Raw genomic sequence first — 113,563 nt, 5'->3', positions numbered from 1 at the left:
GACCTGTCGTCGGAAGCTGCGCGGAAGACGGGCGAATGGCATGACGGCATCGGCCGGCTGATCGACGCGCAATTGCCTGTCGATGCGGCCGAATTGCTTGAGCCTTATCTCGATGCCGTGCGCGCGGTGAACGCCGAAGGCGGCATCGAACGTTACCCCGGTTCTCCTGTCATCGCCCGGCATCTGCTGCGCAAGCAGGATCGCCTGTCGGCGATCGAACTGCATCCCGAGGATGCGAAAACGTTGGCCAGCGTGTTCGAAGGCGATTTCCAGACCCGCGTCACCGAGCTCGACGGCTGGCTGGCGCTGGGCGCGCATCTGCCGCCCAAGGAAAAGCGCGGGCTGGTGCTTGTCGATCCGCCATTCGAGGTCAGCGGCGAGTTCGACCGGCTGGTCGACGGGTTGAAGAAGGCGCACAAGCGTTGGCCCGGCGGCATCTTCGCATTGTGGTATCCGGTCAAGGACCGCAAGGCGGTGGCCGCGTTCCGCGACGACCTTGCCGACGCCGGCATTCCCAAGATCATGGACATCGAGTTCTACATCCGGCCGCCATCGGCTGAGCCGCGGCTCGACGGCACTGGCATGGTGGTGGTCAACCCGCCTTATCAGCTGGAAAGCGAGCTGCGCATCATGCTGCCGGTGCTGAGCAAGGTCCTCGCCGAGAGCGCTGGCGCGCGCTGGTCGGTCGAGTGGCTGGCAGGCGAAGCTGCGGCTTCTTGACCGGAGCGCGGCGAAACCGCAAACTGCGTTGCACAAGCCTTGGAGTGGGAACCATGAGTCGCGTCGCCAGCACCATCTTTGCCGCAATGATTGGCCTCGGAGCGGCCGGACTGGGCGCAGGCTCTGCGCAGGCAGCCGATCTTTCCGTCGGCAGCGATTATTCCGACCCGGGTATCTGCGGCAACGCCTCGGTGCTCAATCGCATCACCAGCCGGTTCAGCTATCAGGTTCGCCATGTGCCGAACCTGCCGCAGGTCGCCATCACCGACTTCCAGCGCATCCATGAACACCGCTATCTGCCGGCCGATGAGAACCATCCGATCGGCCGCCGTTATTGCGGCGCGACAGTGGTTCTCTCCGATGGCGCTGACCGCGACATCTGGTACCTGATCGAGGAAGGCATGGGCTTTGCCTCGATCGGCGACAATGTCGAGTTCTGTGTTTCCGGCTTCGACCGCTGGTACGTCTACAACGGACGTTGCCGCGTCCTGCGCTGAGGCGACTGGCCTTCAACGATGAAAATGGCGGCTCGGGCATTCGCGGCGGTCGCATTGCTCGCCCTTTCCGCTTGTGCACCGTCCGAAGACAAAGCGAGCGAAACCAAGGCGGCGCCTGCGGCTGAAGCAGCGGTGCCGCGTGGCGAAGGCTTTGACTTCTACGTCCTGGCTCTGTCGTGGTCGCCGAGTTATTGCGAGGCCGAGGGCGAGCAGGCCAACGGCCAGCAATGCCGCGCCGGCCGCCCCTATGCGTTCGTCGTTCATGGCCTGTGGCCGCAATATGAGCGCGGTTTTCCCGAGAGCTGCCCGACCAACAACAGCGACGTTTCGAGCGACAGGCTGCGCAGCCTCTACGACCTGATGCCGTCGGCTGGCCTGATCCGCCATCAATGGCGCAAGCATGGCACCTGCACAGGGCTCAGCCAGGACGACTATTTCAAGGTGCTGCGGGTTGCGCGCGAGAAGGTCGAAATTCCTCAGGAATTCAAGCGCCTCGATAGCTACAGCACCCTGCCGCCTGATCAGGCCGAGCACGCCTTCCTGCAGTCCAATCCCACAATGTCAGCCGATTCGGTCGCGGTTACCTGCGACCGGCGCTACCTGCGCGAGGTGCGCATTTGCATGAGCAAGGATCTCGAGTTCCGTGCCTGTCCAGAGATCGATCGCCGCAGCTGCCGGCTCGACAAGGTGGTGATGCCGCCAGTGCGTGGCCGCTGATACTGCCTACCCTTGGTTCTGGCGCCCCGGATTCTGCCGGCAGCGTGTTGCCGCAGCATCACTTGCTGATATGGTCGCCCGCGCCATAGGGGACCCTCATGCCGAAACTCTTCTATTCTTCCGCTTCACCCTACAGCGCCAAGGTGCGCATGGCCGCAGCTTACGCCGGCATTCCGGTCGAATCCGTTACCGTCGAGACCGGCCCGCAACCGGCGCTGCTGACGGATGCCAATCCGCTCGGCAAGATTCCGGTCTGGATCACCGACGAGGGTGAGAGCATCTACGACAGCCGTGTCATCACCCAGTATCTGAACCGGCTTTCAGGCAACAAGCTGTTCCCGCGCAACGCCGAAAAGCGGCTTGATGCCGAACGGCTGGAAGCCTTGGCCGACGGCATCTGCGACTGCCTGCTGGCGATCATCTACGAGCGCCGCTCGCGTCCGGAGGAGATCATCCACCAGCCCTGGATTGACAAGCAGTGGTTGAAGGTGGCGCGGGCGCTCGACCTGCTCAACGCCAATCCGCCGAAATTGCCGAAGTCGATCACGGCCGGCCAGATCGCACTGCGTGCCACGATCGGCTACATGGACCTGCGCTTCGCTGGCAAGTGGGACAAGGGTCGTCCGCGTCTCAAGCGCTGGGCCACCCGCTTCGACGAGAAGTTCCCGGAGTTGAAGGCCGTGATCCCGCAAGGTTGAGACGCCGGGGCAGCGGCCTGTCGCCTTCGCTCAAGCCTGGTTGGACAGCTTCAGCCAGCTATCGGGCAGGATATCGGGATTGCTTGCGGACGAATCGGCGAACCACGACGCCGGCCCGATGACGATCTTGTCGGGCGCTGGATTGAGCCATGCGCCCCACCAGGAAAAGCTGGAGTTGGCGATGATGTGGTTGCGGCATGCGCTCATCAGGCGCATGTCCTCATAGTCGGCGTCACGGCCATTGTGGCCCATCACCCGTTTCTCGACCGGGAAGGAGAGGTTGTCGCGGGCCCAGTCGGGATCGTCGGAGAAGACATAGATGACGGGCTCTTCCGCCATTTTCGACGCCATCAGATCCACGGCTTTTGCGTAATATTGCTTCGAGCAGGCGGCAAACAGCGCCTGGTTTTCCGGCAGCAGATAGTCGCCGCGCCGGACATGCAGCGAGATCGCAGGACAGGCGGCGATGGCGGCGAGGTGTTTCGCGTTTTCGTCGCTGGGCGGCGTGACGATGCGGAAATCGTCACGAATCGTGTCGATGCAGTCGGCGAAGTAGCGCTCTGATTGCCAGTAGCCGTCGAGCCAGAGGTTGGTGCGAGGCGCAACCATGTCGGCATCGAAACCGAGGCCGTTCTCCTTTAGGCGACGCGGGAAGCGTCCCGATGCGTGCCAGAGATAATAACGCAGCCGCTCCTGCCTCCGCCGCGGCGGCAGCGTGCCGGAGGTCACAGCCGGCCCGATATTGAAATGTCCGAGCCGGAAGGTGACTGACGGTGCCGTGTCGAACCATCTGGTATCGAGCAGCAGAGCGCTTTGGCTGCGAATCGCCATGGCACGGCCCATGGCGAACTGGAACATCTGGTTGCCCAGGCCGCCAAAGATCTTGCTGACGATTTGCCGCTTCATGAGTTGTCGAACCACCGTGATTTGCCGCTTAGTGACAGCGCTTGCCATAGAAATCAAATAAGGATGCCGTGGATGACTGATCGCATGGTCGAACGTCATTTCCATTCAACCGGCACTGGCTTACTGGCTTTAGCATCAAGTCCGTCCGATCGGGGTCAAGCATGTTCAAGAAGCTGCTCAAGCCATTTGGTTATCTGGAAAGGCATCGAGAACCGCTCGAGCTGCTGAAAGATGGCCTCAGCAAAAAGCTGGGCATAAGGACGGCTATTCATGTCGGGGCGCACTATGCCGAGGAACGAGAGGCCTACGAGGCTCTGGGGTTCAGCGACGTGCTGTGGGTCGAGGCATCCTCGGACACTTATCGCGAACTTTTAGCGCGGTTGGCTCGACCCAGCGGTGCGGCAACGCGGCACGTCGCAGTCAATTCGTTTGCTTCCGACAAGGGCGGCCAGGCGGTGACCCTTCGGCATTTCACCAATGAAGGTGCGTCAAGTTCTGTTTTCGCCGCCACACCGCTCTTTCGGGAAACATGGCCGCATGTCGCAGAGAGCGGCTCAATGGAGGAGGTCGGCACAGATACGCTCGACAACATTGCCATCGCAAACGGCTTTCAGAACGCGGATCTCATTGCAGCGGATGTGCAAGGCGCTGAACTGTTGGTGCTGAAAGGCGCGAAATCGCTGCTGGCCGGAGCCAAGGCCGTGATCGTCGAGGTTTCGCAAGCCCAGTTTTACGAAGGCGGTGTCCTTCAGCCGGAATTGGGAGCGTATCTAAGGCAGCACGGGTTCGTTGAACTTCGTCGTCCGCCCTCGCATGGCGACCAGCTGTTTGTCAGAAAACGGCGGGTTTGGAGCCTGTAGTCCTGGCTCTTTCAGACCTAACCCAAACCAACAAAAAAGCCGGGCGCGAGCCCGGCTTTTTCGTTTGTGCTGATCGCTAGGATCAGAACTTCATACCGACGCCGAACTGGATGCGGTGATCCTTGTTCGAGATTTCGGTGTTGCCTGCGCCCAGCGAGAAAGTGTCGCTGCCGAGGTCGGTGTAGCGATACTCGACGCGGCCGAAGACCGACTCGGTGAGCTTGACGTCGGTGCCGACGCCAGCGGTCCAGCCGAGCATGGTGTTCTTGTCTTCGATGCCGCCCTGCGTCGCCTTGACCTGCGCGCCAGCGCCACCGGCCGTTGCATAGAGCAGGATGTCAGGCGTCACGACGTAGCCGAGACGGGCACGCAGCGAGCCTTCGAAGCCGTTCTTCACCGAGGTGCCGGCGTTGTCGCCTTCGACGCCGCTGTAGCCGAGGTCGCCTTCAGCGCCGATGACGAAGTTTTCCATCTGGTAGTTGTAACCAGCGAAAGCACCGCCGAGGAAGCCGCTGGTGCCGATCTTGTTGCCGGCAGCGTCAGCTTCACCGCTGAAGCCGTAGCCAAGCGTGACACCGGCGTAGGGGCCCGACCAGGTGTTGAGCGGGGGCTGTTCCATCGGCGCGGCAGGTGCCGGCGGCTCTTCCATGACGACGTCGGCAGCGAATGCAGGCATCGAAGCCAGGGCGATCAGGCCGAACGCCGCAGCCAGCGGACGAGCGTGCTTGAGAATGGCAGTCATTGTTTTACTCCTTAAGCCAACTAGACACTGGCTCTTTTTCAACTGGCGCCCCTAGCCCGTCCGGGGGGAGAAACGGGCTGGGCGCCGAACAGTTCCGAATGTCGTGTCGAAATGCGGCTGAACCGAACCTGAAGTTGGGTGATTGCCCGGCGCAAATGAGGCTGAAGCGTGACGTTGCATGCGTGCAACAGCCGTGTCAGGAGCTTTGCCAGCCATTTGCCGCAAGCCGCTTGGTACAAGGGGTTGGGCGTTCTATATCTCGCATGCCAGCCTGCTTCGCGGGCAGGTTTTTGGGCAGCACCACTGGCTTTCGCCACATTGCCGCCAGATCGATGAACGGCTTTTTACATAGGTTACCAAGAGGTAGCCAAAATCTGCCTCAGCGGAAGCAGGTGATAGCGTGAGAGGACAACTGAATGGCTGACATGGCAGGCAACGTGCTGGTGACGGGTGGGGCCAAGCGCATCGGCCGCGCGATCGTCGAAGACCTTGCCGCGCATGGCTTTGGCGTTGCCATCCATTGCAACCACGCGCGCAAGGCGGCCGATGATCTTGCCGCGACCATCAATGCCGGCGGCGGCAGGGCAGTGGTGGTGCAAGCCGACCTTGCCGACATGGCTGCGGTGGATGGACTGGTCGCCGATGCCACCGCCGCGCTCGGGCCGATCACGCTGCTCGTCAACAACGCCTCTGTCTTCGAAGTCGATTCGGTCACCGATTTCGGCTGGGAGGTGTGGGACAGGCACTTCGCCTTGCATGTGAAGACACCGGCACTGCTGGCGAAGAATTTCGCAGCAGCACTGCCTGAGGGTTCCGAAGGCCTCATCGTCAACATGATCGACCAGCGCGTGCTCAAGCCGACGCCGCAGTATTTCTCCTATTCGCTGTCGAAGGCAGCGCTATGGGCGGCGACCAGGACGATGGCGCAGGCGTTGGCGCCGCGCATCCGCGTCAATGCCATCGGCCCCGGACCGACGCTGCCGAGCTCGCGCCAGGATGCCGCTGCCTTCGGCGCACAACTCGACGGACTGATTTTGAAACACGGGCCCGCTCTCACGGAGTTTGGCTCGACGATTCGCTATCTCTGGCAGTCGCGGTCGGTGACCGGCCAGATGATCGCGCTCGATGGCGGACAGCATCTTGCCTGGCAGACGCCGGATGTGACAGGCATGGTGGAATGAGTCCTCGACATCTAGACATCAAGCCGAGCCCCGGAAAAGGCGGCAAGGCTGCCGCAGACATGCCCGACACCGAGCTCGATGACGACGAGGCGGCGGAAGAGATCGTTGTACCCGCTGGTACGGACTTGCCGTTCACGGCGATCGACTGGAGCGCGCATGCGGGCGACGCCGACGGCATGGTCGGCGCCGAAGTGATCCAGACGCTCGTCAAGCGCCTGCCCAATGCGCCGGGCGTCTACCGGATGATGAACGCCGCCGGCGACGTGCTTTATGTCGGCAAGGCACGCAGCCTCAAGAAGCGCGTCACCAACTACGCGCAAGGGCGCTTCCACACCAACCGCATCGGCAAGATGGTGCGCGAGACGGCGACGATGGAGTTCGTCGTCACCCGTACCGAGATCGAGGCGCTGCTGCTTGAAGCAAACCTGATCAAACGCCTGCGTCCGCGCTTCAACGTCCTGATGCGCGACGACAAGTCGTTCCCCTACATCATGCTGACCAGCGACCATGCGGCGCCGGGTATCTACAAGCATCGTGGCGCGCGCTCGCACAAGGGCGGCGACTATTTTGGGCCGTTCGCGTCGGCGCAGGCGGTCGGCCGGACGATCAATTCGCTGCAGCGCGCTTTCCTGCTGCGCAGCTGTACGGATTCGTTCTTCGAAAATCGCACGCGGCCGTGCCTGCTGTTTCAGATCAAGCGTTGTGCGGCGCCTTGCACCGGCGAGATTTCGCCTGAAGGCTATGCCGAGCTGGTTGGCGAAGCGAAGGACTTCCTCTCCGGTCGCAGCCAGAAGGTGAAGACCGAGATTTCGGGCCAGATGCAGCACGCCGCCGAGGAGCTCGATTTCGAACGCGCCGCCGTCTATCGTGACCGCTTGGCCGCTCTTTCGCACGTCCAGAGCCATCAAGGCATCAACCCGCAGACAATCGACGAGGCGGACGTCTTCGCCATCCACCAGGAAGGCGGGCAGACCGGCATCCAGGTGTTCTTCTTCCGAACCGGCCAGAACTGGGGCAACCGTGCCTATTTCCCCAAGGCCGACTCGTCGCTGGAAGCGGCCGAGGTGCTCGGCTCGTTCCTGGCCCAGTTCTACGACGACAAACCATGTCCGCGAGCGATCCTGCTGTCGCATTCGGTCGAAGAGCAGGAATTGCTGGCCGAGGCGCTTTCCACTCGCGCTGGGCACAAGGTGGCGATCTCGGTGCCGCAACGCGGCGAGAAGAAGGACATCGTCGACCACGCCGTGCAGAACGCCCGCGAGGCGCTCGGCCGCCGGCTTGCCGAGACGTCGACGCAGGCACGGCTACTGGAAGGTTTCGCCCAGACCTTCGGGCTGGAGAAACCGCCTGTTCGCATCGAGGTCTATGACAACTCCCACATCATGGGCACCAATGCCGTTGGTGGCATGGTGGTCGCGGGGCCGGAAGGCTTCGTCAAGAACCAGTACCGCAAGTTCAACATTCGCTCGACCGACATTACCCCGGGCGACGACTTCGGCATGATGCGCGAGGTCATGGAGCGGCGCTTTTCGAGGCTGTTCAAGGACCACAGCGATGAACAGCCTGACGCGGATGCGGTCGAGGATGCCGGCGCGTTTCCAGCATGGCCGGACGTGATCCTGATCGATGGCGGCCAGGGCCAGATGACCGCTGTACGCGCCATGCTGGTGGAACTGGGCATCGAGGATCGCGTCGTTGCGATCGGCGTTGCCAAGGGGCAGGATCGAGAGGCCGGGCGCGAGCGTTTCTTCGTCAGGGGCAAGGATTCGTTCTCGCTGCCTGTGCGCGATCCGGTGCTCTATTTCGTCCAGCGCCTGCGCGACGAGGCGCATCGCTTCGCCATTGGTTCGCACCGGGCGCGGCGCAAGAAGGAGATGGTCAAGAACCCGCTCGACGAGATCGGCGGCATCGGCCCGAGCCGCAAGCGGGCGTTGCTTCTGGCATTTGGTACCGCGAAGGCGGTGAGCCGGGCGGCTGTCGACGATCTGATGGCCGTCGAGGGCATCTCGGAATCCATCGCACGCCTTGTTTACAACCATTTTCACGATAATGGGTGATCAACGGGAATTGTCGTCCGGCGTCCGCTCGGGCTATCGATAGACAGTTGACCCCCGAGCCCCCGTTCTGATTTCACTACGGCAGACGAAAGAGCATAAGAGATCATGGCCCAGCGCGCATTCAATCTGCCCAACATGCTGACCTACGCGCGCATCGTGGCAGTGCCGCTGGTCGTATTGTGCTTCTTCCTCGAAGGCACCCTGAAGTCGAGCGACTTTGCCCGCTGGAGCGCGCTTGTCATCTTCATTGCCGCAAGCGTCACCGACTATCTCGACGGCTACCTGGCGCGCGCCTGGCAGCAGACGTCGAACATCGGTCGCATGCTCGATCCGATCGCCGACAAGCTGCTCGTCGCCACCTGCCTGCTGTTGCTTGCCGCCGATACAGACCATCGAGGCGGCATCGCCGGCTGGTCGCTGTGGGCGGCGATCATCATCCTGTGCCGCGAAATCCTGGTCTCGGGCCTGCGCGAGTATCTCGCCGCACTGAAGGTCAGCGTGCCGGTGACCCAGCTTGCCAAGTGGAAGACGGCCATCCAGATGGTGGCCATCGCCTTCCTGCTCGCCGGCCCGGCTGGCGACAAGATCTTCCCGCTGACCACCCAGGTCGGTCTTGTCCTGCTGTGGATCGCGGCACTTGTGACGCTCTATACCGGCTACGACTACTTCCGCGCCGGCCTGAAACACATCATGGACGAATGAGACCATGACCAAGCTCATCTATTTTGCCTGGGTGCGCGAGCGGATAGGCAAGGCCGAGGAAGATGTCGAATTGCCTGCCGACGTGAAGACGGTGAGGGAACTGCTGCTGTGGCTCAAGTCGCGCGGCGAGGAGTTCGAAAGCGCCCTGCAGCACCCGGAGGTGATCCGCGTTGCGATCAACCAGGAACATGTCGATCACCGCGAGCTGATCGGGGGCGCACGCGAGATCGCGCTGTTTCCGCCGATGACGGGCGGCTGAACCGATGACCGTCGCCGTCGTGCCGATGGTGCGCATCCAGGCGGCTGACTTCGACGTCGCCGCGGAGATCGCGCTGCTGACGCAGGGCAGGGTGGATGTCGGCGCTGTCGTCACCTTCACTGGTCTGTGCCGCGATGAGGCCGGCAGCCTCGCAGCGCTTGAACTCGAACATTATCCCGGCATGGCCGAAGCCGAGATCACGCGCATCGCCAACGAGGCGATCGAACGTTGGCCATTGGCCGGCATCACCGCCATCCATCGCTTTGGCCGCATCAAGCCGGGCGAGAACATCGTGCTGGTGGTCGCAGGTTCGAAGCACCGGCAGGCCGCGTTCGAGGCGGCAAGCTTCCTGATGGACTATCTAAAGTCGCGTGCTCCGTTCTGGAAGAAGGAGCATCGCATCGACGGCAGCGAAGGCGGCTGGGTCGATGCCAAGGAAAGTGACGAAGCAGCCGCCGCCCGCTGGGCGAAGTCCTGATCGATGGTGGCCACGATGTATGTCGGCGGCCACGGAACCACCTTATTCCTTTGTACCTTCCAGATGCACGGCGCGTCGCGCGCGCCTTGGCAACAACTGAAACGGGGAGGCTGCCTTGCTGAGCAAGCTCGCGGAATTTCTAGTGTTTGGCTTCATGCCTCTGGTCGTCGGCATGCTCGCGGTTCCGGCCGTGGCAACTGCTGACGAGACCTTGGTCACCGGCGAGGTGCTCTATCGCGAGCGCATCGCCTTGCCTGCGAATGCGGTGCTTTCGGTGCAGCTTGCCGATGTCTCGCTCGCCGACGCGCCGGCCCGGATACTCGGCGAGCAGAAGATAGATCCAGCCGGTCAGGTGCCGATCAGGTTTGCCATCCCCTTCGACCCCACCGCGATCAAGACCAACATGACCTACGCCTTGCAGGCCCGCATCAGCGTCGATGACCAGCTCTGGTTCATCAACGATGTCCGCCATACGCTCGATCCGCTGACGGCGGGACCGCAGACGATCCAGGTCAAGATGGTCCGCCAGTCCGCCGCCACCGAGGAGGTCACGATTTTCGACCGCGACTGGGTTGCCGAGGAGATCGACGGCGCAGCCGCGCATGACAAGGCCAAGCCGACGCTGCGGATCGGCACGGACGGCAAGGTGTCTGGTCGCGGCGGCTGCAACGGCTTCTTCGGCAGCGCCAAGGTCGACGGCAGCAAGGTGCAGTTTGGCCAGATCGGGTCAACGGAGATGGCCTGTGAGCAAGCGGTGATGGACCAGGAGCACAGGTTCCATCAGGCGCTTGAGCGCGCCGCCACGTTCAAGATCGAGGACGGCAAGTTGCTGGTGGCCGACAAGGACGGCAAGGACATCCTGCGTTTCGCCGCAGGAAGCTGATTGAATCAGTTTCGCCGATAGTCCGGCCAAGCCATTGAAATACTTGGCTGGCGGGTGGAGCCTGGCAGGCTGAGGAGCAAAGAAAAAGCCGAGGCGCGAGCCCCGGCTTTTCGATTCTGGATCAGTGGCTTGTCAGCCGCTGTTCGCCGGCTGGATCAGCCGACGACTTCGGTGCCCGAGAACCAGTAGGCGATCTCTTCGGCGGCGGTCTCGGGAGCGTCCGAGCCGTGCACCGAGTTTTCGCCGATCGACAGGGCGTGGACCTTGCGGATGGTGCCCTCGGCAGCGTTGGCCGGATTGGTGGCGCCCATCACTTCGCGGTTCTTGGCAATGGCGTTGTCGCCTTCGAGGACCTGGACGATCGTCGGAGCCGACGACATGAACTCGACCAGCTCGCCGAAGAACGGGCGTTCCTTGTGGACGGCGTAGAAGCCTTCGGCCTCGCGGCGGCTCATCCATACGCGCTTCGATGCAACGACGCGCAGGCCGGCATCTTCGAGCATCTTGGTGATGGCGCCGGTCAGGTTGCGCCGGGTCGCGTCCGGCTTGATCATCGAAAATGTGCGTTCGATCGCCATGATAGGTCCTTGTGATCTCTGGGATTTGCAGTGTGGCGGGCTCTATACAGGCCGCCCGCTGCATTGCCAAGGGGCTAGGCTGCCGCTGCCACGCTCAGTCCCAGACCGTTGTGCAGGTTAAGGCAGCGGCCGAACCATTCGGCAACGGGGTCTGCGTCGTCGAGAAGCGTGTAGGGTGTGGCGATACGGGCCCACTGGAAGGCCCCGAACACGATGTAGTCTGCAAACAACGGAGCCGTGCCGCCGATCCATGGCTGGTAGGCGAGCATGCCGCGTAGCGGCTCGAGCGATGCCCTGAATGCACTGAGCCCGGCATCCCGCGCGGCAGTCACCTCCTCCAGCGGCCTGCCATAACGCGCCTCGCGGCTCTGACGGAAATAGGCGGCGTTGGTCTCATCCTGCATGCCGTGAAGGGCCGTCAGTGCCGCGACGCCGAGATAGGGATGGATGGTCAGTTGCGACCAGCGTTCGATGAAACGGGCATGGGCTTCGCCGCCGGCACCGCCAAACAGCGATGGTCGGTCCGGATAGGCGTGCTCGAGATGCAGCGCGATGGTGAAGGAATCCGGCACGACGGCATCGCCATCGCGGATGACCGGAACGGTCTTCGAGGCGCCGCCTTCGATATCAGGCACTTCGAGAAAGCGCGTCGGCATCGTGCGATAGTCCAGCCCCTTGTGCGCCAATGCCATTGCCACCTTCCAGCAATGCGGGCTGAACGGGCGCGTCGTATCGCTGCCGACGAGGTCGTAGAGGAGAATGGTCATTGGCGGCTGTTCCAGATGGGCTGTAGTAAGAAGATGATTTTCGAAGCACCGAAGGATATCGGATGAAACAGCATTTCATGATGTTGGCCGCATATAATCAATGGGCCAATGAGCGTGTCTATGAAGCAGCAGCCGACTTGGACGCGGAAGAATATGACCGCGACACCGGCGCGTTCTTCAAGTCGATGAAGGGAACGCTCAACCATCTGCTCGTTGCCGACCGCGTCTGGCTGAAGCGCTTCACCGGTGAGGGCGATGCACCGTCGTCGCTCGATACCATCATCCATGCCGACTTTGCCAAGTTGCGCGCCGCGCGGCAGGCCGAGGACAAGCGCATCGTGGAGTGGGTCGGTTCGCTCAGTGACAAGGCATTCGCGGGCCGGTTCACCTACATGACCGTCACCGACATGCGCACCATCTCGCAGCGCTTGGCGCCGGCCCTGATGCACCTTTTCAACCACCAGACGCATCATCGCGGCCAGGCGCACATGATCCTGACAGTGCTTGAGCGACCATCCATAGCTTTGGATCTGATTTATTTCCAGCGCACCGAAGACGGCAGAGCATTCGCTTGAAATTGAATAAAACTTTATGCTTCGAACGCATATAATTAAAAGGATTCAATCGTCTACTCATTCATGTAACGCAATTCAGAGTGAGCAGTAAAAAAGTTGATGATGTCCGGGGGGAAGATGAAACTTATTGCCATGAGAGTGCGTTACTGAGTCAGCAGCCAGTCTCGTGGCTGGGTGCTGGGATCGGCAACCACAGGGAGACATCCATGACTAGTATATCGAAGGCAATAGCCAAGACACTGGCGGGTGGTATCGTTTTCGCGGCGCTCTGCGCGCCAGCCAGCGCCCTGGACATCGGCGACCGTAGCAAGGGCCTCGGCGTCTCTGTCGACATCGGTAATTCAAATGGACTTGGCCTGGACGTCGGCGCAACCGTTGGTGGTTCGGGCGGTGTCAATGCCGACGTCAACGCCGACGTCGGCGGCAACAAGGGTCTGGCTGATGCCAAGGCCAACGCTTCGGTCGGCGGCAACAACGGGCTAACCGCAAATGCGACCGCAAATGTCGGAGGTAACACCGGGCTCGCAAACGTGAACGCCAATGTCGGCCTCGGCGGCAACACGCTCGCCGACATCGGCATCAACATCGGCGGACCCGGCATTGGTGGACCTGGCGGTCCCGGCGGACCTGGAGGTCCTGGTGGACCCGGCGGACCTGGCATCAACCCAGGCGTCATCGGCGGCATGTCGCAAGCTCAGGTCGCAGCCTATGTGAAGCGCTGCAAGATGGTGCTGTCCAACCCGATGGCATTCGAAAGCGACCTGCGCGAACTGTGCAAGCTGCTGCGTACCGCCAGCCGCTGAGGTTTCGAAAAGAGTTTCGGACGGCCCGCGATCTGCGGGCCGTTTTGATTCCGGCCAGCGGGTGCTTGTCATGAGATGTCTGGATCATCGGATAGGAGTGTCTGGGCAGCGCGGTTTGCCTTGTCTTTGGCCATGATCTCGGCCAGACGAGGCAATAGTGACACCGCCTGGTTCAAGCACCAGGCGCCATCTCTTTTTCAGGATAGACGTTCGTGCGCGCATTCGGCGACAAGACCGGCCAGACAATCGTGCTGTTGCTCATTGCCGGCTCCGGCATGGTGGCGATCGCCCGCGGCATGAGCCTGACCTTCCTGGCGATCCGCCTGCAGGGCGATTTCGGCTTGAGCCCGGCATGGATCGGCGTCCTGATCGGAGCTGGGCCTTTGCTCGGCGCTGCGGTCAGCCCGTTTGCCGGAACCATCTCCGATCGCATCGGCCGGCGTGTTGTGCTGGTGACGGCGCTGCTGTTTGCCGGTCTGGGGCTCGTCGGCCTCGGCCTGGCACAGTCGGTGGCGGCCTTTGCGCTGGCGCATATCGTGTCGTCGGTTTCGGCGGCGGTCTACGAGCCGGTGTCGCGTGCGCTGATGAGCGATGCGGCGCCTGAAAAGCTGCGGCTCAAGATGTTCTCGTGGCGCTACCTCGTCATCAATGCCGGCTGGGCTGTCGGGCCGATGATTGGCCTTGCCATCGGCGCCAATTCGCCGCTGCCCTTCGTCATCGCCGGTATCGTTCATTTCGTCTTTGCCGCGGCGATCTTTGCCGTGGTGCCGGCAGCCCTGGCAGAACGCAGCGGGCAGCCTACGGCGCAGCAGACCCCTGGCTTCCGCAGACTGGCTGCCGCACTGCGTGACCGGCGCCTGCTGTTTTATGTCGGCGGCGGCACGTTGCTGATGGCTGTTTACGGCCAGTGGTCGGTGACCCTGTCGCAATATCTGACCACCAACCTCGCCGACGGCATGAAGATATTCGCCTGGCTGGTCACGACGAACGCCGCCGTGGTCGTGCTTGCCACCGCACCTGCGCGCATGGTGATCGAAAGGATCGGGCCGATGCGCGCGATGGTGCTGGGCTGCCTGCTGTTCCTTTGCGGCGAGCTTGGCTTCGCCATGTCGACGGATGCGACAATGCTGGTCGGCTTCATGGTCCTGTTCACGATCGGCGAGGTGCTGGTCGTTCCGGCGGAATACGTGCTGGTCGACAAGATCTCCAATGACGGTAATCGCGGCGCCTATTTCGGCGCCCATTCGCTGAGTTCGGTGGGTAATTTCATTGGGCCATTGTTAGGCGGGCTGGCGCTTGGAGCGTTTGGCGGGCAGGGCATGTTCATGCTCTTTGCCATACTGGCCGCCGGCAGCGCTGTCCTGTTTGCCATCGGCCATGCCTCGCCGCCGCCGGCTTCTCTGGACGGCCCGGCAATCGACGCGAATGGAGAGGTTGCCGGCGAAGCGCTGCACCGTAGCCACAGACCGGCTTTCGCCTGAAAGCAGTGCGGTAGTCGCGTTTTCGACCACGCGTTGTGCCTGATAGGTGCAGCGCGCCCTTGCCATTGCCGCAACTCTCCGCCAAAACCGCCACGCCATGCTTATCATCAATGATCTCTCCCTCCGCATCGCCGGACGTCTTCTCCTCGACCATGCGTCGTTGACCCTGCCGGCCGGCACCAAGGCGGGCCTTGTCGGCCGCAACGGCACCGGCAAGACGACGCTGTTCAAGGCGATTACCGGCGACTTCAGTTCTGAATCCGGCAGCATCAGCCTGCCCAAGAACACCCGCATCGGTCAGGTCGCCCAGGAAGCGCCCGGCACCGAGGAGCCGCTGATCGAGATCGTGCTCAAGGCCGATGTCGAACGCACGGCACTGCTTGCCGAAGAGCAGACTGCGACCGACCCGCACCGCATCGCCGAAATCCACGTTCGCCTCGCCGACATCGACGCGCATTCGGCCGAATCCCGCGCGGCGACAATTCTCGCCGGTCTCGGTTTCGACGACGAAGCGCAACGGCGTCCGGCCTCGTCCTTCTCGGGCGGCTGGCGCATGCGCGTGGCGCTCGCAGCGGTCCTGTTTTCGGAACCCGATCTTCTGCTGCTCGACGAGCCGACCAACTATCTCGATCTCGAAGGCACGTTGTGGCTCGAGAACTATGTGTCGAAATACCCGCACACGGTTCTGCTGATCAGCCACGACCGCGACCTGCTCAACCGCGCCGTCAATTCGATCGTCCATCTCGACCAGAAGAAGATGACCTTCTGGCGCGGTGGCTATGACCAGTTCGAGCGTCAGTTCGCCGAGCAGCGTGAGTTGCAGGAGAAGGGGCGCGTCAAGCAGGAAGCAGCGCGCAAGCACCTGCAGTCCTTCGTCGACCGTTTCCGTGCCAAGGCGTCGAAGGCGCGCCAGGCGCAGTCGCGCATCAAGGCGCTGGAGAAGATGAAGCCGATCGCGGCGCTGATGGAAGACAATGTCCGTCCGTTCAGCTTTCCAGAGCCGGCAAAAACGGTTGCCTCGCCGATCGTCGCGCTCGATCGCGTCAATGTCGGCTATCAGGCGGACAAGCCGATCCTCAAGAAGATGACCCTGCGCATCGATGCAGACGACCGCATCGCGCTGCTCGGCGCCAACGGCAACGGCAAGTCGACCTTCGCCAAGCTTCTCGCAGGACGGCTGAAGGCCGAGAGCGGTTCGGTGACGATTGCGCCCGGGCTCAAGGTCGCGATCTTCGCCCAGCACCAGCTCGACGATCTGAGGCCGGACGAAAACGCCTATGAGCACGTGCGCCGGCTGATGCCGGAGGCGCCGGAATCCAAGGTGCGCGCCCGCGTCGCCCAGTTCGGCCTACCGACCGAGAAGATGAACACCGCCGCCAAGGATCTTTCCGGCGGCGAGAAGGCGCGACTGTTGATGGGGCTGTCGGCCTTTGACGGGCCGAACCTGTTCATCCTCGACGAGCCGACCAACCATCTCGACATCGACAGCCGCGAGGCGCTGATCATGGCGCTGAATGATTTCCCGGGTGCCGTGATCCTGATTTCGCACGACCGCCATCTGCTCGAAGCGACGGCCGACCGATTGTGGCTGGTCAAGGACGGCTCGGTCAATCCGTATGACGGCGATCTCGAAGACTACAAGGCGCTGGTGACGGGTGTTTCCGGCGACCGGCGTGAAAAGCGCGAAGCCGACAAGGCATCAAAGGCGGACAAGCGCCGTGAGGCTGCGGCACGCCGCGCGTCGATGGAGCCGCTGGCCAAGGAAATCCGCGCCACCGAGGCGCTGATGGACCGCATCCGCAAGCGCATCGATGGCATCGAGGACCAGCTGGCGGATCCCAAGCTGTACGAGAAGGATCCGACGACGGCGACGCAGCTTGCCAAGGAGCGGTCGCAGCTCGGGACGCAGCTCAACGGTCACGAGGAAAAATGGCTCGCAATGTCGGCGGAATACGAAGAAGGCATCGCGGAATAGGGCAGCGCCGCACTGCACGCTGGCCCTACACCTTGGATATGAAAGCCTGTAGTTTCGCGCCATGAACCAGCACGCCAAGATCAGGATCGGCCATTCGGCCTGCCCGCATGACTGCCCGTCGACCTGTGCGCTTGAAGTCGAGCTGCTCGACGACAAGCGTATCGGCCGTGTCCATGGCGCCAAGTCCAACAGCTACACGGCCGGCGTCATCTGCGCCAAGGTCGCTCGCTATGCGGACCGCGTCCACCATCCAGACCGGCTGCTGAAGCCGCTGATCCGTGCCGGCGCCAAGGGCGAAGGGCAGTGGAAGGAAGCGAGCTGGGAGGCGGCCCTCGATCTCGTTGCCGAGAAGTTCATAGCGGCGGAGGAAAAATACGGCTCGGAAACCGTCTGGCCCTATTTCTACGCCGGCACGATGGGGCTGGTGCAGCGCGATGGCATAGAGCGGTTGCGCCATGCCAAGAAATACTCCGGCTTCTTCGGTTCGATCTGCACCAATCTGGCCTGGACCGGCTATGTCATGGGCACTGGCGCGCTGCGCGGTTCGGACCCGCGCGAGATCGGCAAGTCGGATTGCGTCGTCATCTGGGGCACCAACGCTGTCGTCACGCAGGTCAATGTGATGACCCATGCGATCAAGGCGCGCAAGGAACGCGGCGCCAAGATCGTCGTCGTCGACATCTACGAGACGGCGACGCTGAAGCAGGCCGACATGGGGCTGGTGCTGAAGCCCGGCACCGACGCGGCACTGGCCTGCGCGGTGATGCACGTGCTGTTCCGCGAGGGCTTTGCCGATCGCGCCTATCTCGAAAAATACACCGACGATCCCAAGGGCCTGGAAGCGCATCTCAGCGACAAGACGCCGGAATGGGCAGCCGGCATAACAGGTCTTTCGGTCGAGGAGATCGAGGCCTTTGCCCGGCTCGTCGGCACCACCAGGAAGACCTTCTTCCGCCTGGGCTATGGTTTTTCGCGCCAGCGCAACGGCTCGGTCAACATGCATGCGGCGCTGTCGATCCCGGCGGTGACGGGCGCCTGGCAGTATGAGGGCGGCGGCGCCTTTCATTCCAATTCGGGCATCTTCAAGCTTAATGGCGAGCTGCTGGAGGGAACGAAGTTCCGCGATCCCAGCATCCGCTATCTCGACCATTCGCGCATCGGCCCGGTGCTGACCAATGCCGAGGACGCGCTTTATGGCGGCCCGCCTGTCACGGCGATGCTGATCCAGAACACCAATCCGATGAATGTCGCGCCCGAGCAGCGTCTGGTGAAGCAGGGCTTCATGCGTGACGACCTGTTTACCTGCGTGCACGAGCAGTTCATGACCGACACGGCCAAGCTTGCCGACGTCGTGCTGCCGGCGACCATCTTCCTCGAGCATGACGACATCTACAAGGGCGGCGGCAACCAGCACATCACGCTGGGCCCGAAGCTGATCGACCCGCCGGAAGGGCCGCGCACCAACCACTATGTCATCGAGGAGCTGGGCAAGCGGCTTGGCGTGGCGCACATGCCGGGCTTCGGCATGACCGAACGCCAGCATATCGACGTCATGCTGGAGAAGAAGGGCCTCGGCAATTTCGACAGCTTCAAGGACCAGAAATGGGCCGACATGCAGCCTGAATTCGACAGCGCGCATTTCCTCAAGGGTTTTGGCCATCCCGACGGCAAGTTCCGCTTCAAGCCGCAATGGAATGGCGGTGCCGCACCCAACAAGCCGCCGCGTAGCATGGGCATCTTCGGCCCGGTCGCGCAGCTGCCCGAATTCCCCGATCACGTCGACCTGATCGAGGTGGCGGATGCGGAGCATCCGTTCCGCCTGGCGACGTCGCCGGCGCGCAACTTCCTCAACTCGACCTTCGCCGAGACGCCGGTGTCGCGCGAGAAGGAGGGGCGGCCCGAACTCTTGATCCATTCCGAGGACGCGGCAGAACTCGGGATAGCGACAGGCGACCGGGTCGAAATCGGCAATATGCGCGGCGAGGTCGTGCTGCATGCCCGCCTGTTCGACAAGATCAAGCGCGGCGTCGTCATCGCCGAAGGCATCTGGCCGAACTCCGACCATGAGCGCGGCGAGGGCATCAACGTGCTCACCGGCGCCGACGCGCCCGCACCTTATGGCGGCGCGGCCGTGCACGACAACAAGGTCTGGGTCCGCGCGGCGGCGTATGTGCAATCGACGGGGGCATTCCGATGAGCGGCGACCACGATCACGGCGACATGCAGAACACGCCGGTTTCGCGGCTTTGGATGGCCTTCGGCCTTACCAGTGCCTTCATGGTGGCCGAGGTAATCGGCGGTTTCGTCACCGGTAGCCTGGCGCTGATATCTGACGCCACGCACATGCTGACCGACGCCATGGCGCTGGCGATCGCGCTGGTGGCGATCAAGGTCGGCCGCCTCCCGGCCGACCTGCTGCGCACCTATGGTTACGCCCGCTTCGAGATACTGGCTGCGGCCTTCAACGCGCTGCTTTTGCTCGCCGTCGCCTTCTACATTCTCTACGAGGCCTATGTCAGGCTGTTCCAGCCGCAGGACATCGCCTCGCTCGGCATGCTCGGCATCGCCGTCATCGGGCTTCTGGTCAATCTGACGTCGATGCGGCTGCTCGCCGGCCACAAGGACGGCAGCCTCAACGTCAAGGGCGCCTATCTCGAGGTCTGGGCCGACATGCTCGGTTCGATCGGCGTGATCGCCGGTGCTGCCCTGATCTGGCTCACCGGCTGGTCATGGGTCGATTCCGTCGTCGCCGTCGGCATCGGCTTCATGGTCTTCCCCCGCACCTGGGTGCTGCTCAAGGAGTGCATCAACATCCTGCTCGAAGGCGTGCCAGCAGGCATGGAGCTGGCCGAGGTCGAAGCGGCGATCGCCACCGTGCCTGAAGTCGCCTCGGTGCACGACCTGCATCTGTGGGCGATCACCCAGAGCAAGGCGTCGCTGACCGCGCATGTGGTGCTGGAGGAGGGCGCTGATGCTGAGACGGTGCGCCGGGCGGTGGAAGTGCGGCTGCAGGAAAAGTTCGACCTGCACCACACCACATTGCAGATGGAGCGGGTGAGCTGCGCGCCGATGGAGCGCATTCACTGAGCGTGCCTGCGTCACACTGTCCTGTCAGCGATATGTCCTATTATCTCTAACAACATGAGTGCCTATGTCTTGCCCGGCCGATGAGTCTTCGGTGCAGAACGGATTCGGAGAGCATCGATGGGCGAGCATGGCTTCAGGAACAAACACAGTGGCAAGGGCCGCGACAAGGGCGGCCTGCTCGGCGCCGTCCTTGGCGCGATAGGCAGTCAGCTCGGCGACAAGACGTCAGGCGGCCAGCAGGGCGGCAACTCCGGCGGAGGCGGGCCGTCGGGCAATCTATCGGGGGCCTTCGGGCGCGACGGGCGCTTCAGCTCGGCGAAAACCCAGCGCCCGTCACGGATGCCGAGGTTCGGCACGGCGGCGACGCTCGTCGTGCTGGTGCTGTGGACGCTGCTTGCCTGGCTCGGCTACAGTCTCGTCGACGTCGTGCTCGCCTGGACGTCGAGCAATGTCGGGACAATCGTGCAGACCGGCAAGGATGCGGCGACCGCGACCGGCATCGGCACCGAGGTCGTCGGTGTCGTCGACAGCGCTGAGACATCAGGCATGCTCGGCGGTTTCCTTGCTCTCGTCGGCGCCGTGCTGCGTCCGCTGATCGTGGTGGTGTGGCTGGGCGGTGCCGTGCTGATCATGGCGGCGCCCTGGCTGGTATCCTTGATCAGGCGGAAGTTCCGCTAGGCGGGTTCAGTCCGGCGCGCCGCCGACCAGCGATGGCACCAATGGTGCCATCGGGTACGGCGCCATCACGAATGCTGATAGCGGAACTCCTGGGTCTTGCCGCCATAACCATAGGCGGCGGCCCTGACGTCGTGCACGTGGATGTAGCTCTCCTCGTGGATGTCGCCGAGAATTGCGGTAAAGCCTGCGAACACTGCCGCGATGTAGCGCTTCTTCTCGTCCTTGGTGTTGGTCTCGTCGGTGACCTTGATCTCCAGCGCAAAGCTCGACTTGCCGTGGCTCTGCAACGACTTGCCGGCGATGATCCAGTCGCGCGGATCGACATAGCTGATGGCGATGGCCGTCACCTCCGGCTTCTTGCCGAGGATGGTGCTGGTGTGTTCGGCCAGCATCGCCGCCACCTGGTCGGTCAGCGTGTCGCTGCGCTGGGCGGCAATCTTGACGGTGAGGATAGGCATTGTCGTTCTCCAGTGGTTAGATATGCAACTATTATGACCGGCCCGTTCATTCATGACCGGCTCATTCCAGCTTTGCGGCGATCGCCTTGGCCTGGTCGACGAAACCGGCAAAGACCTCAGCGCCGAAAAGGCCTGACAGGCGTTGGGTGACCGCGGCGCTGGCGGCGTTCAGCGCATCCTTGATTTCGAGCGCCGCCGCTGTCGGCGTGATCAGGGATTCGCGCTTGTCCCCGCTCGACTTGGTCCTGACGATAAGCCCCTTGGCCTCCAGCCCGTCGAGGCCGCGCGTCGTCGTGGCCCGGGCGATCTTCAATTCGTCGGCGAGTTCGCTTTGCAGCAGGCCCGGCCGTGCCAGCACGGCGCGCAGCATGAAGCCTTGCGGCGGCGTCAGGTCGAACGGCGCAAACGCCGCCGTCCAGACGCGGTCGAGCTGGCGTGCCAGGGCTGTGGTGTTGAAGTAGATGCAACGGTCGAACATGCACCCAAGATAGGCATTAGTAGTTGCATATGCAATTGTTATTTGCCGCTGTTTGAAAAATCGTGGCCGGGCGGCCCGAAGGGCGCGACCGGGCAGGGGCGTGGCAGGCGGATATCGTTGAGGGATGGTCGCGTGCGGCCGGCAGCTTGCCTCGGCGGCGTCTGCCGCGAGGGCGTCTGTCTCGAGGCTGGGCCTCAGCCCAGCTCTCTTGGCCTGAGGCAATGGGTCAGGCGCGCGATGCCGGGGCGCAGGCCAGACCAGTCGCCTTCGAATTCGAAGCGGGCCAGTGCGCCGCTCGGGAATTTCTCTTCCAGCGACTGGACTGCTTCGCTGCTCGAAGCAGGACCGGCAAGCTGGGCGGCGAATATCTCAAGCCCCGGATTGTGGCCGATGACCAGCAATGAGCCGGTCTCGTCGGGCGCAGCCCTGGTGAGCGCGAACAGGTCGTTCGCCAGGGCGCCATAGATGCTGTCGTGGAACGCGGTCGCAGGCAAGGGAGCCGGCCAGTCCACGGATGCCAGCTGCCAGGTCTGGCGCGTGCGCATGGCAGGCGAGATATAGACCAGCTCGGGCAGCCAGCCGCGCCTGGCGATTTCCGCGCCCATGCGCGGCGCAGCCTCGAGGCCGCGCGGCGCCAATGGCCGGTCGAAATCGGCAAGCGCTGCATCGTCCCAGCTCGACTTGGCATGGCGCAGCAGAAGCAGTTGCCTGGTCTTCGCCATGCCTGTCTGCTCAGGGCGTGATGCGGGCGAGTTGCTCGAGATCGATTTCGGCGCGCGCCGGGTTGGGCGCGGCGATCTCGTCGGTGCCGATGCTGTCGGCGAAGCCGGAATAGGCCGTGCGGCTGCCTTCCATGCGCACCTTACCTTCGGCGAAGAGCTTGAGGGCGAGCGGATAGAGCCGGTGCTCGGCCTTGAGCACGCGGGCCGACAGTGTCGGCTCGTCGTCGTCGATCAGCACCGGCACGGCGGCCTGGGCGATGATGGGGCCGTCATCCATCTCGGGCGTGACGAAATGCACGGTGCAGCCATGCACGCGGATGCCGGCGTCGAGCGCGCGCTGGTGGGTGTCGAGCCCCTTGAACGACGGCAGCAGTGCCGGATGGATGTTGATCATCCGGCCCTGCCACTTCTCGACGAAGCCGGTGGTCAGCAGACGCATGTAGCCGGCTAGCGCCACGATCTCGGCGCCGAACGTGTCGAGTGCCGTGGCAATCGCCTCGTCATGCGCTTCCTTGCTGGCATGGTCGGCGCGTGTCACCACCTTGGTGGCTATGCCACGGCTGGCGGCGATGCCGAGGCCGGGCGCATTGGCCTTGTCGGAGATGACGCCGACGATCTCGGCCGGGAATGCCGGGTCGGCGGCGGCGTCGATCAGCGCGGCCATGTTGGAGCCGCGGCCGGAAATCAGGATGACGGTGCGTTTGCGCTGCAGGCTCATAGGGCGAGCGACCCGCGATAGATGACGCCGGTGTCGCGGCGCGGCACGATGCGGCCGATCGGCGTGACGGTCTCGCCGGCCTCCTGCAGCACGGCGGCGACCTGTGCTGCCTGTCCGGCGGCAACGACCGCGATCATGCCGATGCCGCAGTTGAAGGTGCGCATCATTTCTTCCGGTGAGACGCCGCCTGTGGCAGCAAGCCACGAGAACACGCGTGGTGCCTCGATCGCCGACAGGTCGAGCTCGGCCGAGAATTCCTTGGGCAGCACCCTGGGGATGTTTTCGGGGAACCCGCCGCCGGTGATGTGGGCCAGCGCCTTGATGCCGTTGGTTTCGCGGATCGCCTTGAGCAGAGACTTGACGTAGATGCGCGTCGGCTCGAGCAGCGCTTCGGCCAGCGTCGGGCCATCGGCGAAGGGGGCGCGGTCGCTCCATTTCAGGCCGGAGACCTCGACGATGCGGCGGACCAGCGAATAGCCGTTGGAATGAACGCCCGAGGACGCCAGGCCGAGCAGCACGTCGCCCTCGACGACGTCGTCGGTCGGCAGCAGCCGGCCACGCTCGGCGGCACCGACGGCAAAGCCGGCGAGGTCGTAGTCGTTGCCATGATACATGCCGGGCATTTCGGCGGTTTCGCCGCCGATCAGCGCGCAGCCGGCCTGGCGGCAGCCTTCGGCGATGCCGGAGACGATGTCGGCGCCCTGGTTGGGATCGAGCTTGCCGGTGGCGAAATAGTCGAGGAACAAGAGCGGCTCGGCGCCCTGGACGACGATGTCGTTGACGCACATGGCGACGAGGTCGACGCCGATCGTGTCATGCTTGCCGGCATCGATGGCGATCTTGAGCTTGGTGCCGACGCCGTCATTGGCCGCGACCAGGATCGGGTCGTTGAAACCGGCGGCCTTGAGGTCGAACAGGCCGCCGAAGCCGCCGATCTCGCCATCCGCGCCCGGCCGGCGCGTCGAGCGCACCAGCGGCTTGATCTTCTCGACCATCAGATTGCCGGCGTCGATGTCGACGCCCGCCTGCGCATAGGTGAGACCGTTCTTGCCTTCGCTCATCGCCAATTCCTGATGTCGTGCGCTTTTGGGGCGCTATTCGCATGAACGGCCCGTTCCCGCAAGCGAGAGAGCCGGATTGCCGCGCCAGCAGCCCGCCAAAGCAGTGGACAGGGCTCCCATTGCGGCTACTCCCTTGCGATGGTGCGAAGTCTCGCCCATGTATCGGGAAAAGACAAAGAGTAAGCAATAGTCAGGGACGGAATGCTGATTGTGACTATTCCGAACATGATCACGATCATGAGGCTGATCCTCGTGCCTTGCGTGATCTACGCCATGTTGTCGGGGCAGTGGGACTGGGCCTTCGCCGGTTTCGTCATTGCCGGCGTTTCGGACGGCGTCGATGGTTTCATTGCCCGCCACTTCAACCAGCGCTCGGAACTTGGCGCCTATCTCGACCCGATGGCCGACAAGCTGCTGCTGGTCAGCGTCTTCGTCGTGCTTGGCATCATGGGGCATCTGCCGTTGTGGCTGGTGATGCTGGCCGTCTCGCGTGACGCACTGATCGTCGGCGCCGTGTTGCTGTCGACCATCATGGGGCACCCGGTGAAGGTGCGCCCGCTGATGGTGTCGAAGGTCAATACCGCCATGCAGATCATCCTGGCGGCTATCGTACTGGCTGAATTAGCCTTCAGCTTTGCGCTCGGCCCGGCTCGGCCAGCGTTGATAATCATTTCCGGCCTCTTGACCGTCGCTTCCGCGGCAGCCTATCTCGTGGCCTGGCTGAGGCACATGAGCGGTTATGGCGAAGGCGAAACTCCCAACCGATAACGAAGCGGCCGAAGAAGCTGCTGCGGCGGCATTCCGCAAGCAGATCCGCTTCTGGCTGATCACAGCCGTCCTGTTCGCTGCGTTTCTTTACCTGTTCAGCAACATCCTGCTGCCGTTCGTCGCCGGCATGGCGCTGGCATATTTCCTAGACCCGGTCGCCGACCGCCTGCAGAAGCTCGGTTTGTCGCGTGTAATGGCGACGGTGGTGATCCTCATCTGCTTCATAGTGTTCTTGACGCTGGCGCTGGTGGTGCTGATCCCGGTGCTTGCATCGCAGATGGCCGATTTTGCCGCCAAGGTGCCAGGTTACGTCGAAAAGCTGCAGCAACTCGTCACCAATTTCGACCCGCAGTGGCTGGAGCAGCGCTTTGGCGTGGATGCGGCGGGCCTGCGCGAAGGGCTCAATTCACTGCTGAGCACCGGCTTTGGCTTCCTGTCGACCGTGTTCCAGTCGATCTGGAGCTCGGGCGTGGCGCTGTTTTCGATCGCCAGCCTGTTCGTCATCACGCCTGTTGTCGCCTTCTACATGCTGCTTGACTGGGACCGCATGGTGTCAGTCGTCGACAGCTGGGTGCCGCGTGACCATGTCGAGACGGTGCGCAAGCTTGCAACCGACATCAACTCGGCCACCGCCGGCTTCGTCCGCGGGCAGGGCACGCTCTGCCTCGTGCTCGGCGTGATGTATGCCGTCGGCCTGACGCTCACTGGGCTGAATTTCGGCGTGCTCATCGGCCTGTTTGCCGGACTGATCAGCTTCATTCCCTATGTCGGATCGATGGTCGGGCTGGTGCTTTCGGTAGGCGTCGCCTTCGTGCAGTTCTGGCCCGATTGGACGATGGTGGTGGCCGTGGCCGCCGTCTTTTTCGTCGGCCAGTTCATCGAGGGCAACATCTTGCAGCCGCGCCTTGTCGGCAAGAGCGTCGGCCTGCATCCGGTGTGGCTGATGTTTGCGCTGTTCGCCTTCGGTGCGCTGTTCGGTTTTGTCGGGCTGTTGGTAGCGGTGCCCGCCGCCGCTGCTATTGCCGTGCTGGTGCGCTTTGCCATTGGGCGCTATCTCGAATCGCCGCTGTATCACGGCCACGCGGTTGAGCCGCGCGCTGTAACCCGCAAAACGGGCGGCACCAGTTCGGGCGAATGAACGTGACGCGCGAGCCCCCCAAACCGCGTCAATTGCCGCTCGACCTTGGCCATTCGCCGGGGTTTTCGCGCGACGACCTCGTCGTATCAGCAGCCAACGCCCAGGCCGTCTCACTCATCGACCGTTGGCCAGATTGGCCGGCGCCGGTGGTGCTGCTTGCCGGGCCTGCCGGATCGGGCAAGTCGCATCTTGCGGCGATCTGGCGCGAGCATGCCGAGGCGCTTCAGTTCGATGTCTCGGACATTTCAGCTCATCTCGGCGAAGTCGGTGCGGCATCGGTGCTGATCGACGACGCCGACCAGGGCAAGCTCGATCAGGACGGGCTGTTCCACCTCATCAACACGGTGCGTGGCGCGGGATCGCAGCTGCTGCTCACCGCGCGCAGCTTTCCCGCCGCCTGGGCGGTGACGCTGCCTGACCTCGCCTCGCGGCTCAAGGCAGCGGCGACCGTCGAGATCGACGAGCCCGACGACCTTCTGCTGGCCGGCGTCATCACCAAGCTGTTTGCCGACCGCCAGGTCGAGGTCGAGCCGCATGTCGTGCAGTTTCTGGTTCGCCGCATCGAACGGTCGCTATCAAGTGCCATTCTCGTCGTCGAACGCCTTGACCGCGCCGCGCTCGAACAAAAGAGCCGCATCACCCGTGCGCTTGCCGCCGAGACCATCGGCGCGCTCGACGCAGGCCAGGGCGAGTTCGAACTCTAGCCCCTGGCCCGGCGCGAATAGAGCACCTTCGCCGCAAGCAGCACGGCAAGGATCGTGGCGTTGGACACCAGCCCGACGAGTACGGCAGTCGTCGTGTTGATCGTTGCGTTGGCGCCGATGCTGAACGGGATCAGCACGGCGACGAAGACGATGCCCAGCGCGATCGGGATCCAGCGGTTCAGGTTCGGCGCGGTGTTGGCGGCGGTGACCACCAGCGCGATCAGCAGGCCGATCCGGAACGGGTCGGTCAGCTGGGCAAGATAGATGTCGAGATAGGCCATTGTCGTTCCTCCCGAATCCAGATGCGCAGGTCGCATGCGAACTGTCGAGTAAGCCTATCGTCTAGCTGCCCGGTCGCGGCAGCGTCACCCCGAGCAGCAGCCTAACCAGCGACGATTGCTTGGAAACGCCCGACTTGGCGAAGATCGAGCGCAGGTGCGAGCGCACAGTTTCCCGGGCGATGCCAAAGTCCATGCCGATGGCATCGATGGTGCGGCCATCGGCGAGTGCCGAGGCGATGCGCGCTTCGCTTGGCGTCAGGTCGAACAGCGCTTGCAGCACCTTGACAGGCGGTGCACCCGGTCCGGGCAGCGGCATGACGACAAGGATGCTATTCATGCGGCTGAACAGGTCGTGTGCCGAGCCCCGCACCGGCAGCAGGTGCGCCACGCTTGACGGCTTGCCGTCGGCACCCTTGATCGGGAACGACTGGACGATGCCGCGCCTGGTGCCGCTTGCCAGCGCTGATAAGGCATTCTCAAGCAAGACGTCGGCTTTCTTGTCGGTGATCTGGGCACGAGCCGAACCGTCCTGCACGGTCGCTGGGATCAGCTTGTCCATGAGCTGGTTGCAGGCGAGCAATTGCCCGCGTCCGCCCAGCACCGCCGCCGGCAGGCCGAGCGCCTCCAGCATCGGCGCCGGCACGCGCCTTTTCCAGGCCGATCCGCGCGCCGACCATGGCAGCGCGCGCAATATGCGGACGCAGTCGGTCGAGCGCTTCGACATAAGGCCGCTCGAACGGGCCGCGCGCCGTGGTCCGCTCGAGGTTGAACGACAGCACGTCACCGGTCGGGATCGGGATATGGGTGCCAGCTGCCCAGCCCATGCCGCGTGGCCGGAGGAAGTCGCGGTAGATCGGCTCGCTCTGCAGCTCCTCTTGGCTGAAGGCATCGAGATCGGTGATGAAGCCGGGATAGGCGAGGGCCTCGGCACGCGCGGCCCGGCCGTTCACCGCCATCCAGCCTTCATCCATGAAGGCCTCGACATGGGGTGCTACCGCATCGGAGGCGACATAGGCGGAAGCGCCGCGGCTGATGGTGAACAGGTAGCCGCCCATGCCGTCGACGGCCCTGGCGAGTTCGTCAAGCAAAACAGGCCATTTCTCCGGGACGAAGGATGCCTCGTAGATCTGGTCGATGAATTGTTCGGACAGCTCCGCCAATCGTTGCCACTCCCACCCTGGCCCGCGACCGGTTCTTCAAAGTCATTCGCCTGCGGCGACAGGCCGGCGAGCGGATCCGCCAGGCCCAGGCGTGGTGTAACACGCGGCTGTAATTCAGCTTTTGTTAACCATGCTTGATCGGACGATAGCACTACACTTCGATTCATCAAATGCTGGCTGCCGTGCGCAAACGTCGCAATGGCATATATCAGCGTGATCTTTCCACAATCTGCGCCGGAGGCAGCGACAGGAAACGGATGTGCCAGCGACCCCGGCGCCGAGCACGCCGGGCAGGGTCGGCGGGCTCAGCGGGCTTACCGATCCGGCGATTCGGCGACGAGGTGGCCGCCGCCGACGTCAGTGAGCATCAGCTTCTTCGGCGCGTCGCCAAGCTTGCGCACCGGGCTCGGGATCTCGCGGTCCATGCGCGCGAAGCGTGTCCGGCGCCTGACAGGATCGGGGACCGGTACCGCCTCGATCAGCCGCATGGTGTAGGGATGGCGCGGATTGGAAAAGATCTGGTCGCGCGTGCCCATCTCGACGATCTGGCCGAGATACATGACGGCGACACGGTCGGAGATGTTCTCCACCACCGCCATGTCGTGCGAGATGAACAGATAGGCGACGCCGAATTCGCGCTGCAGCTCCTTCAGCAGTTGCAGCACGCGCGCCTGCACCGAGACGTCGAGCGCGGACACGCTTTCATCGGCGATGATCAGCTTGGGCCGCAACGCCAAGGCGCGGGCGATGCAGATGCGCTGGCGCTGGCCGCCGGAAAACTCGTGCGGATAGCGTTCCATCTGGTCGGCCGACAGGCCGACGCGCTCGAACAGGGCGGCGACCCGTTCGGTCCGTTCCCGCGGCGTGCCGATATCGTGGATCAGCAGCGGCTCGGCGACGAGGTCGCCGACACGCATGCGCGGATCGAGCGAGGCGTAAGGGTCCTGGAAAATCATCTGGACGTCGCGGCGCACCGCCTTGCGCTCGTCGCGGCCAAGGCCGGACAGGTTGCGTCCGCCAATCGAAAGCTCGCCGTGATAGGGCACCAGGCCGGCAAGCGCCTTCGCGGTCGTCGACTTGCCGCAGCCGGATTCCCCGACCAGCGACAGCGTCTCGTTGGGCGCGATGGAAAAGCTCACGCCCTCGACGGCGTGGACGCGGCGATTGACCCGGCCGAAGAAGCCGCCATGGAGGTCGAAACGCACATGCAGGTCGCGCGCCACGGCGACCGCGGCAGGTTTCGTCGCTTCGACGTCGCCGCGCGCGGCCTGGCGCGCGGCACCAGTGCCCATGCGCGGCACCGCCGCCAGAAGGTCGCGTGTGTAGTCGACTTGAGGCCGCTCGAAGATGTCGGCCACCTTGCCTTGTTCGACCATGCGCCCGTTGCGCATGATGATGACGCGGTCGGCCATTTCGGCGACCACGCCCATGTCGTGGGTGATGAGGATGACGCTGGTGCCGTGCTGGCGCTGCAGGTCGCGCAACAGTTCGAGCACTTCGCCCTGCACGGTGACGTCAAGCGCGGTGGTCGGCTCGTCGGCGATCAGCACGTCGGGCTTCAGCGCCAGCGCCATGGCGATCATGACGCGCTGGCGCATGCCGCCGGACAGCTCGTGCGGATACTGCTTGAGCCGGCTCTCGGCTTCGGGGATGCGCACGGCCGTCAGCGCTTCGATAGCGAGCTTGCGGGCTTCGGCGCGCGAAACGCTGGTATGGGCCTCAATGGCCTCGACCAGTTGCCGCCCGATCGACAGCACCGGATTGAGCGAGGTCATCGGCTCCTGGAAGATCATTGCGATGCGGTTGCCGCGGATGCGGCGCATGCGGCGTTCGTCGAGCGCGGCGAGGTCGGTGTCGCCGAGCCTGATCGAGCCGCCCGAGATCCTTGCCGCCGGCTGCGGCAGCAGCGCCATGATGGCCAGCGATGTCATCGACTTGCCGGATCCGGATTCGCCGGCGATGCAAAGCGTCTCGCCGCGAGCCAAAGAGAAGGAGAGATCGGAGACGACCGGCCGCTCGCCGTCTTCGCCGCGAACGGAGATCGTCAGACCGGCGACGTCGAGCACCGGCTTGTCTGACATCGGGGCGGGCGCCCCGACGTCGTTTTTCGCATCCGTCGCTGCGGTCATTCGAACACGCAGCTCGGGAAGTAGAACGACACCACCCAGTTTGGCATGTCTACGATCTCCGAGATGCGGAGGTCGCCGCACACCGACACCAGCATGTAGGCGTCGACGGGATCCATCTGGTAACGCCGTGACAGCAGGTCGACCATCTGGGCGACGGCCTCCCTGGCGCCGGTCATCAGGTCGGGACCGATGCCTGTCGTCACCTCATAGCCCTTGGCGTCGAGATGCCGCGTCACCGGCCCCGGCGTGGTGAAGCGCGGCGTCTTCAGCCTGGCATCCTTGACCAGGTCGAGGGTGAGGACGACATTCATCGGGCTTTCGATCGCCGTGCCGCAGACCTCGCCGTCGCCCTGGGCGGCATGCGTGTCGCCGACCGAAAACAGCGCGCCCGCCACTTCGACCGGCAGGTAGAGCACGGTGCCGGCGGCAAGGTCGCGGATGTCGAGATTGCCGCCGACGCGACGCGGAGGCACCACCGAGTGGTGCCCCATCTCGGCAGGCGCGTTGCCGATGGTGCCGGCGAACGGCTTCAGCGGCACGCGGCCGTTCTTGCCGAACAGCGCCGGCTCGAGCGAGGTCGCATCATATTTCCAGATGGTGAGCGCCGGCTCCTTGAAGTCGTCGGCGAGCAGTCCAAAGCCCGGAATGTTGGCCGTCCAGCCGAAGCCGGACGGCTTGAACGCCTCGATCGTCACCTTGAGCGCATCGCCTGGTTCAGCGCCTTCGACATAGATCGGCCCGGTCACCGGGTTGATCTGGTCGAAGTCGAGTTTTGCGATGTCGCCGACGGTGCTGTCGGCCTTGAGCTGGCCGCCCGACGAGTCCAGGCATTCGAACTCGATCGTCGAGCCGGGCGCCACCCGCTCGGCCGGGGCAAACGAGTTGTCCCAGCCGAAGTGATGATGGCGTCCGTGGATGGTGTAGTTGCAGTTATTGCACATCGTTCACATACACATAGTCGTAGTTGATCGGGATATGGACCGGGTCGACATAGAGCTTGTCGTCGCCGCCCATGCGTGGCGACTTCATGGTGAAGCGCTGCTCGTTGAACACCGGCGCCCACGGCGCGTCGGCCATGATCTTGGCGTAGATGTCGCTCCACAACTTGGCGCGTTCCTCGGCCTTGGCCGGATCGACGATCGAGTCGGCTGCCGCCGCCTTTTCGTCGAGTTCCTTGTTGCAGTACCACGACCAGTTCCAGCCACCCTGCACGGCACCGCCGCAGCCGAGGATCGGGCCGTAGAAGTTGGACGGATCGGGGAAGTCTGCGATCCAGGCCATGCCGCCGGACCAGATCATCGGCGCGCCGTTCTTTTCACCGCCGGCGGCAATGACGTTTGCCTGGGCGAGCGACTGGATGGCGGCCTTGATGCCGATCGCCGCCAGATCCTGCTGGATCGCCTGGGCGATGCGCGGGTTGGGATCGGTGTTCATGACGAACAGTTCGGTCTCGAAGCCGTCGGGATGGCCGGCCTCGCCGAGCAGCGCCTTGGCCTTGTCGACGTCGAAAGCATATCCCGCAAAAGCCTTGTCATAGCCCGGCATCGACGGCGGCAGCGGCTGGTTGGCGGGGACTGCGCGGTTGTTGATCAGCTTGACGATGCGGTCCTTGTTGATCGCCATGTTGACCGCCTGGCGCACCTTGACGTTGTCGAACGGCGCCATCTGGGTGTTCATGGTGACGTAGCCGGTCTGCAGCTGGCCGCCTTCGACGACGCGGGCCTTCTGCGCGGGATCGGCCATCACCTCCTGGAACTTGGCCGGCGGAATGCCGTCGCCCGGAACGTCGACCTCACCGTTCTGCAGGCGCAGCAGGGCAACGATCGGCTCCTGGCCGATCTCAAAGGTGATCTTGTCGATATAGGGCAGGCCCTTGTGCCAGTAGTCGGCGTTGCGCTCGAAGACGAGGCGCTGGCCGAGCGTCCATTCGGCCATCTTGTAGGCGCCGGTGCCGACCGGGTGCTTGCCGAAGTCGGCGCCGTATTTCTCGACCTCTTCCTTCGGCACGACATGGCTGAAATTGATCGCCATGACATGCAGGAAGGTGGCGTCGGGTCGCGACAGTTCGATCTTGACCGTCGAGGGGTCGACCACCGTCACGCCCGAAAGGCTTTCCGACTTGCCACCGGCGACATCTTCATAGCCGTTGATCGAGGCGAAGAAGCCGGCGCCCGGGCTCTGGGTCTTGGGTTGGTGACGCGGTCGAGCGAATATTTGACGTCCTCGGCCGTCATCTCGCGGCCGTTGTGAAATTTCACGCCCTTGCGCAGCTTGAAGGTGAAGGTCTTGCCGTCGGGCGAAATCTCGTAGCTCTCTGCCAGCTCAGGACGCAGCTTGGTCGTGCCCGGCTCGTAGTCCATCAGCCCGTCGAACAGGCTCTTGATCATCGACCAGTTCTGCCAGTCATAGCCGATCGCCGGATCGAGCGTCGCGACATCGTCCTTGTAGGTAATGGTGATCGCGCCGCCCTGCTTGGCCTTGGGGTCGAGCGTTTCCTGCGCTGAGGCCGAAGCCATGCCGAGCGCCAGCGCGAGCGCTGACGCGGCGACTGTCGTGGTGAGCCAATGTTTCATGCGAGGTTCCCTTCTCTTTTTGGTTTGCAGTCTTTTGGTTTGGCTTTGGATCAGCGCAGCTTGATGCGCGGATCGATGAACGGGGCGACGATGTCGGCGAGCAGATTGCCGAGCACGATGGCGCAGGCGGACACCAGCGTGACGCCCATGATGATCGGGATGTCGACGCGCTGGATCGCCTGCCAGGCGAGCTGGCCGATGCCTGGCCAGCCGAACACGCTTTCGACCACCACGATGCCGCCCATGAACAGGCCGATATCGATGCCGATCATGGCAACGACCGGCAGGATGGCGTTGGGCAAAGCGTGGCCGAACAGCACGGCGCGCTGGGCGAGGCCCTTGGCGCGGGCGGTGCGGATATAGTCCTGGCGCAAGACGTCGATCATCGACGAGCGCATCATGCGCGAATACCAGCCGGCGCCGAGGATGCCGAGCGTCAGCGACGGCAGCACCATATGCCGCCAGGTGCCGTAGCCGCCGATCGGAAACCAGCCGAGCTTGACGGCAAAGACGTAGAGCAGAAGCAGGCCGACGACGAATTGCGGTGCCGACACGCCAATGAACGAGCCGACCATCAGCGCCTGGTCGGTGGCGGTGCCGCGCTTGACGGCGGCGATCAGGCCCATGGTCAGGCCGATGAGTAACTCGCACAGGATCGCGCCGACCATCAGGAGCAGGCTGGCCGGCAGGCGCGAGACGATCAGTTCGCTGACCTCCGAGCGCTGGATGTAGGAACGTCCGAGGTCGCCGCTGAGCAGGTTGGTCAGATAGCGCCAGTACTGGACGACGAAGGGCTGGTCGAGCCCGAGCTGCTGGCGGATGCTCTCGACCGTCTGCGGCGTCGCACTGCGGCCGGCGATCTGGCGCACCGGGTCGGCCGGCAGCAGGTAGAGCAGCGCAAAGGTGATCAGCGACACGCCGAGCAGGATCAGCGCTGCCTGGATCAGCCGGCGGGTGAGATAGGCGATCATGCCCGGCCCCGCTGCGTCGGGTCGAGAATGTCGCGCAGGGCGTCACCGACAAGATTGAAGGCGAGCGCCAGCGCCAGGATCGCGGCACCGGGGAAGAACACCAGCCAGGGTGCCGCCTGGAAGTAGGTCTGGTTTTCGAAGATGATGTTGCCCCACGAGGCGGTGGGCGGCTGCACGCCGATACCGAGGTAGGACAGCGTGGCCTCCAGAAGCACGGTGGTCGAAATGCCGAGCGTGCCCCACACGATGATCGTCGGCAGAAGATGTGGCAGGATGTGGCGGAACAGGATGCGGGGCGTGCTGGCCCCGATGGTGCGCTCGGCGTCGATGAACTCGCGTTCGGCGAGTGAACTCGTTTCGGTGAAGACGATACGCGCCGTCTGCACCCAGTTGACCAGCGCGATCACCATGGCGACGATCCACAGGCTGGGCTGGAACACCGCCGCAAGGCAGATGGCGAGCAGCAACGCCGGAAAGGCCATCATCAGGTCGGTGAAGCGCATCAGGGCGGCGCCGATGAAACCACGGAAGTAGCCGGCGGTGATGCCAACAAGCGTGCCGATCAAAAGTGCCGCACCATTGGCGACGATGCCGATGATCAGCGAGGTCCGCGCGCCGTAGAGAATGCGGGTCAGAAGGTCCCGGCCGAGCAGGTCGGTGCCGAGCCAGAAGGTGGCGCTGGGCGGCAGTGGCGCGCCTTCCAGCGTCAGGCCGTCGAACATCTGCTCGTTGGGGTCGTAGCCGGTGAGATAGGGGGCGAGCAGGGCGCCAGCGCCGGTGATCGCGATGATCGCCAGGCCGGTCATCGCCAGTGGCCGCTTGACGAGGCGTCCCCAGACACCGGCGCGTGCCTTGGCCGGCACAGCGATGGCGGGCATCTCAGGCGCGATGGGACTGGTCAAAGCCGCCCTCCTTTTCGGTCAGGGCGACGACACGTCGGGCGGCTTCCTCGAGGCTGACCTGCCAGTTCATGGCGAGCGTGCGCAACTGCGCGTAGGCGCGTTCGTCGTCGACGCCCTGGCTCGACAAGGCCGCGACCGCGCGCACGATGGTCTGGCGCTCGGCGACGCGCTGCTGCAGCGCGGTGATCTCGTCGGCCAGCTGCCGGCGGGCAGCAAAGCTCTGCCGGGCGATCAGCAGGGCGCTGTAGACGCCGGCATTGCCGACCGGCTTGAGCAGTTGCGCGTCGGCCTTGTGCGACAGCGCCCATTCGATCCGGCCTGGCGCTTCCGAGCCGATCAGCGCGATCGTCGGCATCGGCGCTGCACCGCGCGGCCAGGGAAACTGCTGGTCGAAGCCGAGATCGACGTCGAAAAACACGAAGTCGGCGGCCAGCGCCTCCGCCGGCAGTTCGGGCCAGCAGTCCGTGACGGCGAGGCCGATGGCCGCAAGCTGACGACTGATCGCGCTGACGTTGGCATGCGGGCGATGCAGCACGAAGGCCTTGGCGCCGCCGAGATTGGGGATATGCGAGACACGGCTCATGACACGACCTTGAGGCGCGGCCGTCCAAACGTTTCGGTTCGGTCGTAACGCGAAAGATATGGGTCGGGTGCCATGCGCTCGGTCCGGCTGACGCGCTCGAATCCCAGGCCGGCGATGCGGCCAATCTCGACCGGCAGGGTCGCGTGTTGGGTCTGCGGGTCGATAGCGATCTCGCCGAGCAGTGTCTGGTAGCTGGTATTGCGGAACAAGGCCGGCAGTGCGGCGAAGCCGGCGCTTGGGTCGGTTGCAAGGACCTTGGCCAGTACCTGCACCGACGCATAGGTCGAGGCCTCGAAGGAGGAGGCTGGCGCGTCGTCCTGGGCTTGGTCGCGAAAGTAGGGCCCGACTGAAAGGTGGCCCCGGCCTGCTTCGCTGATTGCCGGCAGCTCGGCTTCGGTGAGATTGCACGACAGGATCGGGCAGTTTTCCGGCCCGAAATGTGGATCGGTGCGCGCCAGCTCGGCGTAGGCTGCAAAGAAGGCGTAGGACGAAGTTCCGATCAGGTTGTTGAGGATGAAGGCCGGTCGCGTTGCCTTGATCTCTGCGATCAGCCTGGAAACGTCGGCTTCGCCGATCGGCAGGTAGCGTTCGCCCAGCACCTTTCCGCCGGCGTCAGCAATCAGGTCGCGGGCAACCCTGTTGGTCTCCCAGCCCCAGATGTAATTGGAGCCGAGCAGGAAGCCATCGGCCCCGAAGCGCGGCACGACATGGGCCAGAAGCGGTACCAGATGCTGGTTCGGGCAGGCATGCATGTAGACGACATGCTCATTGGCCTCGAAGCCTTCATAGGGGCAGGCATACCAGAGTGCTGCTCCCGACTTCTCCAGGACCGGGATGACCTCCTTGCGGCTCCACGAGGTGACGGCGCCGACGACATGGCGCGCGCTGCTCTGGCGCAGGATCTCGTCGCAGAGCGGGGCGTAGCGGTCGATATTGCCGCCGGGGTCGCGCTCGATGGCAATGAGCTCGATGCCGCTTGCCGGATCGGCATTGACGTCTGATATGGCGCGCATGGCACCCGCATGGCAGGCGTTGGCAACCAGCTGATAGCTGCCCGAGCGCGAATAGAGCACGCCGATTTCGATGCGCGACTTCAAAAATTCCTCCCAAAAACAAAAATGCCCCGCAGCCGCCGCCGGGAGGCGAGGCATACGAGGCATGTTTGCCACCCGGCAGTCGGGGCCGGTATTTGATGTCAGCGTAGCTTTTCGCGCCTGCCAGTCAAGAGCCAATGCGAATGCCTGGATCGGTAGGCCCGGTCAGATCTGATGGCTGACAAGCGCGACGCCAAGTCCGACGAGGATCGAGCCGCAGGCCTTGGGCACTATCCAGCCGGCATCGCCTGATGCAACGCGGGCTAGGGTGACCGAAGCGATGCCGACGGCGGCGACATCGGCTATCGAGAAGACCAGGTTCACGAACATGCCAAGCAGCAGGAACTGCAGCCACAGCGGGAAGGCTGCGGCAGGATCGACGAATTGCGGCAGGAAGGTCAGGAAGAACAGCGCGGTCTTCGGGTTGAGTACCTCGACGATGATACTGTCGCGCAAGCTTTGCGAAGCGGGGCCGGCGGCCTTGCTTGCGGATTTGCCCCAGCCCATGAACATCGAGAGCCCGAGCCAGACGAGATAGGCGGCGCCGGCTAGCCTGATCGCTGCATAGAGCATCGGCGCTTGCTCGATCAGCGAGGTCAGGCCGATGGCGGCGGCAAGGATATGGACATAACAGCCGATGTGGACGCCAAGCGCCGCCATCAAGCCGGCCCTGCGGCCGAGCGCTGCGGTCTGTGCGGTCATGTAGAGGATTGCCGGTCCCGGCATGCAGGCAAAGGCAAGCGTTGCGGCGGCGAACGGAATCCACAGTTCCAGCGATGGCATGTCGGCTCCTCCCGGATGAAGCAATCGCGGGAGAATTAGGCTCGTCACTAGCCTGAAGACATACGACAGATGCCGTATTTGGAACGCGCTTCTTGTTGGCTAATCTGTTGATGGTTAAGCAAATATTGACTCGAGGGTTGCCCGCGGAGACGGCGCTGCGCGGCTGTCAGGCCGTGGGCAATCCCAGGCGAACCGCATAGGCGGTCAGTTCGGCGGCACTGTGAAGATTGAGCTTGCCCATCAGGTTTTCGCGGTGCTTGCGCGCCGTCAGCGGGCTGATGCCCAGCCGCTCGGCGATTTCGCGTGCCGTAAGCCCCTGCGCTACCAGAGCGAGGATTTCGCGCTCACGCCGGGTCAGCGGCACCGGCGAAAGGATATCCGCAGCCGCCGCCGGCCTGCTGTTTCGGCTGGGGTCGCTGATCGCGAAGCGTACCGTTCGGGCCAGATAGGTTCCGCCTTTCCTGACCGCTTCGATGGCCTCGCCGAGTTCCTCGGGGTCGCCGTCCTTGGTCAGGTAGGCGCTGGCGCCGGCCTCAAGGGCGGCGCGCACGGTTCTCGGCTCGATGTTCGCGGTCAGAACCACGATCTTGAGGCGAGGAACAAGCTCGCTGATGTCGGAGATGAACTGGATTCCGGCAACGCCCGGCATGCCGAGGTCGAGGAGCAACAGGTCGGCGCGCGTCTTGGCGACCTGCTCCAGCAAGGCTTCGCCGTCCGCCGCCTCGGCAACCACCGACATGTTGTCCATAGACGAGATCAGCATTTTCAGCCCTTCGCGCACCAGCGCGTGGTCGTCGGCAATGATGAAGGTGAGAGGGCGGTTCATATGGTCACCATTCATGGGTAAGCGATGCGAGTTGGTAGAATGCCAACTTATGGGAAATAAATTGCCGGTAGATCAACTGTCCGGGGGAAGGACAGCTTGAGCGATCTTCATCCGGCACTTGGGGGAATCGGATGCAGGAAGACAAGATACGCCAGGCACTGGTCGAGCTTCTCTATCGCAATTCATATGGCGTGGTCATCTCCAACATCGCCATTTCTCTTGCTGCCGTCTACGTCCTGAGGAGCGGCGTATCCACCACCTGGCTGGCCGGCTGGCTTGGCACGCTGTATCTGCTGACCGCCGCGCGCGTTTTTGCTTCCCGCCGCTTTTTCAGCCGCCCTCGCGGTTCGGCATCCATCATGCGATGGGCGTGGCTCGCAGCGGCGTTTTCCTGGGTATCGGGGTTGTTGTGGGGCATATTCGGCTGGGTCGGGTTCCTGCCCGAGGCCCCGCTATTGCTGTCTTTCACGGTTGTTGTGCTGACGGGCCTCGTCTGCGGTACCGTGCCGTCGCTGTCGGCCTTTCCGCCGGCCCTCATCGGCTCGATTCTCGCGACGGTGTTGCCGGTCGCGGCGCGCGCCATCACCAGTGGAAGTTCCATATCGGGCGCCTTCCTTTTCCTGCTCGCCTCGCTCGTCGCGATCAATTTCTACTATTGCCGTATCACCTACCGCATGCTGCGCGAGACGATCAGCCTGCGCATGGAAAACGAAAGGCTTGTCGAGCACCTGCAGGAAGAGCGCGACCGTGCGCAGTCAGCCGATCGAGCGAAGACCCGCTTCCTGGCTGCTGCAAGCCACGATCTGCGCCAGCCCATCCATGCGCTCAGCCTGCTGGTGTCGACGATCGCCGTGCTGGCGAAACGCGGCAACGTGCCGGCCGAGCAGGCGCGCGGGCTTGCAGGCCGGGCGAAATCGATCATCGGCAATCTCAGCGGTCTGTTGAACGCGCTGCTGGACATCTCCAAGCTCGATGCCGGCGTCGTCACCGTCGCCCGCGAAACGGTGGGACTGCGCGAACTCTTCCGCGATTTCCGCGAGGAGTTCGCCGCCGAAGCAAAGCAGCGCGGCCTGAAATGGCGGGTGGTCGACAGCGATCTTCAGGTCGAAAGCGACCCTATGATGCTGAAGCGCGTGCTCAGCAACCTGCTGACCAACGCTTTTCGCTACACGAAGGAGGGCGGTGTCGCACTTGGCTGCCGCAAGCGCGGCGATCTCGTCGAGATCCAGGTCTGGGACACGGGACCGGGCATTGCAGCTGATCAGCAGGCGATGATTTTCGAGGAATTCGTACAGTTGCAGAACCCGGCCCGGGATCGCACGCAAGGCCTCGGCCTGGGCCTTGCCATCGTTCGCCGCACCGCCGAGTTGCTGAAACACCCGCTGAAGCTGAAATCCACGCCCGGGCGCGGTTCGATGTTTTCCGTCACGGTTCCCCAAGTCCGCGCGGCCAGAGCGCCGATCTCCCAACGCGAAACGATGGCCGGAACCATCGCCGGCGGCATCATTGTCGTCGAGGACGAGAGCGACATCCTCGAGGCGATGGAACAATTGCTCACGATCGAGGGGCACCACGTTTATGCGGGCCGATCCGCGGCGGAGGCGCAAGCGGTACACGCAGCGGCTGCCATGCGAGGCGAAGCGCCGGTCGACCTGATCATCTCCGACTATCGCCTGGCGCATGGGGCGACCGGGCTCGAAGCAATCCGGACGCTGTGTGGCTACCTCGGCCAAACCGTCCCGTCCATCATCATCACCGGAGATACCTCGCCATCACGTTTGAAGGAGGTGAGCGCGAGTGGCAGCCGCATTCTGCACAAGCCGATATCGGAGGCGGAACTTAGGCAGGCGATCCAGGCGGCGTGGGTTGAAGGCAAGGCGGTCGAGGCTGGCCACTAATATTGCGCACGAGGCCAGTGCCAGAGGCTGGAAGCGGCGCGGTTGTCTTACAAGTGGCGTTCGTCCGGGCGCCGTCGAATCTCGATAATGGTTTTCGAGAACGCGACCGCGCCCGGGAGTTTCATGAGGCGATAGCGACCGTTCTTACGCGTCCCGAAAGACCCCAGAACAAGACGAAACTGCTGATCACCGTAGCCGGGGCGGAAAGCAGTTCCCATCCAGGTACCAGCAAGAGCCCGATGCCGAGTGCCACCGCGCTGAACCAGGCAACCATGCCGGGCGCATAATAGGCCGGGAATTCGTCATCTGACCGTTCGCCTTCCTCGCCGGCGCCGTCATGTTGTCCGCACAGTATATATGCCAATGCAACACCGACCCAGGCGACAACAAATATCCCCTGGTAGGCGAGGGCGATGAGAATGTACTGGAAGATGTTCGCGAGCATCACGAAGTAGACGATGATGCCGACGATGGTTGCCCAGACATATTTCGGCATTTCCAGCTTGAACACCAATCTGAAGAACGCCTGCATGTTGACGGTCGACAGATAGAAGTTGGTTGTGTTGATCCGGGTCTGGCTGATCCAGACGAACAGCAGGCCGAGCGCGCCCATCATCACGATCAGCGCCTTGACGACCGACACCTCCGAGGTTGCGCCCTCGAGCGGGATCGTCTGCACCAGGAAGATGCCGACCAGGCCGTTGACGAAATAGGTCAGCGTGTAGAAGGGCAGGCCGAAATTGAACACGGCGTGGTAGGTCTCGTCTTCCTTCTTGCCGAAGCGGGCAAAGTCGAAGGTGCACATCATCATCCACCACACGCCCATAAAGGCGATGAAGACGTTGATCCAGCCATAGGGCGGGGCGCCGCCATCCGGCGTCATGGTGAGCCACGCATTGCTGTAGCCGTAGTGGGAAATGGCGTAGACCACTGTGCCAAACAAGCCGAGAAGATATAGCGGCAGCAGATAGCCGTTGAACTTGTCGAGCCAATGCTGGACGCTGCCCAGGATCAGCGGCACGCTGTAGATGCAGACGATCAAAGCTGCGACAGCGAAGGTCAGGCCTTCAAAGTAGTAAGTCGCCGCGGTGGCGATCACCGAGCCTTCGAACACGGCGTAATAGATGCTGGAGACCGCATAGATGAAGGTTGCGATCGCCGATCCGTAGCGGCCGAACAGCAACCGGGAAAACAGCGAGACCGACAGGCCCGAGCGGATCGCGTAGCGGGTAATCACGGCATTGATCGCCGAATAAGAGATAACCGTCAGTATCAGGCCAATGATCGTATTGGCCGTGCCATAGATCTCGGCGAGTGTTGCCGAGATGATCAGGAAAAACATGGCGCTGCAGATCGCCCAAAACGCCATCGTAAGATTGAGCTTGGGCATGCGGCCACTGGGTGGGACAGGCCTTTGCGAATAGTCTAACTCACCTGCGACATCGAGACTTCCAGACATGACTGTTCTCCAGATTGTCGTTTGATCGGGAACTCCAATAGCCAAGAAGGCAGCAAGCTCGATCTCGAGCTTGCTGCCTGTCCGGGTCAGGCGACTTTCAAGGTCGCGTTGGCGGCTTGGCCCGATGCCGTCCAGTAGGGAACCGTCCGACGCTTCAGCATCTCGCGGAACTCGGCGGTGGTCTTGGGCAGAAGCTCGCCCGAACCCCAGTCGACGATGACGCCGTACTGCCTGATCAGATCGAGCATGTTGAGCTTCTTGTCGCGATAGAGGGCTGCGATTTTCGCGGCGTCTTCGTTCAGCCATTCCTTGCGGTGGCTGGCGATGCGTGCCCGCTCCGCCAGTGTCGCATTCTCGTCGATCTTGTATTCGTCGAGATCGATGTCGATCACATGGACGATGACGCCGTAGTCCTTCTTGGCCCGCTCAATGGAAACGTAGCCTTCGACCACGTCACTGAGCACGCTATTGATATCGCGCTTGAGCGGATCGCCAAGCCCGCCACCGCCGGCCGAGGGGCGCTGGACGGTGTCGCCCTGCTGGAGCGGCACGCCGGAGAAGAGGGAGCCAAGGTAGCGCTCCGTCTCCTGGCCCGGATTGACCCAGACACCGTGCGGGATGGAGGGCAGTCCGCCCCACAGGCCCCAGGTGATCGAGCGTTCGCGGTCGCAGCAATAGGACACCACGGTGCGTTCGCAGGCATAAAGCGTGCCGCCTTTCTGGACGCCGAGGCCGCCGCGGAATTCGCCTGGGCCACCGGAATCGACCATCAGCTCGTGGCAGGTGGTCAGCACCGGCGACAGGCGCTCCTGACCTTCGAAAGGCTGGGTTCCGAGCTGGACACCGAACACCGGGCCGGTGGCCGCCCAGCCGTCGCGGCCGTTTCGCGCACCCCAGCCGCCGACCATCCAGTCGTACCACATGAAGTACGGCTTGCCTTCGTGGCGCGTGTCGCGACCGCCGATCAGCAGGTAGTCGAGGTTGAAGGTGCAGGCCATGGCGCGCTCCGGCAGGACCTCGGCCCAGAGCTCGAAGACGGCATTCATGATCTTCTCGAACGGCCCTGAGGCAAAGCCGGCGACAGGCGTCGGCCATTCGGCGTTGACGACCGAGCCCAAGGGACCCGCATCGACAGTCACGACACGGTAGAAGCCGGAGTTCATCGGAATATCAGGCGACTGCATTTTCGTTCCGGCAACGACTGCCGCGAATGCGCCGCCGTAGCAGCAGTTCAGGAACGAACCGACAGACTTGGGATGCGATCCGGTCAGGTCATAGTGGACGCGGTCGCCATCGATGGTCATCTTCACCTTGATGGGGACAAGGCCTTCGCCCAGGTCAGGGTCAACGTCGATGTAGTCGATGGTCTCCCAGGTGCCATCAGGCAAATCGGAGATGCGCTGGCGCGTCATGTCCTCGACGTAGTCCTGGACCTCGTTGAACGACTTCTTGATCGTGTCGACGCCGTATTTGTCGCACAGACGCTGAACCTCGCGTTCGGCAAGACGGCAAGCTTCGGCCTGGGCCTGGAGGTCGCCGATGATGTCGCTGGGCGCACGCGTGTTGTGGGCGATCAGCTCGGCGACGTCGGAAAGATAGACGCCCTTGCTGTAGACCCTGACCGGTGTGATGCGAAGGCCTTCGGCCATGTGATCGAGCGCGTTCACGTTGAACGAGCCAGGGACAGCACCGCCGACATCCGCCCAATGGCCGTTGGCCTGGGCATAACCAAGCAGCTCGCCCTTGTAGAACATCGGTGCAAACAGCCGCGTATCGTTGAAGTGGGTTCCGCCCTGGTAGACGTCGTTGATGACGAAGACGTCGCCTGGATGAACGTCATTGCCGAACTTCTTGATCACCGCCTTGGCGGTCAGGTGAAGCGTTCCAACGTGAGCGGCGATATCGCCACTGCCTTGCATGATGGTGTCTCCGGTCGGGTCGCACAGGGCCGAGGAGAAGTCGCGTGAGTAGATGACGAACGAGTAGCAGGTGCGCAGGATCTGCTCCGCCATCTGGTCGACGATGTTGACGTAGGCGTTCTTCAGAACTTCAAAGGTAACTGGATCGAGCGTACGGCGATCTTTTTTCGGTGCCATTTCCAATCTCCAATTCAAATTTGTGTGGCGTGAGGGGCGTCGTTCAGGACTGCTGCGGAACGTGCATCCTGATGATCAGGTACTCATCCACTTCGGCCTTGATCTCGGGCGGCACGACGATGGTGGAGTCGAGCTGGTCGATGATCGCGGGACCCACGACGACCGCGCCTGCATGCAGGGTCGAGCGGTCGTAGATCGGCGTCTTGATGCGCTCGGGCGCTTCGTCGAACCGCACCATGCGTTCGCCAACCGGAGCCGGCAGCGGGGCCTTGCGCAGTTCGTGCTTGGCCAGTTCCGCCTTGCGGTTGAGGCCGGTGGCCTTGACCTGGATGCGGCATACTTCAACCGGGGCATCGGGCCGGGAGTAGTTGTGCTCGCGGCCATGCTCCTCGTGGAACTGCTTGACCGCCTCATCGAGGTTGGTGATGTCGGCGCTGACCGGGATCGACATGGACCGCCACTGACCGAGATAGCGCATGTCGATGTAGCGCTGGAACAGCATCTGCTCAGGCGAGATGTCCTCGCTCAACAGACGGTCGTGTCCGTCTTCTTCCAGGAGGCGGAAGGCGTTGTTGAGCTCGGCCATGTCGATGGCGCTGACCGTATCGGTGTACATCTGCGTGATGTCGTGGGTGATGTCGACAAGCAGGCAGCCCATTGCCGAGGTCACGCCAGGGTTCGGCGGGATCAGGACGACAGGGATGTAGAGGTCCCTGGCCAGTGCGACGCCGTGCAACGCGCCGGCGCCGCCGAAGGCGACCAGCGCGAAGTCGCGTGGGTCGTAACCCTTGCGCAGCGAGACCAGGCGAACGGCGTCCGCCATATTGGCGTTCGCGACCTTAAGGATCGAAAGAGCTGCCTGCTCTGTGTCCATGCCGAAAGGTTCGGCGATGACGCGGTTGATGGCACCTTCGGCAAGCTTGACGTCAAGTTCGACCTTGCCGCCGGCGAGCTTGGTTCCCAGGCGACCGAGATAGACGTTGGCGTCGCAGTTGGTAGGCTCCGTGCCGCCCTGATTGTAGCAGACCGGTCCCGGCGTCGAGCCGGCGGATTGCGGTCCATTGCGAAGCGCGCCAGCCGCGTCGCGCCAGGCCAGCGAACCGCCGCCGGCGCCGATGGTCAGGACCTCGATGCTGGGGAAGCGGATCGGATAGCCATATTCGACATGCCAGTCGTTGGTAACGTGGAGATGGCCGTCTGAGCAGAGGCTGATGTCGGTGCTGGTGCCGCCCATGTCGAGGCTGATCGAGTTCTTGTAGCCGGCAAGCTCCGAGATGAAGCGGCTGGCGATCGCGCCGGCTGCGATACCCGATGCCGCCAGTCGTGCGGCAAACTTGGTGGCGCCCTTGGCGGTCATGACGCCGCCGCCGGAATGGAGCAGCAGCACATCTCCGGCATAACCGCCGTCCTGCATGCGGCTTTCGAGTTCGGCGCCATATTGTCCCGCGACCGGTCCAAGCACGGTGTTGGCGACGGTGGTGTTGAAGCGCTCATGCTCGAAGATCTCAGGCATGATGTCGCTCGACAGCGAGATCGAAACGCCGGGCAGTTCCTCCAGCAGGATGTCGCGCATCCGCTGCTCGTTTTCGGGATTGACGAAGGAATTCACGAAGCAGATGGCGATGTTGTTGACGTTGCGCTTCCTGATGACGCGGGCAAGCTCACGCGCCTCGGCTTCATTGACGCCCTCGATGACCTTGCCGGAATAGTCGATGCGTTCGGTGACCACCAGCCGGTCACGGCGTGGCAGGTAGGGAGGGGCCATTTCCTTGTAGGTGTCCCAGAGGTCGTCACGCGTGCCGCGCCGAATTTCGATGACGTCGCGAAAACCCTTGGTCGTCACCATGATGGCGGGCGGGAAGCGGCGGGTGATCAGCGCATTCGTTGCCAGCGTCGTGCCGTGCGAGAACAGGATGATGTCGCGAAGGGCGACGCCGCCCGCTTCGATGCCCTTGAGCACGCCGTCGATCGGATCCGGCGTCGTCGGCGTCTTGGCCACATGTATCTTGCCGGAAGCCTCGTTCAGGATGCACACGTCGGTAAACGTGCCGCCCACATCGCAGGCCACGCGCACCGCAGTGCCAAACGTTTCTACTTTATTCACGTCCAGTTCCTCCTCAGGCTGATGTTTTTTCGAAGTTCCCACCACGCGGATTGTTTTGACAAAGCTCCGCATGTCCGAGTTCCCAAAGGAATCCCGGTGATTTTTGTTTGAGAGCGACTTGCGTTGCTCCAAGCGGCAATGGGTATTGTCAGCGTCGTTGCTGTCTGCGGAGCCGAAGAAAAGTCGGGCGCAGCGCACTGGTGATGAAACGCAAAAAGGCTCCGGCGGAGATAACCCGCGGGAGCCTTTTTGCTCTGTTCTCAGCCCGCAGCGTCGCAGGCCTGATGTCGATGATCATCCGAGACTTGCGGATTTCTGTCAACTGGCAATTCGCGCGACGCGTCCAATGCCAGGGAAAGCCTTGGATTTGCACGGTTGCCGGCTTGGCAGAAGCCTGCTCGACGCGCGCTCGGCGCTGAAGCCTGCGAATGAGTTTTCGTCTCGAAGACGAATGTTGCCTGCCGAAGCGCAAGCGAGTTGACGCGCTATGTAGCTTCAGGCACAACTTACGTAAGGACAGCGATGTCCCTGACGGTCGAGCAAAGGCGCTTGCTGCGGTTTCCCCGCGCTGGGCGCTTTTTTTGTGTCGAGTTCGCGGATGAACAATCTGACGGAGTTGGCAATTGATGGCGACAAGAACCGAGGAGCCGATGAAGGTCGGCGTGTTGTTCTCCCAGACCGGCGTCACTTCGGTGATGGAACGCAGCATGCTGAATGCGACGCTGTTTGCGATCCACGAGGTCAATGAAGCCGGCGGCATCAACGGGCGTGAGCTCGTGGCGGTCCATTACGACCCATTCTCCGATGCAGTCGCCTACAATCGCCTGGCAAACCGGTTGCTTGTCGAGGACAGCGTCAGGATCATCTTTGGCTGCTACATGTCGAGCACGCGCAAGGCTGTGCTGAAAGCGGTCGAGCACCGCAACGGGCTGCTCTGCTACCCCGCCCAGTATGAGGGCTTCGAGTACTCGCGCAATGCCATCTACTGCGGTGCCGCCCCCAACCAGAACAGCGTTCAGCTGGGGGAGCATCTCCTCAACCATGTCGGCAAGCGCTTCTACATGGTCGGCTCCGACTACATATGGCCGCGCGAGTCAGACCGCATCATGACCGAGATGGTGCTGAAGCATGGCGGGGAGGTGGCTGGCCGGGGCTATCTGAAGCTCGACGCCAGGCGGGCGGCCTACAAGCCGCTGATATCAGACATCAAACGCAAGCAGCCGGACCTGATCTTCTGCAATTTCGTCGGCGAAAGCATCGTCCATTTCTATCAGGCGTTTGCGGAAGCGGGCCTCGATGCGAAGTCGATGCCGATCGCCAGCCTGACAACCAGTGAGTCCGACATCCAGGCGATGGGCATCGATGTGGGCGCCGGGCATATTACGTCAGCCACCTATTTTCAGTCCGTCGGTGGCATGCAGAACGAACGCTGTGTCGAGCGCTACAAAAAGAAGTTCGGCGGCGATGCCGTGACCAACATGTGTTGGGAAGCGGCCTACTTCCAGGTCCACGTGGTGGCGAATGCGCTGCGCAAAGCCAGGACCGACGATGTCGAGGCGTTGCGGCCGGCAATTCTCGGCTCGGAATTCGACGCGCCCCAGGGGCGCATCCGCATCGATCCTGATAACGCGCACACCTATGTGTGGCCGCGGGTGGCACGGGCGCGTGAGGACGGCCAGTTCGAGATCCTGTCGAAATCCGCATCCGCAATTCGGCCTGATCCCTATCTGGCCAGCTACAATCCCGAAGAATGGGGGGAGCGATTGGCGATGCATTCGCTATGATCCTGTGCCGAAGGGCGCAGGCCAACCAACAAAACGACACCACAGGCAAGCGTTGGAAATTCGGAACCGCGACATTGCCGCGATGAGGAACAATGGTATCACGTAGCCCCCACGTGGCGCCGCATGACGGATCCGCGCCGATCCAGATCAAGGACATACGCTCGCTCCGCGTCCTGCTGCTGCAACCCAAGAGCAGCGAAGGCGAAGAGCTTTGGCAGCACCTCAACAGGATCGGCTGCCAGGTCCAGACCAACTGGCCGCCGCCGGCCGAAATTCCTGCCAACATCGACGTGGTGTTCGCCTTCATCCGCCCGCTTGTCGAAGGCGGCATCACCTGGAACTGGAATGCAGACGATCCGCCGGCGGTGCTGATCGCCATCGTTGATTATGAGAACCCGATCATTGTCGAGAAGGTTTTGCGCCTGCGGGCGCAGGCGGTGATCGGCCTGCCGCTGCGGACTTTCGGAATCCTGGCGAACATACTTCTGAGCGTCAACAATCACCGGCGCGAGGAGCGGCTGCGCATCCGTGTCGAGCGGCTGTCGGCGAAGCTGAAGGCACACCGCGACATCGACAAGGCCAAGGAAATCCTGATGGCCACCAACAACGTATCGGAACAGGTCGCTTACGAGACCTTGCGCGAGCAGGCGATGAACAAGCGCACCACGATCGAGGCGATCGCGCTCGCCATCATCAACGCCAGCGATGTGCTCAAGCTGCCGGTGAAGGAGGCAGTGCACGTTGCGTAGGCTTGTATCGACCGGGGAGGGCCGATGCGATCTGCCGTCGCTCCCGGTCGACCAGCCTGCGGCCCGAACCTGTGGCGCATGGAATGCCGGCGAGCCGCAGGTTGCCCACGCCGAGACTTGCCATTGACATGACCGGCTAAATCCCTGACGCTTCAGCCCATCACGCCCGCACCGATGCGGGCCGATAGCAGAGCAAAAAAGCTCCCGCGGGTTACTCCGCCGGGAGCTTTTTGCGTTTCTGGACGCAGCCACGGGCTGGTCGCTTGCATGTCGCATTGCGGCAAGCGCGGCCCATGCACGATGGGCTGCCGGAAACAAGTGGGCGGGCCGGTCACGGCCGCGACGTCGGGCAGCCGGCAGCGATTTTGACATTTCAGGAGGTGGCGAGCATGACGACAACCGGCCTCGACTTTGGCGGACGCGACATGGCGGACGCAGCGCTGGCGTTGAATCAGGACCAGCATGCCTTGCGCGGCGCGAACGGCAACCGGCTAGAAATGGCGATCGGCCGCGAGGTGAGGGCTTACAGGCGCAAGCATGGCATGACTATCATCGAGCTTGCGCGGGCCGCCGGCCTGTCGCTCGGCATGATGTCGAAGATCGAGAACGGCATCATCTCGGCATCGCTGACCACGCTGCATCAGCTGTCGCGCGCATTAGCCGTGCCACTCAGCGTATTGCTGAAGCCGTCCGAGGAACTGCGTGACGCCAAGTTCGTGAAGGCCGGCGCCGCGGCCGAGCGCTGCGGCACGCGTGCCGGCCATCGCTCGCTCGGCTACGTCGTCCCTGATGCCGCCGGCGTCTCGGTCGAACCCTGCCTCGTCACCCTGACTGATGATGCCGACCGTCCCCTCTTGAGCCAGCATGCCGGCATGAAGTTCATCTACATGCTGGAGGGCGAGATGGTCTGGCGCCATGGGGCGGCACTTTACGGCATGGCGCCGGGCGACAGCCTGTTCTTCGACGCAGCCTCACCGCACGGCCCCGACCAACTGCTGAAGCCGCGGGTCCGATTCCTCTCGGTCGCGTCATGCCGGCCGGCAGGAAAGGATTGAGATAGCCGGGCGCATTCCATGGCGCGCAATTCGCCTGCGCATGACGCACCAGCACCATGGTGCGGTGGGGATAGATCGATGTCCAAGGGGAAAAATGGTCGGAGTGGAGAGATTCGAACTCCCGACCCTCTGGTCCCAAACCAGATGCGCTACCAGACTGCGCTACACTCCGAAATCACATTTCGACGCCGTGCCTAGTGGCTTCCGCTCGACATGGCAAGGGCAAAAAAGCGGAAACCGGCTTTCGCCTTGCAGCAATGGCGATTGCGCAGTAAATGACGGGCGCATCTGGATGTCCGCGCATGCTGCGGACTCACGAATGAGGGAATTATGTCCGCGCGAATTTTCAGCCCTGCCAAGACCGCCATGCAGTCGGGCAAAGCCAAGACCGGGCACTGGGTGCTCGAATTCGACGCCGAGAAGCCGAAGAAGATCGACCCGCTGATGGGCTACACCAGCTCCGGCGACATGAAGAGCCAGATCAGGCTGACTTTCGAGACCCGCGAAGAGGCGGTCGCCTACGCCGAAAAGGAAGGCATCGCCTTCCGCGTGCAGGAGCCGAAGGAAGCCAAGCGCCGGCAGATTTCCTACTCCGACAATTTCCGTTATGACCGCAGGACGCCCTGGACGCACTGACGTCCCAAGGCACGATCACGCCGGCCCAACAGCGGCCGGCCAGCGGTCCCGTAGCTCAGCTGGATAGAGCACCGGCCTTCTAAGCCGATGGTCACAGGTTCGAATCCTGTCGGGATCGCCACCTTTTTTCATCGTTGATATTGTTCATTTTTCAACGCCGGAGCCGTCGTCTCCACCTTTGCCGTTTGCTTGTCGACGATAGATGCCTCATCTCGACGAGAAAGCTTACGGGGCGAAGCTTACGAAAGCGCCGCTCTCGACCTAAGTTGGCATCTACAAAAGCAAGCATGTTTTGTGGCTTTGCGCCGTGCAGCAAGGGCACGACTATGGAGAGCTGATAAAAGCCGGTCAAAGGGTGCAGTCAGTCGTGGAGAACTTTTTGAGGAGTTGCCAGTAATGGGCTGGCCTACCACTTGAGCTTTCTCTAGTGCGCTGGTATCGCGACCGGATGGCTAACATCAATGAAAAGACGCGTGAGATCTGGGTTGAGAAGAAACTCGCTTCGGTCCCCAGAGGCCGTTTGATTCTCGATCTTGGGGCTGGCGAGTGTCAGTACAAGAAATTTTGTCCACATCTGACCTATGTTTCGCAAGATGTCGCCATCTATGACGGAGAGGGCAACCAAGCGGGGCTCCAGACGGGGACATGGGATTTCAGCCAGATCGACATTCGATGCGATGCCGTCGATATCCCCGAAGATGTGCAATACGATGCGATCTTGTGCACAGAAGTGTTGGAACATGTTCCTGACCCTGTGAGGGTGGTTGAAAAGATCGCGCGGCTGGTCAAGCCAGGTGGCGATGTTCTGCTAACTGCGCCATTTTCTTCACTGACGCATTTTGCGCCCTACCACTACGCAACGGGGTTCTCATCTTACTTCTATAGCCACCACCTTGATCGCCTCGGGCTTGAGATTTTGGAAATCACGCCGAACGGAGGGTATTTTGACTTCCTCGATCAAGAGTTGGGCAGGGCGGCAAGCGTCCATGAAGAGTACGTTGGTGTCCGTCCCTCCTTTATAGCAAGGAAGATAATCAAGCTGGCCCGCAAGGTGATGCGAAAGGCTGCCGCGAAGGATGGTGAGCGCGAACGGCGAAATTCCGCGCAGTTGCTTACAATGGGTTGGCAGATTCACGCGAGAATGAGGGCATAGGCGAGGCTTCTCCGCCGGCGTCTCCCACTTCTCATGGCTGAGACGACGCGCGTCCTGCTTGTAAGGGACGCCTGAGCGGCGGCCTCTGCTTGAGGCACGACACTTCTTACCGGTTTCCAATGGCCTTGTCTGCGTCCACGCCCGGGCGAACCGAATTGGTTCCATGCGGGTTTCGTGCCTATTTGGGTGCCGGTTAAGTACACTGCATTTTGCGTGCAAGGCGCTGCTAGCTGCCGTCCTTGTCGGCATCGCGTGCCGCACGCACCAGGTCCGGCAGGCCGTCATGATCGCCGAGCACGCGTTTCGGTACATCGTGCCACCAGTCGTCGCGGATCGCCTTGCGCTCGAGATTGACGGGATAGACGATTTGGTTCTCGTCCTTGTTGGCTTCGCCGACCACCAGTCGGCGGACTTCTCTGTCGGTGTTGTTGAGGAAGCTGTGCGCCAGCCCGGTGCCGGCGGGGAAGCCGACGGAATCGCCCGGCTTCAGGCGATGCAGCACCCCGTCCAGCCAGACGTCGGGTTCGCCGTCGATCACGTGGACGAATTCCTCCTCCAGGCTTTCGGCATGCGGAAACGAGGTGCGCCGGCCCGGCGGCAGCCTGACATGGTGGATGCCGAGCCGCTCAAGGCCGAAATGGACGGCAAGCGGCGCACCGAGCCCCCTGAGTTCCGATGTGCCGATGAAGGTTTCACCGTCGGGCTTTTCGACCTCGGTCCAATGGACGATTTCGGAAGGGCGGCCGGATGCAGTCATGTCGATCTTCCCGAAGAGCTTGCCAGGTTCGGAAGGCAAACGTCGCGATGGCGACGCTGCCTGTCAATATGAGGTCGCGGAACGAGTTATGGGACGAGTTATCCTGGCGGGGATCAGGCGGAGCAGCCTTGCCGCTGCCCGCCCTGCCAAGCCATCAGCCCACCGCGTTCGCTGCCCTAAGGCCTGCGGCGATGTCTTCCTTCAGGTCGGCCACGTCTTCCAGGCCGATCTGCAGCCGGATGATCGGGCCTTCATAAGGGCCGTTAGCGATTCTGCGGTCGGCGAGGTTGACCTGCACCGCCAGGCTTTCGTAGCCGCCCCAGGAATAGCCGAGGCCGAAGATCTCGAGCGCGTCGAGGAAGGCATGCGCCCTTGGCGTGCCGCCGCCCGAAAGCACCACGGAAAAGATGCCGCTCGAGCCGGAGAAGTCGCGCTTGAAGAGCTGGTGGTCGGGATGGCTTTCGAGGCCGGGGTGCAGCACGCGGGCGACGCCCGGCTTGCCTTCGAGCCAGCGCGCGATCTCGAGCGTGCTCTTCTGGTGATGGGCGAGCCGGACGCCCATCGTGCGCAGGCCGCGCAGCACCTGGTAGACATCGTCGGGGCCGGCGCAGCAGCCGAGCGTGACGAAGGCGTCGTGCAGCTTCGGCCAGCAGGCGGCATTGGCCGACACGGTGCCGCTCAGCACGTCCGAATGGCCGGCGGGATATTTGGTCGCGGCATGGATGGTGACGTCGACGCCGAAGTCGAGCGCCTTGAAATAGAGCGGCGTCGCCCAGGTGTTGTCCATCATGACGATGGCGCCCGCGGCATGCGCTGCCTTCGCTATCGCCGGAATGTCCTGGATCTCGAAGGTGTTGGACGCCGGTGATTCGGTGAACACCACCTTGGTGTTCGGCTTGATCAGCGCCGAAATACCTGCGCCGACATGCGGATCGTAATAGTCGACTTCGACGCCGAGGCGCTTGAGCATGGTGTCGGCGAAATGGCGGGTCGGCAGATAGACGGAATCGGTGATCAGGATGTGGTCGCCCGACGACAGGAAGCCGAGCAGGGGAATCGTCACCGCGGCGAGGCCCGATGGCACGGCGATGGTGCCGGCCGAACCTTCGAGCTCGTCAATGGCGTGGCAAAGGGCGTCGCTGGTGGGCGTTCCGCGGGTGCCATATGTGTATTTTTGAGCACGCGCGGCCATCGTCGCAGCGTTGGGGAACAGAACTGTCGAGGCGTGCACGACCGGCGGATTGACAAAGCCATGAAAGCCGTGTGGATCGTGCCCGGAGTGCGTCAGCCGCGTGTTGACGCCTTTGATCCTGCCATTGTCTCGAGTCATGAATCCGCACCCTTTCAGTGAAGACGCCAGCCATAATGCGACGGCCCGACCCGTGCAACCGCCGCAGGCGCGTGTTCGGCTGGGCCAGGTCTGGCCGGCCGGCTTTGCCGGGCGGCTTATGGAGACGGTGGCGTTTTCCTCGCGTCGCCTCCGGCGCCGTCCGGTCGGCTCGCCGCAGCCGGTGTGGTCGCGTGGGCTGACGCTGCTGCTGCTTTGCGGCGCCGTGGCGGTTGCGCTGTTGTTCACCGTCGATTCGGCAGTGATGAACTTCATGCTCAGCAACCGCAACGGCTTCACTGCCTGGCTGGCCTGGCTGAGCGATATCGGCAGGTCGGAATGGTATCTCGTGCCGGCCTTGCTGGTCTATCTCGCGACCGCAGCCGCCGACTGGCGCGGCGTCGGCTATGACTTGAAAGCACGGCTGGTGACGTTGTTCGGCCAGGCCGCCTTTGTTTTTGGCATGGTCGCCTTCACCGGCATTGCGGTCAATATCGTCAAGCTGTTCTTCGGCCGTGCTCGGCCGGCCTTCTACGGCGAATACGGCGCCTATCATTTCGACCCGTTCGTGGTGACGCGCTATTCCTCGAGCTTTCCCTCTGGCCATGCGACGACCATCGGCACGGTAGCTGCCATCCTGATGATCTGGTTTCCGCGCCAATGGCTGCCTATTGCGATCGTCGGCTTGATGCTGTCGGCCCTGCGGATTCCGGCGGCGGCGCATTATCCATCCGACGTCACCGCCGGCTATCTGTTCGGCTTTATCGTGACGATCGTGGCGGCGCGGTTCTTTGCCGTGCGCCGCGTCGGCTTCAGGCTGGCGCTAGGAAAGCTGCTGCCTTTAGCAATAGGCTTTGGCAGACGAAAACCTACTGCCGGCTAACTTCTTTGAAGTGAGTTCGATGCACGCCGCAGCAATCGTTCCTCCTGATTTCTAATACTAAAGGCGCAGCCGGCAGCGTGGGGCCTTTATTGCTTGACCTAATAAGAATTATCGCCTTCGATGCATCCGTGGACCGGACTGCAGCAAAGCGCGCCGGCAAGGACGCGCAATCCGGATTTGGGCCGGATAGGGGATGCTGAGTTCACAATTCAAAAAGACAGGCAAAAGCCTGTAATAAACAGAAGGGTTCGTGGGTCATGAAGTACATCATTTCAGGCATTCTCGGGGCTGCTACGCTCGGCATGGTGGCGACCGCCGCATCTGCCGGCACCCTTGAGGACGTCAAGGCAAAGGGCTTCCTGCAATGCGGCGTCAGCACCGGCCTGGCCGGTTTCTCCGCGCCGAACGACAAGGGCGACTGGCAGGGTCTGGACGCCGATTTCTGCCGCGCGGTGGCCGCTGCGGTGTTCGGTGACGGCACCAAGGTAAAGTTCACGCCGCTCTCCGCCAAGGAGCGTTTCACCGCACTTCAGTCGGGCGAAATCGACCTTCTGTCGCGCAACACCACCTGGACCATCAACCGCGACACCGCATTGGGCCTGAACTTCGTCGGCGTCACCTATTTCGACGGCCAGGGCTTCATGATCAACGCCAAGAAGCTGCCGGGCGTCAATTCCGCGCTGCAGCTTTCGGGCGCCGCAGTCTGCGTGCAGACCGGCACCACGACCGAACTCAATCTCGCCGACTACTTCAAGGCGAACAAGATGGAGTACAATCCGGTCGTCTTCGAGAAGCTCGAAGAGGTCAACGCCGCCTATGACGCCGGCCGTTGCGATGTTTATACCACCGACCAGTCGGGCCTCTATGGCATCCGCCTGACGCTCGGCTCGCCGGACGATCACGTCGTGCTGCCCGAGATCATCTCCAAGGAGCCGCTCGGACCTGCCGTGCGCCAGGGCGACGACAAATGGTACCACATCGTCAAGTGGGCCTATTTCGCGCTGCTGACGGCCGAAGAACTCGGCATCACCCAGGCCAATGTCGAAGAAATGAAGGCGTCGGGTAACCCCGAGGTCAAGCGCGTGCTCGGCACCGAGACGGACACCAAGATCGGCACCGATCTCGGCCTCGGCAATGACTGGGTCGTCAACATCGTCAAGGCCGTCGGCAACTACGGCGAAGTCTTTGAACGCAATGTCGGCCAGGGCAGCCCGCTGAAGATCGCCCGTGGCATCAATGCGCTCTGGACCAAGGGTGGACTGCAGTACGCGCCGCCCATCCGCTGATCCGAAGTCTCACCCGGAAGGCGGCGAATCCGCCTTCCGGTTACTCTTTACGAGGGACTTCCGATGGCTACGCAGGACATACCCCATGACGTAGGGGGCGGCCGCGCGTCGCTGCTCTACGACCCGAAGGTGCGCGGCATCTTCTTCCAGGTTCTCGTGATCGTTGCGCTTACGGCGTTCGTCTGGTGGATCATTGGAAACACGATCGAAAACCTTAAGCGCGCCAACATCGCCTCGGGTTTCGCCTTTCTCAACGGCCGTGCCGGCTTCGACGTCAGTGATTCGCTGATCGCTTTCGATTCCGACTCGACCTACAAGCGTGCTTTGCTTGTCGGCTTCCTCAATACCCTCGTCGTAGCGGTCGCCGGCATCGTAACCGCGTCGATTCTGGGCTTCCTCCTCGGCATCGGCCGGCTGTCGCAGAACTGGCTGATCCGCAAGATCTGCACTGTCTATGTCGAGGTTTTCCGCAACATCCCACCACTGCTCGTTATCTTCTTTTGGTATTTCGGCGTGCTTTCGGTGCTGCCGCTGCCAAAGGAGAGCATCGAGTTGCCTTTCGGCTCGTTCCTCAACAGCCGAGGTTTCTATTTCCCGAAGCTGATCTGGGGCGAGGGGTCGATGCTGGTGCCGGTGGCGTTGCTGCTTGGCATCGGGATGTCGTGGTTCGTTGCCCGGCGTGCCCGTCTGCGGCAGATGGCGACCGGACAGACTTTTCCTGTGTTCTGGACGTCGCTGGCGCTGATCATCGGCTTGCCGCTTCTGGCGCTCGCCGCGACAGGCTTTCCCATGAGCTTCGATTTCCCGCAGAAATCGACCTTCAACCTGACGGGCGGTTTCCAGATCAAGCCGGAGTTCCTGGCGCTCTATCTGGCCTTGTCGTTTTATACCGCAGCCTTCATCGCAGAGATCGTGCGAGCCGGCATCAAGGGCGTCAGCAAGGGTCAGACCGAAGCTTCCAGCGCACTTGGCCTGCGCGCGGGGCATGCACTCCGATTGGTCGTGGTGCCGCAGGCACTGCGCATCGTCATCCCGCCGCTGACCAGCCAGTACCTCAACCTGACCAAGAACTCGTCGCTGGCAATCGCCATCGGCTACCCCGATCTTGTCGCGGTTGGGGGCACGGTGCTCAACCAGACCGGACAGGCGATCGAGATCGTGGTCATCTGGATGGTCGTCTATCTTGGCCTCAGCCTGATCACGTCAGCCTTCATGAACTGGTTCAACGCCAAAATGGCGCTGGTGGAAAGGTAGGAGGCGGACATGTCGCAAAACGACCTTCATTACGTCCGCAGTGAAATGGCGCTGCCACAGCCAGCGCCCCTTCGCGAGCGCGGGCCACTGGCCTGGGTGCGCAAGAACCTCTTTGCCAATCCATTCGATTCTGTGCTCACGATCATCGGCATGTTGGTTGTGGCCATGATCGTGCCGCCATTGTTCAACTGGGCATTCGTCAACGCCCAGTGGACCGGCACGGATCGAACCTTCTGCGCCACCGTGGCGCAGGGCGGCATCCAGCCTGACGGCTGGTCGGGCGCCTGCTGGGCGTTTGTCCACGCGAAGTTCGGCCAGTTCATGTTCGGCCGCTATCCCATCGAGGAGCGCTGGCGGGTCATACTGGTGGCGATCATGTTCGTGGCGCTGCTTGTGCCGCTGCTAATCCCGCGCGTGCCCCGCAAGGGGCTGAATGCCCTGCTGTTCTTCGTGGTGTTCCCAATCGTCGCCTTCACGCTGCTGATCGGCGGCGTGTTTGGCCTGCCGCATGTCGAAACCCCGCTCTGGGGCGGGCTGCTGGTGACGCTCACGCTGTCCTTCGTCGGCATCGTGGTGTCGCTGCCACTCGGAATCATCCTGGCGCTTGGACGGCGTTCGAAGATGCCGGTGGTCAAGATGCTCTCCGTCATTTTCATCGAAACGATTCGCGGCGTACCTCTGATCACCGTGCTGTTCATGGCCAGCGTCATGCTGCCGCTGTTCTTGCCGGCGGGCGTCAGCTTCGACAAATTCCTGCGCGCCCTGATCGGCGTGTCGTTGTTCGCCTCGGCCTACATGGCGGAAGTGGTGCGCGGCGGTCTGCAGGCGATACCCAAGGGCCAATATGAGGGTGCCGATTCGCTCGGTCTCGGCTATTGGCAAAAGATGAGGCTGGTTGTGCTGCCTCAGGCGTTGAAGCTGGTCATTCCCGGCATCGTCAATACCTTCATCGGCATGTTCAAAGACACCAGCCTCGTCTACATCATCTCGATGTTCGACCTGCTTGGCGTCGTGCGCCAGAATTTCTCGGATCCGGCCTGGGCATCGCCCCAGACCCCGTCATCAGGGCTCGTCTTTGCGGCGTTGGTGTTCTGGATGTTCTGTTTTGGCATGTCGCGCTATTCTATTTATATGGAACACCGGCTCGACACCGGGCATAAACGATAACGAACAACAAAAGGGAACTGGCCCATGGCCATCGAAAACGCAGTCAGCGCCGACGAGATCAAGGTTGATCGGGCCAAGATGCACATCTCGGATACGGATGTGGCGATCGACATTGTCGGCATGCACAAGTGGTATGGCGAGTTCAACGTGCTCAAGGACATCAACCTCAGGGTCATGCGCGGCGAGCGCATCGTCATCTGCGGCCCGTCCGGCTCGGGCAAGTCGACGATGATCCGCTGCATCAACCGGCTGGAAGAGCACCAGAAGGGCAAGATCATTGTCGACGGCAAGGAGCTGACCAACGATCTCAAGAAGATCGACGAGGTCCGCCGCGAAGTCGGCATGGTGTTCCAGCACTTCAACCTGTTCCCGCACCTGACGATCCTCGAGAACTGTACGCTGGCGCCGATCTGGGTGCGCAAGACGCCGAAGAAGCAGGCCGAAGAGCAGGCGATGCACTTCCTGCGTCGCGTCAAGATCCCCGAGCAGGCCAATAAGTACCCCGGCCAGCTGTCGGGCGGCCAGCAGCAGCGCGTGGCCATCGCGCGTTCGCTGTGCATGAACCCGCGCATCATGCTGTTCGATGAGCCGACCTCCGCGCTCGATCCCGAGATGATCAAGGAAGTGCTGGAGACCATGGTCGGCCTCGCCGAGGAAGGCATGACCATGCTGTGCGTGACCCATGAGATGGGCTTCGCCCGCAAGGTCGCCAACCGCGTCATCTTCATGGACCAGGGCCAGATCGTCGAGGAGAACACGCCGAGCGAGTTCTTCGACCACCCGCGCCACGAGCGCACCAAGCTGTTCCTCAGCCAGATCCTCCACTAGGATCTGCTCACAAGAAACAAGAAGCCCGGTCGTATTTCGGCCGGGCTTTTTTGTTGGAACAGGCACCGAAAGTGGGGACGGCGGGCAGGTGAGAAGAATTCTACGTCTGCTGGGCGTTGTCCTCCTCGTGGCGGTGGCAGCCGTGGCATTTGGCACACTGGTGCCACGGCCGCTGTACAGCAGTGCAGCAGATGAGGCCACGCCGCGCCACATCCTCGTGTTCACCAACCCGATCCACACCGACATCGCCGTACCTATCGACAAGGGGGTGCTGGAAAGGTTTGGCTTCCTGCTCGACGCCGGCATCGAGGCGGACCTGCCGGAAGCGCGCTACCTTGTGTTCGGATGGGGCAGCAAGGCCTTCTACATCGGCACCCCGACATGGTCCGAACTCAGGCCCGGTCCGGTGTTCGCGGCGCTGACGCTCGACGACTCGGTCATGCATGTCGATCTCGCCGGTGCTGTCGCCCTGCCGCAGCAAACTGTCCGCCGCTTCGAGATCGACGAAGCAGGTTTTGCCGCCATGCTCGATTTCATCGACCGCAGTTTTGTCCGGGGCAACGCTGGCGTCCAACGCATTCCCGAGGTTGCCTATGGCGCCTATGACGGTTTTTTCGAAGCCAACGGCAAGTTCAACGCTTTTGCCGGCTGCAACACCTGGACGGCCGCAGCACTGAGGGAAGCCGGTTTGACGACCGGATGGTGGAACCCGCTGCCGGTGACGCTGAACTGGTCGCTCGGCCTCTACAACTGGCCGCCCGGTCCATCTGGCGACCAGCCGGGCGGTGTCCAGCCATAGAGCCAGTCCATGTCGGCCGCCAGGCTTGCCGGCGATTTGAGCCTGAGGAACAGGTTGCGGGCCAAAGCCACTGGACCGGCGGCGTGCCAGGCAAAATGGTTGAGGGCGCCACGCCTCGCCACCTTGCGCACGCGGACTTTGCGGGCCGCTTCCCACCGAGAAAGCGCTTCCGCTGTGTTTGCTGCCGCAGCGACGGCGTCGGCCAGCGTGTAGGCATCCTCGATCGCCATGGCAGCGCCCTGGGCCGCGAACGGCGTCATGGCATGCGCCGCATCGCCGATCAGCGCGATGCCGCTTGGCGCGGTCCAGGGGCGGGTAGGGTCGACCGTGTGCAGCGGCCACACCGTCCACGGCCCGGCTTCATCGACAAGCCTGGCCAGTGCAGGAGCGGTGCCGTGCATTACACGCTTCATCGCGCCGGCGTCGGTTTCGCCAGACCATTGCTCGGCGATAGCTGTGCCAGGCGTGAAGGCGACGAGATTGACCGCATGGCCGGCGCGGATCGGATAGGCGACGAGGTGAAAGCCGGGGTGCAGGAACGTCGTCACCGTCGCCAGCGAGGTCAGTCCGGCGAACTGGCGGCCGACATCACTGTCGACAGGGATGGTCGTGCGCCAGGCCAGTTCGCCGGAAAACCGGCTCTTTTCATTCGGGCCGACCAGGCGTCGGCTGGCCGACCAGACGCCGTCGGCTGCAACGAACAGGGTGGCATGCTCGTGGGAGTCGATGCCGCCTTGCGTCAAAGACACCTTGACGCCGTCCGCCTGCGCGTCGACCGTGCCGACGGTTGCCCCGGTGGCGATCTCGATCAGCGGGCTTTCGGTCACGCGAGCGAGCAGTGCGCCCTGCAAGTCGGCGCGATGGGCAACGAGGTAGGGGGCTTTCCAGCGCCGTTCGGCCGCGGCACCGAGCGGCATCCGCGCGCGCTCGGCAAGGGTTGCTGCGTCGCGCAGGACGATGGCTTCGGGGCGCACCGTCGAGGCGCTGACAAGGTCGAGCACGCCGAGACGACCAAGTATCCGGGTGGCGTTGGGAGAGAGTTGAAGACCGGCGCCGACTTCCTCCAGCACCGGCGAGCGTTCGTAGATACGAACGCCAAGGCCATGCCGGGCGAAGGCAAGTGCCGCGGTGAGCCCGGCGATACCGGCTCCTGCGATCACGATCCGCCGCGATTGCATGACCGCGGCTTTGTCGTCAGGCAGCGCGGTCGACGAGGTAGATGCACCCCGTCGGCTGGGTCTCGGCGGCCTTCAGCTTCGAGGAATAACGGTACAGCGTCGAGCAATACGGGCAGACCTTCTCGGCGTCAGCACCCATGTCGAGGAAGACATGCGGATGGTCGAAGGGTGCGCTTGCGCCCACGCACATGAACTCCTTCACGCCGATCTCGATCACGGCATGTCCAGCATCGTTCTGGAAGTGGGGGATGGAGCCGCCGGCCATGGTATTTTCCCTTCTAAGGAACCTTATTGGAGAGCGTTTGTATCATAAGCGACGGGTTTGCAAGATGGTGAAATGAAACTGTCGCAATTGCCTGTCAGAGGATAAGTTGAGCCGGATAAGCGGCGGAACGCGGCAGTGGGGAAGGTTTGCATATGAATCAGTTGAAGCCGGTGCATACCGATTTCGTCAACGACAAGTCGCCGACCGGCGCTGTCGACGGCAATCCCGATCGCTTCGTCAATCGCGAGTTTTCCTGGCTGCAATTCAACAGGCGCGTGCTCGAACAGTCGCAGAACCCGAACCATCCGCTGCTCGAACGCGTCCGCTTCCTGTCGATCTCCGCTGGCAATCTCGACGAGTTCTTCATGGTTCGCGTAGCCGGCCTTGCCGGCCAGGTGCGTGAAGGCATCACCATCCGCAGTGCTGACGGCCGCACGCCGGAGCAGCAGCTTGAGCAGTTGCTGCACGAGGTGGAGCGGCTCCAGGAGGACCAGCAGAAAAGTCTCGCCAGCCTGCTCGAACTGCTCAAGCATGAAGGCATCGAGACCATCGCTTCGGCTGACCTGACCAAGGAGGAGCGGAAGTGGCTCGAAGACCATTTCATGGAGCAGATCTTCCCGGTGCTGACGCCGCTTTCGATCGATCCGGCGCATCCGTTCCCGTTCATCCCCAATCTCGGTTTCTCGATCGCCCTGCAGTTGCGTCACCGCAAGAGCGGCGAGGAAATGACGGCACTGCTGCGCCTTCCAATGGCGCTGCGTCGCTATATCAGGCTGCCAGACCGCAAGCGCTCGGTGCGCTTCATCCCGATCGAAGAGACCGTCAACCTGTTCATCGGCAAGCTCTTCCCTGGCTATGAGGTCAAGGGCTCCGGCACGTTCCAGATAATTCGTGACAGCGATATCGAAGTCGAAGAAGAATCCGAAGACCTGGTCCGCCTGTTCGAGACCGCGCTGAAGCGCCGCCGCCGCGGTTCGGTGATCCGCATCGAGTTCGATAGCCAGATGCCGGCGTTCCTGCGCGAGTTCGTCGCCGGCGAACTCGGCGTGTCGTCGAACCGCGTCAGTATTTTGAGCGGACCACTGGCCATAAACCAGATTTCCGAGATCGTCTCCATACCGCGTGACGACCTGAAGTTCCCGCCCTTCAACCCGCGCTTTCCCGAACGCATCCGTGACCACCGCGGCGACTGTTTCGCGGCGATCCGGGAGAAGGATTTCGTCGTCCACCACCCTTACGAATCGTTCGACGTGGTCGTGCAGTTCCTGCGCCAGGCAGCGATCGATCCCGAAGTCGTGGCGATCAAGCAGACGCTCTACCGCACGTCCAACGACAGCCCGATCGTGCGCGCGCTCGTCGACGCCGCCGAGGCCGGTAAGTCGGTGACGGCACTGGTCGAGCTCAAGGCCCGTTTCGACGAAGAGGCCAACATCCGCTGGGCGCGCGATCTCGAACGCGCCGGCGTGCAGGTCGTGTTCGGCTTCCTCGAGCTCAAGACGCACGCCAAGATGTCGCTGGTGGTGCGCCGCGAGGATGGCCGACTGCGCAACTACGTCCATCTCGGCACCGGCAACTATCACCCGATCACCGCGCGCATCTATACCGACCTGTCGTTCTTCACCACCGATTCGGCGATCGCGCGCGACGTGGCGCACATCTTCAACTTCATTACCGGTTATGCCGAGCCGGCCGACGAGATGTGCATTGCGCTGTCGCCCTACACGCTGCGCAGCCGCATCCTCAAGCACATCGCCGACGAGGTCGAGCACGCCCGTGCGGGCCGGCCGGCGCAGATCTGGATGAAGATGAACTCGCTTGTCGATCCTGACGTGATCGACGCGCTCTACGATGCCAGCCGCAGTGGCGTCGAGATCGACCTCGTGGTGCGCGGCATCTGCTGTCTCAGGCCGCAGGTTCCGGGGCTTTCGGAGAACATTCGCGTCAAGTCGATCGTCGGCCGCTTCCTTGAGCACAGCCGCATCTATTGCTTCGGCAATGGCCACGGCCTGCCGTCGGACGAGGCAATCGTCTACATCAGCTCGGCGGATCTGATGCCGCGCAATCTCGACCGCCGCGTCGAATGCATGGTGCCGATCGCCAAACATTCGACCGTGCACGAGCAGGTGCTCGGCCAGGTCATGCTGGGAAATATCATGGACAACCAGCAAAGTTTCGAAGTATTGGCGGATGGAACCTCGCGGCGGATAACGCTCGACGAGGGCGAAGAGCCGTTCAATGCGCAGGAATATTTCATGACCAATCCGAGCCTCTCCGGACGGGGTGACGCGCTGAAGTCTCACGCGCCCAAACGTATTGCCCAGTTCAAGCGCCGCAAGAAGGCGGAGGCGGCGGCCACCTGATGGCGCAACTTTCGCAGGGCCGGCTCAAGGACCGCCGACCGCTGTCGATCATCGATATCGGCTCGAACTCCATACGTCTCGTCGTCTATGAAGGGTTGGCGCGTTCGCCAACCCTTCTGTTCAACGAGAAGATGCTGGCCGGCCTCGGCCGGGGCATAGTTTCAACGGGCAAACTCGACCCCGAGGGCGTGACGCGCTCGATGGAGGAGTTCCGCCGCTTTCGTGCGCTGTCGGAACAGGCTGGCGCGGAAAAGATGTATGTGCTGGCAACCGCTGCCGCGCGCGAGGCGATCAATGGCCCCGACTTCATCCAGCGGGCTGAAGATGTGCTGGGCACCAAGATCCAGGTGCTGACTGGCCGCGAAGAGGCCCATTATTCCGCCCTTGGCGTGATCTCGGGCTTCCATCCCGCCGACGGCATTGCCGGCGACTTGGGTGGCGGCAGCCTCGAACTTGTCGATGTCAGGGGTGAGGACATCGGCGATGGCATCACCTTGCCGCTTGGCGGCCTCAGGCTGCAGGACATGGCCAAGGGCTCGCCAGTGGCGGCGGCCAAGATTGCGCAGGCCGAACTGGCCCGCGCCAAGCTGCTCAAGGGCGGGCAGGGGCGGACGTTCTATGCGGTCGGCGGTACCTGGCGAAATCTTGCCCGGCTCCACATGAATGCGACGAATTACCCGCTGGAAGTGATGCATCACTACGAGATGGATCCAGTCAGCCTTATGCCCTTCTTGCGCCAGGTGGCGCGTGGCGAAGTCGAGAAGATCAAAGGCATCGAAGGCGTGTCCAAGAACCGCCGTTCGCTGCTGCCTTATGGCGCGCTGGTGCTGCAGGAGATCATCACGGCGATGAAGCCGGAGAAGATCGTCGTCTCGGCGTTGGGCGTGCGCGAGGGTTTTTTGTTCTCGTTGCTCGACGAGCAGGAGCAGCGCGCAGACCCGCTGATCTCGGCGGCCGAGGAACTGGCGGTGCTGCGGGCGCGTTCGGTGCGTCATGCGCACGAGCTTGTCGAATGGACCCGCAGGTCATTTGCAGCCTTTGGCATCGAAGAGACCGAGGAGGAGGCGCGTTATCGCCACGCCGCTTGCCTGCTCGCGGACATCGGTTGGCGCGCCCATCCCGAATATCGCGGCCGCCAGTCGCTCAACATCATCGCGCACGCCTCGTTCATCGGCGTCGACCATCCGGGTCGCGCGTTCCTGGCGCTGGCCAATCTGTTCCGCCACGACGGTGTCTTCAATGACAGCTTCGCCCCGGAACTGAAGGAACTGGCCACGCCGCGCTACCTTGAGCGTGCCCGTATTCTCGGTGCGATGATGCGGGTGGTCTACCTGCTCTCGGCTTCGATGCCTGGTGTGATGCCGAAGCTGCGCTGGGAAGACCGGGGCGGCGGCGTCTTGGCGCTGGTCATTCCCGCGGAGTTCGACCAGCTCTATGGCGAGCGCCCGGCGGGACGTCTCGCCCAACTCGCCAAGGTCACCGGCCGCAAGCTGGTGCTGGCGGTCGAGGACGGCCCGAGCATCTCGGTCAAATAGGCTGGCGCAGCAAAATCCGGTCGAGCGAGATCGCGCCTGCGCCTGCCACCGATAGCGCCAGCAATCCGCCTGCGGTAGCGATGTCCTTCATCAGCGCCTGCTGGTGCATGAAGGCCATGGCTGCGTCGTCTCCGCCTTGGCCGTAGTGGCCGATGAGTCCTGCCGCGAGGGCAAAGGCTGCCAGCAGGACAGGCACCACGCGGGCCTGAAAGCCGATCAGCACCAGAAAGCCGCCGATCAGTTCGAACAGTCCGACACCTGGCGCGACCAGTGTCGGCAAGGGAAAACCCAGTCCGGCGAAATAGCTGGCGGTTCCGGCGATGTTGGAAAGCGTGCTGATGCCGGCAGGCACGAACAGCGCGGCGATCAGAATTCTGGCGACAAGCAGCAACAGGCTGTTGAGCATCGGCATGTCCTCGCAGCCGCAGGATGCACTCGCGACCGCTGGATGTCATCATCGAGCGATCGCTGGATATCTCAACGCACAAAAAAGCCCGGGACGAACCCGGGCCATTCTTGGGAGGAGTTTCTGAAGTTTAGCGGCGGCGGCCGTCGATCGACAGGGCGCCGGCGCCGAAGGCGGCGAGAACGAACAGGCCGCCGGCGATGGCCAGGTTCTTCTGCAGGAACATCAGCTGGGTCTGATCGGCGAAGTCGAGATGAGCGATGCCGGTCGCAGCCAGGGTGAAGACGCCAAGCACGATAGCGGCGATGCGGGTCTGGAAGCCGACGAGGATGGCGATGCCGCCGACGAGCTCAACCAGGCCGACAACGACGGTCGTAACCGTCGGCAGCGGCAGGCCGATGCTGGCAAACCAGCCGGCTGTACCGGAAATGGCGGTCAGCTTGGCGAAGCCGGCGAGGATGAAGATGACCGACAGCAGAACGCGGCCGACGAGGATGAGGGCCGAGGCGTTGGCGCTGACGCCGGACTTTGCAGTGGCAATGGAAGCGTTGGACATTGGGGTGGGCTCCGTTGAAATTCGATGCCCAACACCTAGTGGATTTCGACTGTTCACTAAAGGTGCGAATATGTCGACAGATCGTTCACAGATGGAACGTTTTGCTCGAAACCGTCGGCCGGGCGAAGCGCGGCACGTAAGCAAACGGCGCGGCAGGTGAGTGCCGCGCCGTAACGATGGGATCAGCCTGCCTGATAATCAGCCCGGACGGGTCATGTCCTCGGGACGAACGATGCGGTCGTAGTCCTCGGCGCTGACCAGCCCGGTCGCAAGCGCTTCGTCACGCAGGGTCGTGCCGTTCTTGTGCGCGGTTTTGGCGATCTTGGCGGCGTTGTCGTAGCCGATCGTCGGCGCAAGTGCCGTCACAAGCATCAGGGAACGATCAAGGGCTGCCTTGATGTTGTCTTCACGTGCCTCGATGCCGACGACGCAATTGTCGGTGAAGGAGACCGCCGCGTCGGCCATCAGCTGCACCGACTGCAGGAAGTTGTAGGCCATGACGGGGTTGTAGACGTTGAGCTCGAAATGGCCCTGGCTGCCAGCGAAGGTAAGTGCAGCGTTGTTGCCGAACACCTGGACGCAGACCTGGGTCAGCGCTTCGCACTGGGTCGGGTTGACCTTGCCCGGCATGATCGACGAGCCCGGCTCGTTTTCCGGCAGCGACAGCTCACCGAGGCCCGAGCGCGGGCCGGAGCCGAGGAAACGGATGTCATTGGCGATCTTGAACAGGGCAGCGGCGGCCGCGTTGATGGCGCCGTGCGAGAAGACCATCGAGTCGTGGGCGGCGAGCGCCTCGAACTTGTTCGGCGCGGTCACGAAGGCTATGCCGGTGATGGCGGCAATGCTCTCGGCGACCTTTTCGGCGAAGCCGACCGGCGCGTTGAGGCCGGTACCGACGGCGGTACCGCCCTGGGCGAGTTCCTGCAGGCCGGGCAGGGTGAGCTCGATGCGCTTGATCGACGAGGCGACCTGGGCGGCATAACCGCCGAACTCCTGGCCGAGCGTCAGCGGCGTCGCATCCTGCGTGTGGGTGCGGCCGATCTTGATGATGTGGTCGAACTCGCGCGCCTTCTGGTCGAGGGCGGCATGCAGGTGCTTCAGCGCCGGCAGCAGATCGTGGACGATGCGCTCGGCACAGGCGATATGCATGGCCGTCGGATAGGTGTCGTTCGACGACTGGCTCATGTTGACGTGGTCGTTGGGGTGGACCGGCTTTTTCGAGCCCATCTCGCCGCCCAGCATCTCGATGGCGCGGTTGGAGATCACCTCATTGGCGTTCATGTTCGACTGCGTGCCCGAGCCGGTCTGCCAGACCACCAGCGGGAAATGGTCGTTGAGCTTGCCGTCGATGACTTCCTGGGCTGCGGCCACCACGGTGCTGCCAATCTTGGGGTCGAGGCGGCCGAGCGCCATGTTGGCTTCGGCGGCTGCACGCTTGACGATGCCGAGCGCGCGCACGACCGACAGCGGCTGCTTTTCCCAGCCGATCTTGAAATTGCCCAGCGAGCGCTGCGCCTGCGCACCCCAATAGCGGTCGGAAGCGACCTCGATCGGTCCGAAGGTGTCTGTCTCGGTTCTGGTCTTCTGGGCTGTCACGATCAGGTCTCCGAAAAATCTCTTTGCGGGCATCGGCCTATCGCGTTGCACACACAGCTTCAAGCGGAGATTGGGCCGGTCCGGAATCCTAATCGGTTCAGCTGAGACGTCGTTTGAAGATCAGTGCTCAAGCGACGAAAAAAGGCGGCCGAAGCCGCCTCATTCTTCCCAGGTGCTCGTGGTCAAAGTGCCTTCTTGATCTTTTCCTTGGTGTCGCCATAGGCCTTCTGCACCTTGCCGGCGATCTTCTCGGCGGTACCCTTGGCCTGGGTCGTCTTGTTGCCAGTGGCCTTGCCGGCCGCTTCCTTGACGGAACCGGCAACCTGCTTGGCAACGCCCTTGACCTGATCCTTGTTCACCATTTCGCATCTCCTGTGGCTATGTGGCGCTTGAAAACGTTTTGGATGCCTTCCGGTTCCCGCGTCCCAGGTTGCTGCGCTGTTTCCCGGGTTGCTGCGCTGTTTCCCAAGTTGCTGCACTGTTTCAATGCCGCTAGGCTCAGCCGGATCTTGCTGGCATTGGGGGGCGATCTTGTCGGCACCGGGGATGGGGATGCGGTTGGCAATTCGCACGGCATGGGCCGTGATGGCGGGATTGTCGGCAGGCGGCTGCGTCGCCAGCGACGTCGGCCCGATTAACACGCTCACCGCCCATGTCGGCCAGGCCTCGCCGGAATTCATCCCCGATATCGGTGATGACGGCTCGACGGTGGTGGGCTTGAGTTTTTCCGGCGGCGGCACGCGGGCGGCAGCTTTCGCCTATGGCGTGTTGCGCGAACTCGACGACACCATCATCGACGAACATCCGGTGACGCGCAGCCTCGTCGACGATATCCGCATGATATCGGGCGCTTCGGGCGGGGCGGTGGCGGCATCCTATTTCGGCTACAGGGGGCGGGACGACTACCGCGATTTCCGCGAGCGCTTCCTGGTCAAGGACGCCGAAGCCTATCTCAGGACGTCGACGCTATCGCCGGTCAACCTGGCGCGCGCGCTCAATGGCGGCGTCAACGACCGCAACGGCTTCGCCAGATGGCTCGAGGACAATCTTTTCAACGGCGCGACCTATGCGAATTTCAGGCGACCCGATGCCCCGATCGTCTGGATAAACGCCTCCGACATCTACAACCGCACGCCGTTCCTGTTCACCTATGACACGTTCGCTGCACTGTGCAGCGATCTCGACAAGGTCAGGCTGTCCGATGCCGTTGCAGCGTCAGCCGCGGTTCCCGTGGTCTTCGCACCGGTCGTCCTGTCGGCGACCATGCCGAAATGCGGGTACAGCCAGCCTGCGTGGCTGAGCCGCGCGCTTGCCGATCCCGATGCCTCGGTGCGGCTCAAGGCCTATGCCGGCGCCTTGAAGACCTATCAGCACGAGGACCGGCTCGACTATGTGAAGCTGCTCGACGGCGGGCTGACCGACAATCTCGGCATTACCGGTTTCACCATCGAGCGCTCGTCGGCCGGCACGCCCTATGGTCCGCTGTCGCCGGCGGCGGCCGTCAAGTTGCGGACCTTGTTGTTCATCGTTGCCGATGCCGGTCGCGAGGACGATGTCGACTGGGGCGAAACCATACGCGGTCCGGGCCTCGGCGACCTGCTCGAGGCGGTGACCAACACGACCTTCTCAGCTGCGGTTCGCGATCAGCTCGATGCGCTCAAATTTGCCGTCGGAGAGTGGCGCGGCGAACTGATCCGCTACCGCTGCAGCCTGTCGGCTGAAACGGTCAGGCGTTATCGCGGTTCGCTGGCCGGCTGGAATTGCCGCGACGTGCGGCTCGTCCTCGAACATCTGTCATTTGCCGATCTCGACCCTGCGGCCCAGGCAAAGCTGAACCGCGTGCCGACGCGGCTGAAGCTGCCCGTCGAGCAGGTCGACCTGACGATTGCGGCAGGACGCGAGGCGCTTCGGGGCAATGACAGCTTCCAGGAGGCCGTCGCCGACATCCGCAGCCATGCCCGCGTGCTCGACCACGTGCTTGGCCAACAGCAGGTCGCCTCGGGCGGCGCGAACTGAGCCGCGAGCATTGCGCCGGTTCGCCGAAGGCACAAAGCAATGGTTCGCCGAAGGCACAAAAAAGAACGCCTCCCGCACCTTTGATAGTGCTGGAGGCGTCCTTTTCGCCGTTCGATTTTCCTTCTGAATTGCTTCTTCCGGTACCGACGACACCACATCAATGCGCGGGCGGCAGAAAGGTTCCGCCGGTTTCGAAAAAAAACTTCGAAGTTTTTTCGACGCCGTCTCAGGCGATGGCGGCTTTGGCCCGGAACAGGCCCCAGGCGAAGCCGGTTCTCGCCCTTGCATGCAACAGCAGCGCCGAGACCACCAGCACCATCAGCAGTTCGGCCATGGGCGCGGCCAGCCAGATGCCGCGTTCGCCCAGCATATAGGGCAGGCCGATGGTCAGCGGGATGGCGAACAGATAAGTGCGCGCGACGCTGAGCAGCAGGGCGCGGCGGGCATCGCCGATGGCCTGGAAGTAACCCGACAGCATCATCACAGGCCCGGCCAGGATGTAGAGCGAGACCGTCATCAGCAGGATGCGGCCGACTTCGCCTTGTGTTGCTGGATCGTCGACGAAGATCGCGCCCAGGCTGCCATGGCTCAGCAGCATCGCCGCCTCGAACAGCGCGCAATAGCCCAGCGCCAGCACGAGGCCGAGCTTGAGGCCGGCATCCGAGCGCAGCCAGAGGCCGGCGCCGAAATTGTTGCCGACGATGGTCTGCATCGCCATGTTCAGCCCGAGCATCGGCAGGAAGGCCAAGGTCATGATACGGGTGATGATGCCGTAGGCGGCAACGGTCGTGGCATAGGCCTCGCCTTCCCACAGCTGCGTCGCCGTGATGACTGAAGCGGCGAGCAGCGTGATGCCGATGAAGCTCAGGCTCTGCGGCGCCCCGAGCGACAGAAATTGCCGCCAGGCGGCGGTCCAGCGCATCGACGGAACCAGCGCATATTGCAGCACCGTACGGGCGCGCAGCCTGTAGACGACGATGAAGACGACGGCCATCAGCTGGGCCAGCACCGTGCCCGCCGCCGAGCCTGATACACCGTAGTCGAAGCCGACGATGAGCAGGTAGTTCAAGCCGGCATTGGCAACCGACGTCAGCAGATTGGCTGCAGCGACGATGCCGAGGCGGCCTTCGCTGCGCAGCCCGTCGCCATTGAGCGACAGTGCAAACATCAGTGGCGCACCCCAGATCAGAATGGAGATGTAGGTGTAGCCCATGTCGGCAAGCGGCCGGGATCCGTTGGCGAGCCGCAAGGCGAGCTCCTTGCCGCCGAGCAGGAACGCAGCGATGGCCAGCGCGCAGACGAGCAGGGCAAGGCCGTGCGCATCTAGAAATGTCGCGCGCGCCCTGTCGAGGTCGCCGGCGCCAAGCATGCGGGCGAGCTGGCTCGCCATGCCGCTTGCCACCAGCGTCGACAAGGCAACGAGCAGCATGAAGGCCGGGAACATCAGGGTGACGGCAGCCAGCGCGTCGGGCCCGACATAAGCGCCGAGGAAATAGGCATCGACGATGGCGAGCAGGCCGTTGGTGGCCATGATCAGGATGATTGGTGCCGCCGTCCTGAGGAAAAGGCCGGGCAGGGGGGCATGCAGAAAGGCATTCGCGCCTTTAGGGTCGAGAGAATTCATCTAGTCGTCTCCGATATCGCATCAAACGGAGATCAAATGGGGCCCGCATTGCCATTGGTCTGATGCGTCGGTTTCGACTGACACAGGGAAGGTTTTACCGTGCTTGCGCTGCGGGCGGCGGGCCCTTCATACCCTGGGCGCTCACTAGGCCTGTGGATGCACGCTGTCAATCCGGCTCCGTGCTCGGATCATGCTGGACAAGAGGTGCGCCCGAAGACGCCCTCTCGGCTGGCATCCACAAGCCAGGCGGCAAGTTCTTCCGTCACTCGATTGCGAGCGCATCGCCGTATTCGCAAACGCCGGCGTTTCGGTCGTGCGCGCACACAAATAGCCGATAGCTCGGCGCCAACTGGCGCAACGAAAAAGGGCGCCCGAAGGCGCCCTTTCCGTAAGCTTGAGCCAGATGGCTGGATTAGAAATCCATGCCGCCCATACCGCCCATGCCGCCGCCGCCCATGCCGCCAGGCATGCCGCCGCCAGCCGAGTCCTTCTTCGGAGCTTCGGCGATCATGGCTTCGGTGGTGACGAGCAGGCCGGCAACCGAAGCAGCGTCCTGCAGAGCCGTGCGAACGACCTTGACCGGATCAACGATACCGAAAGCGATCATGTCGCCGTATTCGCCGGTCTGGGCGTTGTAGCCGAAGGTAGCCGTCTTGTTCTCGAGGATCTTGCCGGCAACGATCGAAGCTTCGGCACCAGCGTTCGAAGCGATCTGGCGGGCCGGAGCCTGCAGAGCGCGACGGACGATGTTGATGCCAGCGGCCTGGTCGGAGTTTTCGCCGACTGCCTTGATGGCGAGCGAAGCACGCAGCAGAGCCACGCCACCGCCGGGAACGATGCCTTCTTCAACCGCAGCGCGGGTCGCGTTCAGGGCGTCGTCGACGCGGTCCTTGCGCTCCTTGACTTCGATCTCGGTCGCACCGCCGACGCGGATGACGGCAACGCCACCTGCCAGCTTGGCGAGACGTTCCTGCAGCTTCTCCTTGTCGTAGTCCGACGTGGTCTCTTCGATCTGCTGCTTGATCTGGGCGACGCGGCCCTGGATCTCGGCCTTCTTGCCGGCGCCGTCGACGATGGTGGTGTTCTCCTTGGAGATCGACACCTTCTTGGCGCGGCCGAGCATGTTGAGGCCGACGTTCTCGAGCTTAATGCCGAGGTCTTCGGAGATGACCTGGCCACCGGTCAGGATGGCGATGTCTTCCAGCATGGCCTTGCGGCGATCACCGAAGCCCGGAGCCTTGACGGCAGCAATCTTCAGGCCGCCACGCAGCTTGTTGACGACGAGCGTGGCCAGAGCCTCGCCTTCGACGTCTTCCGAGATGATGAGGAGCGGCTTGGAGGTCTGCACGACGGCTTCGAGAACCGGCAGCATTGCCTGGAGGTTCGACAGCTTCTTCTCGTGGAGAAGGATGTAGGCGTCTTCCAGCTCGGCAACCATCTTGTCCGGGTTGGTGACGAAGTAGGGGCTGAGGTAGCCGCGGTCGAACTGCATGCCTTCGACGACTTCCAGCTCGGTCTCGGCAGTCTTGGCTTCTTCAACCGTGATGACGCCTTCGTTGCCGACCTTCTGCATCGCTTCCGCGATCATCGCGCCGATTTCCTTCTCGCCGTTAGCCGAGATGGTGCCGACCTGGGCGACTTCTTCCGAAGTCTTGATCTTCTTCGAGCTCTTGACGAGGTGGGTGACGACTTCGGCAACAGCCAGATCGATGCCGCGCTTCAGATCCATCGGGTTCATGCCAGCGGCAACGGCCTTGTGGCCTTCCTGGACGATCGACTGGGCCAGAACGGTCGCGGTCGTGGTGCCGTCGCCGGCAATGTCGTTGGTCTTCGAAGCAACTTCGCGGACCATCTGCGCGCCCATGTTCTCGAACTTGTCTTCAAGCTCGATTTCCTTGGCGACGGTGACGCCGTCCTTGGTGATGCGCGGGGCGCCGAACGACTTGTCGATGACGACGTTGCGGCCCTTGGGGCCGAGCGTGACCTTCACCGCATCGGCGAGAATGTTGACACCGCGCAGCATGCGCTCGCGGGCGTCACGGGAGAATTTTACTTCCTTGGCAGCCATTTTAAGCTCCTCGATGGGCCTTGAAGGCCCGAATTTCAGATTGGATGGTGCGGATGGGTGGCGATTAGCCGATGATGCCCATGATGTCGGATTCCTTCATGATCAGAAGGTCTTCGCCATTGAGCTTCACTTCGGTGCCCGACCACTTGCCGAACAGCACGCGGTCGCCAGCCTTGACGTCCAGCGGAACGAGCTTGCCGGCTTCATCGCGAGCGCCAGAGCCGACGGCGACGATTTCGCCTTCCTGCGGCTTTTCCTTGGCCGTATCGGGGATGATGATCCCGCCGGCGGTCTTGGATTCGGATTCGACCCGGCGAACGACCACGCGGTCATGAAGCGGGCGGAACTTCGACTTTGCCATTTGAACTTCCTCGGTGGACTGTTGAGAACCCTCTGTCCGGTCTGGCCGGACGCGGTTAGCACTCACTTCAGGCGAGTGCTAACGTGACGGTGAGATAGTCCGTCGCCCTTTTACTGTCAAGGGAACGACAGCTTCGCGACGGCGAGAAATCGCGGATTATGCCCGTGCCTGGGCGACGGCCTTGCGAAAATCGTCAGCCGTCATTCCGCGCTTGTAGAGCGCCTTGCCGATCAGGAAGCCAGGCGTGCCCTGGAGCTGGAAGGCGCTGGCCTGCGCCGCGGTGCGTGCAAGCAGGCCGACGAGCAAATCCTGCCCGGCCGCGAGGTCGCCGCGCGCGCGCTCGACATCGATGCCGGCCTCGCCGAGCAGGTTGGCGGTGCTGCGGAATGTCAGCCGGTCGCGTGTCGCCATCAGCGTGTGCACGGCGTCGGCATAGCGGCCCTGGCTGTTGGAGGCCAGGGTCAGCAGTGCGGCATTGCGCGAGATCTCGCCGAAGATCGGCCAGTCGCGCAGCACCAGGCGGATGCCCGTATCTTCCTTCATCACCTCCGACAGCTGCAGGAAGCTCAGCTTGCAATAGGGGCATTGGTAGTCGGTGAATTCGACGATGGTGACGTCGCCGTCCGGATTGCCGAGCACGGGAATGTCAGGGTCGAAGGCGACGTCTTCGACCGTCGGCAGCGGGTTGGCCCAGAGCGGCAGCGGCGCCAGCGCGCCAAGGCCAACAACAAGCTTGAGGATATGACGCCGGTTGGGCGACGGGTCCGGCATGCGATCGATCCTGTTTTTCGTCGCGATCTCCTAGACGATGAGCGCGCATGATTAACAGTCGCCTAATCGCCGCGCCGGCACACGATGATGTGAATGCCGGGACGTGAATGCAGGTGTGCAATGCAAAAACGCCGCTTGAATGGTAAGCATGCTTATAATATATGCCGCTCATGAACAACGAAGGCATCGACAGGCTGGGCTTCCTGATCCACGACGCGGCAAGGCTGGTGCGGCGCAATTTCGAGCAGCGCGGCAGCGAGTTTGGGCTGTCGGCGGCGCAATGGCGCCTGCTGGTCCGGCTGGTCAAGGAAGAGGGCGTGGCGCAGGCGCGTCTTGCCGAGCTTCTGGAAATCGAACCGATCAGCGTGTCGCGATTGCTGGACCGGATGGAGGAGGGCGGCTGGATCGAGCGCCGTCAAGACAGCGCCGATAGGCGTGTGCGCATGATCTTCCCGACCGACAAGGCGCTCGAGGCCTTTTCCAAGGTCAAGGCCGTTGCCGGCGAGGTCTATGAGCGGGCGCTGGCCGGGCTGTCGCCGGACGAGCGGCTCGCCACGGTCCATGGCCTGCGCACGATTGTCGACAACCTTTCCGCGGGCGAGCCCGCCAATGCGAATTGTTTGAGAGAGACGACGAAATGAACGCGGTGGCGAAAGTGAACGAAGACAGCGCAAAGATCGAACTCGAGAGCCCGGCGGCAGCCCAGCTTCAACAGGCTGTGGCCGCACCTGCGCCCGCGCCGAAGAAGCGCGGCCGCTTTGTGCTGATGGCAGCCTTGCCATTGGCGATGGTGGTCGGCGGCGGCTATTTCTGGGTGACCGGCGGCCGCTACCAGGAAACCGAAAACGCCAATTTGCGCCAGGCCAAGGTGAACATCGCCTCGGAAGCGGCAGGCCGCATCGTCAAGGTCGACGTCGCCGACAACACGACGGTGAAGGCCGGCGACGTTCTGTTCGAGGTTGATCCCGAGCCCTACAAGATCGCCCTGGCGCAGTCGGACGCGGCCCTTGCCGCCGCACGGCTCAATGTCGAGCAGCTTCGCGCCGCCTACAGCCAGGCCGTGGCTCAGGAGCGGGTCGCGGCGAGTGGCCTCGACTATGCCCAGGCGCAGTTCGACCGCAGCAACGGTCTGGTCAACAAGGGCGTCAACACCAAGTCTTCGCTGGACGAGGCCCGCATGGATCTCGACAAGGCTCAGGAGCAGCACAGTGCTGCCGTGCAGGGCATTGTCAGCGCCAAGGCGGCACTCGGCGGCAACCCGGATATCGAGACGGACAAGCACCCCACGGTGTTGTCGGCACTCGCCGCACGGGACAACGCAGCCTTCAACCTGGCACAGACCACGGTTCGCGCACCCGCCGATGGCGTGGTCTCGCAGGCCGCTTCATTCAAGGTCGGCCAGTTCGTCGGTACCGGCACTGCGCTGTTCAGTCTTGTCGAGACCAGCGATACCTGGGTCGAGGCGAATTTCAAGGAGACGCAGCTGACCCATATGAAGCCAGGCCAGGAGGCCGAGATCGTGCTCGACACCTATCCGGACCGCACCTTCCGCGGCACGGTCGAGGCAATCGGTGCCGGCACCGGCGCTGAATTCTCACTTCTGCCGGCGCAGAACGCCACCGGCAACTGGGTGAAGGTCACCCAGCGCATTCCGGTGCGGGTCAAGGTCGACACCGCCGATGGCGGGCTCGCGATGCGCACCGGCATGAGCGCCACCGTGTCGATCGACACCGGCGTGTCGCGCGGCTTCGGCAGCATCTTCGGCCACGCGGTGGCGGCGGAGTAACAGCCGCCCGTTCCGCGCACTTGTAAATCTCCGGACTAGATCCGACCGCGAGGATGCGGCCGGAACTCCGGCTTTCCGGTCGCCGCTTGACGACCACCAGGTCCCAAGGGTTGCTCGAATGAGCCAGTCAGCCGCAAAATCCCTCACCGATGTGCCGCATCGCGGCCTGATCACGGTTGCCATCATGCTGGCGACCGTGATGCAGGTGCTCGACACCACCATCGCCAATGTTGCGCTGCCTTCGATGGTCGGCGATCTCGGCGCCTCCCAGGACACGATCAACTGGGTGCTGACCTCCTACATCGTCGCCGCCGCCATCATGACGCCGCTGACCGGCTGGATGTCGGACCGTTTCGGCCGCAAGGAGCTGTTCCTTGTTTCCGTCGTCGGCTTCACCATCATGTCGATGCTTTGCGGCGTGGCCTGGAGCCTCGAATCGATGGTGCTGTTCCGCGTCCTCCAGGGCGTGTTCGGCGCGGCGATCGTTCCGCTGAGCCAGACCTTCCTGCTCGACATCAATCCCAAGGAACGCCACGGCCAGGCCATGGCGATGTGGGGCGCCGGCATCATGGTCGGCCCGATCATCGGCCCGACGCTCGGCGGCTGGCTGACCGAGAGCTTCAACTGGCGCTGGGTGTTCTTCATCAACCTGCCTGTCGGCATCGTCGCCTTCCTGGGATCGGCAGCCTACCTGCCGGCCATCGTCAAGCGCCTGCGCGGTTTCGATTTCTTCGGCTTCGCCATGCTGTCGCTCGGCGTCGGGGCGCTGCAGCTGATGCTCGACCGCGGCGGTGAGGTCGACTGGTTCTCGGCCGTCGAGATCTGGATCGAACTGGGGCTCGCCATCACCGGTTTCTGGGTCTTTGCCGTCCACATGGCAATGTCGCAGAACACTTTCCTCGACCCCAAGATTTTCACCGATCGCAACTTCGTCACCGGGCTGGTGTTCATCTTCGTCATCGGAGTGATCCTGCTCGCGAGCCTGGCGCTTCTGCCGCCGATGCTCGCGCGCATCTATGGCTATCCGACCATCACCACCGGCCTGGTCATGGCGCCGCGCGGTGTCGGCACGATGATCTCGATGCTGCTTGTCGGACGCCTGGTGCGCATGGTCGACAACCGCTACCTGGTCGTCGCCGGGCTGCTGCTGACCGCCCTTTCGCTTTACTACATGACCGGTTTCACGCCGCAGATGGATGCGTTCCTGATCGTCTCGACCGGCGTCGTGCAGGGGCTGGGGCTGGGACTTGTGTTCGTGCCGCTGTCGACGGTGGCGTTTGCGACGCTGGCGCCGCAGCACCGGACCGATGCGGCGAGCCTGTTCAGCCTTGTGCGCAACATCGGCTCGTCGATCGGCATTTCGATCGTGACAGTGCTGCTGACACGCAATGTGCAGATCAACCATGCCGAATTGTCGACGAACATCACGCCGTTCAACCCCAACCTCTGGGCGCTGTCGCCAGGTGCTGCCGCCGGCAATCCGGCTGCACTGTCGCAGGTCGATGGCCTGGTCAACATCCAGTCGCTGATGATCTCCTACATCGACGACTTCAAGCTGATGATGATCGTGTCGCTCTGCGCGATCCCGCTGGCGCTGTTTTTGCGCAAGCCAAAGGCTCAGGTGACAGGCGGTGCTCCGGCCGCGCACATGGACTGACAAGAAAAAGGCGCCGTCCCCAAGAGATGGCGCCTTTTTCATTTCCTTTCAGTGCCGCTCGTCAGCTGACGATACGCAGGTTGGACAGTTCGTCGGCGATCTCCTTGAACACCTGCATCAGGTTGGCGCCGGTTGCGTTCCAGTAGAGCTTCTTGCCGGCGGTGCTGCGCGAATAGGATGCACAGTTCTTGAGCGCGGTGATTGCCTTCTTCTCGTCCGAATAGGATTCACTCAGGTCGAGCGACACTGTCATGACGATGATGTTGTCGTTGCCTTCGCCTGTTACCTTGCGGGCGTTCGGGCCTTTGGCGTTGGCACATACCATCTGCATGTGCTCGTCCATTGCAGCCTGATAGTTGTCATTGGTGTAGGTGGACTTGCCCACGGAGCTGCTCGTGTCCATGAAGATGCGGCTCGTGCCCCCTCCATTGTAGCCTTTACCGGTGTAACCATAGGCGGCGTAGGTCGACTTGTTGCCGGCTGGATCCGTGCCTTCGAGGTCACCGTAGGTGTTGGCGCCGTCGGTCAGGACGATGACGACCTTGTCATTGCCTCTCTCGCCGTCCGAGCGACCTTCGATGAATGGCGCTGCACTGGAGACCACGCGCCAGCCCCACGCGGTGCCTTCGGGCACGTTGGTATTCCCACTCGGAGCCATGGCATCTATGGCGTCTTTGATCTCGTTTTTGCCCTCCACCTTGCTGACATCTCGCAAAGAGGTGATAGCGTTGGTCGTGCAGGAGTAATTTGGACCCTTGCCCTGTTTTGGCGGAGCGGCGTCAAAGGGACGAATATCGAAGTATTTCGTCATATTCTTCTGGCGGGCCTGGTTGTTGTTTAGTGTTGAGCTTCCCTCAATGCCGTCGTTCCACCAATTGTTGACAGCACTGCGTTCGTCAGGGGTTGTGTCTGCGACTGTTTCCCAGTTGTCGCCGGGCTCGTCCGGTGCAAACATTGGGACAAAAAGTGTTGCAGGCGTGCTGGTCGTTGGCGTCACATCGTTGTCATTGTAGGGTGCGGGCCTGGCCTCCACGCAGCCCTGCCAAGTTGCAAAAGGGCCTGGAATATCAACATCGTAGCCCTCGATTTTCCAGCCATAGGTTTGGCATCCACCAAGCCAATTCTTCTTCTTGCAGACCCACTCGCGGCTAGTTTCGACAAACTCTCGAGCTACTACTTTCTGCGTGTCCATGTAGAGCGAGAACCGTGTCAAAGGCATGTTTTCGGTTTCGCCCCAATCGCTACCTCGCTTGTACCAAACATCGCCTGCTTTCTCCGCGCGTTTGTTCGGCGCATTCACTGTGGTCCAGTCGAAATTTTCATGATGGACTGGCGAGATGCCGTCGATATCCATCCAATTTTCATTGGCGTTGGTTGGGCTAACGTTTACGGATGCGGCAAACGGCACGAGTCCGAATTGGACCGGCTTGTCGATCTGTTTCATTTGTGAGGCTTGCGCAGCAAGCGTGTCGACAAGTTGCTTGGAAGCAGACTTCAGGAGGTCGATGCGCTTCTGGCCAGTGCCGGACCCGAGGTAACTCATAGAGCCGGAGTTATCGAGAACAAGTGCAACTTCGAGCGTGTTCTTCAGGCGGATTTCGGACATGACCGCGAAATCCATCTGGTTCGAGCCACTGCCATGGCCAAGCAAGGCGGCGGCGGCCGGAAGGAAGTAAGGATCGTATTTGAGATTTGCCTCCAGCTTCAGCGTCCCGCCACCGGAGCTGCTGTTGGGAAGCGTAACCGTGAGGGTCGTGTTCGATGGCTTCACCGGACCGAGATTGGCCTTGAAGAAGTCGTTCGCATAGATCTTGAGCTGGTCGTCGGTTGCGCCTTCGATAATCCGCCGGGCTGTTGCTATGCCAGCGGCGTCGAGTGCGTTTCGGGTGATCTCGCGCTGGCGTGACATTTCCGAATAATCGATCGCGATAGCCAGCGCGCCCATGATCGGAACCATTGCGGCGACGGTGAGAATTGCATAGCTACCGCGCCTGTCCTGCAGGAATTTCCGGATCATGGAATTTTGCCCCCGAGTTCGACTCGGGCAAAATCGCACACAACCATTAAATTTGCGGTTCCTAATCTATGGTGAAATCGTAGCTTGCGGTTAGGTCATTGTTTACCGTGCCCGTTACCGGCTGGTGTCCAAGCCCGATTTTGCGATGCTGCTGGTCCCGGCGAAAGCTGGTGACAGGACGGGCCGGTTCGGATAATTCCGGGCTGCTTGGCCGTTCAGCCAAAGTCTCCCGTTGGGATTGATCGAAGGACAGACAATGGCAGGCTTGCCGCAATCAATCGCGTCGCTCGAAGCGCTCACCAGCCGCTACTCGGCAATCTTGTGCGACGTCTGGGGTGTCATCCACAACGGTGTCGATGCCTTTCCAGAGGCAGCTGCAGCCCTCAAGACGGCACGCGAGAAGGGCGTCGCCGTGGTGCTGATCACCAATGCGCCGCGTCCGCGCGCTGGTGTCATCGCCCAGCTCGCCACCCTTGGCGTGCCTGAAACCGCATGGGATCGGGTCGTGACTTCGGGCGACGTAACCCGCGACCTGATCCGTTCGGGTCCGCGTCGAATCTTCCACATCGGCCCTGATCGCGACTACCCGATCTATGACGGTCTCGACGTCGATCTGGTCGAGGAGTTCGAAGCATCGACGGTCGTCTGCACGGGGCTTTTCGACGACGAGACCGAAACGCCGGACGATTATGCCGAGATGCTGCGGCGCTTGCGCGCGCGCAACCTGCCGTTCATCTGCGCCAATCCCGACATAGTCGTCGAGCGCGGCCACGAGCTGATCTGGTGCGCTGGTGCCTTGGCCCGCGACTATGGCCAGCTTGGCGGGCGCACGCTGGTTTCAGGCAAGCCGCATCGGCCGATCTACGAGGCAGCATTGGCGGCTGCCGCGGAAGTTCTCGGCCGTGAGGTCAAGCTGGCCGATGCGCTGGCCATCGGCGACGGCATGTTCACCGACGTCAAGGGCGCGGCAGACAACGGCATCGACGTTTTGTATGTCTCCGGCGGCATCCATGCCCGCGACTATGGCGACCCGCACGCGCCCGACCCGGAAATGCTGTCGGCGTTCCTCGACAAGCACGGCTATTCGCCAGTGGCGACCATTCCCAGGCTGCGGTAAGCACGACGATGAACCAAAGCTTTCTTCGCATTTCGGGGGAAGAGCCGGTGCCGGCGTGGCTGCGCGGCGGTGTCGTTGCCATCGGCAACTTTGACGGCATCCATCGCGGCCATCAGGCGGTGCTCGAGCGTGCGCTCGAAGAGGCGCGCCGACGCGGCGTGGCAGCACTCGTGCTGACCTTCGAGCCGCATCCGCGAAAGGTGTTTCGCCCCGACGTTCCGCTGTTCGTGTTGACGCCGCCGCCGGTCAAGGCGCGGCTGATCGAGGCGCTCGGATTTGCCGGCGTCGTCGAACGGCCTTTCACGCGGGAATTCGCCAGCCTTTCGGCCGAGGATTTCGTGACGTCCATTCTGGAACAGCGACTGGGCATCAGCCACGTCGTCACCGGTTTCGATTTTCATTTTGGCAAGAACCGCCAGGGCGGCCCCGCTTTCCTGATGCAAGCGGGTGAGCGCCATGGCTTTGGCGTGACCCTGGTCGATGCCTTCCGCGACGAGGGAGCCGAGATCATCTCGTCGAGCCGCATCCGCGAATTGCTGTCGAGCGGCGAGGCGGCGGAGGCGGCTGGATTGCTTGGCTATCGTTATACCGTAGAAGCCGAGGTCGTTGGTGGCGCGCAGCTTGGCCGTACGCTGGGCTTTCCGACCGCCAATATGCGATTGTCGCCCGAGACCGGGCTGAAGGAGGGCATCTATGCCGTCCGCTTCCGCCGTGCCGACGGCTCGTTGCATGACGGCGTGGCAAGCTTCGGCCGTCGCCCGACGGTCAACGACAATGGTGCGCCCCTGCTCGAAACCTTCGTGTTCGACTTTTCCGGCGATCTCTATGGCGAGATCGCTTCGGTATCATTGTTCAGTTACCTCAGGGGCGAGGTGAAGTTCGAAGGCCTCGACGCGCTGGTCGTCCAGATGAAGCAGGACGAAGCCGAGGCGAGGGCGCTGCTGTCAGGCGTGCGCCCTCTGTCCGAGCTTGATCAGGCGATCGCCTTTTAGGCTGCCTTTCTCAGGCCGAAGCCGAAGGCGATGTAGGTGATGCCCTGGAAGATCAGGTCGATCGCCAGGAAGGCGCCCAGGACGATCAGGCTGTTCACCGGCCAGCCGATGGCGATGACGATGCCAGCGAGCAACGTCACGACACCTGCGGCCACGATCCAGCCCCAACTCGCGAGCATGCCTTTGCCCTTGATGCCCATCCAGATGCGCATCAGGCCGGAGGCGACGAGGCTGGCGGCCAGGAACAGTGTCAGGATGGCGGAAGCCAGCAGCGGGTTGCTGAAGGCCAGGAAGCCGGCAACGATGTACAGGACGCCGCCGAGCAGCCAAAGCAGGAAGCCGCCCCAGTTCTTCACGCCAAAGGCGTGGATGATCTCGAACACGCCGGCCAGGATCATGAGCCAGCCGACGAAATAGACCGACGCAACGGTCGCAACGAGCAGATTGCCTGCTGCGACGATTCCCAGAACGGTGAGCGCCACGCCGAGCAGCACGAACCAGCCCCATTTGGAGCGTAACGCAGCGACGTCGCCTTGCGGCAGTTGATCGGAAATAGCCATCAATCCCGTCTCCTTGAAATGAACAAGTCTCAATAACGGTGGCACTGCGCCTGAGATGGAGGCTAGTCTTGGCAGCCGAGTCGGTCCAGTGGCGCGCAACCGGAGAGGGAAATAAACGTCAGTGCGAACGATCGAATTTAATTCAAATTTTACGTTGTTTGCGTCAAACCAAATGGTCCTGGCGATTGGGTTCGTAGCGTACGCGGGGTTGTGATGAGGGCTTTCGGTCGTATTTCGGCAGCGGTTTCTGCTCTTGCTTTGGTCAGCGGACCGGCGATGGCCGGCGAGGGCGCATTCGGCTTTCTCTCCGGCGACTGGTACCTGACGCTCGGCGCCACCGGCATGGTTGCGCCCCGCTTCGAGGGCTCCAAGAAATACCTGTTCAGCGCCCAGCCGATTATTTCACTGGGCAAGGCGGGCAACGACGTGCGCTTCTCCTCGCGTAACGACAACATCTCGCTGGCGCTGATCGACGACGGTGGCGTCCGCGCCGGCCTGAACGGCAAGATCATCTTCGGACGTGATGCCGAACACGAGTTGCAGGGCCTCCACGATGTGCGCTGGGGCGGCGAAATCGGCGGTTTCTTCGAATTCTATCCGACCGACTGGATGCGCGCCCGCGCCGAGGTCCGCCACGGTATTCGCGCTCATAGCGGCATCGTTGCCGATATCGCCGTCGATGCATTCCACGACGTGACACCCGAGATCAGGATTTCCGGCGGTCCACGCGTATCCTTTGCCTCCAACGATTATTTCGACACCTACTATGGCGTCAGCGCGCAGGAAGCCGCAGCTTCCGGCATCAGCCAGTACAATCCCGGCGGGGGCATGCGGTCGGCTGGCGTCGGTGGCGCCGTCACATGGAAGGCGACCGACAACGTTACCGCCAGCCTGTTCACCGAGTATTCGCGACTGATGGGTCCGGCGGCGGATTCGACGATCGTCAAGGAGCGCGGTTCGCGCGACCAACTGACCGTTGGCGTGTCGACCAGCTACCGCTTCGACTTCAACCTTTGATCTCAAGCGAATTAGGCGCTTTATTCCGCGCTCCGGCTCCGCTAAAAGCGCGGCCATGAGATTTTTCGCGCCCGTCTTCGCGACTGCGATACGAATTACGGGCCCGGCCTTCCGGGTGGCCTGAGGCTGTCCGCAAGTCCGGGACTTTTTGCCTGCGCGCTGCACAGCGCCTTTTCCAGATCATGACAATTGAACGCCCGTGGCAGCTTTGCCGGGCAAGATGGCAAGACAAATGACCGATACGTTCGAAAAGATCGACTATTCCAAGACCCTTTACCTGCCGCAGACGGAATTCCCGATGCGCGCTGGCCTGCCCGAAAAGGAGCCGGTGACGGTTGCGCGCTGGCAGAAGATGGACCTCTACAAGCGGCTGCGCGAAAGCGCCGCCGGCCGCGAGAAATACGTGCTGCACGACGGCCCGCCCTATGCCAACGGCAACATCCATATCGGCCACGCGCTGAACAAGATCCTCAAGGACGTCATCACCCGCTCGTTCCAGATGCGCGGCTTTGACTCCAATTACGTTCCGGGCTGGGACTGCCATGGCCTGCCGATCGAGTGGAAGATCGAGGAGAAGTATCGCGCCGCCGGAAAGAACAAGGACGAGGTCGAGATCAACGAGTTCCGCAAGGAATGCCGTGAATTCGCCGCCGGTTGGATCAAGGTCCAGGGCGAGGAATTCCAGCGCCTTGGCGTCGTCGGCGATTTCGACAATCCCTACACCACGATGAATTTCCACGCCGAGGCGCGCATCGCCGGCGAGCTGCTGAAGTTCGCCATGTCGGGCCAGCTCTATCGCGGCTCCAAGCCGGTGATGTGGTCGGTGGTCGAGCGCACGGCACTGGCCGAAGCCGAGGTCGAGTATCAGGACTACGAGAGCGATACGATCTGGGTGAAATTCCCGGTGGCGTCCGGTTCGGAAGCCCTGGCCGGCGCTCATGTCGTGATCTGGACGACCACGCCCTGGACCATCCCGGGCAACCGCGCCGTCAGCTATTCGCCGCGCATCGCCTATGGTCTCTATGAGGTCACCGCTGCCGAGAACGATTTCGGCCCGCAGCCGGGCGAGAAGCTGATCTTTGCCGCAGCCCTGGCTGACGAATCCGCGGCCAAGGCCAAGGTGACGTTGAATCTGATCCGCAGCCTTTCGGGCGAAGAGCTTGGAATGCTTGTACTTTCGCATCCGTTCAAGGGTCTCGGCGGCGGCTACGGCTTCGCCGTGCCGATGATCGCCGGCGATCATGTCACCGACGATGCCGGCACCGGTTTTGTGCACACAGCGCCTGGCCACGGCCGCGAGGACTTTGAAGCGTGGATGGACGCGGGCGTCGAGCTTCGCAACCGTGGCATCGACACGGCAATCCCCTTCACCGTCGACGATGGCGGCTTCTTCACCAAGGACGCGCCGGGCTTCGGTCCGGATCGCGAGGGCGGCGCTGCGCGTGTCATCGACGATCACGGCAAGAAGGGCGACGCCAACAAGGCCGTCATCGACGAGCTGATCAAGCGCGGCGCGCTGTTCGCGCGCGGCCGCCTCAAGCACAGTTATCCGCATAGCTGGCGCTCGAAGAAGCCGATCATCTTCCGCAACACGCCGCAGTGGTTCGTCTACATGGACAAGCAGCTGGGCGATGGCACGACGCTGCGTAGCCGCGCGCTGCAAGCCATTGACGACACACGCTTTGTGCCAGCTGCCGGCCAGACGCGCCTGCGCGCCATGATCGAGGATCGCCCGGACTGGGTGCTGTCGCGCCAGCGCGCCTGGGGCGTGCCGATCGCCATCTTCGCCGATGCCGACGGCAATGTGCTGAAGGACGAGGCAGTCAACGCCCGTATCGTCGAGGCCTTCGAAAAGGAAGGCGCTGACGCCTGGTTCGCCGAGGGTGCACGTGAGCGCTTCCTGGGCTCCCGCGCCAACGAGGCGTGGAAGCAGGTGATGGACATTCTCGACGTCTGGTTCGACTCGGGCTCGACGCACGCGTTTACGCTTGAGGATCGCCCCGATCTCAAATGGCCTGCCGACGTCTATCTCGAAGGCTCCGACCAGCATCGCGGCTGGTTTCATTCGTCGCTGCTCGAAAGCTGCGGTACGCGTGGTCGTGCGCCTTACAAGGCCGTCGTCACCCATGGCTTCACCATGGACGAGGAAGGCCGCAAGATGTCGAAGTCGCTCGGCAACACGGTCGTTCCGCAGGACGTCTTGAAGCAGTCGGGCGCCGACATCCTGCGCCTGTGGGTGATGACGACAGACTATTGGGAAGACCAGCGCCTCGGCAAGAACGTGCTGCAGACCAATATCGATGCCTACCGCAAGCTGCGCAACACCATCCGCTGGATGCTGGGCACGCTTGCCCATGACGATGGCGAGGAAGTTGCGCTGGCAGAGATGCCGGAGCTGGAGCGGTTGATGCTGCACCGGCTGTCCGAGCTCGATGCACTGGTGCGCAAGGGCTATGACGACTTTGAATTCAAGCGCATCACCCGTGCGCTGATCGATTTCATGGTTGTCGAGCTGTCGGCCTTCTACTTCGACATCCGCAAGGACGTGCTCTACTGCGACGCGCCGTCGAGCACCCGCCGCAAGGCGGCCGTTCATGTCGTGCGCGAGCTGTTCAACTGCCTGGTCAAGTGGCTGGCGCCGATGTTGCCCTTTACTACCGAAGAGGCATGGCTCGAACGCAACCCTGAGGCTGTTTCGGTTCATCTCGAGCAGTTCCCCGAAGTGCCGGCCGGCTGGCACGACGAGGCGCTGGCCGAGAAGTGGCGCAAGATCCGCCAGGTTCGCAGCGTCGTTACCGGCGCCCTGGAACTGGAACGGGCCAAGAAGACCATCGGCTCGTCGCTTGAAGCGGTTCCGGTCGTCTACATGAGCGATGCGGTGCTCGAGGAAGCCTTGTCGGGAATCGATCTGGCCGAGATCAGCATCACCAGCGACCTCGTCATCTCGCACGAAGACTTGACAGGCGATTCTTTCATGTTGCGCGAAGTTCCTGGTGTGGCTGTCGTCGTCGAGAAGGCGGAAGATCGCGGACTGGTCAAGTGCGCGCGCTCCTGGCGCTACACAAGCGACGTCGGTTCGGACGCTGCCTTTGCCGACGTGTCGGCTCGCGACGCCGCGGCGCTGCACGAATTGAAGTCGCTCGGCCGACTCTAACAGATGCTGAAATACAACGACCGGCGGACATCTCCGGCCGGTCGTTGCCCTTGACTGCCCATTAAGGTAAAAGCGCGAAACTTCGGCAGACAAATTGTCGCCGGAATTCCGTCGGATGAGCATACGGACCGGGACCCGGCTCAAGGCCGGCATCTAGCGAGAGGCGTTCGAGTGAAAATTACTGGCATGACGGACCGCATCAGCGCGCGCGGAGCTTTGCTTGCGTCGCTCGCCGTTTCCGGCCTGGCGCTTACGGGCTGCATGAGCGCGCCCACCTACGGCACCGACAAGACGGCGACGACCCAGCTTGCTGGCGACATCACCAACATCCTGTCGTTGAAGCCGAAGACCAACAGCATCGACTACAAGCCGCGCCCCGAACTGGTGAAGCCGAAGACCGGCCAGGTGGCGGCGCTGCCGGCGCCGCAGGACAACATTGTGACGACGGCGAGCGCCGATTGGCCCGAATCGCCCGAGGCGCGTCGCGCCCGCATTCGCGACGATGCGACCAAGAACCGTGACAATCCCAATTTCGAACCTCAGGTCGTCAACGACATGTCCGCGCTGAACGGCCCTGACATGAGTAAGTGGACACCGGCCCAGCGCAAGATCGAGATCGAGCGCCGCCTGCGCGAGAACAAGCAGGGCAGTGCCACCACGCGCAAATATCTGAGCGAGCCGCCTGTGACATACCGTCAGGCATCGGCCACCGCTGCGCAGGATGAGCTCGGCGAAGACGAGATCAAGAAGGAACGCCGCAAGAAGAAGCTTGCCAAGAAGGGCAGCAGCTGGTGGCCGTTCTGATCCAAGCTTGAACGCGTCGCGATCGATTAGAGGTCGCGACGGTCTTTGAAAAAACCTTTCAGTATTTCAGCCGCGCGCGTTTCGCCTATTCCCGGATAGACGTCGGGCGCGTGATGGCAGGTAGGCGCGGCGAAGAAACGTACGCCGCTGACCACCGCACCGCCCTTGTCGTCGACCGCTCCGAAATAAAGCCGCCTGATCCGTGCGAAGGAGAGGGCGGCGGCGCACATCGTGCAAGGTTCCAGCGTGACATAGAGATCGTGGCCGGTGAGCCGCTCGGAGCCGAGTTTCTCCGACGCCTCGCGGATCGCCAGCACTTCGGCGTGGGCCGTGACGTCGTTGAGTTCACGTGTGCGGTTGCCGGCACGGGCGACGATTTCGCTGCCGTGGACGATGACTGCGCCGATCGGAACTTCGCCGCGTAGGGCCGCGGCTTCCGCCTCGGCAAAGGCCAATGCCATGTAATCGGGCCGTTTCACGCCTCAACCATCCTGTTACCCCTCGCTAACCCCCGAGCTTCCTGTTATCTAGCCGCCGAAAAGGGCAAAGGCCACCATGGACGACGATCGTAAGAAATTCCCCCGCAAGGGCGGGTCAAAACCGGCTGGTGCAGGCGGCCGCGACGGCGGTGCGAAGAAATTCGGCAAGCCGCGCGCGGAAGGTGGCGCCAAGCCCTTTGCCAAGAAGCCGTACGCACCGCGTCCTGCTAGTGCAAGCGGTGGCGATCGGCCTGATCGTCCCAAGCGTGATTTCGGTCCGCGCGACGGCGAAGCGCGTCCTGCAAGCGGCGAGCGTACCTTCAACAAGGGGCCGCGCCCGGAGGGCAAGCCTTACGAGAAGCGCGAAGGCAAGCCTTTTGGCGACAAGCCCTTTGCCAAGAAGCCTTTTGTGAAGCGTTCCGAAGGTGCTGAAGGCGGCGAACGTCCCAAGCGTGATTTTGCTCCGCGCGACGGTGCTGCGCGTCCCGAACGCTCGGCAGCGCCATTCCGCAAGGGCCCGCGCCCGGAAGGCAAGCCCTACGAAAAGCGTGAAGGCGGCCGCTCTTTTGGCGACAAGCCATATCGTCCGCGTGCTGCCGAAGGTGCCGAGGGCGCTGAGCGTCCGCGCCGCGAATTCAACCGTGACGATCGTCCGCGTGATGGGGCTGCGCGTCCCGAACGCTCGGCGACACCGTTCCACAAGGGCCCGCGTCCAGAGGGCAAGCCCTATGAAAAGCGTGAAGGCGGCCGCTCTTTTGGTGGCGACAAGCCTTACCGGGCGCGTCCCGCCGAAGGCGGCGAGCGTCCGAACCGCGAGTTCCGCCCGCGTGACGGCGAAGCACGGCCTGCAAGTGGCGATCGCCCGTTCCGTTCCGGGCCACGCCCCGAAGGCGGCAGGCCTTACGAGAAGCGCGAAGGTGGCGAAGCAAGAGCATTCCGGCCCCGGACCGATGGCGACCGTGGTCCCAAGCCAGACGGCTTCAAGCCGCGTTCGCGCGCTCCCGAGGAAGCACCCGAGCCGGGCGAACGCATCGCCAAGCGCCTGGCGCGTGCAGGCCTGGCCTCGCGTCGCGATGCCGAGGAGCTGATTGCCGCTGGCCGCGTCAAGGTCAACAACAAGATACTGGCGTCACCGGCGGTCAACGTCATGCCGGACGACATCATCCATCTCGACGGCATGGAAATCCCGCCGATCGAGCGTACCCGCCTGTTCCTGTTCCACAAGCCTGCAGGCGTGGTCACCACCAACCGCGACCCCGAGGGCCGCAAGACCGTCTTCGACGTGCTGCCCCAGGAGCTGCCGCGCCTGATGACCATCGGCCGGCTCGACATCAACACCGAAGGCCTGCTGCTGCTGACCAATGACGGTGGGTTGTCGCGAGTCCTGGAACTGCCGGCGACCGGCTGGCTGCGCCGCTACCGCGTGCGCGTACATGGCAAGGTCGAGCAGAAGACGCTTGACGGTCTCAAGGATGGCATCGCCGTCGAGGGCGTGTTCTACGGCTCGATCGAAGCGACGCTCGACCGCGAGCAGGGCAGCAATGCCTGGATCACCATCGGGCTGCGCGAAGGCAAGAACCGCGAGGTCAAGAACATCCTCGGCGCGCTCGGCCTCGAAGTGAACCGCCTGATCCGCATCTCCTATGGTCCGTTCCAGCTCGGCGAGCTGCCTGAAGGCCATGTCCAGGAGATCAAGGGCAAGATGCTGCGCGACCAGCTTGGCGAGCGGCTGATCGAGGAGTCGGGTGCCAATTTCGACGCCGACATCGTCAAGCCCTTCTCCAACAAGCCGACGTTCCGCAATGCAACGCCGCCGCGTGTCGAAGAGCCGGAGCGTCCAAAGTTCCAGCGCGACGGTGAGCGTGGGCGTATCGGCGAGGGCGGCCTGATCAAGAACCGCAAGCGCTCCAACGAGCGCCACCGCGAGGACGTGCTCGGCCGCCTGTCGACCGAGCGTCCCAAATTTGGCGACAAGCCCGGTTTCGGCGACAAGCCGAAGTTCGGTGATCGGCCCAAGTTTGGCGACAAGCCCAAGTTTGGCGATAAGCCGAAGTTCGGTGGCAAGAAGGGCGACGAACGCGAGAAGAAGCCGTTCGAAACCCCTGGCGCCCGCAAGGCCAATGTCTGGATGGCTCCGGGCGCGCGTCCGCAGAGCGAAAAGGCCAAGGCCGAAGCAGCTGCGAGGCCGCCGCGCGACAAGCCGCGCTTTGATAAGCCACATTCTGACAAGCCCCGTTCTGACAGGCCCCGTTCTGACAGGCCCAAGGGTGATGGCCCGCGCGGTGGACGTCCGGGCGGTCCGCGCCGGGATCGCGGCTGATGCGGGTTGTTGGTGGCGAATTGCGCGGCAGGCCGTTGGCCACGCCGCGTGACAACGCCATCCGTCCGACCACCGATCGCACCCGCGAGGCGGTGTTCAACATGCTTGCCCATCGCTTCGCCGACAGGCTCGAGGGTGCGCGCGTGCTCGATCTTTTTGCCGGCACCGGCGCACTCGGTATCGAAGCGCTGTCGCGCGGCGCGCCCTATTGCGTGTTCATCGAGGAATCAGCGGAAGGCCGCGGGCTCATCCGCACCAATGTCGAAAGCTTCGGCTTGACCGGCCGGACCAAGATCTTCCGCCGCGACGCAACTGGTCTCGGCGATGCGGGCACGCTCGGGCCATTCGGGCTGGTCTTCGCCGACCCGCCCTATGGCAAAGGACTGGGCGAAAAGGCCCTGCGCTCGGCCCGCGCCGGCGGCTGGCTTGCACCTGGTGCGCTATGCGTCGTCGAAGAAGCCGCCGCCGCGGCATTCGAGCCGGGCCCAGGCTTTTCGATCGTCGACGAACGTTCGTATGGCGAGACGGTTATCCGCTTCATCGAAGCCGAATAGCTGGCAGGCGCCCGACTTCGGCCTCTTTCGGACCGGAAGATTACGAACAATTCACTTCCCGCCGCTTTGTGCCGAAGCCTATAAGGCGGGCACGTCCACATTCAGAGGCAGTCGATGATCTTGAAATTCTTGCGGGCGAAAGCTTCGCTGCCAACCGTATTTGCCTTGGGCCTTGCCTGGACGGCACCGGTTCTGGCCGAAGCGCCACGCAGCGACTGGAAGGTCACCAGCTTCACGCTCGACAACGGAATGCAGGTCGTCGTCATCCCCGACCATCGTGCGCCGATCGCAACGCACATGGTCTGGTACAAGGTCGGCAGCGCCGACGAGATGCCCGGCAAGTCGGGTATCGCCCACTTCTTCGAACACCTGATGTTCAAGGGGACGGCTAATCACAAGGCCGGCGAGTTCGGCCAGAAGATCGCCGAGATCGGCGGCAGCGAGAACGCCTTCACCACCTACGACTACACCGCCTACCACCAGACGGTGACACCTGGTGCACTCGAAACGATGATGAGCTTCGAGGCCGACCGGATGCGCAATCTGGTACTGACCGATGCGGTGATCGGCCCCGAGCGCGACGTCATCCTGGAAGAACGCCGCTCGCGCGTCGAAAACAATCCGGGCGCGCTGCTCAACGAGGAAGTCGACGCGACGCTGTACCAGAACCAGCCTTATCGCATTCCGGTCATCGGCTGGATGCATGAGATCGAGAAGCTCAACCGGGTCGACGCGACCGCTTTCTACGGACAGTATTACGCGCCCAACAACGCGATCCTGATTGTTGCCGGCGATGTCGAGCCGGAGACGGTCAAGGCGCTTGCCGAGAAGACCTATGGCAAGGTGGCGCGCGGCCCGGAGCTTCCGCCGCGCATCCGCCCGACCGAGCCAGAGCAGAACACCAAGCGTACAGTCGAGCTGACCGACGAGCGCGTCAGCGTGCCGAGCTTCTCCAAGGCCTGGGTTGTTCCGTCCTACCAGACGGCCGAGCCTGGCGAGGCCGAGGCGCTCGATCTTCTGTCGGAGATCCTTGGCGGTGGCAGCCGCAGCCGGCTCTACCAGGGCCTGGTCGTCAAGGACGGCATTGCCTCCTCCGCCGGCGCCTTCTTCCAGGGCACGATGGTCGACGACACCAGCTTCACCGTCTATGGTGCGCCGCGTGGCGAAGCCGGGCTGCAGCAGGTGGAAGCCGCCGTCGACGTCGAGATCCGCCGCATCATCAAGGACGGCGTGACATCGGACGAGCTCGAAAAGGCCAAGGACCGCTTTGTCCGCTCGATGATCTTTGCCCGCGACAACCAGGCGAGCATGGCCAACATCTATGGCGCCACGCTGGCGACCGGAGGCACGGTTGCCGACATCGAGCAGTGGCCAGACAGGATCCGCGCGGTGACGACCGACCAGATCAAGGCGGTTGCCGCCAAGTACCTCAATCCCGACCATTCGGTTGCCGGCTATCTGTTGCCTGCCAAATCTGTCGAGAAATGATTTGATGACCACGCTCATGGCAATGCGTTTAAAGGTTCTTGTATCGGCTGCGACGCTGATGCTGGCGCTCGTGTTTTTAGTGCTGCCGGCGGTGGTTGCCGCACGCGCAGAGGTCCGGATCCAGGAGGTCAAGTCCGACAAGGGCATCACCGCCTGGCTGGTCGAGGACTATTCGGTGCCGATCATCGCCATCAAGTTCCTGTTCGATGGCGGCAGCACGCAAGACCCTGTCGGCAAGGAAGGGCTCGCCAATCTGATGACCGGGCTTTTCGACGAAGGTGCCGGCGATCTCGACAGCGACGCCTTTCAGATCAAGCTTGACGAAGCCGGCGCGGAAATGGGCTTCAACGAAGGCAATGATGCCGTCGGCGGCGGCATGCGCATGCTGGCCGAGCGGCAGGACGATGCGTTCGAGTTGCTGAAGCTCGCCGTCGAGAAGCCGCGCTTCGACCAGGCACCGATCGACCGCATCCGCTCGCAGATCGTCAACGGCATCGTCGCCAATGCGCGCGACCCCGAAACCCAGGCGGCACGCAAATGGGCCGAGGCGATCTACAGCACGCATCCTTATGCGCGGCCCGACATGGGCACGGAGAAATCGCTGGCCACGATCACGGCGGATGACCTGCGCGCTTTCCACAAGGCCAATTTCACCCGCGAAAACATCCATGTCGCCGTTGTCGGGGCTATCGATGCCGAAGCTCTGAAGAAGCGGCTCGACCAGGTGTTCGGCGCGTTGCCGGAAAAGGCCGAGTTGCGGCCGGTCGAGCGTGTCGAGCCGAGGCTCGGCCAGACGATGCACATCGAGTATCCGCTGCCGCAGACCTCGCTGCAGCTCGTCTACCCAGGTGTTCCGCGCGAGGCGCCGGACTTCCTCGCCGCCGCTCTCATGGAGCATATCCTCGGCGGCGGCACATTCTCGTCGCGGCTGTTTGACGAGGTGCGCGAAAAGCGCGGGCTGGCCTACAGCGTCAGCTCGGCGCTGATCAACCAGGAGCATTCGTCGTCGCTGATCATCGGCACCGCGTCGCGGTCGGACCGGGCAGCCGAAACGCTTGGCGTCATCCGCGAGGTGATCCGCAAGATGGCGGAGGAGGGCCCCACCGAGGCCGAACTCGACGCGGCCAAGAAATACATGCTTGGCGCCTATGCCATCAACAATCTCGATTCCTCAGGCGCTATCGCCGGCACGCTTGTCGACCTGCAGACCGACAAGCTCGGTATCGACTACATGCAAAGGCGCATCGACCTGATCAATGCCGTCAAACTCGACGACGTGAAGGCGGCGGCACGCAAGCTGCTGTCGGTCGAACCGGCGATCATGATCCTCGGTCCGAAATTTGTCGAAGCGAGCAAGGGATGAGCGCCACCTTCGCACTCGCTCTCGGTGGTGGCGGCGCGCGCGGCCTCGCCCATATCCATGTCATCGAGGCGCTGGACGAACTCGGCATCAAGCCGGTGGCGATCGCGGGTTCTTCCATCGGCGCGGTCATGGGCGCCGGCATGGCCGCCGGCCTGACCGGCAAGGAAATCCACGAGCATTCCCGATCCGTACTTGGCCGGCCGGCGGAGGTGGCAAGCCGCATGTGGCGGGCCCGGCCGGGCACGCTCTCGGAGATGGTCGAGACCGGCATCAGGGTCACCCAGTTCAATGTCGAGCGCATCCTCAAGTCGTTCCTGCCCGAGGGCGTGCCGGCAACCTTCGAGGAGCTGAAGCTGCCCTTGAAGGTGACGGCAACCGACTATTACGGCCATTGCCTGAAGGTGTTCGAGGAGGGCGAGCTGTTTTCAGCCCTTGCCGCATCGGCGGCAATCCCGGCGGTGTTCAAGCCGGTGACGCGCGGCAATACCCTCTATATCGACGGCGGCATCTACAATCCGGTGCCGTTCGACCTGCTCGAGGGCCTGGCCGACCACATCATCGCCATCGACGTCGTTGGCGCGCCGTTCGAAAACGGGCGCAAGCAGCCCAACTCCATCGACCTGATGTTTGGCGCAACCCAGTTGATGATGCAGTCGATCATCGCCAACAAGCTCGGCCAGAACCCGCCCGACATCTTCCTGAGGCCGCCGGTGTCGCGCTTCAAGGCGCTCGATTTCCTGAAGATCGACCAGGTGATGGCCGAGACGGCGGCCATCAAGGACGAGCTCAAGCGCGCCGTGGACGAGATCCTTCAGTAGGCCAGTAGGCCGAACGGGCCGTCGGTTTCCGCCTATTGCAGGGTGGATGCCTTGCCGGTGGAGAACGGCGACTGCGCTGCCGGAGGCGGCGCCGGCACCGGCTCGTCCTGATGCTGCGGTTCGCGCGCGATCGCGTTGACGACGCGGAAGCAGACAAACATCGACACCACCCCGAACACGACCGCGCCCAGGCCCCATCCGGCGATGACGCCGATGGCACCCCAGTAATGCGCGCCGATCCAGACGAAGGGGATGACGCCGAGCGTCGAGCGGCCCCAGTTGAACACGGTTGAGTAGGTCGGATAGCCCAGATTGTTGAAGGCAGCGCTCGAAACGAAGATCGCGCCATTGAACAGGAAGCTGCCGGCGGCGAAATGGCAAAAGAACACGATCAGTTCGCGGGCGATGCCCTCGGCCCCGAAGGCGCTGGCGATCGGGTTGGCGAAGATCGCCAGCAGCGCCCAGACGGCCAGCACATAGACGATGGTGAACAGCAGGCTGTCGCGCATCGTCGTTGTCAGGCGGTCGAACTTGCGGGCGCCGTAGTTCTGCCCGAGGATCGGCCCGACGGCACCTGAAAGCGCGAAGATGACGCCGAAGGCGACCGGCACCAGCCGGCCAATGATCGCCCAGCCGGCCACCGCCTGGTCACCGAAAGCGGCCATTTCGATAGTGACATAGGCGTTGCCGACAGGGGTTGCGACCTGGGTCAGCATCGCCGGCACGCCGATGGCGAAGAATGGACGAACAGCCTCGCGCAACCCGCTCAGATCGGGGATCTTGATCAGCTTGTGCACGACATGGGCACCGTGCAGGCCAATGGCCAGCATCACGAAACGCGTCAGCACCGTCGAGATGGCCGCACCGTCGAGGCCGAGGTCGAAGCCGAAGATCAGGATCGGGTCGAGAATGGCCGCAGCGATGCCGCTGCCTAGCGTCACATACATCGCCCGTCGCGCATCGCCGACGCCGCGCAGAATGCCTGTCGTGCACATGCCGAGCGCCATGATAGGGAAAGACGGCAGCACGATCTGCAGGAACCGCGTCGACAGGTCGAGCGTGGCGCCGGTGGCGCCAAGCAGCGACAGCAGCGGGCGCAGGAAAGGCAGGGCAGCGAGCGTCATCACCAGCGTGGCAATGCCCATGAAGACCATCGATGCGCCGCCCATGCGCCGGGCTTCCTCGCGCTGGCCACGGCCAAGGCAGCGCGCCACCAGCGCGCCGCAGGCGATGGTGAAGCCGATCGAGATCGATAGGGTGAAGAACAGCAGTGTCGAGGCAAAGCCGATCGCGGCAGCCAGTTCCTCGATGCCGAGCAGCGAAATATAGAACAGGTTGAGCGCGTCGACGATGAAGATGGCGATCAGGCCGACCGATCCGGTGCCGGTCATGACCACGACATGGCGCATGGTCGAACCGGTGGTGAATTTTGCCGGTGCCGCCGCCGGGGCCTGTGTGGACATGCGATTTCCCAAAGATTTCGACGGCGAAGCGCCTGATTAGGGCCGTTTGACCATGCACCCGCCCATTGCACAAGCGGGTTGGGGACAATAGATGGGGTGGTACGGGCCGCGACCAACGGGCGGCAAGCAATCGGAAAATGCCAATGAACGATACCAACGACGCCGCGAAACTGGCCGACCGGGTGGCGAGCCTCGTCGAGGCGGCAAAAAAGGCCGGTGCCGACGCAGCCGACGCCGTTGCCGTGCGTGGGCGCTCGACAAGTGTTTCGGTGCGCCTCGGCAAGGTCGAGGCAACCGAAGCCTCCGAGAGCGAGGATATGTCGCTCAGGGTGTTCGTCGGCCAGCGCGTCGCCAGCGTTTCGGCCACTGCCGCTTCTGATCCCAAGGTGTTGGCCGAACGCGCCGTGGCGATGGCCAGGGTTTCGCCCGAGGATCCCTATCAGGGTCTGGCGGATGCATCGTTGCTGGCGCATGCGCCGCGCGACCTCGATCTGTTCGACAACGCGGTCGTTTCGGCTGAACGCCTGAAGGAAGACGCGCTCGCCGCCGAAGAGGCCGCGCTCGCTGTCAAGGGCGTGACCAATTCATCCGGCGCAGGCGCTGCCGCTGGTCTTGGCGGGCTCGTGCTTGCGACGTCGCACGGCTTCGTCGGCCACTATGTCGGATCGCGCTTCTCACGCTCCGCCAGCGTCATCGCCGGCGAGGGCACGTCGATGGAGCGCGACTACGATTTTTCGTCACGCATTCACTTCGCCGATCTCGATGCGGCTGACGAAATCGGCCGCAAGGCCGGCGAGCGCGCCGTCAAGCGGCTCAACGCGCGCAAGGCTGCGACCGGGCCTGTCGACGTCGTTTTCGATCCGCGTGTCGCGCGCGGCATCGCAGGACACCTCGCAGGCGCCATCAATGGCGCGTCGGTAGCCCGCAAGACCAGCTTCCTGCGCGACATGATGGGCAAGCAGGTGGCATCCGCCGCCATCACCGCCATCGACGAGCCGTTGAAGCTGCGCGGCCAGGCGTCGCGTCCGTTCGACGGCGAAGGCATCGAGGGTGCGACGCTCAGGATGGTCGACAAGGGCGTGCTCAACCATTGGTTCCTGTCGACATCGGCGGCGCGCGAGCTCGGCCTCGTCACCAACGGCCGTGGCGCGCGTGGCGGCTCGTCGGTGTCGCCGTCGTCGACCAATTTCAGCATCGAGCCGGGCGACCGTTCGCCCGAGGAGATCATCCGTTCGCTCAAGCGCGGCTTCTACGTCACCGAGGTGTTCGGCCAGGGCGTCGACATGGTGACGGGCGAATACAGCCGTGGCGCCTCGGGCTTCTGGATCGAAAATGGCGAGATCACCTGGGCGGTCTCGGAGGTGACGATCGCCTCAAATCTCAAGGACATGTTCCTGCGCATGGTGCCAGCGAGCGATCTCGACCGCAATTTTGGCACTGCCGCGCCAACGCTTCTGATCGAAGGCATGACCCTTGCCGGTGACTGACAACATCGACAGCGCCGATCTCAAGGCTGAACTCGAACTGCTGCGTGCTGCGGCCACCGAGGCAGGGCGGATCGCCATGGGCTTTTTCCGCCAGAGCCCGGAAGTCTGGTTCAAGGGCGGCAATTCGCCGGTCAGCGAGGCCGACTACGCCGCCGACCATTATCTGCGCGACACGTTGCTGGCGGCACGGCCTGACTATGGCTGGCTGTCGGAGGAAACCGCAGACAATCCCGACCGGCTCGGCGCGCGCCGTACCTTCGTCGTCGATCCGATCGATGGCACGCGCGGTTTTGTCGAAGGGCGCACGGCATGGTGCGTCAGCGTTGCCGTCGTCGAGAACGGCCGCTCGCTTGCCGGCGTGCTCGAATGCCCTGCCCGTAACGAGACCTATTGGGCGGTCGCCGGCGGTGGCGCCTTTCTAAATGGCGCGCCGCTCGAGGTGCGTGAGATGGGCGAACGCATCCGTATCGCCGGCCCCAAGCCGATGATCGACGGGATGCCTGCGGAATGGCAGGACAGGCTCGATCGCGAGGCCTATATTCCGTCCCTGGCCTACCGCGTTGCGATGATCGCCAACGGGGCGCTCGACGCAACCTTCGTCAAGCCGAATGCCCATGATTGGGACATCGCGGCGGCCGAACTTATACTGACCGAGGCTGGTGGAAAGCTGCTTGACCGGCACGGCAACAAGCTCGCCTTTGCGGGCAGCGATATCGTTCATGGCGCGCTGATGGCCGGCAGCGGGACGCTGCTCGACGTCATGGCCGAGGTGATTGCCCGCTACAACGGTTGATGATTTTACCAAGTGTTCCAAAACGGCTCGCTTTGGTCTAGATCAGGCAAGCCCTGAGATGATGAATCAAGGAAACAGATGTCCGAAGAAAACGGAAAAAAGCAGCTCCTGCATCTGGTGTTTGGCGGCGAGTTGACGAAGCTCGGCGGAACTGAGTTCCGCGATCTCGATGCGCTCGACATGGTTGGCATCTATCCCGACTACAAGTCGGCCGAGTTGGCCTGGAAGGCGAAGGCGCAGGCGAGCGTGGACAACGCCCACATGCGCTATTTCGTCGTCCACCTGCATCGGTTGCTGGAGCCCGACACAAAGGCCGCCGGTCAGAACTGATGGAGCAACCCCGCATGGCGTCGCCGGCCGTGAGGCCCGCGGCGAAGAAGAAGCGCGTCAAGCAGCCGGCGTCGAAGGCGTTCTGGCGCCGCATTCGCGAGCCGCTTGCCAAGTCGCGTTTCGCCAAGGGTGCGGTGGCGAGCCTGTTTGCCGGCGCGATGCGTTTCATCAAGCTGACCAATCCGCTGGTCAAAGGCTCGTATGAGCTGGCCGGGGGCAGCTACGCCGACAGTGAACCGCTGATCGTCGGCCTGTGGCATGGCCAACATCTGCTGGCGCCGGCGCTCTATCCGAGCAAGCGCGGCCTGGTGGCTATGGTGTCGCGCAGCGCCGATGCCGAGCTCAATGCGCTGGTCATCAACAAGTTCGGCATCGAGGCTGTGCGTGGCTCCGGCGGGCGTGAAACCAAGAGCAAGCTCGAAAAAGGTGGTGCGACCGCGCTGATCGCCCTGAAAAAGGCGCTCGATGCCGGCAAGAACGTATGCATGATCGCTGACATTCCGCATGGCACGCCGCGCGACGCCGGCATGGGTATCGTGCTTTTGGCGCGCCTTTCCGGGCGTCCGATCGCGCCGGCGGCGATTGCCAGCAGCCGCCGCAAGGTGCTGGAAGGCAGCTGGGACAAGACCACGATCAACCTGCCGTTCGGCCGCTGCGCCATTTTCGTCGCCCCCCTGATCGAGGTTCCTGCCGACGCCGACGACGCGGAGATGGAGCGCAAGCGCCAGGAACTGACCGCCGCCATCGACTATGCCACCGAGCAGGCCTATCGCCTGGTGGACGGTGGCAAATGAGCGAACGCTGGGCGCGCGCCTTCCTCAGAGCCTATCGCTACGCAGGTGCAGCTGCCTATCCGATGGTTGGCACCTATGTCGCCTGGCGGGCTTCCAAGGGCAAGGAAGACCACAACCGCCGGCGTGAGCGCTACGGCGTGCCGAGCCGGGAGCGGCCTGACGGGCCACTGATCTGGTTCCATGCGGCGAGCGTCGGCGAGACGATTGCGGTCGTGCCGTTGATCGAATCGATCCTTGGTTATGGCATCCATGTCGTGCTGACGACGGGTACCGTTACCTCGGCACAGGTCGCGGAGGAACGGCTGGGCGGCCGCATCATCCATCAGTATGTGCCGCTCGACCTCAAGCCGGCGGTCAGCCGTTTCCTGGATCACTGGCACCCCGACCTTGCGATCATCGCCGAATCGGAAATCTGGCCGATGACGATCCTCGAACTCGGCGCGCGCCGCGTGCCGCAGATTCTGGTCAATGGGCGGCTGTCCGACCGCTCGTTCAAGTCGTGGAAAAAGCGCGCCTACATCGCCGAGGCGCTGTTCGAGAACATGGCCCATGTGGTGGCGCAGTCGGAGGTCGACGGCGAGCGTTTCCGTGCGCTCGGCGCGCGCCCCGTCACCGTGTCGGGAAACCTCAAGGTCGATACGTCGCCGCCGCCGGCCGACGAAGGCGCCCTTTACGCCATCCAGCGCCAGATCGGCCGCCGCCCGACCTGGGCCGCCGTGTCGACCCACGACGGCGAGGAAGTGATGGCTGCCGAAGTGCACGCCATGCTGCGCAGCCGCCACCGCAGTCTCTTGACCATCATCGTGCCGCGCCATCCCGATCGCGCCGCGGCATTGGCGACGGAACTGACGGCCATGGGCCTGAATGTCGCCCGTCGCAGCACAGGCGACCGCATCACGCCTGACACCGATATCCTGCTCGGCGACACCATTGGCGAGATGGGGCTTTACCTGCGCCTCACCGAGATCGCGTTCGTTGGCCGTTCGATGACCGCGCATGGCGGCCAGAACCCGCTTGAACCGGCGATGCTCGACACCGCAGTGCTGGCCGGGCGCAACGTGCAGAATTTCCGCGACACCTACCAGCGTCTCATCGACCGAGGCGGCGCCAAGATCGTTCGCGACCGCGACATGCTCGCCGGGGCGGTCAATTTCCTGCTCGGCAACGAGATCGCGCGCCACGACATGATGACGGCGGGTGCCGCCACCGTCGAGGAAATGCGCGGCGCGCTCGCCCGGACGTTGAAGGCGCTCGAACCCTATATCCATCCGCTGATCGTGCAGTCGCGCCTCAAGGGCGCGGGCGGGAGGTAGATCTGGCCAGCGAAGCGCCTCCTTTCTGGTGGGAAAAGCCGGATTGGCGCGCTTTTGCGCTCTATCCGGCGTCGGCGCTCTATGCCCTGGTGGCGGGCCGGCGCATGAAGGCGGCCAAGCGCGAAAAGATGGACGCGCCGGTGCTGTGCGTTGGCAATTTCACCGTCGGCGGTACAGGCAAGACCCCGGTCGCCATCGCGCTCGCCAGACAGGCCAAGCGGATGCAGCTGGTGCCCGGCTTCCTGTCGCGCGGGCATGGCGGCAGCTTTGCCGAACCGCACATCGTCGACGCCCATCATGACAGTGCCAAGCATGTCGGCGACGAGCCGCTGCTTCTGGCCGAACATGCGCTGGTTGCGGTCTCTGCCAATCGGGCCGCCGGCGCGCGGATGCTGATTGAGCGCGGCTGCAACTTCCTCATCATGGATGATGGCTTCCAGAGCGCGCGCATCCACATCGACTATGCGCTGATCGTCGTCGATGCCCGCTACGGCCTGGGCAACGGACACGTCATCCCGGGCGGGCCGATGCGGGCGCGGCTGATCGACCAGCTCAGGTTCGCCGACGCCGTGCTCAAGATGGGCGAGGGCGAAAAGGCCGATGCGGTGGTTCGCCAGGCAGCGCGCGCCGGCAAGCCGGTCTTTGCCGCGATTGCGCGTCCCCGTGGTAAGAAGGCTTTCGCTGGCCGCCGGTTCCTCGCTTTCGCCGGCATCGGCCACCCGGAAAAGTTCTTCGCCACTCTGACCAAGGCCGGCGCTACGGTGGTCTTGGCGCATCCGTTCGCCGACCATCATTTCTACCTGCCGGACGAGCTCGAGGACCTTGCCACCGCCGCCCGCGCCGGCGAGCTCGAGCTGGTCACCACGTCCAAGGACGCGGCCAGGCTGCGCCATGGTGCGGCGTCACCCGAATTCCTGGAAAACCTGAACGTGCTGGAGATCGACGCGGTCTTCGACATCGAGAACGCGCCCGAGCGCATCATCAGTGAGACGCTCGAAGCCTGGCGGCGGCGCAAGATATCAGGTTGAAGATATCCGGCTGAAGATTACGGGCTGACGGGCGAGATCCTGACGGGCGCTATTTGCGCGTGCGCAGGTCCGGGTTCATGTCGATTTCGCGCGAAAGCGAAACCGCGGCATCGCGGTAAGGCTCCTGGCGGGCGACGCTCCAGTATTTGAGCTCGTCCAGCGGGATCAAGTCGCCCGTCACCGCGCAGCGCACGAAGGAGCCGGGGCTCGTCACCTGGAAATCGCCGTCGAGATAGCGGATGCGGGCTTCGCGTGCGCCGGGGCCTTCGAAACGGTTCATCATGGGCTTTCGCTCAATCTCCCTGTGCCGATCGCCGGCGCCATCGCCTGGACCTGAAATCTACAGTTTCTTGGGCCCATTAAGAAGGGCGTGCCGTGCAGTGCCCGGCTTTTACGGTCACAAAATGTCGGAGGTCAAGCTACCTGTCTTCAGAGAGGAACCGCTCGACCGTCTCTGGCGCTAGCTTAGCATGGTGGCCGATGCGACGCGCCAGTTCAGCCGCAGCACTTCTGGGCCGTCCCTGCGGGCGGTCGAGCCAGTAGGAGACCGGGTTCAGCGCGCGGTGCTCGTCGACGACGACGAGATGGCCCGCCTTCAGCTGGTTTTCGGTGAGCGGCGGACGCGCAAGTGCGATCCCAAGGCCATGGCTCGCCGCCGACAGCACCAGATTGTAGTCCTCGAAGCGGCGGTCCTGCGGGCGAGGGCGGTAGTCGAGGCCGTGGGTGCTGAACCAGGCGCGCCAGCTCGACGCGTCGGAATCGTGGATCAGCGGGAAGTCCAGCAGCCTTTCGGCGTTACCTTTGCCGATGCGGGCCGCAAGATCCGGCGCGGCGATGGGAAAGCAGTGCTCCTCGAACAGCTGCGTTGAGATGCGGCCCGGGATCTTGCCGCGTCCACAGCGAATGGACAGGTCGATGCCCTCGTCGGCGAGATCGGCCTGGCGGATGTCGATGTCGAGCACCACGCGCAGTTTTGGCGCGCCGGCTTCGAGTTCCGACAGGCGCGGCATCAGCCACAGGCTGGCGATGGACGGGATGGAAGTCAGCCGCACGACAGCGGTGCCGCGCGGCTCGACCCACCGGTCGGTGGTATCCGATATCAGCGAGAACGCCTCGCTGGCGCGCAGGTGCAGCCGCTGGCCTTCGAGCGTCAGCGTCACGCCGCGCGCGCCGCGCTCGAACAGCCTGAGCCCGAGCCAGTCCTCGAGCTTGGCGACCTGCCGGCTGATCGCGCCATGGGTCATGTTGAGCTTTTCGGCTGCCGCCGAGAAGCTGCCGCTGCGCGCCGCCGCCTGGAAGGCACGCAAGGTTTCGAGGGGGAGCATCTGTTCTGAGCTGTGATCCATGCTCACAGCTGAGCCTCGATTTATTCGTTTGTCAATCAGCTCCGCGTCAGGGAAATCTAGGCCAGACCCAAACTGACGAGGCCCAGCCATGACCGTCCAGACCAGCACCCAGACCGGCACGTCGAATCCGACACAGCGGGCTTCCGCCGTGACCGTGCTCGCAGTGGTCGTGACGATCGTCGGCTGGGCCTCGTCCTTTCCCGCCATCCGCGCCGGGCTGAGCGCCATCGATCCGATAGAGCTTGGCGCGCTGCGCTTCGCCATCGCCGCGGTGCCGTCGGCGATCTACCTGATGGTTCTGCGCCCAGCCTTGCCGGCGTTGAATGAACTCTGGCGCTTTGCCTTCGGTGGCGCCGTCTTCATCGCGCTTTATACGGTCCTGCTGAACTATGGCGAGATGACCGTCTCGGCGGGTGCGGCGAGCTTCATCATCAACGTCAATCCGATCATCACCGCCGTCTTGGCGATGATCCTGCTCGGCGAGCGCTTCCCAGTGCTTGCCTGGGTCGGCACCTTCCTGTCATTTGCCGGCATCGGCATCATCGCGCTCGGCGAGGGGCAGGGGCTGACCTTCAACACCGGCGCCTTGCTGATCCTGGGCTCGGCGCTGTGCACCTCGCTCAGCAGCATCGTCCAGAAGCGGCTGTACAGCCGCCATCGGCCGCTCACCGTCTCGGCCTGGAACATGATCCTCGGCGCGCTTTTCCTGGCGCCGGCACTGCCCAACGGCCTTGCCCAGATGTCGGTCGCCGATGCCGAACCCTTCTGGTCGGTCATCTATCTCGGCATCGTGCCGAGCCTGATCGCCTATGCCAGCTGGTCGGTGGCCCTGTCGCGACTGCCTGCGTCGCGCGCCTCCAACTTCATGTATTGCGTGCCGCCGGTGGCTGTTGCGATCGGCTTTTTCTGGCTCGGCGAGACCCCCGGCCTGTTTGGCATCCTCGGCGGCGCGCTGGCGCTGGCCGGCGTGGTGCTGGTCAATCTCAAGCGTTGATAAGCTACCTGCGTCCGAACAGCTTTTCGATGTCGGCCAGCTTGAGTTCGATATAGGTCGGGCGCCCGTGGTTGCAGGTGCCCGATCCCGGCGTCGCCTCCATCTGGCGAAGCAGCGCGTTCATCTCCTCGGGCCGCAGCCGGCGGCCTGACCGCACCGACCCGTGGCAGGCCATGGTGGCGGCAATCGCATGCAGCCGCTCCTTCAGCGTATCAGCGGTGTCGCTGTCGGCTATTTCGTCGGCGAGGTCGCGCACCAGCTGGGTGACATCGGTTTCGCCAAGCATTGCAGGCGTTTCGCGCACGGCCACCGCTCCGGGGCCGAAACGTTCGACGCCGAGGCCGAAGCGGGCAAGTGTTTCGGAATGCAGTGCCAGCCGCTCGGCGTCTTCCTCCGGCAGATCGACGATCTCGGGCAGCAACAGCATCTGCGAGGGGATCGGGCGCGAATGCAGCGCGTTCTTCAGCGCCTCATAGACAAGGCGCTCATGGGCAGCGTGCTGGTCGACGATGACGAGCGAGTCGCTGGTCTGGGCGACGATGTAGCTTTCATGGACCTGCGCTCGCGCGGCACCCAGTTCGGTCTGCAGCAGCGCTTCAACCACCTCGGCCTGGCCGGCGCGGGCATCGGCGCTATGCAGCGGTCCGGTGTCGAAGTGCGCCTGTGCTGCCTCGGCGAAGCCGGCGTCGAGCGGCCGGAATGGCGAGCGTTGCGGATCATAGTTTGTCGAGGCTGCGGCACGGAAATCCGGATTGTAGGCGCGATGGCCGTTGGCTGGACCAGGGTGGCCGTAGGTGGTGGTTCCCGGCCGGAATGCCCCCATCATCGCCTGCGTGCCGGTCGTCGCCGGCCGGATGCCGGCATTGGCAAGCGCCTGGCGGATCGCACCGACGATCAGGCCGCGCACCAGTCCGGGATCGCGAAAGCGCACATCGGCCTTGGCCGGATGCACGTTGACGTCGACATAGGCCGGGTCGAGCGTCAGGAACAGCACAGTCACCGCATGGCGGTCGCGCGGCAGAACGTCGGCATAGGCGCCGCGTATCGCCGAGGCGATCAGCTTGTCGCGCACCGGCCGGCCGTTGACATAGGCATATTGCTGCAGCGCGTTGCCCCTGGTGTAGGACGGGATCGAGACATGGCCCTCGAGCCGAACGCTCTCCCGCGCCGCATCGATGACGATCGAATTGTCGGGAAAATCCGTGCCCATCACCTGGGCGATGCGGGCAAGTCTGCCTTCGACTTCATCGGAAGTCGCCGAAAGTTCCAGCGTCGAGCGGTCGGTACCCGACAGAGTGAAGCGCACGGCGGGGAAGGCAATCGCAATGCGCTTGACGGTATCGGCGATTGCCGTTGCCTCGGCGCGCTCGGTCTTCATGAACTTGAGCCGGGCGGGCGTGGCGTAGAACAGGTCGCGCACCTCGACTGTGGTGCCGCGATTGCCTGGCGCCGGACGCACGCCCGACACGCGCCCGCCCTCGACCGAGATTTCTGCGCCGCTGTCGGCCTGGCGCGTTCGCGAACGGATGGCGAGCTTCGATACCGAGCCGATCGACGGCAAAGCCTCGCCGCGGAAGCCGAGCGAGCGGATGTCGAGAATGTCTTCGCCGAGCTTTGAGGTGCAATGGCGTGAGATCGCCAGCGAAAGCTCTTCTTCGGGCATGCCCGAACCGTCGTCGACGACGCGGATCAGATTGAGCCCGCCGCCTGATGTCGCCACCTCGATGCGCGAGGCACCGGCGTCGAGCGCGTTCTCGACCAGTTCCTTGACCACGCTGGCCGGCCGTTCGACGACCTCGCCGGCGGCGATCTGGTTGATCATTGTCTCGGAAAGCTGGCGAATGGGCATGGCAGGACTATAGCGGGATTCGGTTGCGCCGGGACAGGTGCATTGCGGCGCGCGGGACCGTCCACAGCGGATTGGTGGACATCCGCTTTTGCGGTCATGGCAGCTCTGCCCCTCATCCCCTGCCGGACCTTCTCCCCGTGAAATACGGGGAGAAGGAGGTTGGCCGCAACGGCGCCGCTTGCCCCTTCGCCCGTTTACGGGGAGAAGGTCCCGGCAGGAGGATGAGGGGCGGCGCGACAGTGCCAACAAGGGGCGGCACAACACGCAGCGCCTCACGCCTGCGCCGCCAGCCAGTCGCGCACCTTCTCCGCGCTTTCAGTGAGGGTGCGGTTCCTCGGCCACGCCACATGGAAGCCCTTGCCTGTCGTCATCACGTGGTCGGAAAGCCTGACCAGAAGCCCAGCTGATATCAGCCGGTCGGTGAGGTGGCGCCAGCCGAGCGCGATGCCCTGGCCTTCCATGACCGCCTGGATGACAAGCACATAGTCGTTGATGACCAGCCCGCGCTTGGCAACCGCGCCGTTGAGACCGGCTGACTGGAACCATTCGTTCCAGGTCGCGGCCGGGCGATAGGGTTCTTCGAGATGGATCAGGTGGTGCAGGGTCATTTCCGCAGGTGTCATTGGCGTGCCGGCACGCGCCAGATAGGCCGGGCCGGCGACGGGATAGACCTCCTCGCCGGCAATCGGGGCCAGTTCATAGTCCGGCCAGTCAGAGGCGCCGCCGCCGCGAATGCCCAAAGGGATGCCCTCCGCCACCAGGTCGAGGTCGCGATCGGCTGTCTGGATACGCAGGTCGATGCCGGGCAGGTCGTCGCGGAACTTCTGCAGACGTGGCATCATCCAGAACGAGGCAAAGGCCGTAGAGGCCGACAGCGTCACATGCATGCCGCCGGCGCGTGCCCTGAGCTCCTCCGCCGACTTGCGGATATGTGACAGGCCGAGCGTGACATCGGCATGGAAACGTTCGCCGGCTTCCGTCAGCAGCACCTGTCTGTGCCGGCGCTGGAACAGCTTGGCGCCAAATTGGTCTTCAAGTCCGCGGATCGCATAAGAAACGGCGGCTTGGGTCATGCCGAGCTCGCGGCCGGCGGCGGTGAAGCTCGCCAGCCGCCCGGCGGCTTCGAAGACGATCAGGCTGCCCGCGGAGGGTAGCAGGTGGCGAAGGCTTTGCATAAGCCATGCTTATGCAAATCATGAGGATTTTCAAGCGTCACAGCACGCGATCCAAAGGCTAGCTTCATGTCAGAGCGATCTGGAGCCCGACATGAGCGTTGCCACAGCCGAAGCACCCAGCGAACCCGCCAAGCGGCGCGAGCGCGGCGGCCGCAACGCCCGCCGGGAGCAGCGTTCGCATGGGCCGGAGGCGCATGGCCGGCCCTATATCGTCAGGAACATCCCGACATATGACATCCTGTCGGAGGAAAATCTGGTTCGCGTCGAGCAGACTGCCGATCGTATCCTCGCCGAAATCGGCATCGAGTTCCGCGACGATCCCGTGGCGCTCGACCACTGGCGGCGGGCAGGGGCCAAGGTCGAGGGTGTGCTGGTCAAGTTCGAGCCCGGCCTGCTCCGCGAGCTACTCAAGACCGCGCCTGCGGCCTTCACCCAGCATGCGCGAAACCCCGCAAGTTCGGTCGAAATCGGCGGCAAGAGCGTCGTCTTCTCTCCGGCCTATGGCTCGCCCTTTGTCATGGATCTCGACAAGGGCCGCCGCTACGGTACCATCGAGGACTTCCGCAATTTCGTGAAGCTGGCGCAGGCATCGCCCTGGCTGCATCATTCCGGCGGTACGATCTGCGAGCCGGTCGACGTGCCTGTGAACAAGCGCCATCTCGACATGGTCTACAGCCACATCCGCTATTCCGACCGCGGCTTCATGGGCTCGGTGACGTCGGAAAGCCGTGCCGAGGATTCCATCGACATGGCCCGCATTGTCTTCGGCGAAAAATTCACCGACGAGAATTGCGTCATCCTCGGCAACGTCAACGTCAACTCGCCGCTGGTCTGGGACGCGACCATGACAACGGCGCTGCGTGCCTATGCCCGCGCCAACCAGGCGGCGGTCATCGTGCCCTTCATCCTCGGCGGCGCCATGGGCCCGGTCACCAATGCCGGTGCCATCGCCCAGTCGTTGGCCGAGACCATGGCTGGCTGCGCCCTGACCCAGCTCGAGCGGCCCGGCGCGCCGGTCATCTTCGGCAACTTCCTCTCGTCCATGTCGCTACGCTCGGGCTCACCGACCTTCGGCACGCCGGAACCGGCCATCGGCTCGATGGTCATCGGGCAACTGGCGAGAAGGCTGAACCTGCCGTTGCGCTGCTCCGGCAATTTCACCACCTCGAAGCTGCCCGACGCCCACGCCATGAACGAGGGCACCATGTCGATGCTGGCGGCGGTGCATTGCGGCGCCAACTTCATCCTGCATTCGGCCGGCTTCCTCGACGGGCTGTTGTCGATGTCCTACGAGAAGTTCGTCATGGACGCCGATTTCTGCGGCGCGCTGCACACCTATCTCGACGGCGTGAAGATCGACGACAACCAGCTGGCGCTCGACGCTTTCAAGGAAGTCGGGCCCGGCAGTCATTTCTTCGGCTGCGCCCACACGATGCAGAACTACGAGACGGCTTTCTGGGATTCGGCGATCGCCGACAACGAGCCTTATGAAAAATGGGAGGCGGCAGGCTCTTCCGACGCGGCCACCCGCGCCAACAAGCGCTGGAAGACGATGCTCGCCGAATACGAGGCGCCGCCGCTCGATCCCGGCATCGACGAGGCGCTGCAGGAGTTCATGACGCGCAAGAAGGCGTCGATGGAAGACGCGTGGTATTGATGGTCGACGACGGCTCTTCGCGCGATCAGCCATTCGAGCCGGTTGCGGCCTTGACGCAGTACCACGCCGCGATCGACGCTCTCGACTTCAAGGCCATCGAGGCCTGCTTTGTCCCCGATGCTGAATACGTCTCGGACGGAGTCGGCACGATTGCTGGCCGCGACGCGATCATGGAGGCTTTTCGCGGCTATTTCGCGATCTATGGCGACCAGATTTCCAAGGACGAGGCAGTGGCTGCGCTGTCGCCGCGCTCCGCATGGTCGCGCTGGCGGCTCGAGGCGACGCATGCCCTCACCGGCGCGCGTCTCAGCCGGTCGGGCGAGGAGATGGTCCACTTCGATGCGCAGGGCAGGATCGTGCGGGTCGAGGTGAAAGATGACGTTGCGGCGCAAGGCAGCCGTCAATGATGCGTGGTATTGAGGGCAGCCAATCCAACGCCGAGGCCGCCATGAAAGCTGCTTTTGCCACCGTCATCCTGCCCTTGCTGGTCACGCCGGCCATGGCTGGGACTGCCGTTGAAGCCGTCAAGCCGTTCTACGACCGCATCGGGCTCGAACTCGATCCGGCCGAGCGCGGCCGCTTCGTCGACCCGGCCAAGGCGGTGTTCGATGCGCGCGACCGGCTTGAGAAATCGGAGCAGGGCGATTGCATTGATACCAACATGCCGCTCGACAGCGTCGCCTACGACAAGGCAGAGCTCGACAAGACCCTGAAGATCATCGGGTCGGAGACCGGCGATACGGCGATCGTGGTAGCGGCCTTCATGGCGGCGGGCGAGCCGCATCGCATGCAGTGGAAACTGAAGAAGGTCGATGGCGAATGGAAGATCGCCGACCTGCTGTCTGTGACCAACGAATGGGCGCTCAGCCAGTATCAATGCGAATGAGCGCCCTGTCCAATCCGAAGCGTTCAGCCGCGGCCGCGATAAGGCGCGACGCCTGTTTCGGGCAGCCACGACCCCTCCGGCGGCGTGCCCGTCTGCCAGAACACGTCGATCGGGATACCGCCGCGCGGATACCAGTAGCCGGCGATGCGCAGCCACAGCGGCTTGGTCGCTTCAACGACGCGGCGGCCGATCATGACAGTGCAATCCTCATGGAAGGCGCCATGGTTGCGAAACGAAACCATGAACAGCTTCAGCGACTTGGATTCGACCAGGAGTTTGTCGGGCGCGTAGTCGATGACGATGTGGGCGAAGTCAGGCTGGCCGGTGACCGGGCACAGCGAGGTGAATTCGGGCAGGTGAAGCGCACGATGGCGGGCGGGCCGCCGACGCGGTCATAGGGCACGGTTTCGAGCATGGCGGTCTCGGGCGAGGCCGGCGTTTCGACCTTGGTGCCAAGCTGGGTAAGGGTGTCGGTGATGGTCATTGGGCGGCTCTTCTGAATGGGCCTGGCTCAATGCCCAAAAGGCGGCATGCGCCAGACTGCACCGGCCAGATTTTCAAGTGGCGTGTATTAGCGCCTGACAATGCGGGAAGGCAATGACCAGCAACGATCCGCTCCTCCAGCCCTATCAACTCCGGCATCTGACGCTCAAGAACCGCATCATGTCGACGAGCCATGAGCCGGCCTATTCCGAGGACGGCATGCCCAAGGAGCGCTACCGGCTCTACCATGCCGAAAAGGCCAAGGGCGGCATGGCGCTGACAATGACGGCGGGTTCGGCGATCGTCTCGCGCGACAGCCCGGCCGCGTTCGGCAACCTGCACGCCTATGACGACGCCATCGTGCCATGGATGGCCGAGCTGACCGAAGCCTGTCACGAGCACGACTGCAAGGTGATGATCCAGCTGACCCACCTTGGCCGGCGGACCGGCTGGAACAAGGCCGACTGGTTGCCGGTGCTCAGTGCCTCGCCGGTGCGCGAGGCCGCCCACCGCACATTCCCCAAGACCGCCGAGGACTGGGACCTCGACCGCATCGTCGCCGACTACGCCTCGGCCGCCCAACGCATGCAGGCGGCGGGGCTCGATGGTATCGAATTCGAGGCCTACGGCCACCTGATCGACGGCTTCTGGTCGCCTGTCACCAACCACCGCGACGATGATTATGGTGGCTCGCTCGACAACCGCTTGCGCTTCACCTGGCGGGTGATCGATGCCGTGCGCGCCGCCGTCGGCCCGGATTTCCTCGTCGGCATCCGCATGGTCGCCGACGAGGATATGGACAAGGGGCTGTCGAAACAGGAGGGCATCGAGATCGCCCGGCGCCTGGCCTCGTCAGGCAAGTTCGACTTCCTCAACATCATTCGTGGCCATATCGACACTGATGCCGCGCTGACCGGCGTGATCCCCATCCACGGCATGCCGTCCTCGCCGCATCTCGACTTCGCCGGTGAGGTGAGGGCGGCGACGAAGTTTCCGGTCTTCCACGCCGCGCGCATCTCGGATGTCGCAACGGCCCGCCACGCGATTGCTGCGGGCAAGCTCGACATGGTCGGTATGACGCGGGCTCACATCGCCGATCCGCATATCACGAGGAAGGTGATGGCCGGCGAGGAGCACCGGATCAGGCCCTGCGTCGGCGCCACCTACTGCCTCGACCGCATCTATGAGGGCGGCGGCGCGCTGTGCATCCACAACGCCGCCACCGGCCGCGAAGCAACGATCCCGCATGTGATTTCCCGCACCGACGGCCCGCTGCGCAACGTCGCCGTTGTTGGCGCCGGTGCTGCGGGGCTGGAGGCAGCGCGCGTGTTGGCCGAGCGCGGCCACAAGGTGACGGTGCTGGAGGCATCAAGCCAGGCCGGCGGGCAGGTGCGGCTGGCAGCCCAGAACCCGCGCCGGCGCGAACTGATCGGCATCGTCGACTGGCGCCTGGCCGAATTGGAGCGCCTCGGCGTCGAGATACGCTACGACATCTGGGCCGACGCCGACGATGTGTTGGCCCTTGACCCGGACGCTGTGGTGATCGCTACCGGCGGCCTGCCGCAAAACCCGCCGCTCGACGCCGGCGACGATCTGGTGACGTCGAGCTGGGACATCATCGCCGGCAGCGTCAAGCCGGCGGAAAACGTGCTGCTTTATGACGACAATGGCGGCCATCAGGGCATGACGGCGGCTGAACTGATCGGCAAGGCAGGTGCGAAACTTGAGCTGGTCACGCCCGAGCGCCTCTTTGCACCCGAAATCGGCGGCATGAACCACGTGCCCTATATGGAAGCCTTTCATCGCAACGGCGTCAAAATCACCATCAACACCCGGCTGCAGTCGGTGCGGCGCGAGGGCAACCAACTGGTGGCAACGCTGTCTTCCGACTACGCCAAGGGCTGGAGCGAGGAGCGACGGGTCGATCAGGTCGTGGTCGAGCATGGCACGTTGCCGCTCGACGACCTTTATGTCGAGTTGAAGCCGCTGTCGAAGAATGGTGGCGCCATCGACTATGAGCGCCTGATCCATGGCGGCGACATTTTTCCGGACAAGAACCCGGCCGGCCGCTTCCTGCTGATGCGCATCGGCGATGCCGTGCAGGCACGCAACATCCACGCCGCCATCTATGACGGCATCAGGTTTGGCCTCAGGATCTGACGGGCGTCGCCTCGCCCGTCAGCCAGCGGACGAATTCGCGCAGGCCCGGGCGATCCTCGCTGCCGGGGCGGAAGGCGAGCCGGTAGGGCACTTCGCCGGCGATGCGGTTTGGCGAGGCCATGATCAGCTTGCCTGAGGCGAGTTCGCGTTCGGCCAGCACCTCCGGCACCAGCGCCACGCCGAGGCCGGCGACCGCCGCCTCGACGACCATCGAGAACTGTTCGAAACGATGGCCGCGCAAGGTGGTGCGCGGATCGATGCCCGCGGCCTGGAACCACTGCAGCCACAGGGTCGGGCGGGTCGATTGCTGTAGCAGCGGCAAGGCGGCAAGCTCGGCATCGTCGAGAGCCGCGCGCCCGTCGAGCAGGGTCGGCGAGGCCACGACAACGAGTTCCTCGTCGAACAGGCGCACCACACCCATCTGTCCTGGCTCCACCGGGCCGCGCTGGATCGCGGCGTCGAAGGTTTCCGTCTCGAGGTCGACAGTATCGAGCCGCACCGCTAGGTCGATGGCGACAAGCGGATGGGCGGCGTGGAACCCCGCAAGCCTGGGGATCAGCCAGCGGTCGGCGAGGGTCGGCAGGACGGCGATGCTCAACACGTCGGACTGGCCGCCGAAGGCCATGGTGCGCACCGCCGCTTCGTGCAGGGCGTCGAGGATCGCTTCGGCGTCGCGGGCGAAGCGTCGGCCAGCGTCCGACAGCGCCAGCCGCTGCCGTACTCGGTGGAACAGCGCCACGCCCAGCCGGTCTTCGAGCTGGCCGATCGAGCGGCTGACCGAGCTCTGCGTCAGGCCGAGCTGATCGGCAGCGCGAATTGTCGTGCCGAGGCTGGCGCAGGCGCGAAACGCCTCAAGCTCTGCAATCGTTGGGACGTAGCTGCGGCGCATGGCCTGGCCTCAGGTCGAGTTGATCGAATTTACGCATAAACTATGCAAGATTACTTGTTAGCGAAAAGCGCTGAAGCGGTCTAGGATGGCCAAGAATTCACCCATTTTCCGGAGGAACCATGAGCGCATCCACACCGGCCGGCGGCGGCAGCTTTGTCTGGGCCGACCCGTTCCTACTTGAAGACCAGCTGACCGAAGACGAGCGCATGGTCCGCGACGGCGCCGCCGCCTTTGCTGCCGACAAGCTCGCCCCGCGCATCGAGGAAGCCTATCTCGACGAGAAGACCGATCCGGCGATCTTCCGCGAAATGGGCGAGGCCGGCCTGCTGGGCATCACCGTTCCCGAGGAGTATGGCGGCCTGGGTGCCAGCTATGTGACCTACGGCCTCGTCGCCCGTGAAGTCGAGCGCGTTGATTCGGGCTATCGCTCGATGATGTCGGTTCAGTCGTCGCTGGTGATGTACCCGATCTATGCCTATGGCTCGGAGGAACAGCGCAAGAAGTACCTGCCCAAGCTTGCCTCCGGCGAATGGATCGGCTGCTTCGGTCTGACCGAGCCGGACGCGGGCTCCGACCCGGGTGGCATGAAGACCCGCGCCGAGAAGACCGCCAACGGCTACAAGATTTCCGGCTCGAAAATGTGGATCTCGAACGCGCCGATCGCCGACGTCTTCGTCGTCTGGGCGAAATCGGCCGCCCATGACAACCAGATCCGCGGCTTCGTGCTCGAAAAGGGCATGAAGGGGCTTTCGGCGCCGAAGATCGGCGGCAAGCTGTCGCTTCGCGCCTCGATCACCGGCGAGATCGTCATGGAAGGCGTCGAAGT

Annotated in this window: 105 protein-coding genes, 2 tRNA genes and 2 pseudogenes (2 of these 109 only partly in view); 62 read left to right on the top strand and 47 right to left on the bottom strand. The window is 63.3% G+C overall.

Going from position 1 to position 113,563, the window contains the following annotated elements:
• The 4 genes from J1C56_RS05975 to J1C56_RS05960 all read left to right on the top strand — a co-directional run.
• Window positions 1-720: the 3' portion of a 23S rRNA (adenine(2030)-N(6))-methyltransferase RlmJ gene (locus J1C56_RS05975; RefSeq protein ID WP_214386989.1), read on the top strand. 141 nt of this gene lie to the left of the window's left edge; 720 of the gene's 861 nt are visible here — the last part of the coding sequence; its start codon lies off the left edge, out of view; the stop codon is at window positions 718-720.
• Between the two features lie 53 nt (window positions 721-773).
• Window positions 774-1,217: a hypothetical protein gene (locus tag J1C56_RS05970; protein ID WP_214386987.1), complete on the top strand. Its 444-nt coding sequence runs from the start codon at window positions 774-776 to the stop codon at window positions 1,215-1,217.
• 18 nt (window positions 1,218-1,235) lie between these two features.
• A complete protein-coding gene (locus J1C56_RS05965) occupies window positions 1,236-1,934 on the top strand; it encodes a ribonuclease T2 family protein (protein WP_214386985.1) in 699 nt (232 codons plus the stop codon).
• Between the two features lie 98 nt (window positions 1,935-2,032).
• On the top strand, window positions 2,033-2,632 hold the full coding sequence (locus J1C56_RS05960) for a glutathione S-transferase (RefSeq protein WP_214386983.1): 600 nt from the start codon (window positions 2,033-2,035) through the stop codon (window positions 2,630-2,632).
• A 30-nt stretch (window positions 2,633-2,662) separates the two neighbouring features.
• On the opposite strand, the gene J1C56_RS05955 is transcribed toward J1C56_RS05960, so the two are convergent.
• The gene (locus J1C56_RS05955; RefSeq protein WP_214386981.1) at window positions 2,663-3,538 is read right to left on the bottom strand and encodes an alpha-1,2-fucosyltransferase; all 876 of its coding nucleotides are present in this window, start codon (window positions 3,536-3,538) and stop codon (window positions 2,663-2,665) included.
• A gap of 161 nt (window positions 3,539-3,699) precedes the next feature.
• Between J1C56_RS05955 and J1C56_RS05950 the strand changes: the two genes are divergently transcribed.
• Complete coding sequence (locus J1C56_RS05950; protein ID WP_214386979.1) at window positions 3,700-4,398, top strand: FkbM family methyltransferase; 699 nt, start codon at window positions 3,700-3,702, stop codon at window positions 4,396-4,398.
• A gap of 82 nt (window positions 4,399-4,480) precedes the next feature.
• Here the strand turns inward: J1C56_RS05950 and J1C56_RS05945 are convergent, their stop codons facing one another.
• Window positions 4,481-5,140 carry an outer membrane protein gene (locus J1C56_RS05945; RefSeq protein ID WP_214386977.1) on the bottom strand — a complete coding sequence of 220 codons (660 nt, stop codon included), beginning with the start codon at window positions 5,138-5,140 and terminating at the stop codon, window positions 4,481-4,483.
• Window positions 5,141-5,556: 416 nt separating this feature from the next.
• Here J1C56_RS05945 and J1C56_RS05940 point away from each other — a divergent pair, with 416 nt between their 5' ends.
• The 6 genes from J1C56_RS05940 to J1C56_RS05915 all read left to right on the top strand — a co-directional run bounded on the left by J1C56_RS05940 (window position 5,557) and on the right by J1C56_RS05915 (window position 10,700).
• A complete protein-coding gene (locus J1C56_RS05940; protein ID WP_214386975.1) occupies window positions 5,557-6,321 on the top strand; it encodes an SDR family oxidoreductase in 765 nt (254 codons plus the stop codon).
• Window positions 6,318-8,378, top strand: coding sequence for an excinuclease ABC subunit UvrC (gene uvrC, locus J1C56_RS05935; RefSeq protein ID WP_214386973.1), 2,061 nt, complete (start codon window positions 6,318-6,320; stop codon window positions 8,376-8,378). The genes J1C56_RS05940 and uvrC overlap by 4 nt, the downstream gene beginning before the upstream one ends.
• A gap of 105 nt (window positions 8,379-8,483) precedes the next feature.
• Window positions 8,484-9,080 (top strand): CDP-diacylglycerol--glycerol-3-phosphate 3-phosphatidyltransferase, encoded by a 597-nt coding sequence (pgsA, locus tag J1C56_RS05930; protein WP_214386971.1) that lies wholly within the window; start codon window positions 8,484-8,486, stop codon window positions 9,078-9,080.
• 4 nt (window positions 9,081-9,084) lie between these two features.
• Window positions 9,085-9,339, top strand: a complete 255-nt coding sequence (gene moaD / locus J1C56_RS05925) for a molybdopterin converting factor subunit 1 (protein WP_214386969.1) — start codon at window positions 9,085-9,087, stop codon at window positions 9,337-9,339.
• A 4-nt stretch (window positions 9,340-9,343) separates the two neighbouring features.
• Window positions 9,344-9,817 carry a molybdenum cofactor biosynthesis protein MoaE gene (locus J1C56_RS05920; RefSeq protein WP_214386968.1) on the top strand — a complete coding sequence of 158 codons (474 nt, stop codon included), beginning with the start codon at window positions 9,344-9,346 and terminating at the stop codon, window positions 9,815-9,817.
• A gap of 115 nt (window positions 9,818-9,932) precedes the next feature.
• Window positions 9,933-10,700 (top strand): YbaY family lipoprotein, encoded by a 768-nt coding sequence (locus tag J1C56_RS05915; protein WP_214386967.1) that lies wholly within the window; start codon window positions 9,933-9,935, stop codon window positions 10,698-10,700.
• A 155-nt stretch (window positions 10,701-10,855) separates the two neighbouring features.
• On the opposite strand, the gene ndk is transcribed toward J1C56_RS05915, so the two are convergent.
• A complete protein-coding gene (gene ndk, locus J1C56_RS05910) occupies window positions 10,856-11,278 on the bottom strand; it encodes a nucleoside-diphosphate kinase (RefSeq protein WP_214386966.1) in 423 nt (140 codons plus the stop codon).
• A gap of 74 nt (window positions 11,279-11,352) precedes the next feature.
• Window positions 11,353-12,045: a glutathione S-transferase family protein gene (locus J1C56_RS05905; protein ID WP_214386964.1), complete on the bottom strand. Its 693-nt coding sequence runs from the start codon at window positions 12,043-12,045 to the stop codon at window positions 11,353-11,355.
• A gap of 62 nt (window positions 12,046-12,107) precedes the next feature.
• Between J1C56_RS05905 and J1C56_RS05900 the strand changes: the two genes are divergently transcribed.
• The 7 genes from J1C56_RS05900 to J1C56_RS05870 all read left to right on the top strand — a co-directional run bounded on the left by J1C56_RS05900 (window position 12,108) and on the right by J1C56_RS05870 (window position 20,644).
• Window positions 12,108-12,620, top strand: a complete 513-nt coding sequence (locus J1C56_RS05900) for a DinB family protein (RefSeq protein ID WP_214386962.1) — start codon at window positions 12,108-12,110, stop codon at window positions 12,618-12,620.
• Between the two features lie 206 nt (window positions 12,621-12,826).
• Window positions 12,827-13,423, top strand: a complete 597-nt coding sequence (locus tag J1C56_RS05895; protein ID WP_214386960.1) for a hypothetical protein — start codon at window positions 12,827-12,829, stop codon at window positions 13,421-13,423.
• 212 nt (window positions 13,424-13,635) lie between these two features.
• Window positions 13,636-14,904, top strand: a complete 1,269-nt coding sequence (locus J1C56_RS05890; RefSeq protein WP_214386958.1) for an MFS transporter — start codon at window positions 13,636-13,638, stop codon at window positions 14,902-14,904.
• 97 nt (window positions 14,905-15,001) lie between these two features.
• Window positions 15,002-16,879 (top strand): ABC-F family ATP-binding cassette domain-containing protein, encoded by a 1,878-nt coding sequence (locus J1C56_RS05885; RefSeq protein ID WP_214386956.1) that lies wholly within the window; start codon window positions 15,002-15,004, stop codon window positions 16,877-16,879.
• Between the two features lie 61 nt (window positions 16,880-16,940).
• A complete protein-coding gene (locus tag J1C56_RS05880; RefSeq protein ID WP_214386954.1) occupies window positions 16,941-19,076 on the top strand; it encodes a molybdopterin-containing oxidoreductase family protein in 2,136 nt (711 codons plus the stop codon).
• A complete protein-coding gene (locus tag J1C56_RS05875) occupies window positions 19,073-19,966 on the top strand; it encodes a cation diffusion facilitator family transporter (RefSeq protein ID WP_214386952.1) in 894 nt (297 codons plus the stop codon). The genes J1C56_RS05880 and J1C56_RS05875 overlap by 4 nt, the downstream gene beginning before the upstream one ends.
• Before the next feature lie 117 nt (window positions 19,967-20,083).
• A complete protein-coding gene (locus J1C56_RS05870) occupies window positions 20,084-20,644 on the top strand; it encodes a hypothetical protein (RefSeq protein ID WP_214386950.1) in 561 nt (186 codons plus the stop codon).
• A gap of 65 nt (window positions 20,645-20,709) precedes the next feature.
• Here J1C56_RS05870 and J1C56_RS05865 read toward each other — a convergent pair whose 3' ends face one another.
• From J1C56_RS05865 to purM, 5 genes are all read right to left on the bottom strand, one after another.
• A complete protein-coding gene (locus tag J1C56_RS05865; protein ID WP_214386947.1) occupies window positions 20,710-21,102 on the bottom strand; it encodes a tautomerase family protein in 393 nt (130 codons plus the stop codon).
• 61 nt (window positions 21,103-21,163) lie between these two features.
• The gene (locus tag J1C56_RS05860) at window positions 21,164-21,580 is read right to left on the bottom strand and encodes a MarR family winged helix-turn-helix transcriptional regulator (RefSeq protein WP_214386945.1); all 417 of its coding nucleotides are present in this window, start codon (window positions 21,578-21,580) and stop codon (window positions 21,164-21,166) included.
• Between the two features lie 194 nt (window positions 21,581-21,774).
• Window positions 21,775-22,302, bottom strand: a complete 528-nt coding sequence (locus J1C56_RS05855; protein WP_214386943.1) for a SixA phosphatase family protein — start codon at window positions 22,300-22,302, stop codon at window positions 21,775-21,777.
• A 10-nt stretch (window positions 22,303-22,312) separates the two neighbouring features.
• Entirely contained in the window at window positions 22,313-23,020 is a 708-nt protein-coding gene (purN, locus tag J1C56_RS05850) for a phosphoribosylglycinamide formyltransferase (protein WP_214386941.1), read from the bottom strand.
• A complete protein-coding gene (purM, locus tag J1C56_RS05845; RefSeq protein WP_115732794.1) occupies window positions 23,017-24,081 on the bottom strand; it encodes a phosphoribosylformylglycinamidine cyclo-ligase in 1,065 nt (354 codons plus the stop codon). The genes purN and purM overlap by 4 nt, the downstream gene beginning before the upstream one ends.
• 210 nt (window positions 24,082-24,291) lie before the next feature.
• Between purM and J1C56_RS05840 the strand changes: the two genes are divergently transcribed.
• Genes J1C56_RS05840 through hdaA form a run of 3 tightly spaced genes read left to right on the top strand, consistent with a single transcriptional unit; the run spans window position 24,292 to window position 26,691 of the window.
• A complete protein-coding gene (locus J1C56_RS05840; protein ID WP_214386939.1) occupies window positions 24,292-24,849 on the top strand; it encodes a CDP-alcohol phosphatidyltransferase family protein in 558 nt (185 codons plus the stop codon).
• Window positions 24,821-25,987: an AI-2E family transporter gene (locus J1C56_RS05835; RefSeq protein ID WP_214386937.1), complete on the top strand. Its 1,167-nt coding sequence runs from the start codon at window positions 24,821-24,823 to the stop codon at window positions 25,985-25,987. The genes J1C56_RS05840 and J1C56_RS05835 overlap by 29 nt, the downstream gene beginning before the upstream one ends.
• A gap of 2 nt (window positions 25,988-25,989) precedes the next feature.
• Complete coding sequence (hdaA, locus tag J1C56_RS05830; RefSeq protein ID WP_338001405.1) at window positions 25,990-26,691, top strand: DnaA regulatory inactivator HdaA; 702 nt, start codon at window positions 25,990-25,992, stop codon at window positions 26,689-26,691.
• Here hdaA and J1C56_RS05825 read toward each other — a convergent pair.
• The 12 genes and pseudogenes from J1C56_RS05825 to J1C56_RS05770 form a co-directional block, all read right to left on the bottom strand.
• Window positions 26,688-26,972 carry a hypothetical protein gene (locus tag J1C56_RS05825; RefSeq protein ID WP_214386933.1) on the bottom strand — a complete coding sequence of 95 codons (285 nt, stop codon included), beginning with the start codon at window positions 26,970-26,972 and terminating at the stop codon, window positions 26,688-26,690. The genes hdaA and J1C56_RS05825 overlap by 4 nt on opposite strands.
• Window positions 26,973-27,033: 61 nt before the next feature.
• Window positions 27,034-27,531 carry a helix-turn-helix transcriptional regulator gene (locus J1C56_RS05820; protein ID WP_214386931.1) on the bottom strand — a complete coding sequence of 166 codons (498 nt, stop codon included), beginning with the start codon at window positions 27,529-27,531 and terminating at the stop codon, window positions 27,034-27,036.
• Window positions 27,449-28,132 (bottom strand): hypothetical protein, encoded by a 684-nt coding sequence (locus tag J1C56_RS05815; RefSeq protein ID WP_214386929.1) that lies wholly within the window; start codon window positions 28,130-28,132, stop codon window positions 27,449-27,451. The genes J1C56_RS05820 and J1C56_RS05815 overlap by 83 nt, the downstream gene beginning before the upstream one ends.
• A gap of 314 nt (window positions 28,133-28,446) precedes the next feature.
• Window positions 28,447-30,213: an ABC transporter ATP-binding protein gene (locus tag J1C56_RS05810; protein WP_214386927.1), complete on the bottom strand. Its 1,767-nt coding sequence runs from the start codon at window positions 30,211-30,213 to the stop codon at window positions 28,447-28,449.
• A gap of 44 nt (window positions 30,214-30,257) precedes the next feature.
• Complete coding sequence (locus J1C56_RS05805) at window positions 30,258-31,202, bottom strand: acetamidase/formamidase family protein (protein WP_214386924.1); 945 nt, start codon at window positions 31,200-31,202, stop codon at window positions 30,258-30,260.
• Window positions 31,192-32,834: pseudogene (locus tag J1C56_RS05800) on the bottom strand (ABC transporter substrate-binding protein). Before J1C56_RS05800 ends, J1C56_RS05805 begins: the two are co-directional and overlap by 11 nt.
• 50 nt (window positions 32,835-32,884) lie before the next feature.
• A complete protein-coding gene (locus J1C56_RS05795) occupies window positions 32,885-33,805 on the bottom strand; it encodes an ABC transporter permease (RefSeq protein ID WP_214386922.1) in 921 nt (306 codons plus the stop codon).
• Window positions 33,802-34,683, bottom strand: coding sequence for an ABC transporter permease (locus J1C56_RS05790; protein ID WP_214388245.1), 882 nt, complete (start codon window positions 34,681-34,683; stop codon window positions 33,802-33,804). The genes J1C56_RS05795 and J1C56_RS05790 overlap by 4 nt, the downstream gene beginning before the upstream one ends.
• Window position 34,684: 1 nt before the next feature.
• Window positions 34,685-35,290: an ANTAR domain-containing response regulator gene (locus J1C56_RS05785; protein WP_214386920.1), complete on the bottom strand. Its 606-nt coding sequence runs from the start codon at window positions 35,288-35,290 to the stop codon at window positions 34,685-34,687.
• A complete protein-coding gene (locus tag J1C56_RS05780) occupies window positions 35,287-36,387 on the bottom strand; it encodes a transporter substrate-binding protein (protein WP_214386918.1) in 1,101 nt (366 codons plus the stop codon). Before J1C56_RS05780 ends, J1C56_RS05785 begins: the two co-directional genes overlap by 4 nt.
• Before the next feature lie 162 nt (window positions 36,388-36,549).
• Complete coding sequence (locus tag J1C56_RS05775; protein WP_214386916.1) at window positions 36,550-37,167, bottom strand: LysE family translocator; 618 nt, start codon at window positions 37,165-37,167, stop codon at window positions 36,550-36,552.
• Between the two features lie 166 nt (window positions 37,168-37,333).
• Window positions 37,334-37,993 (bottom strand): response regulator, encoded by a 660-nt coding sequence (locus tag J1C56_RS05770; protein WP_214386914.1) that lies wholly within the window; start codon window positions 37,991-37,993, stop codon window positions 37,334-37,336.
• A 131-nt stretch (window positions 37,994-38,124) separates the two neighbouring features.
• Between J1C56_RS05770 and J1C56_RS05765 the strand changes: the two genes are divergently transcribed.
• Window positions 38,125-39,891 carry an ATP-binding protein gene (locus J1C56_RS05765; RefSeq protein ID WP_214386912.1) on the top strand — a complete coding sequence of 589 codons (1,767 nt, stop codon included), beginning with the start codon at window positions 38,125-38,127 and terminating at the stop codon, window positions 39,889-39,891.
• A gap of 121 nt (window positions 39,892-40,012) precedes the next feature.
• Here the strand turns inward: J1C56_RS05765 and J1C56_RS05760 are convergent, their stop codons facing one another.
• The 3 genes from J1C56_RS05760 to J1C56_RS05750 form a co-directional block, all read right to left on the bottom strand.
• Window positions 40,013-41,350 (bottom strand): purine-cytosine permease family protein, encoded by a 1,338-nt coding sequence (locus J1C56_RS05760; RefSeq protein ID WP_214386910.1) that lies wholly within the window; start codon window positions 41,348-41,350, stop codon window positions 40,013-40,015.
• Window positions 41,351-41,436: 86 nt separating this feature from the next.
• On the bottom strand, window positions 41,437-43,446 hold the full coding sequence (locus J1C56_RS05755; protein WP_214386908.1) for a hydantoinase B/oxoprolinase family protein: 2,010 nt from the start codon (window positions 43,444-43,446) through the stop codon (window positions 41,437-41,439).
• Window positions 43,447-43,489: 43 nt separating this feature from the next.
• On the bottom strand, window positions 43,490-45,550 hold the full coding sequence (locus J1C56_RS05750; RefSeq protein ID WP_338001404.1) for a hydantoinase/oxoprolinase family protein: 2,061 nt from the start codon (window positions 45,548-45,550) through the stop codon (window positions 43,490-43,492).
• A gap of 626 nt (window positions 45,551-46,176) precedes the next feature.
• Here J1C56_RS05750 and J1C56_RS05745 point away from each other — a divergent pair.
• The 3 genes from J1C56_RS05745 (at window position 46,177) to J1C56_RS05735 (ending at window position 49,138) form a co-directional block, all read left to right on the top strand.
• Entirely contained in the window at window positions 46,177-47,334 is a 1,158-nt protein-coding gene (locus J1C56_RS05745; protein ID WP_246591190.1) for a transporter substrate-binding domain-containing protein, read from the top strand.
• Between the two features lie 92 nt (window positions 47,335-47,426).
• Window positions 47,427-48,083 (top strand): ANTAR domain-containing response regulator, encoded by a 657-nt coding sequence (locus J1C56_RS05740; protein WP_214386902.1) that lies wholly within the window; start codon window positions 47,427-47,429, stop codon window positions 48,081-48,083.
• 389 nt (window positions 48,084-48,472) lie between these two features.
• A complete protein-coding gene (locus J1C56_RS05735; protein ID WP_214386900.1) occupies window positions 48,473-49,138 on the top strand; it encodes a helix-turn-helix domain-containing protein in 666 nt (221 codons plus the stop codon).
• A gap of 95 nt (window positions 49,139-49,233) precedes the next feature.
• On the opposite strand, the gene J1C56_RS05730 is transcribed toward J1C56_RS05735, so the two are convergent.
• Window positions 49,234-49,310, bottom strand: a tRNA-Pro gene (locus J1C56_RS05730).
• 158 nt (window positions 49,311-49,468) lie between these two features.
• On the opposite strand from J1C56_RS05730, the gene J1C56_RS05725 reads away from it, so the two are divergent.
• From J1C56_RS05725 to J1C56_RS05715, 3 genes are all read left to right on the top strand, one after another.
• On the top strand, window positions 49,469-49,774 hold the full coding sequence (locus tag J1C56_RS05725; protein ID WP_109574555.1) for an ETC complex I subunit: 306 nt from the start codon (window positions 49,469-49,471) through the stop codon (window positions 49,772-49,774).
• A 44-nt stretch (window positions 49,775-49,818) separates the two neighbouring features.
• Window positions 49,819-49,895, top strand: a tRNA-Arg gene (locus tag J1C56_RS05720).
• Between the two features lie 327 nt (window positions 49,896-50,222).
• Window positions 50,223-50,927 (top strand): class I SAM-dependent methyltransferase, encoded by a 705-nt coding sequence (locus J1C56_RS05715; protein WP_214386898.1) that lies wholly within the window; start codon window positions 50,223-50,225, stop codon window positions 50,925-50,927.
• A 226-nt stretch (window positions 50,928-51,153) separates the two neighbouring features.
• On the opposite strand, the gene J1C56_RS05710 is transcribed toward J1C56_RS05715, so the two are convergent.
• Window positions 51,154-51,684, bottom strand: coding sequence for a cupin domain-containing protein (locus J1C56_RS05710; protein WP_214386896.1), 531 nt, complete (start codon window positions 51,682-51,684; stop codon window positions 51,154-51,156).
• Between the two features lie 154 nt (window positions 51,685-51,838).
• Window positions 51,839-53,014, bottom strand: a complete 1,176-nt coding sequence (locus tag J1C56_RS05705) for a cystathionine beta-lyase (protein WP_214386894.1) — start codon at window positions 53,012-53,014, stop codon at window positions 51,839-51,841.
• Between the two features lie 52 nt (window positions 53,015-53,066).
• On the opposite strand from J1C56_RS05705, the gene J1C56_RS33420 reads away from it, so the two are divergent.
• The 6 genes from J1C56_RS33420 (at window position 53,067) to J1C56_RS05675 (ending at window position 59,228) form a co-directional block, all read left to right on the top strand.
• Window positions 53,067-53,894, top strand: a complete 828-nt coding sequence (locus J1C56_RS33420; protein WP_214386892.1) for a phosphatase PAP2 family protein — start codon at window positions 53,067-53,069, stop codon at window positions 53,892-53,894.
• Window positions 53,895-54,151: 257 nt separating this feature from the next.
• Window positions 54,152-55,180, top strand: a complete 1,029-nt coding sequence (locus J1C56_RS05695) for an amino acid ABC transporter substrate-binding protein (protein WP_184768677.1) — start codon at window positions 54,152-54,154, stop codon at window positions 55,178-55,180.
• A gap of 63 nt (window positions 55,181-55,243) precedes the next feature.
• Window positions 55,244-56,434 (top strand): amino acid ABC transporter permease, encoded by a 1,191-nt coding sequence (locus J1C56_RS05690; protein ID WP_214386890.1) that lies wholly within the window; start codon window positions 55,244-55,246, stop codon window positions 56,432-56,434.
• A gap of 9 nt (window positions 56,435-56,443) precedes the next feature.
• Window positions 56,444-57,601 carry an amino acid ABC transporter permease gene (locus J1C56_RS05685; RefSeq protein ID WP_214386888.1) on the top strand — a complete coding sequence of 386 codons (1,158 nt, stop codon included), beginning with the start codon at window positions 56,444-56,446 and terminating at the stop codon, window positions 57,599-57,601.
• A 24-nt stretch (window positions 57,602-57,625) separates the two neighbouring features.
• A complete protein-coding gene (locus tag J1C56_RS05680; protein WP_275945137.1) occupies window positions 57,626-58,429 on the top strand; it encodes an amino acid ABC transporter ATP-binding protein in 804 nt (267 codons plus the stop codon).
• 88 nt (window positions 58,430-58,517) lie between these two features.
• Entirely contained in the window at window positions 58,518-59,228 is a 711-nt protein-coding gene (locus J1C56_RS05675) for a TIGR02117 family protein (RefSeq protein WP_214386886.1), read from the top strand.
• On the opposite strand, the gene J1C56_RS05670 is transcribed toward J1C56_RS05675, so the two are convergent.
• Together J1C56_RS05670 and J1C56_RS05665 are read right to left on the bottom strand one after the other, a co-directional pair.
• Entirely contained in the window at window positions 59,174-60,406 is a 1,233-nt protein-coding gene (locus tag J1C56_RS05670; protein WP_214386884.1) for an FAD-dependent monooxygenase, read from the bottom strand. The genes J1C56_RS05675 and J1C56_RS05670 overlap by 55 nt on opposite strands.
• A gap of 16 nt (window positions 60,407-60,422) precedes the next feature.
• The gene (locus tag J1C56_RS05665; RefSeq protein ID WP_214386882.1) at window positions 60,423-60,671 is read right to left on the bottom strand and encodes a zinc-finger domain-containing protein; all 249 of its coding nucleotides are present in this window, start codon (window positions 60,669-60,671) and stop codon (window positions 60,423-60,425) included.
• Between the two features lie 152 nt (window positions 60,672-60,823).
• Here J1C56_RS05665 and J1C56_RS05660 point away from each other — a divergent pair, with 152 nt between their 5' ends.
• Window positions 60,824-63,031, top strand: a complete 2,208-nt coding sequence (locus tag J1C56_RS05660; protein WP_214386880.1) for an RNA degradosome polyphosphate kinase — start codon at window positions 60,824-60,826, stop codon at window positions 63,029-63,031.
• On the top strand, window positions 63,031-64,566 hold the full coding sequence (gene ppx, locus J1C56_RS05655) for an exopolyphosphatase (protein ID WP_214386878.1): 1,536 nt from the start codon (window positions 63,031-63,033) through the stop codon (window positions 64,564-64,566). The genes J1C56_RS05660 and ppx overlap by 1 nt, the downstream gene beginning before the upstream one ends.
• On the opposite strand, the gene J1C56_RS05650 is transcribed toward ppx, so the two are convergent.
• From J1C56_RS05650 to J1C56_RS05635, 4 genes are all read right to left on the bottom strand, one after another.
• A complete protein-coding gene (locus tag J1C56_RS05650; RefSeq protein WP_214386876.1) occupies window positions 64,559-64,972 on the bottom strand; it encodes a DoxX family protein in 414 nt (137 codons plus the stop codon). The genes ppx and J1C56_RS05650 overlap by 8 nt on opposite strands.
• Before the next feature lie 130 nt (window positions 64,973-65,102).
• Entirely contained in the window at window positions 65,103-65,528 is a 426-nt protein-coding gene (locus J1C56_RS05645; protein ID WP_214386874.1) for a DoxX family protein, read from the bottom strand.
• 198 nt (window positions 65,529-65,726) lie between these two features.
• The gene (fumC, locus tag J1C56_RS05640) at window positions 65,727-67,124 is read right to left on the bottom strand and encodes a class II fumarate hydratase (RefSeq protein ID WP_214386872.1); all 1,398 of its coding nucleotides are present in this window, start codon (window positions 67,122-67,124) and stop codon (window positions 65,727-65,729) included.
• 182 nt (window positions 67,125-67,306) lie between these two features.
• Window positions 67,307-67,486, bottom strand: a complete 180-nt coding sequence (locus J1C56_RS05635) for a CsbD family protein (protein ID WP_067963408.1) — start codon at window positions 67,484-67,486, stop codon at window positions 67,307-67,309.
• 190 nt (window positions 67,487-67,676) lie between these two features.
• Here J1C56_RS05635 and J1C56_RS05630 point away from each other — a divergent pair, with 190 nt between their 5' ends.
• The gene (locus J1C56_RS05630) at window positions 67,677-69,140 is read left to right on the top strand and encodes a patatin-like phospholipase family protein (protein WP_214386870.1); all 1,464 of its coding nucleotides are present in this window, start codon (window positions 67,677-67,679) and stop codon (window positions 69,138-69,140) included.
• 226 nt (window positions 69,141-69,366) lie between these two features.
• Here the strand turns inward: J1C56_RS05630 and J1C56_RS05625 are convergent, their stop codons facing one another.
• The 4 genes from J1C56_RS05625 to J1C56_RS05610 form a co-directional block, all read right to left on the bottom strand.
• Entirely contained in the window at window positions 69,367-70,764 is a 1,398-nt protein-coding gene (locus J1C56_RS05625) for an MATE family efflux transporter (RefSeq protein WP_214386868.1), read from the bottom strand.
• Between the two features lie 412 nt (window positions 70,765-71,176).
• Complete coding sequence (groL, locus tag J1C56_RS05620; RefSeq protein ID WP_214386866.1) at window positions 71,177-72,832, bottom strand: chaperonin GroEL; 1,656 nt, start codon at window positions 72,830-72,832, stop codon at window positions 71,177-71,179.
• A gap of 64 nt (window positions 72,833-72,896) precedes the next feature.
• The gene (gene groES / locus J1C56_RS05615; protein ID WP_018427182.1) at window positions 72,897-73,193 is read right to left on the bottom strand and encodes a co-chaperone GroES; all 297 of its coding nucleotides are present in this window, start codon (window positions 73,191-73,193) and stop codon (window positions 72,897-72,899) included.
• Between the two features lie 156 nt (window positions 73,194-73,349).
• The gene (locus J1C56_RS05610; RefSeq protein WP_214386864.1) at window positions 73,350-73,964 is read right to left on the bottom strand and encodes a DsbA family protein; all 615 of its coding nucleotides are present in this window, start codon (window positions 73,962-73,964) and stop codon (window positions 73,350-73,352) included.
• A gap of 170 nt (window positions 73,965-74,134) precedes the next feature.
• Here J1C56_RS05610 and J1C56_RS05605 point away from each other — a divergent pair, with 170 nt between their 5' ends.
• The 3 genes from J1C56_RS05605 (at window position 74,135) to J1C56_RS05595 (ending at window position 77,407) form a co-directional block, all read left to right on the top strand.
• Complete coding sequence (locus J1C56_RS05605) at window positions 74,135-74,605, top strand: MarR family winged helix-turn-helix transcriptional regulator (protein ID WP_214388243.1); 471 nt, start codon at window positions 74,135-74,137, stop codon at window positions 74,603-74,605.
• The gene (locus tag J1C56_RS05600; protein WP_214386862.1) at window positions 74,602-75,750 is read left to right on the top strand and encodes an HlyD family secretion protein; all 1,149 of its coding nucleotides are present in this window, start codon (window positions 74,602-74,604) and stop codon (window positions 75,748-75,750) included. The genes J1C56_RS05605 and J1C56_RS05600 overlap by 4 nt, the downstream gene beginning before the upstream one ends.
• A 118-nt stretch (window positions 75,751-75,868) precedes the next feature.
• Complete coding sequence (locus J1C56_RS05595; protein WP_214386860.1) at window positions 75,869-77,407, top strand: DHA2 family efflux MFS transporter permease subunit; 1,539 nt, start codon at window positions 75,869-75,871, stop codon at window positions 77,405-77,407.
• A 61-nt stretch (window positions 77,408-77,468) separates the two neighbouring features.
• Here the strand turns inward: J1C56_RS05595 and J1C56_RS05590 are convergent, their stop codons facing one another.
• Entirely contained in the window at window positions 77,469-79,424 is a 1,956-nt protein-coding gene (locus J1C56_RS05590) for a pilus assembly protein (RefSeq protein WP_214386858.1), read from the bottom strand.
• Between the two features lie 256 nt (window positions 79,425-79,680).
• Here J1C56_RS05590 and J1C56_RS05585 point away from each other — a divergent pair, with 256 nt between their 5' ends.
• Window positions 79,681-80,541, top strand: a complete 861-nt coding sequence (locus J1C56_RS05585) for a TIGR01459 family HAD-type hydrolase (protein WP_214386856.1) — start codon at window positions 79,681-79,683, stop codon at window positions 80,539-80,541.
• An 8-nt stretch (window positions 80,542-80,549) separates the two neighbouring features.
• Window positions 80,550-81,533, top strand: coding sequence for a bifunctional riboflavin kinase/FAD synthetase (locus J1C56_RS05580; RefSeq protein WP_214386854.1), 984 nt, complete (start codon window positions 80,550-80,552; stop codon window positions 81,531-81,533).
• Here J1C56_RS05580 and J1C56_RS05575 read toward each other — a convergent pair.
• On the bottom strand, window positions 81,530-82,093 hold the full coding sequence (locus J1C56_RS05575) for an HdeD family acid-resistance protein (RefSeq protein ID WP_214386852.1): 564 nt from the start codon (window positions 82,091-82,093) through the stop codon (window positions 81,530-81,532). The two genes, J1C56_RS05580 and J1C56_RS05575, sit on opposite strands and share 4 nt — an antisense overlap.
• 213 nt (window positions 82,094-82,306) lie before the next feature.
• On the opposite strand from J1C56_RS05575, the gene J1C56_RS05570 reads away from it, so the two are divergent.
• The 3 genes from J1C56_RS05570 (at window position 82,307) to J1C56_RS05560 (ending at window position 87,068) form a co-directional block, all read left to right on the top strand.
• Window positions 82,307-83,110 carry a MipA/OmpV family protein gene (locus tag J1C56_RS05570; protein WP_214386850.1) on the top strand — a complete coding sequence of 268 codons (804 nt, stop codon included), beginning with the start codon at window positions 82,307-82,309 and terminating at the stop codon, window positions 83,108-83,110.
• A 232-nt stretch (window positions 83,111-83,342) separates the two neighbouring features.
• Window positions 83,343-86,264, top strand: coding sequence for an isoleucine--tRNA ligase (ileS, locus tag J1C56_RS05565; RefSeq protein ID WP_214386848.1), 2,922 nt, complete (start codon window positions 83,343-83,345; stop codon window positions 86,262-86,264).
• A 186-nt stretch (window positions 86,265-86,450) separates the two neighbouring features.
• Window positions 86,451-87,068: a hypothetical protein gene (locus J1C56_RS05560; RefSeq protein ID WP_214386846.1), complete on the top strand. Its 618-nt coding sequence runs from the start codon at window positions 86,451-86,453 to the stop codon at window positions 87,066-87,068.
• A 26-nt stretch (window positions 87,069-87,094) separates the two neighbouring features.
• On the opposite strand, the gene J1C56_RS05555 is transcribed toward J1C56_RS05560, so the two are convergent.
• Window positions 87,095-87,547 carry a nucleoside deaminase gene (locus tag J1C56_RS05555; RefSeq protein ID WP_214386844.1) on the bottom strand — a complete coding sequence of 151 codons (453 nt, stop codon included), beginning with the start codon at window positions 87,545-87,547 and terminating at the stop codon, window positions 87,095-87,097.
• Between the two features lie 76 nt (window positions 87,548-87,623).
• On the opposite strand from J1C56_RS05555, the gene J1C56_RS05550 reads away from it, so the two are divergent.
• The 5 genes from J1C56_RS05550 (at window position 87,624) to J1C56_RS05530 (ending at window position 94,090) form a co-directional block, all read left to right on the top strand.
• A complete protein-coding gene (locus J1C56_RS05550) occupies window positions 87,624-89,867 on the top strand; it encodes a pseudouridine synthase (RefSeq protein WP_214386842.1) in 2,244 nt (747 codons plus the stop codon).
• Complete coding sequence (gene rsmD / locus J1C56_RS05545) at window positions 89,867-90,421, top strand: 16S rRNA (guanine(966)-N(2))-methyltransferase RsmD (RefSeq protein WP_214386840.1); 555 nt, start codon at window positions 89,867-89,869, stop codon at window positions 90,419-90,421. The genes J1C56_RS05550 and rsmD overlap by 1 nt, the downstream gene beginning before the upstream one ends.
• A gap of 114 nt (window positions 90,422-90,535) precedes the next feature.
• Window positions 90,536-91,909, top strand: a complete 1,374-nt coding sequence (locus tag J1C56_RS05540) for a M16 family metallopeptidase (RefSeq protein ID WP_214386838.1) — start codon at window positions 90,536-90,538, stop codon at window positions 91,907-91,909.
• Between the two features lie 4 nt (window positions 91,910-91,913).
• Entirely contained in the window at window positions 91,914-93,272 is a 1,359-nt protein-coding gene (locus tag J1C56_RS05535) for a M16 family metallopeptidase (protein ID WP_214386836.1), read from the top strand.
• Window positions 93,269-94,090, top strand: a complete 822-nt coding sequence (locus J1C56_RS05530; RefSeq protein ID WP_214386834.1) for a patatin-like phospholipase family protein — start codon at window positions 93,269-93,271, stop codon at window positions 94,088-94,090. The genes J1C56_RS05535 and J1C56_RS05530 overlap by 4 nt, the downstream gene beginning before the upstream one ends.
• A gap of 32 nt (window positions 94,091-94,122) precedes the next feature.
• Here the strand turns inward: J1C56_RS05530 and J1C56_RS05525 are convergent, their stop codons facing one another.
• On the bottom strand, window positions 94,123-95,553 hold the full coding sequence (locus tag J1C56_RS05525; RefSeq protein WP_214386832.1) for an MATE family efflux transporter: 1,431 nt from the start codon (window positions 95,551-95,553) through the stop codon (window positions 94,123-94,125).
• A gap of 143 nt (window positions 95,554-95,696) precedes the next feature.
• Between J1C56_RS05525 and J1C56_RS05520 the strand changes: the two genes are divergently transcribed.
• The 6 genes from J1C56_RS05520 to lpxK all read left to right on the top strand — a co-directional run bounded on the left by J1C56_RS05520 (window position 95,697) and on the right by lpxK (window position 101,298).
• Window positions 95,697-97,040 carry a TldD/PmbA family protein gene (locus J1C56_RS05520; RefSeq protein ID WP_214386830.1) on the top strand — a complete coding sequence of 448 codons (1,344 nt, stop codon included), beginning with the start codon at window positions 95,697-95,699 and terminating at the stop codon, window positions 97,038-97,040.
• Window positions 97,033-97,833 (top strand): 3'(2'),5'-bisphosphate nucleotidase CysQ, encoded by an 801-nt coding sequence (locus tag J1C56_RS05515; RefSeq protein ID WP_420797365.1) that lies wholly within the window; start codon window positions 97,033-97,035, stop codon window positions 97,831-97,833. The genes J1C56_RS05520 and J1C56_RS05515 overlap by 8 nt, the downstream gene beginning before the upstream one ends.
• Window positions 97,834-97,911: 78 nt before the next feature.
• Window positions 97,912-98,163, top strand: a complete 252-nt coding sequence (locus tag J1C56_RS05510) for a DUF4170 domain-containing protein (protein ID WP_067963345.1) — start codon at window positions 97,912-97,914, stop codon at window positions 98,161-98,163.
• Complete coding sequence (locus tag J1C56_RS05505; RefSeq protein ID WP_214386826.1) at window positions 98,163-98,957, top strand: lysophospholipid acyltransferase family protein; 795 nt, start codon at window positions 98,163-98,165, stop codon at window positions 98,955-98,957. The genes J1C56_RS05510 and J1C56_RS05505 overlap by 1 nt, the downstream gene beginning before the upstream one ends.
• On the top strand, window positions 98,954-100,270 hold the full coding sequence (gene waaA, locus J1C56_RS05500) for a lipid IV(A) 3-deoxy-D-manno-octulosonic acid transferase (RefSeq protein ID WP_214386824.1): 1,317 nt from the start codon (window positions 98,954-98,956) through the stop codon (window positions 100,268-100,270). Before J1C56_RS05505 ends, waaA begins: the two co-directional genes overlap by 4 nt.
• Before the next feature lie 2 nt (window positions 100,271-100,272).
• A complete protein-coding gene (gene lpxK, locus J1C56_RS05495; protein ID WP_214388241.1) occupies window positions 100,273-101,298 on the top strand; it encodes a tetraacyldisaccharide 4'-kinase in 1,026 nt (341 codons plus the stop codon).
• Window positions 101,299-101,347: 49 nt separating this feature from the next.
• Here lpxK and J1C56_RS05490 read toward each other — a convergent pair whose 3' ends face one another.
• Entirely contained in the window at window positions 101,348-101,581 is a 234-nt protein-coding gene (locus tag J1C56_RS05490; protein WP_214386822.1) for a DUF2093 domain-containing protein, read from the bottom strand.
• A 136-nt stretch (window positions 101,582-101,717) separates the two neighbouring features.
• A complete protein-coding gene (locus J1C56_RS05485; RefSeq protein ID WP_214386820.1) occupies window positions 101,718-102,644 on the bottom strand; it encodes a LysR substrate-binding domain-containing protein in 927 nt (308 codons plus the stop codon).
• Between the two features lie 88 nt (window positions 102,645-102,732).
• Between J1C56_RS05485 and J1C56_RS05480 the strand changes: the two genes are divergently transcribed.
• On the top strand, window positions 102,733-103,638 hold the full coding sequence (locus J1C56_RS05480; RefSeq protein WP_246591187.1) for a DMT family transporter: 906 nt from the start codon (window positions 102,733-102,735) through the stop codon (window positions 103,636-103,638).
• A gap of 4 nt (window positions 103,639-103,642) precedes the next feature.
• On the opposite strand, the gene mutL is transcribed toward J1C56_RS05480, so the two are convergent.
• Both mutL and J1C56_RS05470 read right to left on the bottom strand, forming a co-directional pair.
• Window positions 103,643-105,487, bottom strand: coding sequence for a DNA mismatch repair endonuclease MutL (gene mutL, locus J1C56_RS05475; RefSeq protein ID WP_214386818.1), 1,845 nt, complete (start codon window positions 105,485-105,487; stop codon window positions 103,643-103,645).
• Window positions 105,488-105,759: 272 nt separating this feature from the next.
• Entirely contained in the window at window positions 105,760-106,662 is a 903-nt protein-coding gene (locus tag J1C56_RS05470; RefSeq protein ID WP_214386816.1) for a LysR substrate-binding domain-containing protein, read from the bottom strand.
• Between the two features lie 91 nt (window positions 106,663-106,753).
• Between J1C56_RS05470 and J1C56_RS05465 the strand changes: the two genes are divergently transcribed.
• Genes J1C56_RS05465 through J1C56_RS05455 form a run of 3 tightly spaced genes read left to right on the top strand, consistent with a single transcriptional unit; the run spans window position 106,754 to window position 109,205 of the window.
• Entirely contained in the window at window positions 106,754-108,319 is a 1,566-nt protein-coding gene (locus J1C56_RS05465) for a trimethylamine methyltransferase family protein (protein WP_214386814.1), read from the top strand.
• Window positions 108,319-108,726 (top strand): nuclear transport factor 2 family protein, encoded by a 408-nt coding sequence (locus tag J1C56_RS05460; protein WP_214388237.1) that lies wholly within the window; start codon window positions 108,319-108,321, stop codon window positions 108,724-108,726. The genes J1C56_RS05465 and J1C56_RS05460 overlap by 1 nt, the downstream gene beginning before the upstream one ends.
• A 41-nt stretch (window positions 108,727-108,767) precedes the next feature.
• A complete protein-coding gene (locus J1C56_RS05455; protein ID WP_214386812.1) occupies window positions 108,768-109,205 on the top strand; it encodes a hypothetical protein in 438 nt (145 codons plus the stop codon).
• 23 nt (window positions 109,206-109,228) lie between these two features.
• On the opposite strand, the pseudogene queF reads toward J1C56_RS05455, so the two are convergent.
• Window positions 109,229-109,689 (bottom strand): annotated as a pseudogene (queF, locus tag J1C56_RS05450) (preQ(1) synthase).
• Between the two features lie 113 nt (window positions 109,690-109,802).
• On the opposite strand from queF, the gene J1C56_RS05445 reads away from it, so the two are divergent.
• On the top strand, window positions 109,803-111,848 hold the full coding sequence (locus J1C56_RS05445; protein WP_214386810.1) for an FAD-dependent oxidoreductase: 2,046 nt from the start codon (window positions 109,803-109,805) through the stop codon (window positions 111,846-111,848).
• On the opposite strand, the gene J1C56_RS05440 is transcribed toward J1C56_RS05445, so the two are convergent.
• Window positions 111,838-112,737, bottom strand: coding sequence for a LysR family transcriptional regulator (locus J1C56_RS05440; protein ID WP_214386808.1), 900 nt, complete (start codon window positions 112,735-112,737; stop codon window positions 111,838-111,840). The genes J1C56_RS05445 and J1C56_RS05440 overlap by 11 nt on opposite strands.
• Before the next feature lie 119 nt (window positions 112,738-112,856).
• Here J1C56_RS05440 and J1C56_RS05435 point away from each other — a divergent pair, with 119 nt between their 5' ends.
• A protein-coding gene (locus J1C56_RS05435; RefSeq protein WP_214386806.1) for an acyl-CoA dehydrogenase crosses the window boundary here: on the top strand, window positions 112,857-113,563 show its 5' portion. 496 nt of this gene lie beyond the right edge of the window; 707 of the gene's 1,203 nt are visible here — the first part of the coding sequence; its start codon is at window positions 112,857-112,859; its stop codon lies off the right edge, out of view.

The organism is Aminobacter anthyllidis, from assembly GCF_018555685.1.
Taxonomy (GTDB): Bacteria; Pseudomonadota; Alphaproteobacteria; order Rhizobiales; family Rhizobiaceae; genus Aminobacter; species Aminobacter anthyllidis.
The sequence above is the reverse complement of the archived record's forward strand: the minus strand, read 5'-3'. Positions and strand labels throughout refer to the sequence as shown.

Coding starts and splice junctions, on each gene's coding strand:
- J1C56_RS05825 (WP_214386933.1), bottom strand. CDS start 26,972: ATGGCCTATCTCGACATCTATCTTGCCCAGCTGACCGACCCGTTCCGG.
- purM (WP_115732794.1), bottom strand. CDS start 24,081: ATGAGCGAAGGCAAGAACGGTCTCACCTATGCGCAGGCGGGCGTCGAC.
- J1C56_RS05575 (WP_214386852.1), bottom strand. CDS start 82,093: ATGGCTATTTCCGATCAACTGCCGCAAGGCGACGTCGCTGCGTTACGC.
- J1C56_RS05955 (WP_214386981.1), bottom strand. CDS start 3,538: ATGAAGCGGCAAATCGTCAGCAAGATCTTTGGCGGCCTGGGCAACCAG.
- J1C56_RS05560 (WP_214386846.1), top strand. CDS start 86,451: ATGACGGACCGCATCAGCGCGCGCGGAGCTTTGCTTGCGTCGCTCGCC.
- J1C56_RS05775 (WP_214386916.1), bottom strand. CDS start 37,167: ATGCCATCGCTGGAACTGTGGATTCCGTTCGCCGCCGCAACGCTTGCC.
- J1C56_RS05970 (WP_214386987.1), top strand. CDS start 774: ATGAGTCGCGTCGCCAGCACCATCTTTGCCGCAATGATTGGCCTCGGA.
- rsmD (WP_214386840.1), top strand. CDS start 89,867: ATGCGGGTTGTTGGTGGCGAATTGCGCGGCAGGCCGTTGGCCACGCCG.
- J1C56_RS05710 (WP_214386896.1), bottom strand. CDS start 51,684: ATGACTGCATCCGGCCGCCCTTCCGAAATCGTCCATTGGACCGAGGTC.
- J1C56_RS05520 (WP_214386830.1), top strand. CDS start 95,697: ATGAACGATACCAACGACGCCGCGAAACTGGCCGACCGGGTGGCGAGC.
- J1C56_RS05695 (WP_184768677.1), top strand. CDS start 54,152: ATGAAGTACATCATTTCAGGCATTCTCGGGGCTGCTACGCTCGGCATG.
- J1C56_RS05870 (WP_214386950.1), top strand. CDS start 20,084: ATGGGCGAGCATGGCTTCAGGAACAAACACAGTGGCAAGGGCCGCGAC.
- J1C56_RS05810 (WP_214386927.1), bottom strand. CDS start 30,213: ATGTCAGACAAGCCGGTGCTCGACGTCGCCGGTCTGACGATCTCCGTT.
- J1C56_RS05735 (WP_214386900.1), top strand. CDS start 48,473: ATGACGACAACCGGCCTCGACTTTGGCGGACGCGACATGGCGGACGCA.
- J1C56_RS05805 (WP_214386924.1), bottom strand. CDS start 31,202: ATGTGCAATAACTGCAACTACACCATCCACGGACGCCATCATCACTTC.
- J1C56_RS05820 (WP_214386931.1), bottom strand. CDS start 27,531: ATGGACAAGCTGATCCCAGCGACCGTGCAGGACGGTTCGGCTCGTGCC.
- J1C56_RS05490 (WP_214386822.1), bottom strand. CDS start 101,581: ATGATGAACCGTTTCGAAGGCCCCGGCGCACGCGAAGCCCGCATCCGC.
- J1C56_RS05535 (WP_214386836.1), top strand. CDS start 91,914: ATGACCACGCTCATGGCAATGCGTTTAAAGGTTCTTGTATCGGCTGCG.
- J1C56_RS05745 (WP_246591190.1), top strand. CDS start 46,177: ATGGCGACAAGAACCGAGGAGCCGATGAAGGTCGGCGTGTTGTTCTCC.
- J1C56_RS05785 (WP_214386920.1), bottom strand. CDS start 35,290: ATGAGCCGTGTCTCGCATATCCCCAATCTCGGCGGCGCCAAGGCCTTC.
- J1C56_RS05715 (WP_214386898.1), top strand. CDS start 50,223: ATGGCTAACATCAATGAAAAGACGCGTGAGATCTGGGTTGAGAAGAAA.
- J1C56_RS05605 (WP_214388243.1), top strand. CDS start 74,135: ATGAACAACGAAGGCATCGACAGGCTGGGCTTCCTGATCCACGACGCG.
- waaA (WP_214386824.1), top strand. CDS start 98,954: ATGAGCGAACGCTGGGCGCGCGCCTTCCTCAGAGCCTATCGCTACGCA.
- J1C56_RS05590 (WP_214386858.1), bottom strand. CDS start 79,424: ATGATCCGGAAATTCCTGCAGGACAGGCGCGGTAGCTATGCAATTCTC.
- J1C56_RS05525 (WP_214386832.1), bottom strand. CDS start 95,553: ATGTCCACACAGGCCCCGGCGGCGGCACCGGCAAAATTCACCACCGGT.
- J1C56_RS05725 (WP_109574555.1), top strand. CDS start 49,469: ATGTCCGCGCGAATTTTCAGCCCTGCCAAGACCGCCATGCAGTCGGGC.
- J1C56_RS05885 (WP_214386956.1), top strand. CDS start 15,002: ATGCTTATCATCAATGATCTCTCCCTCCGCATCGCCGGACGTCTTCTC.
- ppx (WP_214386878.1), top strand. CDS start 63,031: ATGGCGCAACTTTCGCAGGGCCGGCTCAAGGACCGCCGACCGCTGTCG.
- J1C56_RS05580 (WP_214386854.1), top strand. CDS start 80,550: ATGAACCAAAGCTTTCTTCGCATTTCGGGGGAAGAGCCGGTGCCGGCG.
- groES (WP_018427182.1), bottom strand. CDS start 73,193: ATGGCAAAGTCGAAGTTCCGCCCGCTTCATGACCGCGTGGTCGTTCGC.
- uvrC (WP_214386973.1), top strand. CDS start 6,318: ATGAGTCCTCGACATCTAGACATCAAGCCGAGCCCCGGAAAAGGCGGC.
- J1C56_RS05570 (WP_214386850.1), top strand. CDS start 82,307: ATGAGGGCTTTCGGTCGTATTTCGGCAGCGGTTTCTGCTCTTGCTTTG.
- J1C56_RS05465 (WP_214386814.1), top strand. CDS start 106,754: ATGAGCGTTGCCACAGCCGAAGCACCCAGCGAACCCGCCAAGCGGCGC.
- J1C56_RS05905 (WP_214386964.1), bottom strand. CDS start 12,045: ATGACCATTCTCCTCTACGACCTCGTCGGCAGCGATACGACGCGCCCG.
- J1C56_RS05485 (WP_214386820.1), bottom strand. CDS start 102,644: ATGGATCACAGCTCAGAACAGATGCTCCCCCTCGAAACCTTGCGTGCC.
- J1C56_RS05865 (WP_214386947.1), bottom strand. CDS start 21,102: ATGCCTATCCTCACCGTCAAGATTGCCGCCCAGCGCAGCGACACGCTG.
- groL (WP_214386866.1), bottom strand. CDS start 72,832: ATGGCTGCCAAGGAAGTAAAATTCTCCCGTGACGCCCGCGAGCGCATG.
- J1C56_RS05895 (WP_214386960.1), top strand. CDS start 12,827: ATGACTAGTATATCGAAGGCAATAGCCAAGACACTGGCGGGTGGTATC.
- J1C56_RS05900 (WP_214386962.1), top strand. CDS start 12,108: ATGAAACAGCATTTCATGATGTTGGCCGCATATAATCAATGGGCCAAT.
- pgsA (WP_214386971.1), top strand. CDS start 8,484: ATGGCCCAGCGCGCATTCAATCTGCCCAACATGCTGACCTACGCGCGC.
- J1C56_RS05765 (WP_214386912.1), top strand. CDS start 38,125: ATGCAGGAAGACAAGATACGCCAGGCACTGGTCGAGCTTCTCTATCGC.
- J1C56_RS05670 (WP_214386884.1), bottom strand. CDS start 60,406: ATGCAATCGCGGCGGATCGTGATCGCAGGAGCCGGTATCGCCGGGCTC.
- J1C56_RS05440 (WP_214386808.1), bottom strand. CDS start 112,737: ATGCGCCGCAGCTACGTCCCAACGATTGCAGAGCTTGAGGCGTTTCGC.
- ileS (WP_214386848.1), top strand. CDS start 83,343: ATGACCGATACGTTCGAAAAGATCGACTATTCCAAGACCCTTTACCTG.
- J1C56_RS05770 (WP_214386914.1), bottom strand. CDS start 37,993: ATGAACCGCCCTCTCACCTTCATCATTGCCGACGACCACGCGCTGGTG.
- J1C56_RS05860 (WP_214386945.1), bottom strand. CDS start 21,580: ATGTTCGACCGTTGCATCTACTTCAACACCACAGCCCTGGCACGCCAG.
- J1C56_RS05455 (WP_214386812.1), top strand. CDS start 108,768: ATGAAAGCTGCTTTTGCCACCGTCATCCTGCCCTTGCTGGTCACGCCG.
- J1C56_RS05880 (WP_214386954.1), top strand. CDS start 16,941: ATGAACCAGCACGCCAAGATCAGGATCGGCCATTCGGCCTGCCCGCAT.
- J1C56_RS05470 (WP_214386816.1), bottom strand. CDS start 106,662: ATGCAAAGCCTTCGCCACCTGCTACCCTCCGCGGGCAGCCTGATCGTC.
- J1C56_RS05550 (WP_214386842.1), top strand. CDS start 87,624: ATGGACGACGATCGTAAGAAATTCCCCCGCAAGGGCGGGTCAAAACCG.
- ndk (WP_214386966.1), bottom strand. CDS start 11,278: ATGGCGATCGAACGCACATTTTCGATGATCAAGCCGGACGCGACCCGG.
- J1C56_RS05795 (WP_214386922.1), bottom strand. CDS start 33,805: ATGATCGCCTATCTCACCCGCCGGCTGATCCAGGCAGCGCTGATCCTG.
- J1C56_RS05685 (WP_214386888.1), top strand. CDS start 56,444: ATGTCGCAAAACGACCTTCATTACGTCCGCAGTGAAATGGCGCTGCCA.
- J1C56_RS05530 (WP_214386834.1), top strand. CDS start 93,269: ATGAGCGCCACCTTCGCACTCGCTCTCGGTGGTGGCGGCGCGCGCGGC.
- J1C56_RS05460 (WP_214388237.1), top strand. CDS start 108,319: ATGGTCGACGACGGCTCTTCGCGCGATCAGCCATTCGAGCCGGTTGCG.
- J1C56_RS05610 (WP_214386864.1), bottom strand. CDS start 73,964: ATGCCGGACCCGTCGCCCAACCGGCGTCATATCCTCAAGCTTGTTGTT.
- J1C56_RS05855 (WP_214386943.1), bottom strand. CDS start 22,302: ATGGCGAAGACCAGGCAACTGCTTCTGCTGCGCCATGCCAAGTCGAGC.
- J1C56_RS05625 (WP_214386868.1), bottom strand. CDS start 70,764: ATGAATTCTCTCGACCCTAAAGGCGCGAATGCCTTTCTGCATGCCCCC.
- J1C56_RS05645 (WP_214386874.1), bottom strand. CDS start 65,528: ATGTCCAACGCTTCCATTGCCACTGCAAAGTCCGGCGTCAGCGCCAAC.
- J1C56_RS05445 (WP_214386810.1), top strand. CDS start 109,803: ATGACCAGCAACGATCCGCTCCTCCAGCCCTATCAACTCCGGCATCTG.
- J1C56_RS05940 (WP_214386975.1), top strand. CDS start 5,557: ATGGCTGACATGGCAGGCAACGTGCTGGTGACGGGTGGGGCCAAGCGC.
- J1C56_RS05760 (WP_214386910.1), bottom strand. CDS start 41,350: ATGTCTGGAAGTCTCGATGTCGCAGGTGAGTTAGACTATTCGCAAAGG.
- J1C56_RS05540 (WP_214386838.1), top strand. CDS start 90,536: ATGATCTTGAAATTCTTGCGGGCGAAAGCTTCGCTGCCAACCGTATTT.
- J1C56_RS05690 (WP_214386890.1), top strand. CDS start 55,244: ATGGCTACGCAGGACATACCCCATGACGTAGGGGGCGGCCGCGCGTCG.
- J1C56_RS05680 (WP_275945137.1), top strand. CDS start 57,626: ATGGCCATCGAAAACGCAGTCAGCGCCGACGAGATCAAGGTTGATCGG.
- J1C56_RS05650 (WP_214386876.1), bottom strand. CDS start 64,972: ATGCTCAACAGCCTGTTGCTGCTTGTCGCCAGAATTCTGATCGCCGCG.
- J1C56_RS05705 (WP_214386894.1), bottom strand. CDS start 53,014: ATGACTCGAGACAATGGCAGGATCAAAGGCGTCAACACGCGGCTGACG.
- J1C56_RS05630 (WP_214386870.1), top strand. CDS start 67,677: ATGCGGTTGGCAATTCGCACGGCATGGGCCGTGATGGCGGGATTGTCG.
- J1C56_RS05965 (WP_214386985.1), top strand. CDS start 1,236: ATGAAAATGGCGGCTCGGGCATTCGCGGCGGTCGCATTGCTCGCCCTT.
- J1C56_RS05510 (WP_067963345.1), top strand. CDS start 97,912: ATGTCCGAAGAAAACGGAAAAAAGCAGCTCCTGCATCTGGTGTTTGGC.
- J1C56_RS05740 (WP_214386902.1), top strand. CDS start 47,427: ATGGTATCACGTAGCCCCCACGTGGCGCCGCATGACGGATCCGCGCCG.
- J1C56_RS05950 (WP_214386979.1), top strand. CDS start 3,700: ATGTTCAAGAAGCTGCTCAAGCCATTTGGTTATCTGGAAAGGCATCGA.
- J1C56_RS05585 (WP_214386856.1), top strand. CDS start 79,681: ATGGCAGGCTTGCCGCAATCAATCGCGTCGCTCGAAGCGCTCACCAGC.
- J1C56_RS05755 (WP_214386908.1), bottom strand. CDS start 43,446: ATGGCACCGAAAAAAGATCGCCGTACGCTCGATCCAGTTACCTTTGAA.
- J1C56_RS05960 (WP_214386983.1), top strand. CDS start 2,033: ATGCCGAAACTCTTCTATTCTTCCGCTTCACCCTACAGCGCCAAGGTG.
- J1C56_RS05635 (WP_067963408.1), bottom strand. CDS start 67,486: ATGGTGAACAAGGATCAGGTCAAGGGCGTTGCCAAGCAGGTTGCCGGT.
- J1C56_RS05480 (WP_246591187.1), top strand. CDS start 102,733: ATGACCGTCCAGACCAGCACCCAGACCGGCACGTCGAATCCGACACAG.
- J1C56_RS05945 (WP_214386977.1), bottom strand. CDS start 5,140: ATGACTGCCATTCTCAAGCACGCTCGTCCGCTGGCTGCGGCGTTCGGC.
- moaD (WP_214386969.1), top strand. CDS start 9,085: ATGACCAAGCTCATCTATTTTGCCTGGGTGCGCGAGCGGATAGGCAAG.
- J1C56_RS05595 (WP_214386860.1), top strand. CDS start 75,869: ATGAGCCAGTCAGCCGCAAAATCCCTCACCGATGTGCCGCATCGCGGC.
- J1C56_RS05665 (WP_214386882.1), bottom strand. CDS start 60,671: ATGGCCGGCGGCTCCATCCCCCACTTCCAGAACGATGCTGGACATGCC.
- J1C56_RS05875 (WP_214386952.1), top strand. CDS start 19,073: ATGAGCGGCGACCACGATCACGGCGACATGCAGAACACGCCGGTTTCG.
- J1C56_RS05600 (WP_214386862.1), top strand. CDS start 74,602: ATGAACGCGGTGGCGAAAGTGAACGAAGACAGCGCAAAGATCGAACTC.
- mutL (WP_214386818.1), bottom strand. CDS start 105,487: ATGCCCATTCGCCAGCTTTCCGAGACAATGATCAACCAGATCGCCGCC.
- J1C56_RS05660 (WP_214386880.1), top strand. CDS start 60,824: ATGAATCAGTTGAAGCCGGTGCATACCGATTTCGTCAACGACAAGTCG.
- J1C56_RS05835 (WP_214386937.1), top strand. CDS start 24,821: ATGGCGAAGGCGAAACTCCCAACCGATAACGAAGCGGCCGAAGAAGCT.
- J1C56_RS05920 (WP_214386968.1), top strand. CDS start 9,344: ATGACCGTCGCCGTCGTGCCGATGGTGCGCATCCAGGCGGCTGACTTC.
- J1C56_RS05505 (WP_214386826.1), top strand. CDS start 98,163: ATGGAGCAACCCCGCATGGCGTCGCCGGCCGTGAGGCCCGCGGCGAAG.
- purN (WP_214386941.1), bottom strand. CDS start 23,020: ATGAGCCTGCAGCGCAAACGCACCGTCATCCTGATTTCCGGCCGCGGC.
- J1C56_RS05790 (WP_214388245.1), bottom strand. CDS start 34,683: ATGCCCGCCATCGCTGTGCCGGCCAAGGCACGCGCCGGTGTCTGGGGA.